106 protein-coding genes, 4 tRNA genes and 1 riboswitch (1 of these 111 only partly in view) are annotated in these 115,026 nt (G+C 67.1%); of the genes, 37 read left to right on the top strand and 73 right to left on the bottom strand.

The features are described from left to right. Positions 1-354 precede the first annotated feature (354 nt). From ACYU98_RS14300 to mfd, 8 genes are all read right to left on the bottom strand, one after another. A tRNA-Leu gene (locus ACYU98_RS14300) sits at positions 355-431 on the bottom strand. A gap of 9 nt (positions 432-440) precedes the next feature. After that, the gene (locus ACYU98_RS14295) at positions 441-1,421 is read right to left on the bottom strand and encodes a Ppx/GppA phosphatase family protein (protein WP_460468882.1); all 981 of its coding nucleotides are present in this window, start codon (positions 1,419-1,421) and stop codon (positions 441-443) included. Then, complete coding sequence (locus ACYU98_RS14290) at positions 1,376-1,876, bottom strand: DUF501 domain-containing protein (RefSeq protein ID WP_460468881.1); 501 nt, start codon at positions 1,874-1,876, stop codon at positions 1,376-1,378. Before ACYU98_RS14290 ends, ACYU98_RS14295 begins: the two co-directional genes overlap by 46 nt. After that, positions 1,873-2,394 carry an FtsB family cell division protein gene (locus ACYU98_RS14285; RefSeq protein WP_460468880.1) on the bottom strand — a complete coding sequence of 174 codons (522 nt, stop codon included), beginning with the start codon at positions 2,392-2,394 and terminating at the stop codon, positions 1,873-1,875. Before ACYU98_RS14285 ends, ACYU98_RS14290 begins: the two co-directional genes overlap by 4 nt. A gap of 35 nt (positions 2,395-2,429) precedes the next feature. Next, the gene (eno, locus tag ACYU98_RS14280) at positions 2,430-3,710 is read right to left on the bottom strand and encodes a phosphopyruvate hydratase (RefSeq protein ID WP_460468902.1); all 1,281 of its coding nucleotides are present in this window, start codon (positions 3,708-3,710) and stop codon (positions 2,430-2,432) included. Between the two features lie 97 nt (positions 3,711-3,807). Continuing rightward, on the bottom strand, positions 3,808-4,776 hold the full coding sequence (locus ACYU98_RS14275; RefSeq protein WP_460468879.1) for a nucleoside triphosphate pyrophosphohydrolase: 969 nt from the start codon (positions 4,774-4,776) through the stop codon (positions 3,808-3,810). Positions 4,777-4,780: 4 nt separating this feature from the next. Further along, entirely contained in the window at positions 4,781-5,290 is a 510-nt protein-coding gene (locus ACYU98_RS14270) for a hypothetical protein (protein WP_460468878.1), read from the bottom strand. Positions 5,291-5,375: 85 nt separating this feature from the next. After that, positions 5,376-8,912 carry a transcription-repair coupling factor gene (mfd, locus tag ACYU98_RS14265; protein ID WP_460468901.1) on the bottom strand — a complete coding sequence of 1,179 codons (3,537 nt, stop codon included), beginning with the start codon at positions 8,910-8,912 and terminating at the stop codon, positions 5,376-5,378. A gap of 157 nt (positions 8,913-9,069) precedes the next feature. Here mfd and ACYU98_RS14260 point away from each other — a divergent pair, with 157 nt between their 5' ends. Then, positions 9,070-10,179: a copper resistance D family protein gene (locus tag ACYU98_RS14260; protein ID WP_460468877.1), complete on the top strand. Its 1,110-nt coding sequence runs from the start codon at positions 9,070-9,072 to the stop codon at positions 10,177-10,179. 4 nt (positions 10,180-10,183) lie between these two features. Here ACYU98_RS14260 and pth read toward each other — a convergent pair whose 3' ends face one another. From pth to ACYU98_RS14235, 5 genes are all read right to left on the bottom strand, one after another. Continuing rightward, positions 10,184-10,774, bottom strand: a complete 591-nt coding sequence (pth, locus tag ACYU98_RS14255) for an aminoacyl-tRNA hydrolase (RefSeq protein WP_460468876.1) — start codon at positions 10,772-10,774, stop codon at positions 10,184-10,186. 77 nt (positions 10,775-10,851) lie between these two features. Further along, positions 10,852-11,532, bottom strand: coding sequence for a 50S ribosomal protein L25/general stress protein Ctc (locus tag ACYU98_RS14250; RefSeq protein ID WP_460468875.1), 681 nt, complete (start codon positions 11,530-11,532; stop codon positions 10,852-10,854). A gap of 215 nt (positions 11,533-11,747) precedes the next feature. Continuing rightward, positions 11,748-12,728: a ribose-phosphate diphosphokinase gene (locus ACYU98_RS14245; RefSeq protein ID WP_460468874.1), complete on the bottom strand. Its 981-nt coding sequence runs from the start codon at positions 12,726-12,728 to the stop codon at positions 11,748-11,750. 7 nt (positions 12,729-12,735) lie between these two features. Beyond that, positions 12,736-14,211, bottom strand: a complete 1,476-nt coding sequence (glmU, locus tag ACYU98_RS14240; protein ID WP_460468873.1) for a bifunctional UDP-N-acetylglucosamine diphosphorylase/glucosamine-1-phosphate N-acetyltransferase GlmU — start codon at positions 14,209-14,211, stop codon at positions 12,736-12,738. 55 nt (positions 14,212-14,266) lie between these two features. Next, on the bottom strand, positions 14,267-15,256 hold the full coding sequence (locus tag ACYU98_RS14235) for a sugar-binding transcriptional regulator (RefSeq protein ID WP_460468872.1): 990 nt from the start codon (positions 15,254-15,256) through the stop codon (positions 14,267-14,269). A gap of 115 nt (positions 15,257-15,371) precedes the next feature. Between ACYU98_RS14235 and ACYU98_RS14230 the strand changes: the two genes are divergently transcribed. Then, entirely contained in the window at positions 15,372-17,105 is a 1,734-nt protein-coding gene (locus tag ACYU98_RS14230; RefSeq protein WP_460468871.1) for a glycerol-3-phosphate dehydrogenase/oxidase, read from the top strand. Positions 17,106-17,194: 89 nt separating this feature from the next. Beyond that, positions 17,195-17,341, top strand: a complete 147-nt coding sequence (locus tag ACYU98_RS14225; RefSeq protein ID WP_460468870.1) for a hypothetical protein — start codon at positions 17,195-17,197, stop codon at positions 17,339-17,341. Between the two features lie 57 nt (positions 17,342-17,398). Here the strand turns inward: ACYU98_RS14225 and ACYU98_RS14220 are convergent, their stop codons facing one another. Continuing rightward, entirely contained in the window at positions 17,399-19,570 is a 2,172-nt protein-coding gene (locus tag ACYU98_RS14220; RefSeq protein WP_460468869.1) for an MMPL family transporter, read from the bottom strand. A gap of 145 nt (positions 19,571-19,715) precedes the next feature. Between ACYU98_RS14220 and ACYU98_RS14215 the strand changes: the two genes are divergently transcribed. Both ACYU98_RS14215 and ACYU98_RS14210 read left to right on the top strand, forming a co-directional pair. Next, a complete protein-coding gene (locus tag ACYU98_RS14215) occupies positions 19,716-20,939 on the top strand; it encodes a sensor histidine kinase (RefSeq protein WP_460468868.1) in 1,224 nt (407 codons plus the stop codon). Then, on the top strand, positions 20,879-21,529 hold the full coding sequence (locus ACYU98_RS14210) for a response regulator transcription factor (RefSeq protein WP_460468867.1): 651 nt from the start codon (positions 20,879-20,881) through the stop codon (positions 21,527-21,529). Before ACYU98_RS14215 ends, ACYU98_RS14210 begins: the two co-directional genes overlap by 61 nt. Here ACYU98_RS14210 and ACYU98_RS14205 read toward each other — a convergent pair. Further along, positions 21,505-22,398: an NAD(P)/FAD-dependent oxidoreductase gene (locus ACYU98_RS14205; protein ID WP_460468866.1), complete on the bottom strand. Its 894-nt coding sequence runs from the start codon at positions 22,396-22,398 to the stop codon at positions 21,505-21,507. The two genes, ACYU98_RS14210 and ACYU98_RS14205, sit on opposite strands and share 25 nt — an antisense overlap. 57 nt (positions 22,399-22,455) lie before the next feature. Here ACYU98_RS14205 and ACYU98_RS14200 point away from each other — a divergent pair, with 57 nt between their 5' ends. Continuing rightward, on the top strand, positions 22,456-22,920 hold the full coding sequence (locus ACYU98_RS14200; RefSeq protein ID WP_460468865.1) for a helix-turn-helix domain-containing protein: 465 nt from the start codon (positions 22,456-22,458) through the stop codon (positions 22,918-22,920). A 35-nt stretch (positions 22,921-22,955) separates the two neighbouring features. Here ACYU98_RS14200 and ACYU98_RS14195 read toward each other — a convergent pair. The 3 genes from ACYU98_RS14195 to ACYU98_RS14185 all read right to left on the bottom strand — a co-directional run bounded on the left by ACYU98_RS14195 (position 22,956) and on the right by ACYU98_RS14185 (position 24,244). Beyond that, positions 22,956-23,034 (bottom strand) — tRNA-Gln (locus ACYU98_RS14195). A gap of 68 nt (positions 23,035-23,102) precedes the next feature. Beyond that, the gene (locus tag ACYU98_RS14190; RefSeq protein ID WP_460468864.1) at positions 23,103-23,462 is read right to left on the bottom strand and encodes a VOC family protein; all 360 of its coding nucleotides are present in this window, start codon (positions 23,460-23,462) and stop codon (positions 23,103-23,105) included. Next, positions 23,459-24,244, bottom strand: coding sequence for a methyltransferase domain-containing protein (locus ACYU98_RS14185; RefSeq protein WP_460468863.1), 786 nt, complete (start codon positions 24,242-24,244; stop codon positions 23,459-23,461). Before ACYU98_RS14185 ends, ACYU98_RS14190 begins: the two co-directional genes overlap by 4 nt. 103 nt (positions 24,245-24,347) lie before the next feature. On the opposite strand from ACYU98_RS14185, the gene ACYU98_RS14180 reads away from it, so the two are divergent. After that, complete coding sequence (locus tag ACYU98_RS14180) at positions 24,348-24,848, top strand: MarR family winged helix-turn-helix transcriptional regulator (protein WP_460468862.1); 501 nt, start codon at positions 24,348-24,350, stop codon at positions 24,846-24,848. Here the strand turns inward: ACYU98_RS14180 and ACYU98_RS14175 are convergent. From ACYU98_RS14175 to metG, 10 genes are all read right to left on the bottom strand, one after another. Continuing rightward, entirely contained in the window at positions 24,829-25,701 is an 873-nt protein-coding gene (locus ACYU98_RS14175) for a metallophosphoesterase (RefSeq protein ID WP_460468861.1), read from the bottom strand. The two genes, ACYU98_RS14180 and ACYU98_RS14175, sit on opposite strands and share 20 nt — an antisense overlap. Next, on the bottom strand, positions 25,698-27,548 hold the full coding sequence (locus ACYU98_RS14170) for a putative nucleotidyltransferase substrate binding domain-containing protein (RefSeq protein WP_460468860.1): 1,851 nt from the start codon (positions 27,546-27,548) through the stop codon (positions 25,698-25,700). The genes ACYU98_RS14175 and ACYU98_RS14170 overlap by 4 nt, the downstream gene beginning before the upstream one ends. Next, positions 27,541-28,389 carry a glutamate ABC transporter substrate-binding protein gene (locus tag ACYU98_RS14165; protein ID WP_460468859.1) on the bottom strand — a complete coding sequence of 283 codons (849 nt, stop codon included), beginning with the start codon at positions 28,387-28,389 and terminating at the stop codon, positions 27,541-27,543. The genes ACYU98_RS14170 and ACYU98_RS14165 overlap by 8 nt, the downstream gene beginning before the upstream one ends. Positions 28,390-28,391: 2 nt before the next feature. Beyond that, positions 28,392-29,942, bottom strand: coding sequence for an amino acid permease (locus ACYU98_RS14160; protein ID WP_460468858.1), 1,551 nt, complete (start codon positions 29,940-29,942; stop codon positions 28,392-28,394). A gap of 144 nt (positions 29,943-30,086) precedes the next feature. Continuing rightward, positions 30,087-31,901: an ABC-F family ATP-binding cassette domain-containing protein gene (locus ACYU98_RS14155; protein WP_460468857.1), complete on the bottom strand. Its 1,815-nt coding sequence runs from the start codon at positions 31,899-31,901 to the stop codon at positions 30,087-30,089. Between the two features lie 9 nt (positions 31,902-31,910). Next, positions 31,911-32,837 carry a 4-(cytidine 5'-diphospho)-2-C-methyl-D-erythritol kinase gene (locus ACYU98_RS14150; RefSeq protein ID WP_460468856.1) on the bottom strand — a complete coding sequence of 309 codons (927 nt, stop codon included), beginning with the start codon at positions 32,835-32,837 and terminating at the stop codon, positions 31,911-31,913. A gap of 9 nt (positions 32,838-32,846) precedes the next feature. Further along, on the bottom strand, positions 32,847-33,713 hold the full coding sequence (rsmA, locus tag ACYU98_RS14145) for a 16S rRNA (adenine(1518)-N(6)/adenine(1519)-N(6))-dimethyltransferase RsmA (protein WP_460468855.1): 867 nt from the start codon (positions 33,711-33,713) through the stop codon (positions 32,847-32,849). 134 nt (positions 33,714-33,847) lie between these two features. Further along, positions 33,848-34,675 (bottom strand): transglycosylase family protein, encoded by an 828-nt coding sequence (locus ACYU98_RS14140; protein ID WP_460468854.1) that lies wholly within the window; start codon positions 34,673-34,675, stop codon positions 33,848-33,850. 383 nt (positions 34,676-35,058) lie between these two features. Continuing rightward, the gene (locus ACYU98_RS14135; protein ID WP_460468853.1) at positions 35,059-35,916 is read right to left on the bottom strand and encodes a TatD family hydrolase; all 858 of its coding nucleotides are present in this window, start codon (positions 35,914-35,916) and stop codon (positions 35,059-35,061) included. A 7-nt stretch (positions 35,917-35,923) separates the two neighbouring features. Continuing rightward, positions 35,924-37,717 carry a methionine--tRNA ligase gene (gene metG / locus ACYU98_RS14130; protein WP_460468852.1) on the bottom strand — a complete coding sequence of 598 codons (1,794 nt, stop codon included), beginning with the start codon at positions 37,715-37,717 and terminating at the stop codon, positions 35,924-35,926. A 128-nt stretch (positions 37,718-37,845) separates the two neighbouring features. Here metG and ACYU98_RS14125 point away from each other — a divergent pair, with 128 nt between their 5' ends. Next, positions 37,846-38,445 carry a DUF4126 domain-containing protein gene (locus ACYU98_RS14125; protein WP_460468851.1) on the top strand — a complete coding sequence of 200 codons (600 nt, stop codon included), beginning with the start codon at positions 37,846-37,848 and terminating at the stop codon, positions 38,443-38,445. Further along, positions 38,438-38,764 carry a hypothetical protein gene (locus ACYU98_RS14120; protein WP_460468850.1) on the top strand — a complete coding sequence of 109 codons (327 nt, stop codon included), beginning with the start codon at positions 38,438-38,440 and terminating at the stop codon, positions 38,762-38,764. The genes ACYU98_RS14125 and ACYU98_RS14120 overlap by 8 nt, the downstream gene beginning before the upstream one ends. Positions 38,765-38,783: 19 nt before the next feature. On the opposite strand, the gene rsmI is transcribed toward ACYU98_RS14120, so the two are convergent. Then, complete coding sequence (rsmI, locus tag ACYU98_RS14115) at positions 38,784-39,614, bottom strand: 16S rRNA (cytidine(1402)-2'-O)-methyltransferase (protein ID WP_460468849.1); 831 nt, start codon at positions 39,612-39,614, stop codon at positions 38,784-38,786. A 31-nt stretch (positions 39,615-39,645) separates the two neighbouring features. On the opposite strand from rsmI, the gene ACYU98_RS14110 reads away from it, so the two are divergent. Next, positions 39,646-41,277: a dolichyl-phosphate-mannose--protein mannosyltransferase gene (locus ACYU98_RS14110; RefSeq protein WP_460468848.1), complete on the top strand. Its 1,632-nt coding sequence runs from the start codon at positions 39,646-39,648 to the stop codon at positions 41,275-41,277. On the opposite strand, the gene ACYU98_RS14105 is transcribed toward ACYU98_RS14110, so the two are convergent. The 3 genes from ACYU98_RS14105 to ACYU98_RS14095 are packed head-to-tail and all read right to left on the bottom strand — an operon-like array spanning position 41,234 to position 43,781. Then, on the bottom strand, positions 41,234-42,748 hold the full coding sequence (locus tag ACYU98_RS14105) for a PH domain-containing protein (protein ID WP_460468847.1): 1,515 nt from the start codon (positions 42,746-42,748) through the stop codon (positions 41,234-41,236). The genes ACYU98_RS14110 and ACYU98_RS14105 overlap by 44 nt on opposite strands. Next, positions 42,748-43,269: a PH domain-containing protein gene (locus ACYU98_RS14100; RefSeq protein WP_460468846.1), complete on the bottom strand. Its 522-nt coding sequence runs from the start codon at positions 43,267-43,269 to the stop codon at positions 42,748-42,750. The genes ACYU98_RS14105 and ACYU98_RS14100 overlap by 1 nt, the downstream gene beginning before the upstream one ends. After that, positions 43,254-43,781, bottom strand: a complete 528-nt coding sequence (locus ACYU98_RS14095) for an inorganic diphosphatase (protein ID WP_460468845.1) — start codon at positions 43,779-43,781, stop codon at positions 43,254-43,256. Before ACYU98_RS14095 ends, ACYU98_RS14100 begins: the two co-directional genes overlap by 16 nt. A gap of 136 nt (positions 43,782-43,917) precedes the next feature. Here ACYU98_RS14095 and ACYU98_RS14090 point away from each other — a divergent pair. Further along, positions 43,918-43,993 (top strand) — tRNA-Ala (locus ACYU98_RS14090). A 65-nt stretch (positions 43,994-44,058) separates the two neighbouring features. On the opposite strand, the gene ACYU98_RS14085 is transcribed toward ACYU98_RS14090, so the two are convergent. Genes ACYU98_RS14085 through galU form a run of 6 tightly spaced genes read right to left on the bottom strand, consistent with a single transcriptional unit; the run spans position 44,059 to position 48,874 of the window. Continuing rightward, positions 44,059-45,117, bottom strand: coding sequence for a hypothetical protein (locus ACYU98_RS14085; protein ID WP_460468844.1), 1,059 nt, complete (start codon positions 45,115-45,117; stop codon positions 44,059-44,061). A gap of 60 nt (positions 45,118-45,177) precedes the next feature. Beyond that, a complete protein-coding gene (locus ACYU98_RS14080) occupies positions 45,178-45,795 on the bottom strand; it encodes a GNAT family N-acetyltransferase (RefSeq protein ID WP_460468843.1) in 618 nt (205 codons plus the stop codon). Further along, entirely contained in the window at positions 45,792-46,271 is a 480-nt protein-coding gene (locus tag ACYU98_RS14075) for a MogA/MoaB family molybdenum cofactor biosynthesis protein (RefSeq protein ID WP_460468842.1), read from the bottom strand. Before ACYU98_RS14075 ends, ACYU98_RS14080 begins: the two co-directional genes overlap by 4 nt. Further along, positions 46,264-46,737 (bottom strand): cyclic pyranopterin monophosphate synthase MoaC, encoded by a 474-nt coding sequence (gene moaC, locus ACYU98_RS14070; protein WP_460468841.1) that lies wholly within the window; start codon positions 46,735-46,737, stop codon positions 46,264-46,266. The genes ACYU98_RS14075 and moaC overlap by 8 nt, the downstream gene beginning before the upstream one ends. Beyond that, complete coding sequence (locus tag ACYU98_RS14065) at positions 46,737-47,927, bottom strand: molybdopterin molybdotransferase MoeA (RefSeq protein WP_460468840.1); 1,191 nt, start codon at positions 47,925-47,927, stop codon at positions 46,737-46,739. Before ACYU98_RS14065 ends, moaC begins: the two co-directional genes overlap by 1 nt. Before the next feature lie 2 nt (positions 47,928-47,929). Beyond that, positions 47,930-48,874, bottom strand: a complete 945-nt coding sequence (gene galU / locus ACYU98_RS14060) for a UTP--glucose-1-phosphate uridylyltransferase GalU (protein WP_460468839.1) — start codon at positions 48,872-48,874, stop codon at positions 47,930-47,932. An 85-nt stretch (positions 48,875-48,959) separates the two neighbouring features. Between galU and ACYU98_RS14055 the strand changes: the two genes are divergently transcribed. From ACYU98_RS14055 to ACYU98_RS14030, 6 genes are all read left to right on the top strand, one after another. Continuing rightward, positions 48,960-49,502: a 5-formyltetrahydrofolate cyclo-ligase gene (locus tag ACYU98_RS14055; protein ID WP_460468838.1), complete on the top strand. Its 543-nt coding sequence runs from the start codon at positions 48,960-48,962 to the stop codon at positions 49,500-49,502. Between the two features lie 48 nt (positions 49,503-49,550). Next, positions 49,551-51,116: a potassium/proton antiporter gene (locus tag ACYU98_RS14050; RefSeq protein ID WP_460468837.1), complete on the top strand. Its 1,566-nt coding sequence runs from the start codon at positions 49,551-49,553 to the stop codon at positions 51,114-51,116. Positions 51,117-51,140: 24 nt separating this feature from the next. Next, positions 51,141-51,521, top strand: a complete 381-nt coding sequence (locus ACYU98_RS14045; protein WP_460468836.1) for an FmdB family zinc ribbon protein — start codon at positions 51,141-51,143, stop codon at positions 51,519-51,521. A 98-nt stretch (positions 51,522-51,619) separates the two neighbouring features. Next, positions 51,620-52,438: an S-methyl-5'-thioadenosine phosphorylase gene (locus tag ACYU98_RS14040; RefSeq protein ID WP_460468835.1), complete on the top strand. Its 819-nt coding sequence runs from the start codon at positions 51,620-51,622 to the stop codon at positions 52,436-52,438. After that, positions 52,435-53,067: an SAF domain-containing protein gene (locus tag ACYU98_RS14035; protein WP_460468834.1), complete on the top strand. Its 633-nt coding sequence runs from the start codon at positions 52,435-52,437 to the stop codon at positions 53,065-53,067. Before ACYU98_RS14040 ends, ACYU98_RS14035 begins: the two co-directional genes overlap by 4 nt. A gap of 109 nt (positions 53,068-53,176) precedes the next feature. After that, complete coding sequence (locus tag ACYU98_RS14030) at positions 53,177-53,530, top strand: MscL family protein (protein WP_460468833.1); 354 nt, start codon at positions 53,177-53,179, stop codon at positions 53,528-53,530. Positions 53,531-53,628: 98 nt separating this feature from the next. Here the strand turns inward: ACYU98_RS14030 and ACYU98_RS14025 are convergent, their stop codons facing one another. The 3 genes from ACYU98_RS14025 to ACYU98_RS14015 are packed head-to-tail and all read right to left on the bottom strand — an operon-like array spanning position 53,629 to position 59,168. Continuing rightward, entirely contained in the window at positions 53,629-53,805 is a 177-nt protein-coding gene (locus ACYU98_RS14025) for a hypothetical protein (protein WP_460468832.1), read from the bottom strand. Beyond that, a complete protein-coding gene (locus ACYU98_RS14020; RefSeq protein ID WP_460468831.1) occupies positions 53,798-57,514 on the bottom strand; it encodes a DUF4011 domain-containing protein in 3,717 nt (1,238 codons plus the stop codon). The genes ACYU98_RS14025 and ACYU98_RS14020 overlap by 8 nt, the downstream gene beginning before the upstream one ends. Position 57,515: 1 nt before the next feature. After that, entirely contained in the window at positions 57,516-59,168 is a 1,653-nt protein-coding gene (locus tag ACYU98_RS14015; protein ID WP_460468830.1) for a substrate-binding domain-containing protein, read from the bottom strand. A gap of 94 nt (positions 59,169-59,262) precedes the next feature. Here ACYU98_RS14015 and ACYU98_RS14010 point away from each other — a divergent pair, with 94 nt between their 5' ends. The 3 genes from ACYU98_RS14010 to ACYU98_RS14000 all read left to right on the top strand — a co-directional run bounded on the left by ACYU98_RS14010 (position 59,263) and on the right by ACYU98_RS14000 (position 61,952). Then, positions 59,263-60,603 carry an AI-2E family transporter gene (locus ACYU98_RS14010; RefSeq protein WP_460468829.1) on the top strand — a complete coding sequence of 447 codons (1,341 nt, stop codon included), beginning with the start codon at positions 59,263-59,265 and terminating at the stop codon, positions 60,601-60,603. Between the two features lie 103 nt (positions 60,604-60,706). Beyond that, a tRNA-Arg gene (locus ACYU98_RS14005) sits at positions 60,707-60,779 on the top strand. Positions 60,780-60,983: 204 nt separating this feature from the next. Further along, positions 60,984-61,952, top strand: a complete 969-nt coding sequence (locus tag ACYU98_RS14000) for a GTP pyrophosphokinase (RefSeq protein ID WP_460468828.1) — start codon at positions 60,984-60,986, stop codon at positions 61,950-61,952. Positions 61,953-61,992: 40 nt separating this feature from the next. On the opposite strand, the gene ACYU98_RS13995 is transcribed toward ACYU98_RS14000, so the two are convergent. Next, a complete protein-coding gene (locus ACYU98_RS13995) occupies positions 61,993-62,274 on the bottom strand; it encodes a hypothetical protein (protein WP_460468827.1) in 282 nt (93 codons plus the stop codon). Between the two features lie 127 nt (positions 62,275-62,401). Between ACYU98_RS13995 and ACYU98_RS13990 the strand changes: the two genes are divergently transcribed. Both ACYU98_RS13990 and ACYU98_RS13985 read left to right on the top strand, forming a co-directional pair. Next, entirely contained in the window at positions 62,402-62,860 is a 459-nt protein-coding gene (locus tag ACYU98_RS13990) for a MarR family winged helix-turn-helix transcriptional regulator (RefSeq protein WP_460468826.1), read from the top strand. Beyond that, positions 62,857-64,473 carry a chloride channel protein gene (locus ACYU98_RS13985; RefSeq protein WP_460468825.1) on the top strand — a complete coding sequence of 539 codons (1,617 nt, stop codon included), beginning with the start codon at positions 62,857-62,859 and terminating at the stop codon, positions 64,471-64,473. The genes ACYU98_RS13990 and ACYU98_RS13985 overlap by 4 nt, the downstream gene beginning before the upstream one ends. Positions 64,474-64,481: 8 nt before the next feature. Here ACYU98_RS13985 and ACYU98_RS13980 read toward each other — a convergent pair whose 3' ends face one another. From ACYU98_RS13980 to pdxH, 7 genes are all read right to left on the bottom strand, one after another. Continuing rightward, positions 64,482-65,903, bottom strand: coding sequence for a WS/DGAT/MGAT family O-acyltransferase (locus ACYU98_RS13980; RefSeq protein ID WP_460468824.1), 1,422 nt, complete (start codon positions 65,901-65,903; stop codon positions 64,482-64,484). Then, positions 65,900-66,835 (bottom strand): alpha/beta fold hydrolase, encoded by a 936-nt coding sequence (locus ACYU98_RS13975; RefSeq protein ID WP_460468823.1) that lies wholly within the window; start codon positions 66,833-66,835, stop codon positions 65,900-65,902. Before ACYU98_RS13975 ends, ACYU98_RS13980 begins: the two co-directional genes overlap by 4 nt. Beyond that, complete coding sequence (locus ACYU98_RS13970) at positions 66,825-67,673, bottom strand: lipase family alpha/beta hydrolase (protein WP_460468822.1); 849 nt, start codon at positions 67,671-67,673, stop codon at positions 66,825-66,827. The genes ACYU98_RS13975 and ACYU98_RS13970 overlap by 11 nt, the downstream gene beginning before the upstream one ends. Before the next feature lie 144 nt (positions 67,674-67,817). Further along, complete coding sequence (locus ACYU98_RS13965; RefSeq protein WP_460468821.1) at positions 67,818-69,734, bottom strand: potassium transporter Kup; 1,917 nt, start codon at positions 69,732-69,734, stop codon at positions 67,818-67,820. Positions 69,735-69,875: 141 nt separating this feature from the next. Next, entirely contained in the window at positions 69,876-70,715 is an 840-nt protein-coding gene (locus ACYU98_RS13960; protein WP_460468820.1) for a C40 family peptidase, read from the bottom strand. A gap of 3 nt (positions 70,716-70,718) precedes the next feature. Next, positions 70,719-70,895: riboswitch (cyclic di-AMP (ydaO/yuaA leader) on the bottom strand. 163 nt (positions 70,896-71,058) lie between these two features. After that, positions 71,059-71,748, bottom strand: a complete 690-nt coding sequence (locus ACYU98_RS13955; RefSeq protein ID WP_460468819.1) for a metal-dependent transcriptional regulator — start codon at positions 71,746-71,748, stop codon at positions 71,059-71,061. Between the two features lie 515 nt (positions 71,749-72,263). Next, a complete protein-coding gene (pdxH, locus tag ACYU98_RS13950; RefSeq protein WP_460468818.1) occupies positions 72,264-72,944 on the bottom strand; it encodes a pyridoxamine 5'-phosphate oxidase in 681 nt (226 codons plus the stop codon). A 33-nt stretch (positions 72,945-72,977) separates the two neighbouring features. Between pdxH and serC the strand changes: the two genes are divergently transcribed. Together serC and pepN are read left to right on the top strand one after the other, a co-directional pair. Then, a complete protein-coding gene (serC, locus tag ACYU98_RS13945) occupies positions 72,978-74,114 on the top strand; it encodes a phosphoserine transaminase (RefSeq protein WP_460468817.1) in 1,137 nt (378 codons plus the stop codon). A gap of 33 nt (positions 74,115-74,147) precedes the next feature. Beyond that, positions 74,148-76,679: an aminopeptidase N gene (gene pepN / locus ACYU98_RS13940; RefSeq protein ID WP_460468816.1), complete on the top strand. Its 2,532-nt coding sequence runs from the start codon at positions 74,148-74,150 to the stop codon at positions 76,677-76,679. 86 nt (positions 76,680-76,765) lie between these two features. Here the strand turns inward: pepN and ACYU98_RS13935 are convergent, their stop codons facing one another. Together ACYU98_RS13935 and ACYU98_RS13930 are read right to left on the bottom strand one after the other, a co-directional pair. Beyond that, the gene (locus ACYU98_RS13935) at positions 76,766-78,055 is read right to left on the bottom strand and encodes an MFS transporter (RefSeq protein ID WP_460468815.1); all 1,290 of its coding nucleotides are present in this window, start codon (positions 78,053-78,055) and stop codon (positions 76,766-76,768) included. Further along, positions 78,052-78,474, bottom strand: a complete 423-nt coding sequence (locus ACYU98_RS13930) for a MarR family winged helix-turn-helix transcriptional regulator (RefSeq protein WP_460468814.1) — start codon at positions 78,472-78,474, stop codon at positions 78,052-78,054. The genes ACYU98_RS13935 and ACYU98_RS13930 overlap by 4 nt, the downstream gene beginning before the upstream one ends. Positions 78,475-78,583: 109 nt before the next feature. Between ACYU98_RS13930 and ACYU98_RS13925 the strand changes: the two genes are divergently transcribed. From ACYU98_RS13925 to ACYU98_RS13910, 4 genes are all read left to right on the top strand, one after another. Beyond that, positions 78,584-79,279, top strand: a complete 696-nt coding sequence (locus ACYU98_RS13925; protein ID WP_460468813.1) for a response regulator transcription factor — start codon at positions 78,584-78,586, stop codon at positions 79,277-79,279. Positions 79,280-79,341: 62 nt separating this feature from the next. After that, positions 79,342-80,742 carry a sensor histidine kinase gene (locus ACYU98_RS13920; RefSeq protein ID WP_460468812.1) on the top strand — a complete coding sequence of 467 codons (1,401 nt, stop codon included), beginning with the start codon at positions 79,342-79,344 and terminating at the stop codon, positions 80,740-80,742. Positions 80,743-80,823: 81 nt separating this feature from the next. Beyond that, a complete protein-coding gene (locus tag ACYU98_RS13915) occupies positions 80,824-82,224 on the top strand; it encodes a S1C family serine protease (RefSeq protein WP_460468811.1) in 1,401 nt (466 codons plus the stop codon). Between the two features lie 278 nt (positions 82,225-82,502). After that, positions 82,503-82,805 carry a WXG100 family type VII secretion target gene (locus ACYU98_RS13910; protein ID WP_460468810.1) on the top strand — a complete coding sequence of 101 codons (303 nt, stop codon included), beginning with the start codon at positions 82,503-82,505 and terminating at the stop codon, positions 82,803-82,805. Between the two features lie 4 nt (positions 82,806-82,809). On the opposite strand, the gene ACYU98_RS13905 is transcribed toward ACYU98_RS13910, so the two are convergent. The 3 genes from ACYU98_RS13905 to ACYU98_RS13895 form a co-directional block, all read right to left on the bottom strand. Continuing rightward, the gene (locus tag ACYU98_RS13905) at positions 82,810-84,843 is read right to left on the bottom strand and encodes an FAD-dependent oxidoreductase (RefSeq protein ID WP_460468809.1); all 2,034 of its coding nucleotides are present in this window, start codon (positions 84,841-84,843) and stop codon (positions 82,810-82,812) included. Positions 84,844-85,115: 272 nt separating this feature from the next. Further along, positions 85,116-86,741, bottom strand: coding sequence for a chaperonin GroEL (gene groL / locus ACYU98_RS13900; protein ID WP_460468808.1), 1,626 nt, complete (start codon positions 86,739-86,741; stop codon positions 85,116-85,118). A gap of 300 nt (positions 86,742-87,041) precedes the next feature. After that, entirely contained in the window at positions 87,042-87,584 is a 543-nt protein-coding gene (locus tag ACYU98_RS13895) for a YbaK/EbsC family protein (protein WP_460468807.1), read from the bottom strand. 58 nt (positions 87,585-87,642) lie between these two features. On the opposite strand from ACYU98_RS13895, the gene ACYU98_RS13890 reads away from it, so the two are divergent. Continuing rightward, positions 87,643-88,389, top strand: a complete 747-nt coding sequence (locus tag ACYU98_RS13890; protein ID WP_460468806.1) for an SDR family oxidoreductase — start codon at positions 87,643-87,645, stop codon at positions 88,387-88,389. A 1-nt stretch (position 88,390) separates the two neighbouring features. Here the strand turns inward: ACYU98_RS13890 and ACYU98_RS13885 are convergent, their stop codons facing one another. The 13 genes from ACYU98_RS13885 to ACYU98_RS13825 form a co-directional block, all read right to left on the bottom strand. Next, positions 88,391-88,675: a DUF3263 domain-containing protein gene (locus ACYU98_RS13885; RefSeq protein ID WP_460468805.1), complete on the bottom strand. Its 285-nt coding sequence runs from the start codon at positions 88,673-88,675 to the stop codon at positions 88,391-88,393. Between the two features lie 137 nt (positions 88,676-88,812). Beyond that, a complete protein-coding gene (locus ACYU98_RS13880) occupies positions 88,813-90,282 on the bottom strand; it encodes a hypothetical protein (protein ID WP_460468804.1) in 1,470 nt (489 codons plus the stop codon). Positions 90,283-90,359: 77 nt separating this feature from the next. After that, positions 90,360-91,703: a pyridoxal phosphate-dependent decarboxylase family protein gene (locus tag ACYU98_RS13875; RefSeq protein ID WP_460468803.1), complete on the bottom strand. Its 1,344-nt coding sequence runs from the start codon at positions 91,701-91,703 to the stop codon at positions 90,360-90,362. A 35-nt stretch (positions 91,704-91,738) separates the two neighbouring features. After that, positions 91,739-93,190, bottom strand: a complete 1,452-nt coding sequence (locus ACYU98_RS13870) for an NADH-quinone oxidoreductase subunit N (RefSeq protein WP_460468802.1) — start codon at positions 93,188-93,190, stop codon at positions 91,739-91,741. Next, complete coding sequence (locus ACYU98_RS13865) at positions 93,187-94,677, bottom strand: complex I subunit 4 family protein (protein WP_460468801.1); 1,491 nt, start codon at positions 94,675-94,677, stop codon at positions 93,187-93,189. Before ACYU98_RS13865 ends, ACYU98_RS13870 begins: the two co-directional genes overlap by 4 nt. After that, positions 94,674-96,692: an NADH-quinone oxidoreductase subunit 5 family protein gene (locus ACYU98_RS13860; RefSeq protein WP_460468800.1), complete on the bottom strand. Its 2,019-nt coding sequence runs from the start codon at positions 96,690-96,692 to the stop codon at positions 94,674-94,676. The genes ACYU98_RS13865 and ACYU98_RS13860 overlap by 4 nt, the downstream gene beginning before the upstream one ends. After that, entirely contained in the window at positions 96,689-96,997 is a 309-nt protein-coding gene (gene nuoK, locus ACYU98_RS13855; protein ID WP_460468799.1) for an NADH-quinone oxidoreductase subunit NuoK, read from the bottom strand. The genes ACYU98_RS13860 and nuoK overlap by 4 nt, the downstream gene beginning before the upstream one ends. Beyond that, positions 96,994-97,524 (bottom strand): NADH-quinone oxidoreductase subunit J family protein, encoded by a 531-nt coding sequence (locus tag ACYU98_RS13850; RefSeq protein ID WP_460468798.1) that lies wholly within the window; start codon positions 97,522-97,524, stop codon positions 96,994-96,996. The genes nuoK and ACYU98_RS13850 overlap by 4 nt, the downstream gene beginning before the upstream one ends. Further along, the gene (locus ACYU98_RS13845; RefSeq protein ID WP_460468797.1) at positions 97,521-98,054 is read right to left on the bottom strand and encodes a NuoI/complex I 23 kDa subunit family protein; all 534 of its coding nucleotides are present in this window, start codon (positions 98,052-98,054) and stop codon (positions 97,521-97,523) included. Before ACYU98_RS13845 ends, ACYU98_RS13850 begins: the two co-directional genes overlap by 4 nt. A gap of 27 nt (positions 98,055-98,081) precedes the next feature. After that, the gene (nuoH, locus tag ACYU98_RS13840; RefSeq protein WP_460468796.1) at positions 98,082-99,038 is read right to left on the bottom strand and encodes an NADH-quinone oxidoreductase subunit NuoH; all 957 of its coding nucleotides are present in this window, start codon (positions 99,036-99,038) and stop codon (positions 98,082-98,084) included. Next, positions 99,035-99,574: an NADH-quinone oxidoreductase subunit C gene (locus ACYU98_RS13835; protein ID WP_460468795.1), complete on the bottom strand. Its 540-nt coding sequence runs from the start codon at positions 99,572-99,574 to the stop codon at positions 99,035-99,037. The genes nuoH and ACYU98_RS13835 overlap by 4 nt, the downstream gene beginning before the upstream one ends. Beyond that, positions 99,567-100,157 (bottom strand): NADH-quinone oxidoreductase subunit B, encoded by a 591-nt coding sequence (locus tag ACYU98_RS13830; protein ID WP_460468794.1) that lies wholly within the window; start codon positions 100,155-100,157, stop codon positions 99,567-99,569. Before ACYU98_RS13830 ends, ACYU98_RS13835 begins: the two co-directional genes overlap by 8 nt. Beyond that, positions 100,147-100,548: an NADH-quinone oxidoreductase subunit A gene (locus ACYU98_RS13825; RefSeq protein ID WP_460468793.1), complete on the bottom strand. Its 402-nt coding sequence runs from the start codon at positions 100,546-100,548 to the stop codon at positions 100,147-100,149. Before ACYU98_RS13825 ends, ACYU98_RS13830 begins: the two co-directional genes overlap by 11 nt. A gap of 204 nt (positions 100,549-100,752) precedes the next feature. Here ACYU98_RS13825 and ACYU98_RS13820 point away from each other — a divergent pair, with 204 nt between their 5' ends. The 3 genes from ACYU98_RS13820 to ACYU98_RS13810 are packed head-to-tail and all read left to right on the top strand — an operon-like array spanning position 100,753 to position 103,754. After that, positions 100,753-101,160 carry a YciI family protein gene (locus tag ACYU98_RS13820; RefSeq protein ID WP_460468792.1) on the top strand — a complete coding sequence of 136 codons (408 nt, stop codon included), beginning with the start codon at positions 100,753-100,755 and terminating at the stop codon, positions 101,158-101,160. Positions 101,161-101,199: 39 nt separating this feature from the next. Then, positions 101,200-102,357: an RNA polymerase sigma factor gene (locus ACYU98_RS13815; protein WP_460468791.1), complete on the top strand. Its 1,158-nt coding sequence runs from the start codon at positions 101,200-101,202 to the stop codon at positions 102,355-102,357. Beyond that, on the top strand, positions 102,354-103,754 hold the full coding sequence (locus ACYU98_RS13810; RefSeq protein ID WP_460468790.1) for a sensor histidine kinase: 1,401 nt from the start codon (positions 102,354-102,356) through the stop codon (positions 103,752-103,754). The genes ACYU98_RS13815 and ACYU98_RS13810 overlap by 4 nt, the downstream gene beginning before the upstream one ends. On the opposite strand, the gene ACYU98_RS13805 is transcribed toward ACYU98_RS13810, so the two are convergent. Continuing rightward, positions 103,736-104,404 (bottom strand): response regulator transcription factor, encoded by a 669-nt coding sequence (locus ACYU98_RS13805; RefSeq protein ID WP_460468789.1) that lies wholly within the window; start codon positions 104,402-104,404, stop codon positions 103,736-103,738. The genes ACYU98_RS13810 and ACYU98_RS13805 overlap by 19 nt on opposite strands. A 96-nt stretch (positions 104,405-104,500) precedes the next feature. Between ACYU98_RS13805 and ACYU98_RS13800 the strand changes: the two genes are divergently transcribed. From ACYU98_RS13800 to rarD, 5 genes are all read left to right on the top strand, one after another. Beyond that, on the top strand, positions 104,501-105,193 hold the full coding sequence (locus ACYU98_RS13800) for a phosphatase PAP2 family protein (protein WP_460468788.1): 693 nt from the start codon (positions 104,501-104,503) through the stop codon (positions 105,191-105,193). Further along, the gene (locus ACYU98_RS13795; protein ID WP_460468787.1) at positions 105,190-106,302 is read left to right on the top strand and encodes a hypothetical protein; all 1,113 of its coding nucleotides are present in this window, start codon (positions 105,190-105,192) and stop codon (positions 106,300-106,302) included. The genes ACYU98_RS13800 and ACYU98_RS13795 overlap by 4 nt, the downstream gene beginning before the upstream one ends. Before the next feature lie 94 nt (positions 106,303-106,396). Next, a complete protein-coding gene (locus ACYU98_RS13790; RefSeq protein ID WP_460468786.1) occupies positions 106,397-108,271 on the top strand; it encodes a 2-oxoacid:acceptor oxidoreductase subunit alpha in 1,875 nt (624 codons plus the stop codon). After that, on the top strand, positions 108,268-109,323 hold the full coding sequence (locus ACYU98_RS13785) for a 2-oxoacid:ferredoxin oxidoreductase subunit beta (RefSeq protein ID WP_460468785.1): 1,056 nt from the start codon (positions 108,268-108,270) through the stop codon (positions 109,321-109,323). Before ACYU98_RS13790 ends, ACYU98_RS13785 begins: the two co-directional genes overlap by 4 nt. A gap of 16 nt (positions 109,324-109,339) precedes the next feature. Further along, entirely contained in the window at positions 109,340-110,269 is a 930-nt protein-coding gene (gene rarD / locus ACYU98_RS13780) for an EamA family transporter RarD (protein WP_460468900.1), read from the top strand. A 221-nt stretch (positions 110,270-110,490) separates the two neighbouring features. Here the strand turns inward: rarD and ACYU98_RS13775 are convergent, their stop codons facing one another. The 5 genes from ACYU98_RS13775 to nuoN all read right to left on the bottom strand — a co-directional run. Next, positions 110,491-111,792, bottom strand: a complete 1,302-nt coding sequence (locus tag ACYU98_RS13775) for a D-arabinono-1,4-lactone oxidase (RefSeq protein ID WP_460468784.1) — start codon at positions 111,790-111,792, stop codon at positions 110,491-110,493. Beyond that, the gene (locus ACYU98_RS13770; RefSeq protein WP_460468783.1) at positions 111,785-112,930 is read right to left on the bottom strand and encodes an alanine racemase; all 1,146 of its coding nucleotides are present in this window, start codon (positions 112,928-112,930) and stop codon (positions 111,785-111,787) included. The genes ACYU98_RS13775 and ACYU98_RS13770 overlap by 8 nt, the downstream gene beginning before the upstream one ends. Further along, entirely contained in the window at positions 112,927-113,535 is a 609-nt protein-coding gene (locus tag ACYU98_RS13765) for a TetR/AcrR family transcriptional regulator (RefSeq protein WP_460468782.1), read from the bottom strand. Before ACYU98_RS13765 ends, ACYU98_RS13770 begins: the two co-directional genes overlap by 4 nt. A gap of 92 nt (positions 113,536-113,627) precedes the next feature. Next, positions 113,628-114,617, bottom strand: a complete 990-nt coding sequence (locus ACYU98_RS13760) for a polyprenyl synthetase family protein (RefSeq protein WP_460468781.1) — start codon at positions 114,615-114,617, stop codon at positions 113,628-113,630. Further along, positions 114,614-115,026: the end of an NADH-quinone oxidoreductase subunit NuoN gene (gene nuoN / locus ACYU98_RS13755; RefSeq protein ID WP_460468780.1), read on the bottom strand. Its footprint extends 1,129 nt past the window's final position; 413 of the gene's 1,542 nt are visible here — the last part of the coding sequence; the start codon falls outside the window, past its right edge; its stop codon occupies positions 114,614-114,616. Before nuoN ends, ACYU98_RS13760 begins: the two co-directional genes overlap by 4 nt.

The following is a 115,026-nucleotide window of genomic DNA, read 5'->3' as shown; positions in this document are numbered from 1 at the left end:
AGGACTCGTCATACTCCATGGACTCCATGACGTGAAACTCCTTGCCGCCACGACCCAAGCCGTGACATCACGCCGAACCACTTACACAAAATTCCTGACAGACCCAACTCTGGATCGAGGAGCACGGCGTCGTGCGGGACGAAAAGACTCCACTCGTCCACGAGCTACACGAGGCAGCCACTGCGTACGCCACTCAGAGCGGCAACGTGGACCGAGCCGAGGCGGCGTCAGTGCGCCCAAGCGATGTCCTGGCACGAAACAGCGCCTCTGGCCTGAAGGCCAAAGGCGCTGATCCTGATCCCGAGACCTACCGACTCGCCGATTTTTTTCGTGCGGGTTCGAGTAAGCAGGTCTTGGTGCCCCCGACGGGACTCGAACCCGCACTGAAGCGCTTTTAAGGCGCCTGCCTCTGCCGATTGGGCCACGAGGGCACCGACAGACTAAGCGATCGACAGCGCGATGCCGTCGAGGATGTCCTTCTCGCTGGTGATGATGGTCGCATCGGGCGACTTGGCGGTGACCCGCTGGGCGATGGTTCGCCAGATCTGAGAGCCAGCCCCAATCACGTCGACCCGGCCGGGGTGCATGAACGGCAGGGCCGCCCGCTGCTCCCGCGACGAATGCAGGATTGCGTCGCAGGACGCCGTGACTCGGTCGGCAGTCAACGTGGCGCCATGAATCTGGGCGGAGTCGTAGACCGCCAACCCGAGGGCGTGGGCGGTCACCGTGGTGATCGACCCGGCGAGGCCGACCAGCGATCCGATTCCAGCGAAGCCGACGGCCGCCTCGGCTTCGTCGATCGCCGCGTTGATGTCGACGAGGGCAGCCTCGATCTCGGCCGGAGTGGGCGGGTCGGAGCGCAGGTGGCGCTCGGTCATCCGTACGCAGCCGATGTTGAGGGAGAGCGCCTGCTCGACATCGCGGGTGCCCCGAACGAACTCGGTGGACCCGCCGCCGAGGTCGACGACCAGGTAGGGCGCTGCGGCGCCGTTCGCGATCAGGTCACCGGTGGCGCCACGGAAGCTGAGGGATGCCTCCTCGCTGCCGGCGACCACCTCGGGGGTGGTGCCGAACCGGGAAAAGGCGTCTCGGACGCCAGCCACGAAGTCCGCGGAGTTCTCGGCGTCGCGCGAGGCAGAGGTGGCCACGAACCGGACGCGTTCGACCCCAAGTTCCGCGCAGGTCGTGGCGTAGTCGGTGGCCGCCGCGAGGGTGCGGGTCATCGCTTCGGGCGCGATCCGCCCCGAGACGTCGACTCCTTGGCCGAGCCGGACGATGCGCATGGTGCGCTCGACGTCGGTCAGCGCGCCGTCGTCGATGTCGGCGATGAGCAAACGGATCGAGTTGGTGCCACAGTCGACCGCGCCGACGCGGGTCACTGCGATTCCGCCATCACGCCGCAGCAGCCGTTCTCCCACCATGCCGGCAGCGCCGCGAGGGCGCGATCCCCGAGCGGGTTGATGCCAGGACCGACCGCGATCGAATGGGCGACCAGGACGTGGAGGCACTTCACCCGGTCAGGCATCCCACCGGCGGAGATGCCGTCGATCTGGGGCACCTCACCGAGTTCGGCACGGCGCCGCAGGTAGTCCTCGTGGGCGGCGCGGTACTGCTGCGCCAACTCCGGGTCATCCTTGAGTTCCTGGGTCATCTCGCGCATCATCCCGTTGGCTTCAAGGGTGCTGATCGCACCCGTTAGCCGCGGGCAGGTGGCATAAAACGTGGTCGGAAACGGCGTTCCGTCGGGCAGCATCGGGAGGGTGCGCACGACAGTCGGGCAGCCACAGCGGCAGCGCCCGGCAACGTCAACGACACCTCGGGGCAGCCGGCCCAGCTGGGCCTCAACCCGCTCCAGATCGCGCGGGTCGGCACTCACTTGGCCGCCTTGTTCGCCCCGACCACCGACGACCACACCTGGCCATACCAGGGGTTCTTCGAGATCGTCTTGCCGGTGGGATTCGAGCCAGGCAGCGGCTTGCCGTTCTCGTCGACCAGCACGGTCAGCGTCTGCCCGGGCTTCACGAAACCGAGCCGGGTCTTGGCTTGCGCTGCGATATAAATCGGGTCATTCCACTTCTTCAGCTCGGCCTGCTGCTGCGTCACCGAGGCACGCTGCGAGGTGACCTGGGAACCCAGTTGGCTGATCTGATCGCGTTGCTGCAGATAGCTGTTCAGGGTCGGGGTGATGATCACCGCCAAGAACAACAACAGCGCCCCGAGGATCGTCAACCGTCGCATCGACTGCGGGTTGCGGCGGGTTCGGCGAGCAAGGCCCGCGATCCGCCCCTGGGTCGCGGAACGCTCCCCCGGGCGGGTGGTCTCGCGACGCGCGGCGGCGGGCCGAGACGACGGCGTACGGCTGCGACGGCCTGCCGGCCGCGAATCACGAGTCATACCAACGACTTCCGTTTGTAGTGCGGTTTTTTCGATCAGCCCTTGAAGCGCGGGAAGGCGCCACGACCGGCGAACTCCGCCGCGTCGTCGAGCTCTTCTTCAATGCGCAACAGCTGGTTGTACTTCGCGACGCGGTCGGACCGAGCCGGCGCACCGGTCTTGATCTGGCCACAGTTCGTCGCCACCGCGAGGTCGGCGATCGTGACGTCTTCGGTCTCACCGGAACGGTGGCTCATCATGCAGCGGTAGCCGTTCGTCTGGGCCAGGGTCACCGCGTCGAGGGTCTCGGTGAGGGTGCCGATCTGGTTGACCTTGACCAGCAACGAGTTGGCGACACCTTCAGTGATGCCGCGCTGCAGGCGCTCGGGGTTGGTGACGAACAGGTCGTCGCCGACCAGCTGCACCTTGCCGCCGAGCTCATCGGTCATGGCCTTCCAGCCCTCCCAGTCTTCTTCATCCAGCGGGTCTTCGATCGAGACCAGCGGGTAGGAAGCGACCAGTTCGGCGTAGTAGGCGATCATCTCGGCCGACGACTTCTTCGCACCTTCGAAGGTGTAGCCGTCCTTGTCACCAAACTCGCTGGCGGCCACGTCGAGGGCGAGCGCGATGTCCTTGCCCGGCTCGTAGCCAGCGCCCTTGATCGCCTCGAGGATCAGGTCGAGCGCTGCACGGTTCGATTCCAGGCTCGGCGCGAAGCCACCCTCGTCACCGAGGCCGGTCGACAGGCCCTTCTCCTGGAGCACCTTCTTGAGCTGGTGGTAAACCTCGGCGCCCCAGCGCACCGCCTCGCGGAACGAGGGCGCACCGATCGGCGCAATCATGAACTCCTGGATGTCGACATTGGAGTCGGCGTGGGCGCCACCGTTGACGATGTTCATCATCGGGACGGGCAAGACATGGGCGTTCGGGCCACCGACGTAGCGGAACAACGGCAGCTGCGCCGACTCGGCGGCGGCCTTGGCGACCGCGAGGGAGACGCCGAGGATCGCGTTGGCGCCGAGCTTCCCCTTATTGGGGGTGCCGTCGATCTCGATCATCTCGGTGTCGATCAACCGCTGTTCGTCGGCGTCATAGCCGAGCAGCGCCGGGGCGATCTCTTCGACCACTGCGTCAACGGCATCCTCGACGCCCTTGCCGAGGTAACGCTTCTTGTCGCCGTCGCGACGCTCAACCGCTTCGAACTGGCCGGTGGAAGCACCGGACGGGACGGCGGCGCGGCCGAACGAGTCGTCATCGAGGACGACCTCGACCTCGACCGTCGGGTTTCCGCGGGAATCGAGGATCTCACGCGCAATGATGGCGTCGATGCTGGCCAAGGCAGGCTCCTGATCGGGAGGGGTCATGGGACTACCCCGTCAGCCTAACGGTGGCGCAGCGTACGGCCCGGTAGCGAAATGCGTTCTGAGACGGGCGCTATTCGCTCGGCGTGGCGAGGGCTCGAACCGCGACCCGCAGCGCCTGGTCGGCATCGATGCCGTCGGCCCTCGCCTGGGCGACCAACCGCAGCAACTGCGTTCCGAGGTCATCGCCGCTCGGCAAGTCGGTGACGCCGCCGCGCTCGCGACGGGCCAACACCTTGTCGGCGACCAGCAGTGTCGACAGCGACGCCGGGATGCCTTCCAAGAGCGGCACCGCGCTCTCGGCGCGTTGCGACTTCTCGGTCGCCTTGATCTGCTCCCACGACGCCTCGACCTCTTCAGGCGTCGAAGCCTCGCCGTCGGCGAAGACATGCGGATGGCGCCGGATCAGCTTGTCGACCAAGCCTGCCGCGACGTCGTCGACATCCCAGGGGTCCTCGGCGTCGTCCTGGGCGATCCGGGCGTGGAAGAGCACCTGGAGCAACACGTCACCGAGTTCCTCGCGCAGGTGATCGCGATCGTCGCGTTCGATGGCCTCGACCGCTTCGTGGGCCTCTTCCAACAGGTATTTCGCCAGCGAGGTGTGGGTCTGCTGGGCATCCCACGGGCAGCCGTCTGGCGAGCGCAGCAGGTCCATCACGGCGACGGCGTCGAGCAGCCGCGCGCCGGGCACATCCCAGGACCCGACGAGCATCTCGACCGGCGGCGCGTCGTCGCTGCGGGTCAGTTCCGCAGCCAACGCATCGGTGAGTCCAGGGTCCCCGTCGGGCGAGACGATCCAGACGACTGCGCGGGTTTCCGCCTCAGCCGCCAACTTGCGACCCAACAGCAGCATCGCCGAGGTGTTCGTCGATTCGACGGCTTCGATCCGAATGCCACCGGCCGCGATCGCGGCCGGAACCGGATCGTCAACGTCGACGGTTCGGACGACATCAGCGGACTCGAGCGCTCGCCACGCATCCCGGCTGAGCACACCCGCGGGAACCCGCGGGCTGGTGACGAGCAGCGTGAGGCTGCCGGTCACGAGATCAGGAGGCCGGGGTCGTCAGGGCGGTCTGCTTGATCCAGTTGCCGTCGCCGGAGTTCGGACCCTGACCGGCGACCCACTGGCCATAGCGTGGGTTCATCTTCACCTTGGCGGTCTTCAGCAGCTTGCCGAAGGCGGCCGAGCCGGTGGCCGAATTCTGCAGGTTGCCCATGTTCAGGTTGCTCTGCACAGTCGAGACCGCTGCCTGCGAGGGCTCCACTGTCTTGAACTGGGCCTTCGCCTGAGCGGTCGAAACGAACACGCCGTATTTCTTGGCGAGGTCGTTGATCGAGGGGCCGAGCACCAAATAAGCGATAGCCGACTGCGGGTCGAACTGCGACTTCGGCTGCTCCTTGGTGATGTCGTCGACGGCCGACTGCACCTCACTGGAGGAGACGTGGGTCGACCCCAGGGAAGCGGCGACGGAGCCGTCGTTCGAACAGCCGGCCAGGCCGAGACCGGTGACGGCGGCCAAAGCGGCCGAGGCGACACGCAGCGACGTACGAGACATCAGATGAAGGTCCTCTCCAGGGTGAGCGCGGCCAATCCTGCCATGACCGGCTGTGGTCGCGCCCATCGGTCAGGGCGCAACACGGTCAGTTCAACAGCACGGTGCGGATCAAGGTGGCCGCCCAGGCCAACACGTCGCCGTTGCGCAGCGGCTTGCCGCCGACCGGCGCGGTCATCGGCGCCGGGACCAAGATCGTGTGCAGGGCCGGCTTGAGCTGGGTGCCTTGATAGAGCCGCTGCAGCCGCAGTTGCTTGCTCTCGGGCAGGTCAACTGGCCCAAACCGCACGTATCTGCCCTGCATCGCGATATCGCCGATGCCCGCTTCGCGCGCAATGACCCGCAACCGCGCCACCTCGAGCAGATGCTGCGCGGGCTCGGGCGGGGCGCCATAACGGTCGCGCAACTCCTCGATGATCTCGGTGAGCTCGTTTTCGTCGGCCACGGTGGCCAACTTCTTGTACGCCTCAAGCCGCAACCGCTCCCCCGGCACGTAGTCGTGGGGCAGGTGGGCGTCGACCGGCAGCTCGATCTTGATCTCGGTGGGTCCGGTCTCAACTTCGTCACCGCGATATTCGGCAACGGCCTCGCCGACCATTCGCACGTAAAGGTCGAATCCGACGCCCGCGATGTGACCGGACTGCTCCCCGCCGAGCAGGTTTCCCGCTCCACGGATCTCCAAGTCCTTCATCGCGATCTGCATGCCCGCGCCGAGGTCGGTATTGCTGGCGATCGTCTGCAAGCGGTCGTGGGCGGTCTCGGTCAGCGGTTTGTCCGATGGGTAGAGGAAATAGGCATAGGCCCGTTCGCGTCCGCGACCGACTCGGCCGCGCAACTGGTGCAGCTGCGACAAACCGAGAACATCGGAGCGCTCCACGATCAGGGTGTTCGCGTTGGAAATGTCCAGCCCGGTCTCGACGATCGTGGTGCAGACCAGCACGTCCAATCGGCGCTCCCAGAAGTCCACGACGACCTCTTCCAGTCGGCGCTCGCCCATTTTTCCGTGTGCTGTTCCGATCCGTGCTTCAGGCACCAGCTCGCGCAACCTGGCGGCGGTTCGGTCGATCGACTGAACCTTGTTGTGGACGACGAAGACCTGGCCTTCGCGCATCAGCTCGCGGCGCAGGGCTGCGGTCACCTGCTTCTCTTCGTACGCCCCGACGAAGGTCAACACCGGGTGGCGTTCCTCGGGCGGCGTTGCGAGAGTGGACATTTCGCGGATACCGGTCACGGCCATCTCGAGCGTTCGCGGAATCGGGGTGGCCGACATCGCGAGGACGTCGACCGCCGTACGCATCTGCTTGAGCTGTTCCTTGTGTTCGACGCCGAAGCGCTGCTCCTCGTCGATCACCACCAGACCGAGGTCCTTGAACTGGATCTCCTTGGACAGCAACCGGTGGGTGCCGATCACCAGATCGATAGCGCCGGTGGCCAGACCGTCGATGACCTCGCGCGCCTCTTTGTCGGTCTGGAACCGGGACAGGGCTTTGACGGTCACCGGGAAGCCGGCGTAGCGCTCGGAGAAGGTGGTGAAGTGCTGCTTGACCAACAGTGTCGTCGGAACCAACACAGCGACCTGCTTGCCATCTTGGATCGCCTTGAACGCCGCACGCACCGCGATCTCGGTCTTGCCGTAACCGACGTCGCCACAGATCAGCCGGTCCATCGGGACCGTCTTCTCCATGTCACCCTTGACCTCGTCGATCGAGGACAGCTGGTCGGGGGTCTCTACGTAGGCGAACGCGTCTTCGAGTTCGCGCTGCCACGGGGTATCCGGAGCGAACGCGTGGCCGGGTGTGGCCTGTCGCGCCGAGTAGAGCCGGATCAGCTCGCCGGCGATCTGCCGAACATGCCGGCGCGCTCGCGACTTGGTGGTCTGCCAGTCAGAGCCGCCCATCTTGTTCAGTGACGGCGACTCGCCGCCGACATAGCGAGTGATCTGGTCAAGCTGATCGGTCGGGACGTAGAGCCGGTCGCCCGGTTGGCCACGCTTGCTGGCGGCATACTCCAGCACCAGATATTCGCGGGTCGCGCCGCCGACGGTGCGCTGCACCATCTCGACGAACTTGCCGACACCGTGTTGTTCGTGAACCACGAAGTCGCCCGGGCGCAGCTGCAGCGGATCGACCTGCTTGCGCCGCCGCGAGGGCATCTTGCGCATGTCCTTGGTCGAGCCACCCTGGCCGGTGGATCCGAGCAGATCGGCCTCGGTGATGAGCACGAACGAGCTGGAGGGCAACACGAAACCGTGGCCCAACGAGCCGGTCGCGGTGGCCACCTCGCCGGCCACCAGGGCGCCGTCGGTGACGGTGATCTCGTTCTCTCCAAACAGTTCCGTGGCTCGTTGCGCCAGGCCGGGCCCTTCGGTGACGACCAAGGTGGTGAAGCCGGCCTCGACGTGACGGCGTACGTCGGCCACGACGGCCTCGGTGTCGCCGCGGAATTGCGGCACCTCCTCGGTTCGCAGGTCGACCCGCTCCCCCGGCAGCTCGTCCTCCATGAACGCGCTCAGGTCGTCGTCGCTGGCAAAGCTCGACAGCGACCACCACGGCAGCCCCTTGGCGAGCGCATGGTCACGCAGTTCGAGCAACGTCCAGTAGGAAGCCGTTCCAAGGGTGCTCTGCAGGTCGACCGGCACCTGATTGCCCGCGGCCGCGTTCGCCCAGCTGGCCTCAAGGAACTCCGCGCTGGTGGCCACGAGGTCGTGGGCACGGGTGCGGACCCGCTCCGGGTCGCTCAACACCACGTGGGTGTCGCCGGGCAGCACGTCCAGCAGCGTCTCCATCTTGTCGCCGAGCAGGATCGGGGCCAGCGACTCCATGCCCTCGACCGCAATGCCTTCGGCGACTTTGTGCAGCATGTCGGCCACGCCCGGCAGTTGGTTGCCCAGCACCCGCGCGCGCTCGCGCACCTGGTCGGTGAGCAGCATCTCGCGACAGGGCGGGGCCCAGAGCCCATGATCGGCCAGGTCGGTAGTGCGCTGGTCGGCCACCTTGAACCAGCGGATTTCTTCGACCTCGTCACCGAAGAAGTCGACGCGCAGCGGATGCTGTTCGGTCGGCGGGAAGACGTCCAGGATGCCGCCGCGTACGGCGAATTCGCCGCGTCGCTCGACCAGGTCCGTCCGCGTGTAGGCGGCTTCGGCAAGCGCCTGCACGACGTCTTCCAGGTCAGCCCTGTCGCCCGCGCGCAGGGCGACCGGAACGAGGTCGCCCAGGCCCTTGGCGATCGGCTGCATGACGGCTCGGACGGAGGCGACCAGCACCTCGATGGGCCCATGAGTGAGGTCGCTGTCGTCGGGGTGGGCTAGTCGACGCAGCACCGCCAGCCGACGACCGACGGTGTCAGAGCGCGGGCTGAGGCGTTCGTGCGGCAGCGTCTCCCAGCTGGGGAACTCGGTCACTGCGGCGTCACCCAGGAAGGTACGCAGCGCGGCAACCATGTCGCCTGCTTCGCGACCGGTTGCGGTCACGACCAGCAGTGGGGTTCGCTTGCCGATGCGGTTCATCAGCGCGAGCAACGGTGGCCGGAGCCCGGGCGCAGAAGCGATGTCGACCATGTTCGCGGCACGACGATGACGCAGGACCTGACGCACCCACCGGTCGGTGGCGAGCAGGTCAAGCATCGGCTGGAGGGTGCTCACGGACTTCCTCCCGAAGGACGGCACGAGGGGGTGACAACACGAATGCCCCGGTTCACGGAAACGGGGTGCGGCCAGTCTAAACGCCCGCATGCCGACCGATTATGCAGGTTAGCCTTACCTATATTAGGGTCCACTAACCATGAGTCTCGTCGCAGCGTCAGTGGACGCGCACTACGTCATCCCGCCCGTCTGGCGCCTGCTGACCAAGTTCGGTTGGTTCCTTGGTTTAGCCGGCATCATCGGCACCCTGATCACCCACGTGGCGGTGATCCGGCCGACGACTCCACCCGCAGATCTGCTGCGCCGCTCGCGCCAGGTGGTCCTGGCCGCCGCGATCTTGATGGTCCCGCTCGCCTACCTCCAGTTGGCCAGCGCCGTCGTGCGCAAGAAGCAGGCGGACTCCTTCGGCGCGGCTCTGTCCCCCTCGACGATTGCCGACTTTCTGACGTCGCCGGGAACGTCCAAGGAATGGGTGTCGAACGGCACCGTCACCCTCGTTCAGGAGGCGCTGATCCTGCTGGTGTTGGCCTGCGCCGTGGTGCTAGTGCGACGAGGCAACGAAGCAGCCGCGACCATCGGACTCGTGGCCGCGGTCGCGGTGACTGTCGGGCCTGCGCTGCCCAACGAACCCACCGGGACGGTCGATCTGGTGGGCAGCCTGATGATCCAGACACACATCGTCGGCGGCAGCATCTGGGCGGGCGGGCTGATCTCCCTGGCTGTGCTGGCAGCAACCGGTCGAGCGGTCGGCGGCGACTGGGCCGCGATCTGGGGCCGCTTCTCGTTCGCCGCGATGTACGCCGTCGGCGCCATCTTGTTGTCTGGGCTCTGGTTGACCTACCGCGAAGTGGGCAGCGTCGCGCAGTTGTGGCAGACCGGTTTCGGGCGGGTGTTGCTGATCAAGGTCGCGCTGGTCGGCGGGTTGCTGGTGGCTGGCGCGTACAACCAGTTGGTAGTGCTCCCCCGCGTTGCACGGGACATCGCCACCGGCAACGAGGGCGGCGTGATCGCCGCGACCCTGCACCACCTTCCCCGCGTGGTCATTGTCGAGTCTGCGCTTGTCGTGGGTGTCCTGGCGGTGGTGCCATTCCTTGCCGGTTCGGCTCGGGCAGAAGGCGGTTCGGACGACGCACCGGTGTCATCGATGGAATTGTTCGGTGCCGGCCTGATTGCTGCGGCGCTGTTGGTCGTCTCGTTCTGGCTGACCGTGACGGCCGCCGGAAAACGCGGTCGAGTCGTCACCGCGTAGGAAATCAGCGCGCGTGGACCTTGTTCTGCGCGTCAGTCAGGCCGAGGTCAATCAGGGTTTGGGTGGCATCGGCGGCGTCATCGATCAGGAACGGTAGCTCCTTCTTCTCAGTCGAGCCGAAGTCCTTGAGCACGAAATCGGCCACGTCCATCCGGCCCGGCGGCCGCCCGATGCCGACCCGAACGCGCAGGTAGTCCTTGCTACCGATCGAGGCCGTGATCGAGCGCAGCCCGTTGTGGCCGCCTTCGCCGCCGCCCTTCTTCAGCCGTACGGCAGCGAAGTCGATGTCGAGCTCGTCGTGAATCACGATCAATTGGTCGGCGGGCACCTTGAAGAAACTCATCAGGGCCTTGACCGGGCCACCGGAGACATTCATGTACGTCGTGGGCTGCGCCAGGATCGCGGCCGGACCACCGGGGGCTCCCGAAGGTTGCGGCAGGCGTACGGAGGCCGCGATCGCCTGCGCCTTGTGGGCCCGCAGGTTCGCCCCCGCGCGGCGGGCCAGCTCTGCCACCACCATGGCGCCAACGTTGTGCCGGTTGCCGGCATAGCCGGGTCCGGGGTTGCCGAGTCCGACAATCAGCCAAGGGTCCACGGGCAGCGAGTATGCCGGAACGCTGAAGGGGCCCGCACACCGTGATGGTGTGCGGGCCCCTTCGAAGCGACAATCGATCAGGCGTCGTCGCCTTCGGCCTTGTCGTCGCCCTCGGCCTTGTCGTCGCCTTCGGCGGCGTCAGCATCGGACTCTTCGTGCTCGATGCCGGCCTCGGCCTCAGCCTCGGCGAGCTCGGCCTCGAGCTCCTCAGCCGACACCTGCTGGACGACGTTGACCACGAGCAGGTCCTCGTCGGCGGCCAGGGTGGAGCCGGTCGGCAACTCGACGTCCTTGGCCAGAACCTGGCTGCCCGCAGCGAGGCCCTCGACCGAAACGGTGATGAGCTCGGGGATGTGCATCGCGTCGGCCTCGATGGAGAGGCTGCTGTTCTCGATGATGACGTTGGTCTCGGGAGCGGCGTCGCCCTCGACGTGGACCGGAACGTCAACGGTGACCTTCTCGCCGCGGCGGACGATGATCAGGTCGATGTGGTCGATGACCGGCTTAATCGCGTCGCGCTGAACGTCCTTGGCGAGCGCGAACTGCTCTTCGCCATCCAGCACGATCGTCAGGATCGCGTTGGCGTTCTTCAGCGCGAGCATCGTCTCGTGGCCCGGCAGGGTGATGTGGACCGGCTCGGTGCCGTGTCCGTAGAGCACCGCGGGGATCTTGTGCGCGCGGCGGATGCGGCGGGCCGCACCCTTGCCGAACTCTTCGCGGGTCTCGGCGTCGAGGCGCAGGGAGATGGTCTTAGCCATGATCAGTCCTTCAGCAGATGGGATTCGAACGGTTCCCTCGGCACGGGAAACTCGCGCGGGCTGTGAAGGTAGGTGGGCGACGCCGTAGACGCTCGACCTCCCCCGCGGGGGAAGGGAGCTGCTCTACCGCGTCGATCACGGACCCGCAGACACACGCGACGTCCCTCGCCGAGGCAACGCCAACCATCGTACGGGCAGCGCCCGCCTACCTCAAATCAGCCGAGACCGTCGAACATCGAGGTGACCGATCCGTCCTCGAAGACCTGACGAATGGCTTCGGACAGCAGCGGGGCGATCGACAGCGCGGTGAGCTTGTCGAATTGTTTGTCGTCGCCGATCGGGAGGGTGTCGGTGACGACGACCTCGCGGGCCACCGAGTCGCGCAACCGCTCGATCGCCGGGCCGGAGAAGATCGCGTGGGTGGCCGCAATGATCACGCCGGCCGCACCGTCGTTCATCAGCGCTTCGGCGGCGTTGCAGATGGTGCCGCCGGAGTCGATCATGTCGTCGACCAGCACGCAGAGCCGGCCCTCGACCTTGCCGATCACCCGGTTCGCCACGCTCTGGTTGGGACGGGTGACGTCGCGGGTCTTGTGGATGAAGGCCAGCGGGGCGCCGTTCAGTCGCTTGCTCCACGCCTCGGCGACCTTGATGCGGCCGGCATCGGGCGAGACGACCGCGAGGTCTTCGCCGGCGTACTTCTTGGCGACGTAGTCGGTCAGGATCGGCAGCGCCTGGAGATGGTCGACCGGGCCGTTGAAGAAGCCCTGGATCTGGTCGGTGTGCAAGTCGACGGCCATCAGGCGGTCGGCACCGGCGGTCTTGAACAGGTCGGCCATCAGGCGAGCGGTGATCGGCTCACGGCCGCGGGACTTCTTGTCCTGACGGGCGTAGCCGTAGAAGGGAGTGATCACGGTGATCCGCTTGGCCGACGCCCGCTTGAGCGCGTCGACCATGATCAGCTGCTCCATGATCCACTGGTTCACCGGTGAGCAGTGGCTCTGGATCACGAACGCGTCGCAACCACGGACCGACTCATCGAAGCGCACATACGTCTCGGAGTTGGCGAAGTCGTAGGCCTGAGTCGGCACCAACGTGGTGCCGAGCTCATCGGCGACCTGCTGAGCGAGTTTCGCGTTGGCGCGCCCCGAGAACACCATCAGGTTCTTCTCGGTCGTGACCTTCAAGCCGCTCATCGGTTGATCAGTTCCCTTCGGTGGTGGTGCGCTTCGTCGCAGCCTCGGCGGCCGCGGCGGTTTTGGTGTCGGCTCGGCGGCGGGCCACCCAGCCGTCGATGTTGCGTTGCTGTCCGCGGGCAACCGCGATCTGCCCCGGCTCGACGTCCTTGTCGACCGCGGAACCCGCGCCGATGTAGGCGCCATCGGCGATGTTCCGCGGCGCGATCAACACCGAGTTGGAGCCGACGAAGCTGTGGGCGCCGATCGTCGTGTGGTGCTTGGCCACGCCGTCGTAGTTGGCGAAGATAGTTCCGGCGCCGATGTTGGCGCCCTCGCCGATCGTCGCGTCGCCGCAGTAGGTGAGGTGGGGCACCTTCGCACCGTCGCCGATCGTGGCGTTCTTGGTCTCGACGAAGCCGCCGATCTTGCCCTCGACGCCAAGAACCGTTCCCGGTCGCAGGTAGGAGTAGGGACCAACCGTGGCCCGGGGACCGATCTGGGCAAGCAGTGTGTGGGCGCGGATCACCGAGGCGCCGTCGCCGATCTCGGTGTCCTTGATCGTGCAGTCGGGGCCAATCTCGCAGCCAGCCCCGATCGTCGTCGCGCCCAGCAGCTGGCAGCCCGGCGCGATGACGGTGTCGCGACCGACGCTGACCTCGGTGTCGATCCAGGTGGTGTCGGGGTCGATCACGATCGCCCCCTGCTCGCGCATCAACTTCTCGACGGTGCGACGGTTCAGTTCCTTGCCCATCCGGGCGAGCTGCACCTTGTCGTTGACACCCTCGATCTGCCAGAGGTCGTCGATCGAGTGACTGTCGACCCGGCCACCGGCCGCGCGGGCCAGGGCCAAAACATCGGTGAGGTATTTCTCGCCCTGGGCGTTGTCGGTGCTCAGTCGCGGCAGCGCCGCGCGCAACACGGTCACGTCGAAGGCGTAGATGCCCGAGTTGATCTCGGTGATGTCCAGCGCGTGCGCGTTAGCGCCGCCCTCTTCGCGCGCCTTGAGCGCGTCTTTGTGTTCGATGATCCCGGCGACGGTGCCGTCGGCGTCACGCAGAACCCGGCCATAGCCGCTCGGGTCGGTGAGGTGGGCGGTCAACACGGTGACCGCGTTGCCGGACTGTTCGTGAACCTCCACCAGATCGAGCAGCGTCTGGGAGGTGAGCAGCGGGGTGTCGCCGTAGGTCACCAGAACGGTGCCGGTGAGCTGCGCCGGAAGCGCATCGAGCGCGCATTCGGCCGCCCGACCGGTGCCCTTGATGTCGTCCTGGTCGGCCACGATCGCCGACGGCCAGGTCTCCTGCACGACGGGAACCACTCGATCGCGCTGCGCGCGGACAGTGACGGCGACATGCGGCGCGCCGGTGTTGGCCGCAGCCAGCAAGGAGTGGCCCACCAGGGTGCGCCCACCAATGGTGTGCAACATCTTGTTCAGGTCGGACTTCATCCGGGTGCCGTCGCCAGCGGCAAGCACGATGACGGCTACGGGGGCTGCACTCACGCGGAGAGCTCCTTGCGCGATCGGGGAATGTCCGAGGACAGGTGCGGGCTCGATGCTACCGGCCGCTAGCCCCCACCTCCCGATCGGCGGTTGCCGCTGGGCGCAGACGACCCAGCACAGCGCGGGCGGCGACCTCGTCGATCACCAGATCGGTGACCACTCCGGCCCGCAGCGCCGCCACGGTCGCGGCCGCCTTCGCGGCACCGGCGACCACGCATACCCGGCGCGGAATCCGGACCAAATCGCTGGGCGAGGGGCCACTGGCGCGGGCGTTCAGCTCGATGTCTCGCCAGCTGCCGTCTTCGCGCAGGAAGAGGGTGCAGACGTCGCCCACCACCCGCTCGCGGGTCAGTTGGCGCTGGTCGGCCGCGCGCAGGTAACCACCGGCGTACAGGTGGGAGGGGATTTCACTGTCCGGCGAACCGACCCCGAAGACGACGATGTCGGCCTGTTGTTGGATGGTCAGGATCCGCGACACCGACCGTTCGCGCCACATCGCCGCCCTGGTCTCGGCGAAGTCGAAGAACGCCGGAACCGGGAAATGCTGCACCTGCGCGTCGAAGGCGTCCGCCGCACGGGTCAGCAGATGCATGGTGTGGGACAGGCCGCTGGAAACCAGGTTCGCGCCGCCATTCAGCTGGACCACGGTCGAGCCGGTGGTCGGTGTATGCGGCAGGTGCGAAACCACCGACGACACGGTGGTGCCCCAGGCGAGACCGAGCACCTTGTCGTCGCCGAAGGCGCCGGCGACCAGGTTGGCGGCGACCGCGCAGACCGCGTCGAGCTGGGTCAGCGCCGGACTGTTCCCGCGCACCGGAACGACGTGCGCATTAACCGAGAACCGTTGCCGCAGCGTCGCTTCCAACGGGCTCGGGCGCCCTGGATCGGCAACGCTGATCTGCACGATCCCGTCGGAGCGCGCGCTCTTGAGCAACCGGGAGACCGACGAACGCGAGGTGCGCAGCCGGGCCGCGATGGCATCCATCGTCTCGCCTTCCAGGTAATACATGGTCGCTGCGAGAACCGTCCGACTGCGTTCGTCCATGTGGCCATCCTCCCCCGTACCGGCGCATTCGTGCACGTTCGTGCATGCGGGTTGGAAAATCGTCCACTCGTTGTTGGGATGGGCAACAAGAGATTTCCCCGATTCGGAGGACCCCATGGTCACCACCGCACTCACCGCACAATCGCGCCGAGAGGCGCTTGACTCGATGACAAGCCAGCCGCTCGACCTCCTGGTCGTCGGTGGCGGTGTCACAGGAGCCGGGATCGCATTGGACGGCGCGAGCCGGGGGCTGCGCACGGGCATCGTCGAAGCCAAGGACTGGGCCTCAGGCACCTCGCAGTCCTCCAGCAAGCTGGTCCACGGCGGGCTGCGCTACCTCTACCAGTTGAACTTCGCCCTGGTGGCCGAGGCGCTGAAGGAGCGCGGGTTGCTCCTGACTCGTACGGCACCGCACCTGGTGAAGGCGCAGCCATTCCTGTGGCCGCTGAAGAAGGCCGTCGTCGAGCGGTCGTACAGCGCGATCGGCGTGGGCATGTATGACGCGCTCGCCCAGTTCGGCGGTGGCGGCAAGAACGCTGTGCCCCATCAAAAGCACTACTCCAAGGACGGCGCCCGCCAGATCTTCCCCGGCATCCGCGAGGACGCCCTCGTTGGCGCGATTCGGTTCTACGACGCACGCGTCGATGACGCCCGCCTGACGATGACCCTCGTTCGGACGGCGCAGGGTTACGGCGCGCTCGCCGCCAGCCGTACGTCGGTCGTGGAGTTCCTCAAGGAGGGCACCCGAGTGGTCGGCGCCGTGGTCGAGGACCACGAAACCGGGCAGCGCCGGGAGATCCGCGCGAAGTATGTCGTCAACGCGACCGGAGTCTGGACCGAACAGACCCAAGACCTCGCGACCGACGATGGCGGCCTGAAGGTGTTGGCCAGCAAGGGAATTCACATCGTGGTTCCCAAGGAGAGCATCGATGGCGACGCCGGGCTGTTCCTGCGCACCGAGAAGTCCGTGCTGTTCATCATTCCGTGGGAGCGCTACTGGGTCATCGGCACCACCGACACCCCGTGGGAGCAGGACGTCAACGAGCCGACCACCACCGGCGCCGACATCGACTACGTGCTCGAACACGCCAACTCGGTGCTCGAGCGGCAGTTGACCCGGGACGACATCATCGGCACCTACGTCGGGCTGCGCCCGTTGCTGCAGCCGAAGTCCTCGAACTCCTCCACCAAGGTCTCCCGCGAACACACCGTCACCGAGGTCACGTCCGGCCTCGCGGCGATCGCCGGCGGAAAGCTGACGACCTACCGGGTCATGGCCCAAGACGCGGTCGATTTCGCGATCGAGCGCAGCGAAGGTGTGAACGCGCAGCGTCCCTGCATCACCGAAACCTTGCCGCTGGTCGGGGCCGCGGGCTACGCCGCGTGGCAGTCCCAGCGCGACCGGATCGCCGCTGACAACGGGCTGACCACCGACCAGGTGCAGCACCTGCTGGACCGCTACGGCGACGAATTGCCGCTGTTGCTGGAGACCATCGAGGCAACGCCTGAACTGGGCAAGCCGTTGGCCACCGCCCCCGCCTACCTCGCCGTCGAGGTCGCCCACGCCATCACTCACGAGGGTGCGTTGCACCTGGAGGATGTGTTGCGGCGCCGGGTCCGTCTCGACTACGAGACCCGTGACCGTGGGCTGTCCAGCGCGTCGGAAATTGGGGCGATCATCGCGCCGTTGCTCGGCTGGGACGACGCGACATTGGCCGCCGAGATCGAGGCCTACCGGCTGCGGGTCGAAGGCGCTGCCGCAGCGGAGGCGACGAGCGATGACGCCGAGGCCGTACGGGTGAAATTGGCTGCCGAACAGCTCCTCACCCCTGCGGGTGAACCCTCCTGAACTAGACCTCAGCGGCCCGTTTCTTCGCTACCTTTCGCAGCGGAGATGCGCACCCCTGCTGCATCTCACTGAACGAGGAGGTTCCTCTCATGGTTGGTCTCGGAGTGGTCCTGCTGATCGTCGGCCTACTGGTCGCGTCTTTGAAGGTCCTGATCACGATCGGCATCGTCCTGATCGTCGTCGGGCTGATCCTGAACTTGGTCCCGATCGGCGGCAGCCGACGCCGAGTCTGGTGATCTCCGGTAGCTAAAAGGGCGGCTCCCCCTCGGGAGAGCCGCCCTTTTTTGTGTGTGTCACCTACCGGAGCCGACCGGAACCGCCTGCAACGGGCGAGTCGAGGCGGATGTCCCAACCCGGCGCGTGCGACCCCACATCCGTCGTCCGCCCAACGAGAGCAGGGCGGGCAGCAGCACCAGCCGGATCAGCGTCGCGTCGACCGCGATCGCCACTGCCAGGCCGAGCCCGATCTGCTTCATCTCGGCCAGTCCGAGAGTCGCGAAGATCGAGAACACCCCAACCATCACGATCGCCGCCGAGGTGACCACTCCCCCGGTTCGACCGACGCCGTCGGCGATCGCCGCGCGGACCGGCAGCCCGCGGTCGATGTTCTCCTTGATCCGCGACATCACGAACACGTGGTAGTCCATGCTCAGCCCGACCAGCACGCTGAACAGGAACATCGGCACCCAGTCGCGCACCGCACCGGTGTTCACGAAGTTCAACGCCCGCGCCCCGGTGTCGGACTGGAAGACCGCGGCCAGCACCCCGAAGGCGACCCCGACCGAAGCCAGGTTGAGAACCGTGGTGAGCAGCCCGATCAGGATCGATCGGAAGGCGAAGGCCATCATCAGCGAGGTGAGCCCGAGCACGGCCGCGATCGCCCACGGCATCCGGTCACCGAGGTGTTTCGACATGTCGACCGAACGAGCGGCATCACCGGTCACGCCGTGGTCGGCGGTCACCGTACGGTCGACGATCGTGCGCAGTTGCGCAACGTCCTTCTGCAAGGCGTCCGAACCGACGGGTGCCGACGTTGCGAGATCGAGCTGGGCGACCCCGTGGTTGAACCGGGGCGACTGCGCCACCACCCAACCGGAGCGCTGGGCCTCCCGCGCGACGGCTGTCAGCTGACTCTGCGCCTGCTGGGTCGAGCCGGTGTAGGTGGTGACCACCTGGGCCGCGTTGCCCTGCGTCGGGAAGGCGCGCTGAATTCCGTTGTACGACACCACGGTCGGATTGTTCGGCGGCAGAGAGTCGACCGAGCCCGGCATGGTGCGCAAACCGAGCGCGGGCAGTGCCAGAACCGCGGTGATGATCCCGCCGATCACCAGCGCGGCGAGCGGGTGGTGAACGATCGGCTCGACCATCCGCTGCACCAGCGGCCGGCGGGCCGGCGGCACGGGCAGGCCGCGGCGGCGCGCCCGCTCGACCTTCGCCAGACGTCCGCCCAGACCCGGGATCCGCAGGCGGTCAACCTTGTGGCCGAGCTTGGCCAGCAGAGCAGGCAGCAGGGTGAGCGATGCGGCGACCGCGACGAGCACCACCGAGACCGCGCCCAATGCCAGGGAGTTGAACGCGGCGAAGTCCATGATCAACAGGCCGGCGAGGGACACCGTGACCGCGAGGCCGGAGGTGACGATGGCGTGACCGGAGGTTTGCGCGGCGATGCGTACGGCGTCGACCGTGCCGGCGCCCTTGGCCCGTTCCTCGCGCTCGCGCTTGAGGTAGAAGAGGCAGTAGTCGATCCCGACCGCCATCCCGATCAGCACGATCATGGTCATCACCGACGACTCCTGCGGGAAGACGTGCGAAAGGATGCCACTGAGACCACCGGCGGCGGCGACCGACATCAGGGCCACAAGCACGGGCAGTCCGGCGGCGATCAGGCTGCCGAAGACGGCCACCATGACGACGAGCGTGAAGGGCAGCGAGCTCTTCTCTGAACGCTGCAAGTCATGTGACACCTGGTCGTTGATCGCGGTGTTGGTGCTGACGCTGCCGAACGTCCCGACCGTCACCCTCGGGTTCTCGGCCTTGATCCGTTGCACATCGGCCGACATCGACGCCACGTCGACATCGGTATTCGTCACCAGCGTCTTCAGATCGGCGCGGATGAGCAGGGAGCCGTCCTTCGGCGAGATCTGCACCGGCTCAACGGTCTGCACCTGAGGTTCAGCGCGCCACGCGGTGGCCAACTCGGTCGCCGCGGCCTTCGCCTGCTGCACGTCCGCGGCCGAGCGGCTCCGCGGGGTGAGGTGCACCAACTCCATGTGGTGATCGACGGCGCCGGCTGCGGCAACCAGCCCATCGGCATGGCCAGAATCGCCCATCCGGTAGTCGGCGTCCGCCACCTTCACGACCGACACCGACGACCCGACGACCACGACCGCCGCGACCAGCAGCAGCCATCCGGCGATCACCTTCCAGGGGTGGCGCATGCTCCACCCGGTCACGCGTTCCAACACGATTGCCTCTCCCGGCGCGGGACGTCCGCACCTCCGACAACAAATCTGGCGGTGCAGCGGTCGTGGGTCAGGGGCGTCAGGACCCGAATCGATGGTGGACTCAGGTCCACTGTGCTTGCGCCGGGTCGCTGGCAGGATCGCAGTCATGAACAGGGAGCTGAGCTGGCCGCGGGCATGGGGATTGTCGGCGGTTGCTGTGCTCGCGAGCATCCCTTATGCCCTGGCGATGATGGCGTTGATCTGCGCGTTTGCGCTCTGCACGCTCTACGTCGGCGTGTTCCTGGTTCCGCTGGCATTCCTCGCGCTCGCGGGGACCTGCAACTGGTTTCGCGACCTGTCGGCCCACGGATTGGGCCAACGGGTTGAGGCCACCTATCGCCCGCTGACCGCAGCCTTCGGAGTCCCGCGCACCATCGAGTGTCTGCGTGACGGAGCTCGCTGGCGCGACGCCGGCTGGGGCTTGGTCTGGGCGGTGGGCGAGGCGCTGCCGATCCTCGCGGCGTTCGGGTTCGTCGTCGGCATCGTCGCGTGGCCGGTGTGGGTCAGTGTCTTCCATGGCAGCCAGCTGTTCGGGATCGGGTTGGCCGTCGCCTGCTGGGCGACCTGGGCGGTCATGGTGGTGCCGCTCGCGCGCGGATGGATGACCCTCAATGCCCGCCTGCTGGGCGACAGTGAGGCAGAGCTGCAACGCAAGCTGGCCGCCGAGCGCGCCCACCGCGCAGAACAATTGGACCATTCAGCCGCGGAAATGGAACGCATCGAGCGCGACCTGCACGACGGGGCACAAGCCCGGATCGCGGCCCTTGGCATGACTCTCGGGCTGGCCAAGGAACTCCTCGAACGTGATCCCGCTGCGGCGCGGCAGTTGCTCGATGAGGCAACTGCCACCTCGGGGAGCGCGCTGGAGGACATCCGGTCGGTCGTACGCGGGATGCGCCCGCCGGTGCTGGCCGACCGCGGGCTTGCTGCGGCCGTACGCGCCCTTGCCGTAGATCTTCCGGTTCCGGTGGAGTTCGAATCGCACCTTCCGGACCGGCTGCCGGCACCGGTCGAGTCGGCTCTTTACTTCGCGGTGGCCGAGCTGCTGGCCAACACGGTCAAGCACAGCGAGTGCACTCGGGCGTGGATCTCCCTGTCCCACAATGAATCCGAAGTGATCGCTGCTGCTGGCGACGACGGCCGAGGCGAGGCAAGACTGGAGACTGGGGGCGGCCTGATGGGGGTTGCCCGCCGCGTGAAGGCGTTCGACGGCACACTGGAGGTCGACAGCCCGCCCGGCGGGCCGACCAGAATCAGGGTGGTTTTGCCGTGCGTGTTGTCATCGCCGAAGACAACGCACTCCTTCGGGACGGACTCGTCCGGATCCTGAGTGCCTACGACCTCGACGTCGTCGACACCGCCGCGAACGAGCCCGAGGTGGCGCGGATGCTCGACAACGACGGCATCGACCTGGCAATCCTCGACGTACGGATGCCGCCGATGTTCACCGACGAGGGCCTGCGCGCCGCGATCACCGCCCGCGCGGCTCGCCCCGGGCTGCCGGTGCTGGTCCTGTCGCAATACGTCGAACACCTCTACGCCCGTGAGCTGCTGCAATCGGGCGAGGGCGCGGTCGGTTACCTGCTGAAGGATCGCGTCAGCGACGTGGCCGCGTTCGTCGAATCCGTCCGTACGGTCGCTGCCGGGGGCACCGTGCTGGACCCGCAGGTCGTCGCATCTGTACTAGGCGCAACCCGACAGCAACCGCTCGACCGACTCACCCCGCGCGAGCGGGAGGTGCTCGGGTTGATGGCCGAGGGGCGTAGCAACGCAGCCATCGCCGGCGCGATGTTCGTCACCGAGAAGGCGGTCGTCAAACACACCAACTCGATCTTCACCAAGCTCGACCTGCCGGTGTCGGCCGACGACAACCGGCGGGTGCGCGCGGTGCTGGCCTACTTGGGCGGCGACAGCAGGTAGGCCACCATCGCGCCGCCGGCGTTTCCACCCGCGGCGATGGCGTTGATGACAGTCGCCATTGGCATCGGCATGGCCGCAACGTGGGCCATGTCGCCCGCGGCATGAACACCCGGGAGGCTAGTGCGGCCCATCGGGTCGACCTCGACGCCGCCAGAGGGGTTGAGCTTCAGATCCAATTGCTGCGCGAACGGCGCCCGCTGCTCTAGCTGCGTGGCCACGAACAGCCCCTTCAGTTCGAGCGGTTCGCCGGATTCGAACTCGACGAGGGCACCCACGTCGGACGGTCGTACAGCGGTGACGCGTTCGGTGCGTAGAGCGACGCCCTCCGGCAGCGGGGCGGTCAGCTCGCCGCCGTCGGTGAGGACCGTGACGCCCGCGGCGAACGGCGCGACAATTCCCGGGTGATGCGCAGCCGCGACGGTCCCGAGCACGCCCACCTGGCCGCCGGCGAACTCGTGCCCGTGACAGAACGGGCAGTGCGCGACGACCGTCCCGAACAGGTCTGCGACGCCTGGGGTTTCGGGCAAAATGTCGCGGACGCCGGTGGCCAAGACGACCCCGCGGGTGGTCACGACCTCGTCGCCGAAGGAGACCCGGAACAGGGATCCGTCCGCCTCGACCGAGGTGACGGTGTCGTCGCGGAAGGTGACGGTGTCGTACGCCGCAAGTTCTGCCCGCGCGGCCGCCCGGAACTGCGCAGGCCGGACGCCGTCGTTGGTCACGACGTTGTGAATGTGATCGGTGGGGTCGTTGCGGTAGCTGCCGGAGTCGGCCATCAACACCCGGCGGTGCACCCGCGCGAGGGTGAGGGTGGCCTGCAGTCCGGCAGGTCCGCCGCCGATGACGACGGCGTCGTAGGTGGTGTTCATCGAGTTCTCCTGAGGCTGGGCTTGCGTGTTGACCTCAGCATGTGACTTCATGTCAACATGAAGTCAAGTGCACCGGACTGGTCGATCGGCCAACTCGCCGCGCGGTTCGCTCTGGAGACCCATGTCTTGCGCCACTGGGAGTCCTGCGAGCTGCTCAAGCCGGCTCGCGACAGCGCGGGGCGCCGGCGCTACGACCAGGACGACGTCGTACGCGTCGCGGTCATCCTGCGCAGCAAAGCGGCCGGGATGAGCCTGGATCAGATTCGGGTGATGCTCGACGCCGACGCACCCAAGCGGCACGAAGTGCTCGAGGCTCACATCGCCGACTTGGACCGCCGGATGCACGAGATGCGGATCGCGCGGGAGATGGCCGAACACTCGCTGCACTGTCGCGCTCACGATGTCGGCACTTGCCCGCGCTTCAAGGCCGCAGTGTCGGACCTGATCGAAGGATCGGCCGCGACGTTCCAAGAGGGGCTGGCCCGCTTCCCGGGTCCGGCGATGGGTCTCGCGCCGAAATAGCCCGACCGGCAAGAGGCCCATCGACCCGTCTGCGGCTCCCCGGGTTGGAATCGAACCAACGTCGCTAATCCTGATTCAAAGTCAGGCGGCCCCTGCCAGCAGAGCAACCGGGGAACGGGTCGTACGGGACGACACCGCGGGCCAGCCTAACGGTCCTGGCCCGCAAGGACGAACCGGCGGCCTCAGCCCTGCTGAATCTCGACCCGGTTCCCAACGGGGTCGTCGGTGTGGAATCGATGTACGCCGGGAATCTGGGTATCCGGCCGAACCTCTCCCCCAGCGGACTGCACCCGAGCCGCCATCACATCGAGGTCGGCGACCAGGATGCACGGGTGGGCCTTGAGCGCCGGCGCGAAGGGCTCCTCGACGCCGCAGTGCAACTCCTGCGAGCCGACCTGGAACCAGCACCCGCCCCGCGCTGCCAGGGCCGGCGGCTTCGGCAGTTCAGGTAGCCCGAGCACCCCGCCGTAGAACTCACGCAACGCATCCTCCGAACCGGCCGGGCAAGCGATCTGCACGTGGTGCAATCCGAGCGCGCTCATCGGACGGCCACCGCGAAGATGCGCCGGAAGGGAAAGGCCACACCGTACGAACGCCGCGGGTAGGCGGCCGCCAGACGCCGGTCGAGATCGGCGAGGAACGCCTCTTGTTCTACCGCGTCGAGCGCGTCGAGGATTGGGCGCAACGCCGTTCCCTTTACCCATTCCAGCACCGGATTGGCTTGTGCCCCTTCGGGATCCAGCAGCTGCACGTAGGTGGTCTCCCAGGCATCGACGTACGACGCATGCTGGGTCAACAGGTCGGCATAGCCCGTCGGCTCCAACACCGGGTCGTGGCGCAGCAGCGCGCTGAGCTCCGCCGACCGCGGGTGATCGGCCACTGCCTCGCGGATGATCCGGTGGGAGTCGGCGCCGAAGTTGCCCGGCACCTGCATGGCAAACCCACCGCCGGCGGGCAGACTGTTCAGCCATCCCGGGATCAGTCGCTCGTGGCCGGGCACCCACTGCAGGGTCGCGTTGGTGACGATCAGGTCAGGGGCGGCGGTCGCCGGATCCCAGTGGGCCACATCCTGATTCACCCACTCGACGCGACTCTCGGCGTCATGAGCGGCTGCCTGATCGAGCATGTTCTGCGACGAGTCAACGCCGACGATTTGGGCGGCGGGATAACGCTCGGCCATCAGCAAGGTGGCCAGGCCGTTGCCGCACCCCAGGTCCACGATTCGCTCGGGCGCAGCAAGCGGGATGCGCTGCAGTAGATCCTCGAAAGGTCGGGTGCGGTGATCCGCAAATCGTTCGTACTGCCGGGCGTCCCACGTTGCCATCTGAACCTCCGCTAGATTTATCTTGATGTCAAGATACTTTATCTCAAACGACTCTCTTGCCGTCAAGTAATTCGACATCAAGACATCGACTACGATCGGCAGCATGCCCGAGCCCACCGCCGACGAGGTCGATCTCATTGTCGACGCCTGGCGTCGCGAACGCCCGGACCTCGATGTCGACCCCCTGCTGGTGCTCTCCCGCATCACCCGCCTCGCGCGCCGCCTCGATCTCGCTCGGGCCGGCGCCTTCGCGACCCACGATCTCGACGCCTGGGAGTTCGACGTGCTTTCCGCGCTTCGCCGGGTCGGGGCACCGTACGAACTCTCCCCCGGCGCCCTCGGCCAGCAGACCCTGGTCACCAGCGGCACCATGACCAACCGGGTCGACCGACTTGCCGCCCGCGGCTTTGTCGAGCGCCGCCCGGCCCCCAACGACCGGCGCGGAGTGCTGGTCCGACTCACCGACGCAGGACAACGGATCGTCGACGCGGCCTTCGAAGATCTGCTGGCTCAGGAGCAGCGACTGCTGTCGAGCCTGCCTGCTGCCGGCCGTCGCTCACTGGCGACGAATCTGCGCGGCCTGCTCACGACCCTGGAGGGCTGACTTCCTGCTCCGACGGGAACGTCATGACCGCACCCCTGCAGTCCGAGATCCAGGCGGCACTGACCGGCGCGGCCGTTCGACCGTGGTCGGGATCTATCCCGATGATGACCCCGCTGTCCAACTGACTCACCTCGTGACGGGTTGAGTCATCCGCGGTGGTCGCCTTGATCACCTCGTCCGATCCGCGCATTTCACCGCTCTCCCAGTCGGTGATGCCGCTGTGGCCATGGATCTGGTGGAACGGCATTCGGGTCTGGAACCAGCTCGGCACCAGTTCCCGAGCGGCTTCCGCCCACAGCGGTCCCGCGGACGACGACGGACGCCGCCCGGCCACCATCACCCCGGTCCGAAACAACGCGCCGTCGCGCCGCCCCGCCAAGGCGTTCAGCCGCGCCGCCGCCTCGACGGCGGTGACCGGAGTGTCGAGCACGCTGCGCCAGAAGCCCGCGGTCAGCCCGGCGTGGGTGATCAGGTAGTCCCCGGTCTCGCTGCGGAACGCAGCGGCCACCACCATCGAACGCTCGCCCCACCACGCGCGCAGCCGGTCGGCCGCCTCGCTGGGTAGCTCCTCCGGCCACTCGAAGACCCGGTCGTGGACGTAGTGGGCTTCATGGTTCCCGAGTAACTGGACCCACTGGCTCGGACTCGCCCGGTGGATCGTGTCGACCAGATCGATCACCCCGCCGGAATCGGGACCGCGATGGATCAAGTCGCCGACCTGAATGATCACCAGGTCCGGAGGAATCCGACCGCTGTCGGGATCGGCGCCGAGGGTGCGCAGTTCATCGCGCAGGACGTCGAGATGGCCGCCGACGTCACCAATCACGGCGACGCGACGTCGCGAAGAAGTCATCCGAGCTGCGGTCCGGTCCACTCGTCGGACGATACAAAAGCTGACACGTTCGCCATTCTGCGCTGCACCGCGGAGATCTCACGCACCGCCTGCGCTAACAACGATCGGTCGATCAATGACATCTGCTGCATCGTCAACGCGTCGCTTGGTCGCTCGCCCTGCTCGGTCTGCGCGAGTTGGTAGTGCAGGCGCAGCCGCTGCAACACCCCGAAGACCTCGACCATCGACGTCGCCGCATCGCGGGGCAGCATCGGCGAACCCGACGCGGCGGTCAGTCGTCCCTTGGTCGTCGTCGCCTCGACCCCGGCCGCGAGCGCCGCCCAGCGAGCCAGATTCACCACCGGCAGGATCGCGTGTCGCTTGATGTCGAACTGGGCCGACCGGCTCACAAATGGCGGCCGCGGCGCGCGGTATCGCGCTTTGGTCGACAACGCCGCGCCGAGCAGCAGGCGCATCGTTCCGGCGTGCGTACGCAGGGGTTGAAGCGCAGACGACAGATCCGCCAGCGTGGGGTCACCGGTCAGCGGCCGGGAGTCCAACAGCAGCGAGATGAACATCCCGCCCTCATTCTTGGCCGGCTGCCTGACCCAGGTGCTGGCCGCCTCCAGCCACTGCGCACGGGTCCGCGAGAAGGGCGCCCGACTAGCGATCGCTCCGTGTTTGTCGCGGGTCAGCCCGACCCTGGCGAGCAGCAGTCCGGCTTCGGCGAACGCTTCTCGCGCCGCGGCCATCGTCTCCTCGGGAGTGTCGTCGGGAAAGGCCGCCGCGGTGTCGACATCGGAGGAGAGGACCGCTTCGCGTCGGCCGTTGCTGCCCAGCATGAGAAAGCTGAGGTCATCCAGGCGAACGTCGTTGCGCTGCTCGAAGCTCAGCTCGAGGGCCCGCTTGGTGACACCGTCGATCATCGTCGAATTCACCCTGATCACCCGGTCGGAAGAGAGACCTCCGCGCAGCAGATTGCGCAGCAGCTCCGGAACCCGCAGCGCCGCCTCGACCAGGGCGTCGGGGGTTTCGGCTCGCCGGATCCGTTCGTGCAACGACACGTCGACCGGCGAGGCGGCAACGTCCCGCAGGTGCACCACCTGCTGCAGGTTCTTGCGCCGGTCGGTGATCATCGCGAGCGTCGCGCCGGTGTCGAGCAGCGCCAGCAGCACCTCGGTTGGTGTTGCGGTCACCGGCAACCGCGGCGGGAGCGGGTCCACGACATCGCGGGCCGGGGTCTGCGGGCTTTGTCCCTCGACCAGGATCTGCCGCCGCAATGAGTGATCGGTGACCAATCCGCTGGAACCGTCGGGTAGCCGTACGACGGCGTAGTCACGGCTCTCGTCCGACATCTGCCGCGCCGCGGCGGCAGCGGTCGCACCCTCGGGGAGCGGGGCTGCGGCCGGCGGCACCCGGTCCAGCACCGACTCCGCGGTCATCCGGATCGCTGCTTCGCGGTCGGACCGCGGACCGATGTTGGCGGCCAGAAACTGGGCGCCTTTGCGCGAGGTGAACGCGACACCGGCCTCGCTACCGGGAATCAGCGCGATCCGACTGCTGCGAGCAGCCACCGCGAGTGGTCCGATCGACCGCTCCGTCAGCATCGCCGAGAACCCGAAGACGCCGCCGGCGACCACCTGTTCGTCGGGAGCCTCGGTCGTCAGTTTGGCGTCGTTCCAGAGGTTGACCGCCCCCGAGATCACCACGAAAACGTCGACCGAGGGGTGCTCGAAGGCATCCAACACCAGCTCGCCGCTCGCATAGTGCGAGACCTGGGCCGCCGCGGCCAGGCGCGCCAACTGTTCTGCGCCCAGCGCCGCGAACGGCTCATGCCGCCCGAGGAACTGGGCGAGCGACTCAGCCAACGGTCGGCGGTTTCGGGATGCTGTAGCCGGAGGGAGTCACCCACTTGTTCAGTGACTTCTTCCACTCTCCCGAGGAGATGAACTCCTTCAGCGCGGTGTTGACCTTGGCCACCAACGCGGTGTTGCCCTTCTTGACCCCGACGCCGTACTTCTCGTTGGTCAGACCAGACCCGGTCAGCTTCAGCACTCCCTTGTATTTGGACTGCGAGGCGAAACCGGCCAGCAACACATCGTCGGTGCTGACCGCGTCGACGGTGCCGTCGTAGAGGTTGCGCACGCACTCGCTCCAGGTCGGCACCTCACGCAGGGTGATCTTTCCGGCGTAGTGCGACTTGATGTAGTCACCGGAGGTGGTGCCGGTGGCCGAGCAAAGAGTCTTTCCATCGAGCGAGGTCGCGCCGGTGATCGTGTCGTCGTTGCGTCGGGTCAGCAGCGTCTGGTGGGCGACGAAGTAGGGGCCGGCGAATGAGACCGTCTTTTCCCGCTCGGGGGTGATCGAGAAGGTCGAGACGACCATGTCGACCGATCCGTCGCTGAGGGCCTGAACACGCTGGGCCTGATCAATCACCTTCCAGGTGATGTTGGCGGTCGGAATCCCCATCTTGCCCGCCACATAGTTGGCGACGTCGATGTCGAACCCGACGTAGGTCGAACCGGAGACGAGACTGAGCCCGGGTTCATCGCCAGCGATCCCAATCGTCAGCTTTGAGCTTCCGCTCGCGCCGTTTGGCGTCGGCGACTTCTCGGAACTCTGGCTGGAGGACGAACACCCTCCCAGGCCGACGGTTGCAACAAGGGCACAGGCCACCAGCATTCGGCGACGACGCAGCAGAGTAGTCATCGTCACTCATCCCCTTCCGGATCAGCGATCACGGCTTTCTTGCCATAGCGCGGACCCGTGTCGGACCACACGCTGCGAATCTGCCCGTCGGTGTTGCGCAACACGGCCGGACGTACGGCCATCCAGCCGAGCTGCAGGACCACGGCCAGGATCGGAATACCGATCACCACGACGATGAAGTCGGTCTTCTGCCAGAAGTACGGCGACGACTGCCACCCCGAGATCGCCATGCCGAACAGCACCAGCACGAGGAACACGATTCCGATGTAACTGGTCCACGGACTTCCCGGCATCTGGAAGCTGCTGGCCGGGATGACTCCCTTGTTGCTCAGCCTTCGCAGCCGGAGCTGGCAGACGAAGATCGTGCCCCAGGTGAACAGCACACCCACCGACGCGGCTTCCAGTGCGATCTCGAAGGCCGCACCCGGAGCCACCGCGTTCAGCACGGCGCCCAGCACCAGAACCACCGCAGTCATCACGATGCCGGCCCATGGGACACCGGACGAGCTCATCTTCAGGGTGAACCGCGGAGCTTGCTTGGCCATCCCCAGGCTGCGCAGAACGCGCCCGGTCGAGTAGAGGCCGGAGTTCAAGCTGGACATCGCCGCGATGATCAGCACCACCTGGATGAGGTCACCCATCCAACTCAAACCCATTCGACCGAAGACGGTGACGAATGGACTGATGCCGGCCTTGTATTCCTTGGTCGGCAGCATCGAGACCAGCAGCATGATCGAACCGCAGTAGAACACCGCGATGCGGAAGATCACCGCGTTCACGGCCTTGGGCACTTCCTTCTTGGCGTCGGTCATCTCACCCGCGGCGACACCGACCATCTCGATCGCGGCATAGGCGAACACAACGCCGGACATCACCAAGATCGGGCCGTACCAGTGGTAATCACCTGCGGTTGGCCAGAAGCCACCCTCGTTGTTCCACATGTTCTGGAAGCCGGCCTTGTGGCCACCGACGTTGCGCCCCAGCACGACCACGAACAGGCCGACCGCGATGAACACCAAGATGGCTGACACCTTTGCGATGGCCGCCCAGAACTCGAACTCACCGAACGCCTTGGCCGACATCAGGTTCACGCCGAGCACCACCGCCAAGGCGATGAGCACCGACTGCCAGGTCGGGGTGTTCGGATACCAGTGCTGAACGTAGAGGCCGACGGCGGAGAGCTCCGCAATGCCGGTCAATGCCCAGTTCAGCCAGTACATCCAGCCGGTGACATAGGCCCACTTTTCGCCGTAGAACTCACGCATCCACGAGACGAAGGCGCCCGAGGTCGCGCGGTGCAGGACTAGTTCGCCCAGGGCGCGCATCAGCAGGAACGCGATGAGACCCACAAAGGCGTAGCTGAGCAAAAGAGCAGGGCCGGTGCTGTTCAACCGTGACGCGCTGCCCAGGAACAGACCGGTGCCGATGGCGCCACCGATCGCGATCATCTGGACCTGGCGGTTGCCGAGCGATTGTTTATAGCCGACCTGTTCAGCGTCCAATCCACTCGCGGGTGGTTCGTTCGACTCCTTGTCGACGGCTGTATCGGTCATCGGCGTACCTCCGCTGTGGCGCTGTGATTCGGCCGAACCGGCCGATCGGTGAGATTCGCACATCGTGGACCTCCTGCGCCCCAGCCGCAACGCTACTGGCGAGTCCTTTGCTGGCTCTTTATCAATGCCCAGCGCGTGGAACCGTTACTCCCCCAACTGTTCAGCGGCCTCCAGCCACTGCATTTCAAGCGTTTCGCGCTCGGCATGGAGCTGGCGCAACTGGGTATCCAGCTCGGTTGCCTTCACGTGGTCATTCGCGGCGTCGAGCAGCCGAGCATGCAATTTGTCTTCCTGCTCGGCGCTGCGCTGCAGGGACTTCTCCAGTCGGGCAACGGTCTTGCGCAGGTCCCGGCGTTCTCCCGCGGAGAGGCCGTCGGCGGGTGCGGAAGCGCTCGGCGAGGAGCCACTGGACCCGCCCGTAGCAGTCGTCGCGGTTCGGCGCGCGCGCAGTTCCAGGAACTGCTCGACTCCCCCGGTCAGCGACGTGATCGCACCGTCGCCCATCAACGCCACCTGCCGATTGCACATCCGCTCCAGCAGATAGCGGTCGTGCGAGACAACGATGAGGGTGCCAGCCCAGCCGTCGAGGACGTCCTCCATCGAGGTCAACGTCTCGATGTCCAGGTCGTTGGTCGGTTCGTCGAGCAACAACACGTTCGGTTCTGACATCAGCAGTCGCAGGAACTGCAGTCGGCGCTTCTCGCCACCGGAGAGGTCGCCGACCCGGGTCTGCTGCCGCGAACCGCTGAAGCCCAGTCGTTTCGCCAGGGTCGACGCGGACGTCTCCTTGCCGTCAAGCATGATGTACGACTTCACCTCAGTGATCGCGTCGATCACCTTCAGCCCCATGACGTCGGCCAGCTCCCGCAGTTCCTGGGTCAGGAACGCGAGCTGGACCGTACGGCCTTCTTTGCGTTTACCGGCCGACAGCGGCTGGCTGCCAGCGATGGCCCGCAGCAGGGTCGACTTGCCAGCCCCGTTGACACCCACGATGCCGGTGCGCTCACCGGGCGCGAGCCGCCAGGTCTGCTGGTGGATCAACTCCCGGTCGCCCAGCGTGATCGAGGCGTCGATCAGGTCGACGACGTCCTTGCCCAAACGTGTGGTGGCGAAGCGGACCAGCTCCACCTCGTTGCGCGGGTCGGGCTCGCCGGCGATCAGTTCGTTGGCCGCATCGATGCGGAACTTCGGCTTTGAGGTCCGGGCTGGCGCGCCGCGCTGCAACCACGCCAGTTCCTTGCGCAGCAGGTTCTGTCGGCGTTCCTCGGTGGTCGCGGCCACCCGCGCACGCTCGGTCTTCGCCAGAACGTAGGCGGCATAGCCACCGTCGTACTGCTCCACCCTGCCGTCCAGAACCTCCCAGGTGTAGGTGGCGACGGCGTCCAGGAACCACCGGTCGTGGGTGATCGTCAGCAGCGCGTTGTTCGTCGTCGCCCGCCGTCCGACGAGATAGTCGGCCAACCACTGCACACCTTCGACGTCGAGGTGGTTCGTCGGTTCGTCGAGCAGCAACACGTCGGGGTCGTCGATCAGCAGTCGCGCCAGGGAGACCCGACGTCGCTCGCCACCAGACAGAGGGCCGACCAACTGGTCAGGGCCACCGACACCAGCCAGGGACACGCCGCCGAGCAGACCGTCGAGGATCTCGCGTACGCGGGCCTGCCCGGCCCATTCGTGTTCGGCCCGATCGCCGAGCACCGCTTCGGCGACAGTGGTGTCGGCCGCAATGCCATCTTGCTGAGTGAGCAGCCCGGCGGTCAGTCCGCCGACACGGGTCAGTCGACCGCTGTCGATTTCCCGGGTTCCGGCCAGCACCGACAGCAGGGTGGTCTTGCCGCCTCCGTTGCGGCCGACGATCCCGATCCGGTCGCCGGTGCCGACCCCAAGGGACACCTCATCGAGCAGTTGAGCCGTTCCGAGCGCGAGGGAAACACGTTCAGCGGCAATCAGATTGGCCATGCACCTGTCTTACTTCGTGGAAATGACCCGGGCTCCGCCGGGGTGACTGCTGGCCAGCACCAGTTGGTCGGCGACCTTCGCGGCGCTCAACGTGACCAACAGGTCGAGCGCTGCCCGGCGGTTTTCGACCAGGAATGCGACGGTCGGGCCAGAACCGGAAACGAACGAGGCCAGCGCGCCGCCGTCGACTCCAGCCGACAAAGTCTCGCTCAACCGCGGCAACAATGCCACCGCGGCATCCTGCAGGTCGTTGTGGATGACCGGCGCCAGGTCGGTCGGACGCCCCGAACGCAAGGCAGCCAGCAGCTTTTCGTTCGGTGTCGGGACCCGGTCGGCCGCCTCCGGGACGAGCTCGTCGAATTTGGCGAACACGGTGGGGGTCGACAGCCCTTCGCCGTGGATGGCGAAGACCCATTCGTATTTCGCGGTGGTCAGCACCGGAAGGACTTCGTCGCCGCGGTTCGATCCGAGCGCCGTTCCGCCGACCAACGCAAACGGCACATCAGAGCCCACCTCTGCCGCGATCTCGGCCATCTCGCCGGCCGGCAATTGCAGATCGAACAGCTCGTTGATCCCCAGGATCGTCGCGGCCGCATCGGCGGATCCGCCAGCCATTCCGCCGGCGACCGGGATCGCCTTCTTGATGGTGATCTGCACCGGCCACATCGTGATGCCACAACCGCCGTGGTAGGTGTCGTACATCAGGTGGGCGACCCGCAGCGCGAGGTTCGAATCGTCGGCGGGCACCTTCGCGGCGAACTCGCCGGTGACGCTGATGCCCCAGCTACGGGCGCGGCGTACGGTCACCTCGTCGACCAGGTCGACAGCGTGGAAGACCGTTGACAACAGGTGGAACCCGTCGACCGTGGCACCGACGGACAGGTCGAGATTGACCTTCGCCGGAACTCGTACGGTGACGCCCTTGCCTGCTGACATGCCCACACCCTATGCGGATCGGGCGGCAGCCAGACGCGCGAAGTCGGTGACCGAGAGCCGCTCACCGCGCAGGGTGGGATCGATGCCCGCTCGCTCCAGAGCTTCCTGGGCTGCGACCGGCGATCCAGCCCACCCCGCAAGGGCCGCGCGCAGCGTCTTGCGGCGTTGCGCGAACGCAGCATCGACCACCGCGAAGACCTCTCGCGCCGTCGCGTCGGTTGTCGGCGGATCCCGGCGAACCATCCCGACCAGACCGGAATCGACGTTGGGCGCGGGCCAGAAGACATTGCGGCCGACGCGGTCGACCAGGCGCACATCGGCATACCAGGACGCCTTGACGCTCGGCACCCCATAGACCTTCGACCCCGGTTGCGCGGCGAGCCGTTCAGCGACCTCAAGCTGCACCATGACCAACACCCGCTGCAGCGATGGGAAACGTTCGAGCAGGGTGAGCACGACCGGCACACTGACGTTGTACGGCAGGTTCGCCACCAATGCCGTTGGCTCAGCAGGCAATTCGGTCACTGTCAACGCATCCTGGGTGACCACCGTCAGGCGCGGTTCGAGCTCCGGGGCGATGGTTCGTACGGTCTGCGGCAGTTGGGTGGCCAGTCGCGGATCGATCTCGACGGCGATCACCTTGCGCACCTGGGGCAACAGCGCCAGGGTCAACGAGCCAAGCCCCGGACCAACCTCCACCACCACGTCGTCGGGGCCGACGCCGGCCACTCGGACGATCTTGCGCACCGTGCCCTTGTCGATGACGAAGTTCTGTCCCCAATGCTTGGTGGGGCGCACGTCGAGGCCGGCAGCCAACTCGCGGATTTCGGAGGGGCCGAGGAGTTGATCGTCACGGGCGGGAAGGTGGTCAGTCACGGTTGCCGAGCCTAGTTGTAAGGGAGTGGCGGAAACAGCGAGGCGACTGCTGATCGGCCAGGTGACTCCGAGTGGGGAGTCAGCTGAGCAAAAAGCAGTCGCCTCAGAGTTAGCGGAGGATCGCTAAATGGCGATCAGGCCGCGTGAGCGCAGCCCCAGGGGCCAAGACCGCGCGAGTCGTACACCTTGTTAGCGATGGTGATCTGCTGAGCGCGCGACGCGAGGTCGGGGCGGGCAGCGAAGCGGCCGCCACCGGCGCCCAGCCAGGTGCCGATGTCGAACTGCAGGCCGCCGTAGTAGCCGTTGCCGGTGTTGATCGACCAGTTGCCGGTGGACTCGCACTGGGCGATGCGGTCCCACATCGCCGCGCGACGCAGGTCCAAGCCACCGGTGGACGGGGCGGTGGTGCGCGGGGTGGTCGTGGTGGTGCGCTTCGGGGCGACGGGCTTGGGGGCAACCGTCTTGGTGCCGACCGTGATGACCTTGGCGACCGGGGCCTTGACGGTCTCGCGCTTGGTGATGACGGACCTGGTGACCTTGCCGTTGAAGACGGTGTTGGTGACGGTCACGCGCTGGATGCCGGCGACACCGTTGCGGGTCACCTCGATCTTGCCCTTGGCCAGCGAGGAGTCGGTGTGGCGCACGACGCCGAAAGCGAGCGACTGGGTCGACGTCGTCAGCTTCAGGACCGGACGGGCCTGCGAACGAGCGACCTGCGGCTGCGCGGCGCGGGTCGGCGCAACGGCCGTGGCGGTCGAGCTGGAGGAGGTGGAGGAGCCCGACGCGGTTGCTGCGGACGAGGTCGACGCGGCGGCGGTGGTCGAGGAGCTGGAGCCCAGCGGGGTGTTGGCTGCGGTGGTTCCGCTACCGCCACAGGCGGTCAGCGTCATTGCGGCAACGGCCGCGACGGACGCGGCTGCGGTGATGGAACGGTTAACGGCGAAAGTCAAGAGATTCTCCATGCTGGTACGTTCCCGCCGGCAATCGGACGCGCGCTCTCGGCCGACTCCTTCGAGTCGTACCCACTCGCTTCTTCCCTCACATTCGGGGCGGATCGGCCGTCGTGACCGGCGTCCACATCAGAGGATTGCCTTGGGGCTAACCCGATCAAAGGTGCCGGACGATCGTTGCTTGGTCAAATTTCGATAACGACGCGGTCACCGTTCTTGCATCACAGGGCCCACTAGGCGTAGGCGAACCCCGCCGTCTCGAGCCACTTCCCAACGTGATACTCGCGCGTCGATCCGGTTGCCACGCAGCGAATTTCACCGAAACACTGCGGCCGAACTCACCGACGGCTCGCGGCCGACCGCCCTTGTGACAGGTTTCACAAGGTGTGCGGCTGTCACCAGGTGCCGTAAACCCGCTCGCTGTTGTCGGAAACAGCGCGACAGAGGGCCGGCACGTCGACGTTGAGGACGTCGGCCATCAGCCGCAGCGTGATCGGAATGAGGTAGGGCGAGTTCGGCGCGCCGCGATGCGGCACCGGGGTCAGGTAAGGAGCGTCGGTCTCCACCAGGATTTGGTCGAGCGGGGTGATCGCCAGCGCGTTGCGCAGCGGCCGGGAGTTCTTGAAGGTGACCGTTCCGGAGTAGGAGAGGTAGTAGCCGCGCTCAATGCACTCGCGGGCCATCGCCACGTCACCAGAGAAGCAGTGCAGCACCACCTTCTCCGGTGCGCCCTCCTGCGCCAAGATGCGCAGCACGTCGTCGTGGGAGTCACGGTCGTGGATCTGCAGCGCCTTGCCGGTGCGCTTGGCGAGATCGATGTGTCGACGGAAGGAGTACTGCTGAGCCTCGACGCCTTCGGGGCCCGTACGGAAGTAGTCCAGGCCTGTCTCACCGATCGCCCGAACTCGCGGGTGGGCCGCCAACTGCTCAATCTCGGCCAATGCCTCCTCGAGGTCACCGGCCTCGGCGTGCTTCGGCGCCTCGTTCGGATGGATCGCGATGCCACCGACGAGTTCCCGGTGTTGCTGGATCACCTCGACCGTCCAGCGAGCCCCCCGAAGATCACAACCGACCTGCACCATCCGGTTCACCCCGACCCGTTTGGCCGCCTCGATCGCCGCGGGGACGTCGATCGGCTCCTGACCCTCGCGGGACATGTCGAGGTGGGTGTGGTTGTCGACCACCGGAATCGGCAACGGGTTGGGCTCCGGCGGCGGGCCGGAGTGTGAACTGCTCTGCTGGCTGTGACTCATGTCGGGATCACACGCTCTCGCCGGCGAGGCGGGCGTTCTCCTCATCAATCACCGACGGGTCGAGCTTGGTGAAGATTGGCGTGGGCTTGGCGACCGGCGCACCCACCGTCACCGGCCGCGGTTCCCAGCGCGGCGTCGTGGAGTATTCGCCGGTGATCACCGGGTAGTTGCGGGTGTCGTCATCGAGGTCAGCCACTCGTTCAATCCGCGGCATCGGGATGAACTCGCCCTGCCCGCCGAAGGTCGCGTGCACCTTGTTCGCGGCGTGTGGCAGGAACGGGGCCATCATCGTGTTGAGGTCGACGCATGCCTGAGCCAGCGTGTGAAGCACCGTTGCCAGCCGGTCCCGCTGATCGTCGCCCTTCAGTTTGAACGGCTCGGTGTCGGTGACGTATTTGTTCGCCTCTCGCACCAAACGCATCGTCTCGGCGATGGCCGCCTTCTGACGCTGCTTGGCCAGCAGCTCACCGACCGTGTCGAAGCCGGTGGCGATCGCGCTCAGCAGCGTTTGGTCGATCTCTTCCAACGTGGCTGGCGCCGGGACCTCGCCGAAGTTCTTGGCGATCATCGACGCGGTGCGGTTGACCAGGTTTCCCCAGCCGGCGACCAACTCGGAGTTGTTGCGCTGAACGAAGTCCTCCCAGGTGAAGGGGGCGTCCTGCTGCTCGGGGCCGGCGGCGCAGATGAAGTAGCGGATCGCGTCGGGGCCGTAACGGTCCAGGACGTCCCGGACATAGATGACGTTGCCCCGACTGGTCGAGAACTGACCAGCGCCGAGGTTCAGGAAGCCGGAGGCGACGACCTCGGTCGGCAGCTGCAGATCGCCGTACAGGCCGGGCTCGCCGCCCTTGTCGCCCTTGCCGACGTAGCCGAGAAGTTCGGCCGGCCAGATCTGGGCGTGGAAGGTGATGTTGTCTTTGCCTTGGAAGTAATAGGACTTCATCTGCGGGTTGTTCCACCACTCGCGCCACTTCTCCGGTTCGCCCAGTCGGCGGGCCCACTCGATCGTCGCCGAGAGATAACCGATGACCGCGTCGAACCAGACGTAGAACCGCTTGGACTCCCAACCCTCGACCGGGATGGGGATGCCCCAGTCGATGTCACGGGTCATCGCGCGCGGGTGCATGTCCTGGGCGATGTTCTTGGCGAAGTTGATGACTCCCGGGCGCCACGTTCCGGTGGCCTCGACCTGGTCCAACCAGGTCTGCAACGCGCTGGCGAGCGCCGGTAGGTCGAGGAAGTAATGGGTGGAGTCGATGAACTTCGGCGGCAGACCGTCGACCTTGCTGCGCGGGTCTTTGAGATCGATCGGGTCGAGCTGGTTGCCGCAGTTGTCGCATTGGTCGCCGCGCGCCTCCGCGAAGCCGCAGATCGGACAGGTGCCCTCGATGTAGCGGTCGGGCAGGGTGCGGCCCGTCTTCGCGCTGATCGCCGTCTTGGTGGTCTGCTCGATCATGTAGCCGTTCGCGCGGATCTGGCGAAACATCTCCTGCACGACGGCGTAATGATTGCGGGTGGTGGTGCGGGTGAACAGGTCGTAGGACAAACCGAGATCGGTCAGGTCCTGCACGATCACCGCGTTGTACTTATCGACGATCTCCTGGACGCCGATGCCCTCCTGGTCGGCGAGCACCAGGATCGGGGTGCCGTGTTCGTCGGTGCCGCTGACCATCAGCACGTCGTGGCCGGCCATCCGCATGTAACGACTAAATACGTCGGAGGGCACACCGAAGCCCGCGACGTGGCCGATGTGTCGGGGCCCATTGGTGTAGGGCCAGGCAACCGCTGACAGAACCTTCATGGTCGAGAGTTTAGGAGGCGGAACCACCTTCGGCCGCACGGGTTTACCGCTGGCACCGGAATGAAGGCCCGCTGGCCTAATGTGGGGTCGCAACGGCCGACGGCCGCAGACCCGGCAAGGAGGACCCCATGTTCGCTGCGCTCACTGGAGCGGGCCTCTCGGCTGCGGCCGGACTGAACGCCTACATCCCGTTCCTCATGGTCGCGCTGCTCGCGCGATTCAGCGACGTGATCAACCTGCCGAGCAGTTTCGCCTGGATCGACTCTTGGTGGGCGATCGGTGGGGCCACGCTGCTGCTGATCGCCGAGCTGGTGCTCGACAAGATCCCCGCGGTCGACAGCCTCAACGACATCGTCGGCACAGCCGTACGCCCGACGATCGGTGGCGTGGTGGCTGCCGCAACGAACTCCGCCGGGACCCTCGACCATTCCTCGTTCATGCAAAGCAATCCGTGGATCGCCGCCATCGGCGGCGGCCTGATCGCGGCGGTGGTCCACACCGGAAAGGCGACAACGCGCCCGCTGATCAACACCGCGTCGGTTGGCTTCGGAGCGCCGATCGTGTCGACAGCCGAGGACATCAGCTCGGTCGGGTTGTCACTGATCGCGGTCTTCCTGCCCCTACTGGTGATCGTCGCCCTGGTTGTGCTCGCCTGGGTGATGTGGCGCGTGATTCGCCGGGTGCGGCGGTTGCGCCGACGTCGCCGAGAGTCCGCAGCCATTGCGTGACCGCAGAATCATCCCGCTGCTGGTCATCGCGGTGGGGGTGTTGCTGATTGCTGTCGCTCTCGGTCAGCGGTTGCTGCACGACTCGACCCACGATCGCGGCATGACCGACGGCACCGTCACGGCGCGCACGACCTCCGGCACTGATCTGTCCCTGACCGTGCGTTATGCCGTCGACGGCAAAACCCACCAGGTGACGGGCACGGTCGACAAGGCCCAATACGACTGGCAGGGCGGCGCGATCTGGGTCTGTTATGCCGCGAAGGATCCGGCGAAAGCGACCCTGCGGCTGCCGTATGACCCATGGTGCAACCAGAAGTAACCGAGCAAGCAGAAAGAGCTCAGCGCGCAGCAACGGCCGCGTCGTACAGCGCCTTCTTCGAGAGTCCGGTCGCCTCGGCGACCTGCGCGCAGGCGTCCTTCAGCCGTACGCCGTCAGTCACGAGGGCGAGCACCCGCGGCAGTGCGTCGGGCAGCGTGGCGTTGACCGCGGGCGCGCCGCCGACAACGACGGTGATCTCGCCGCGAGCACCCTCGATCGCCCACTGCGCCAGGTCACCGAGGCCGCCGCGCTTGATCTCTTCATAGGTCTTGGTCAACTCGCGGCAGACGGCCGCGGGGCGGTCGTCGCCGAAACCCTGCGCGAGGGCGCTGAGCATTTCGGCCAGGCGATGCGGCGCCTCGAAAAACACCATGGTGCGTCGTTCGTCGGCCAACGCCGCGACCTGACGTGAGCGTTCCCCCGCTTTGCGGGACAGGAAGCCCTCGAAGCAGAACCGATCGACCGGTAGCCCGCTGACCGCGAGCGCCATCAACACTGCGGAGGGGCCGGGCACACACGTCACGCGCAGATCTCGCTCGGCCGCCGCGGCGACCGCCCGGAAACCCGGGTCGGAGACGGACGGCATCCCGGCGTCGGTGACCACGACCACGCGAGCACCCTGGGCCACCTGCTCGACCAACTCCGCGGTGCGTTTCGCCTCGTTGTGTTCGTGATAGCTGACGATGCTGCCGCGTGGCTTCACCCCGAGCTCGTCGGTCAACCGGCGCAGCCGGCGCGTGTCCTCGGCGGCGATCACGTCGGCCTGCGCGAGTTCCTGCGCGAGGCGCGGCGCGGCATCCCGCGGATCGCCAATCGGGGTTGCTGCCAGGACCAACGCACCTTCCGCCATGTCGGCCAGCGTAGTTCCCTACACTCGCCGGGTGCCTTCACTGACCACCGAGCGCGAGGCGTTGCGCCTGCGCCTGCTCGGGCGCCCACGTTCGGCTCAGGAAAAGTTGTGGGCGTGGGTCGGCCCCGCGATCGTGACGGTCATCGGCGGTTTCCTGCGTTTCTGGGACCTCGGCCGCCCCCACCAGTTGGTTTTTGACGAGACGTATTACGTCAAAGAGGGCTGGTCGATGATCCAGCACGGCATCGAGGTGAAGCCGACGCTGCCGGTGGAAAGCGCGAAGTCAGCCGACTCGTTGTTCACGATGGGCCACTGGTCGCAAGGGGTCTACGGCACCCAGACCGACTTCGTGGTGCATCCCCCACTGGGCAAGTGGATGATCGGTGGTGGCGAGCAACTGTTCGGCATCAACTCCAGTTTTGGGTGGCGCTTCGCGGTTGCCCTGGTCGGCACCCTGTCGATCTATCTGGTCGGTCGCGCGGCCTGGCACCTCTTCCGATCGCCGTTGTTGGCCACCCTCGCCGCTCTGCTGACCGCTTTCGAGGGCCAGCAGTTCGTGATGTCCCGCACCGGCATCCTCGATGTGATGGTGATGTTCTGGGCGCTGGCCGCGTTCGTCGCTCTGCTGGCCGACCGGGAGCGTACGCGGGGAATCCTCGCCGGCAAGGTCGCCGCCCGGAAGATCGCCGGAACCTGGGATGCCGCAGCCAAGAACGCGGGCCCGTGGCTCGGGCTGCGGCCGTGGCGCTGGGTCGCCGGCGTCTGCATCGGACTCGACATGGCCACCAAGTGGTCGGGCGGTTTCTACCTGGTGCTCTTCGGACTGATGAGCGTGTGGTGGGACCTCGGCGCGCGGCGCGCGGTCGGCGTACGCCGGTGGCTGAGCGCCACGGTCATCAAGGACGCGCTGCTCGGCATGGTCGCGATGGTGCCGGTGGCGCTGGGCACCTATCTGATCACCTGGGTCGGCTGGTTCCGGTCCACCAATGGTTTCGATCGGCGCTGGGCGCTGGACAACCCGGCGGTGCGGGACTCCGGTTTCTCCCCCGACAGCACCCTCTTCGGCTGGCTACCGGCGTCGCTGCGCTCGCTGTGGCAGTACCACATCGAGATGTACAAGTCGGCGGCCAGCATCACGGCCCCGCACAACTGGGAGTCGAACCCGTGGTCGTGGATGATCCAGTCCCGCCCGACCTTGTTCTTCGCCGAATACCCGACCCGCGGCCAGGACGGCTGCACGGTCGACAAGTGCGCCAAGATCATCAACCCGATCGGCACCCCGTCGATCTGGTGGCTGGGCACCATCGCCCTGGCCTTCCTGATCTTCCACTGGTTGCTGCGCCGCGACTGGCGCGCGGCCGCGATCATCGCCGGCATCGCGGCGGGCTGGTTGCCCTGGTTCAGCTACCAGGAGCGCACGATCTTCACCTTCTATTCGATCGTGTTCCAGCCGTACGTCGTGTTGGCCGTCGTGTTCGTGCTGGGGCTGATGCTCGGCAAACCCGATGCGTCGTGGCGACGGCGACAGTACGGCCTTGCGGCGGTGGGTGCGTTCACCATCGTGACGATCGCGCTGTTCGTGCTGCTCTGGCCGGTCTATACCGCCCAGGTCATTCCGTTCAATGACTACTCGAACCTGATGTGGGTTCGCAGCTGGAGCTGACCGGCAGCATGGCCGCGGCGATCCGCGCGGCGGCGGCTGGGTCGACGTCGGGCACACTGTAGCGCTGGCGGCCGGCCGCGGTGGCAACCTGCGCGGTCACCAAACCGACGCGCCGCTGGAACGGGGTGCTGCGCACGGTCACCGCGACCGCGGTGTGCCGTTGCAGGGCCACCCGACGCTGCAGCAGCGATCCACGCCGGGCCACCAGATGGCGCTCCGCGACCGTGTGGCCGAGACTGCGGGCGCGGTCGCGACCGAGGGCGTACGCCGCCGGTATTGCCAGCAGCGCCACCACGACCGCGGGCAGGACATGGCCCGACCAGACACCGAGGACGACAACGGCCGCCGCAGCGACCGCCACCGGCCCCAGGGCCCGTACGTAACGTCGCCGGGTTGCAGCCGCACCGTGCGACTGCAACCGAAGGTGCAGCGCGGTGTCCCCCAACACCTCGTCGGCCAGACGCGCGACCACCCGATCCGGTGACGCGGGCGCGATGAGGGAATCCTGGCCGGGCTTGTGATCGTCCTCGGTCAGCCCGGTGATGACGGCGTAGAGGCGGGCAGCCCCGGCCCAGCGCAGCAGCAGCGGGCGTCGCACCTCGACCCCGCGCAAACGCCGCAGTTCGAGTGAGGTGGAGCGGGTTGTCAGCAGGCCGCGTTGCAGATGCAGGGTGTGGCCCTGGGGGTCGCGGCTGAGGGTGAATCCGAAGTAGCTGATCGCGAATCCGATGATCGCCAGCGCGGCGATCGCCACGACGCCGACCATGGCAAGCACCGCGAACACCCACAGCCCGCGAGCGTCAGCGCCGGCGATGACGTGGGCGCCCCGGGCCCACCAGTGGAACTCGTTGCCAAACTGGCTGAGAAACCCCAAAAGCGCTGCGGCAGCGACGAATCCGGTGGGTCCCAGCGGGGCGTAGCGCAGCCAGATCGGGCGGAAACGGTAGAGGACTTCATCCGCGGGCGGTGCCTTCACCGAAGCTGAAGGTGCAGAACTGGTGGCCGGTAGGACCACATCTCCGACCACCGCCGGAACCGCGCGTTCCACGCGCTGCAACAACCGCATCCGCAGCGAGGCTGCCTCCTGCGCCGGGAGTCCATCGAGTTCGAGGTGATTCTCGCCGCCGGTGCCGATCTGCACCTTCGCGAGGCCGAGAACGCGGTGTAGGAGCGAAGCCGATACATCCACCGTACGAACCTTGTCGGTTGCGGCGGTGATGGTGTTGCGGCGCAGCAGCCCGGTTCGCAACTGCACTTGATCGGGCCCGAAGCGATAGGTCGTGGTCACCCAGCGCAGCGCGCCGGATCCGACGACGATGCCGACGCCCACCAGCGGCCACCACCAACCGCTGCCACCCAACCGGCTGCCGGCGAACGCGACGCCGATGAGGGCCGGGATCATTCGACCCAATTCACGGAAGGGATGGATCAGCAGCATCCGCGGGTCGAGGCGCTGCCAGCCGTCGGGCATCAGGTTCCGTCCCCACCATCGGCCGCGGCGATCGCGGTCAGTTCCTGCGCGAGGCGGTCGGCGTCGGCACGGTCGAGACCATCGATGCGCAGTTCGCCCTTGGCCGAGGCCGTCGTGACGGTCACGCTCGCCAGCTTGAACAGCTGGGCCAGCGGGCCGCGCTGGGTGTCGACGGTTTGGATGCGCGGGATGGGCGCCACTCGACGCTCCTGGTAGAGCCAGCCGCGCTGGGTGTAGACAGCGTCGGCGGTGACCTCCCAGCGGTGCACCCGGTAGCGCCACAGCGGAACCGCTACCACCGACAACACCGACTCAGCAAGCACCACCACCAGCAGGAGGGTGCTCCACGGACGGGGAACCCAGCCGGTGGTGTGCAGCCAAATCACCGCGGCGCTGAGCACCACGCTGCTGACCAACTCCCCGCTGGCCCACATCCACCGCGCGCGCGGCGAGACGCGATGGGCCGGCGCGCGCTGCAACAGCGCCGCCGGCCCATCGGGAGCGACTACTTGGTGTTCCACCGCTCGATCGACTCGTGAATGACCGCGATCGCTTCCTGGGTGTCGCCCCAGTGTTCGACTTTGGTCGAGCCCGGCTTCTTCAACGCCTTGTAGTTGTTGAAGTGGAACTCGATCTGCTTGATCAACTGCGGGGCGACGTCATTCAGGGAGGTGATCGAGTCGCCGGTGTTGCGATCGTCGGCGGGCACCACGACCACCTTGTCGTCGACCTCGCCGTCGTCGACGAACTTCATCACACCGATGACCTTCGCCTCCATGACCAGCCCGGTCGGCAGCGGCTCCTCGGTGAGGATCAGCACGTCGAGTTCGTCGCCGTCCTCGTCGAGGGTCTGCGGGATGAAGCCGTAACTCGTGGGCTTGGCGAAGATCACCGGCTCGACGCGGTCGAGCTTCATGACCTTGTTGTCGCGGTCCCATTCGATCTTGAGGGTGCTGCCCTTGCCGATCTCGACGACGACGTTGATGACGCCACCGTCGACGTCTCCGGGACCAAAGGTCTCGTTGTAATCCACCACGGTTGTTTGACTCCTGACGAGGGCCGGAATGTGCGTTGCGAGCCTACCAACGCGACGCGCTCCCGCGGCCGGCCGCTCCGTGGGGCCGATTGTGTGCAGCGGGGCCGCCGGTGTTATCTTGGTCGTCGCTTCTGGGGCTATGGCGCAGTTGGTAGCGCGTCTCGTTCGCAATGAGAAGGTCAGGGGTTCGAATCCCCTTAGCTCCACCAGACAGAACCGCCCCCGACCATCAGGTCGGGGGCGGTTTGTTGTTCGACGCCGTCGGCTGGCCTCGTCAGCCGGCGCGGTAGACCGAGGGCAATTCTTCGAGGTCCTCGTCGAGGGCCAAACCATCGAACGGGAGCTCATCGATCTGCTGCAGCTGGTCGGCAACGGTGCCGGCCGGCTCAACGTTGGTCTGCGGCGCGCGCTGCTTGAGCGTGTAGGTGGGCGGCGGAACCGCAATCGGTGCCCAGGAGCCGGCCGCGTCGAACGGTTCAGCCTGCGCGGCGGGCTGCTGCGCCAAGACCTGCTCGACCGGCTGCTCGACCGGCTGTTCAGCGGTGGCTGCCGGGGCCTCGAAGCCAAACGGTGCCGGGCTGCTGACGGGGGCCTGCTCGACGACCGGGGCGGCCGAGGTCTCGACCGACGCGGTTGCCGGCGCCGGGCGACGGGCCGGAGCGTGCGTCTTGCTCTGCACCTTGGCGCGCTGGGGCGCAGCGCCGCGGGTCGCGGGCTGGCTGCTGCGGGTGGCCGAGCGCGGGGTGGCCTGCACCGACCGGGAGGTCGACCGAGCGGCGCGTTCCTTCATCGCCGACTGACGCAGCCAGGCGACGATGCCGCCGGTCGCAACCAGACCGAGGATCGGCAACCACCACGGCGACAGACCGAAGGGCGCCAGCAGCGCGGTAAACACCGTCAAGGCCAGGGCGGACAGCAGCGCAATGCCACGAATCTGCCTGCCGTTCAACGACTTCACTGCGGTTGCAGCGCCCTTGCCGGAACCGGCAAGACCGTTGACCCGCTCACGCCAGCCCGGGGTCGCGTTCTTCGTACGTTCCGGAGCCACCATCTCGTCACCCACTGTCCTTTGGCCCGCACGCAGGGAGGTGCGGGGCGTCTTCACGCTGACCTCGGGCACCTGACGACGGTCGCCACGATCACGCAGATCACGGACCATCGGGGCGATGCCTTCGGGCAACGGGTCTCGCTTGGCCAAAACTCGCATGGCCTCGGAAAAGCGGTCCACCGAACGAGCGGTCGTGACGACCTCCCGGCGACGGATCCAATGCTGCAACAGAAAGGCAGCCCAGATCGCGACGACGAGAAGAATCAAGAGGCTCGTGGTAGGCACGCCACGAAAGTAGTTAACAAACCGCCAACTTCCGTGGACATGTGTGGTGTGTCGGCAAAGTCACTGTGCGCCAAGGCGCCCCAGCCGGTCCACGACCCGTTCGCCGGCCAGATCTTCGACGGTGAGCGCGAAGCTGAGGTGGTCGCGCCAGGCTCCGTCGATGTGTAAATAGGCCTGGCGCAAACCCTCCGATCGCATGCCGAGTTTCTCAACCACTCGCAGACTTCTCGGATTGTCCGGACGGATGTTCACCTCGACGCGATGAAGACCCTCAGCGCCGAACGCGTGGTCCATCGCGAGCGCCAGGGCGAAAGGCGTGATCCCCTGTCCCGCAAGGGATTCGGTGATCCAGTAGCCAGCAGTGGCGCTCAACAAGGCGCCGCGCTCGATGCTGGCGAGGTGCATCTGTCCAGACAGCACGCCATCGACCTCGACCACGAACGGCAGCATCCGGCCGGCCTTGGCTTCCCCGTCATAGGCCCGCACCAACTGCGGATAGGAGACAGTGCCACCGATCCGAGTCGGCGGGGTCGAGTCCCACGGGGCATTCCAGCGGGCGTTCTGCGACCTCAGCCGCAGGAACTCATTGCGATCGGCGCGAACCCGTAGCGGTCGCAACAGAATTCGGTGGCCATCGAACTCGCCGGCCACAGCGACGGGCCAATGCCGATCGCTCATCGGGGGTGGTCACCACCACGCACCTGATCCAGCGCATGGGCGAGAACCGGTTCAAGAACGGCCACCGCATCCCGGGCGCCGCCGGTCGAGCCGGGCAAGTTGATCACCAAGGTGTCGCCAGCCAGCCCGGCCACGCCGCGCGACAGCATGGCTGCGGGGACGCCCCTGGCCACCCCGGCCGCTCGAATCGCCTCGGCGATTCCCGGCACTTGCCGGTCCAGCAGCGGCGCGGTCTGCTCCGGGGTCATGTCACTGGGCGCCAGGCCAGTTCCACCCGTGGTCAGCACCACCGCGGGCGCGAGGGCGAGCGCCGCTTGCAGGGCCCGCCCAACCTCCAGCCCGTCGGGAACAACGACGGCGTCCCCCACGGCGAAACCCCATCCGCGCAGCGCTTCGACCAGGATCGGGCCGGAGCGATCTTCGTACGACCCCGCGGCAGCCCGCGTCGAACAGGTGATCACGACCGCGTCAGGCATCTTCGCGCCAATCCCCCGAGCGGCCACCAGACTTCGCCGTCACGCGTACGTCGGTGATGCGGGCATGCTTGTCGACCGCCTTGACCATGTCGATGAGAGCCAGAGCGGCGACCGCGACGCAGGTCAGGGCCTCCATCTCGATCCCGGTGCGGTCGGCGGTGCGGACCGTGGCGCTGATCGCCACTCGGTCGTCGAGGACAACCAGATCGACCACAACCGCGTGAACCGCGACGGGGTGGGCCAGCGGGATGAGTTCAGGAGTGCGCTTGGCGGCTTGCAGGCCGGCGATCCGGGCGACAGCGAGCGCATCGCCCTTGGGAACGGTGTCGTCGCGCAGCGCGGCGATCGCGGCCGCCGAGAGCAGAACGTCACCGCCCGCTGACGCCTCACGGGCGGTGATCTCCTTGGCGCTCACATCAACCATGTGAGCTGTGCCGTCGCCGCGTACATGGGTCAGGTCAGCCATCAGAAGCCCCCTCCTAGATCGACCACATCGAGCAGGTCACCGGGCTCGACCGCGGACATACCGGCCGGCACGAACGCCAGCGCGTCGGCCGCCGCCAGGCCGCCCATCAAATGGGACCCGGGTCCACCGGCCGGGATGACCCCGTTGGGAGTGAATCGCACCCGCGCCACCTGAGCGCGACCGTCGGGGGTGCGCCAGCCCTGCACGACGGGCGTACGCCGCCAGCCGATCTGCGCCGATCGGCCCGCCATCACCCGCAACGCGGGGGCGACGAACATCACGAAGGAAACAAGCGAGGAGACCGGGTTGCCGGGCAGCGCGAACAACGGGACTCCGTCGGCGACGAAGCCGAACCCCTGGGGCTTGCCCGGCTGCATCCGTACGGACCGAAACGCCACCGCTGAACCGCCGGCGAACGCATCCTTGAGCGGCTCGAACTCCCCCGCGCTGACCCCACCGCTGGTCACGATCGCATCGACGCGACCGAGCATGCTGCTGACGGTCGCCTGCACCGCGACGCCGGAATCACCACAGCGGGCGACCTCGGTGACCTCGAACCCGGCCTGTCGGGCGAGCGCCGCGAGCATCGGTCCGTTGGAGTCAACGATCTGGCCGTGCTCCAAGATCGTTGTCGCGGTGCGGAGTTCGTCGCCGGTGCTGATGATCCCGACGCGGGGTCGGGGATGCACGGTCACTTGCGTCACACCCGCCGACAGCAGAACCGGGATCCGGCTCGCGGTCAGCGCAGTGCCCGTCGGCAGAACGACATCGCCCGGTTCGACGTCCTCGCCACGTCGACGGATCGCGCCGCCAAGTGTCGCGGGGCGCTCGAAGACGACCGAGTCGCCCTCGAGCCGGGTGAGTTCCACCTGAATAACCGCATCGGCTCCCTCGGGTATCGGCGCGCCGGTCATGATCTTCCAGGTGGTTCCGGGCTGCAGCCGCGAGCGCCGGGTGTTACCGGCCGGGATCACGCCCCCGACGGGCAACGTGGTTCCTGCCACGGCAACATCGGCTGCGCGGACCGCGTAGCCATCCATGGCGGAGTTGTCGAAGCCGGGCAGCGAAACGGTGGCGATCACCGATTCGGCGACCACCAGGCCCTCGACCTCGGTGACCGGCGACACCGTTCCCGCCAGCGGGCGTACGGCGTCGGTCAGCAGGTTCTGGTAGTCGGCGACATCGATCATCCTTAGTGCTTCAACACCGTCTTGGGTGTTGCGCCAGCGGCTTCTTCGCTGTCCACCCACTCGCCGAGCCAGGAGCGGAAGTCTTCGCCGATGTCGCGGTGACGCACCGCAAGACGGACGACGGCCTTGAGGTAGTCTAGCCGGTCACCGGTGTCGTAGCGGTTGCCGCGGAAGATCACTCCGTGAACGCCGCCGCCGGGCGCACCCGAGGTCGCTTGCTCGAGCAGCGCGTCGGTGAGCTGGATCTCCCCACCACGGCCGGGCTTGGTGCGGGCGAGCACCTCGAAGATCGACGGGTCCAAGACGTAACGACCGATGACGGCGAGATTCGATGGCGCGTCTTCCGCCGCGGGCTTCTCCACCAGGGAGGTGACGCGCACGATGTCGCCCTCCCCATCGACCGGCTCCACCGCGGCGCAGCCGTAAAGGTGGATTTGATCGGCCGGCACCTCCATCAGGGCGATCACCGAACCACCGAAGCGGCCCCGTGCCTCGATCATCCGGTCAAGCAGGTGCTCACGCTCGTCGATCAGGTCGTCACCGAGCAACACGGCAAACGGCGCGTCGCCGACGTGTTGGCGAGCACGCAACACCGCGTGGCCCAAACCCAGCGGCTCGCCCTGCCGGACGAAGTGCACGTTTCCGAGGTCGGCCGATTTACGCACCCGGCGCAGCTTCTGTTCGTCGAGCTTGCGCTCCAGCGCAGCTTCAAGCTCCCAGTGGCGATCGAAGTGATCTTCCAGGGCCGCCTTGTTGCGCCCGGTAATCATCAACACGTCGTCAATCCCGGCGCGCGCGGCTTCCTCCACGACATATTGGATGGCCGGCTTGTCGACGACCGGCAGCATCTCCTTCGGGATCGCCTTGCTCGCCGGAAGGAATCGAGTGCCCAACCCCGCGGCCGGAATAACGGCTTTGAGAACTTTTCCCTGACGCGATGTGTCCATGACGAGCAGGCTAATGCAGGACCTTGCGCTAGTCGGTGCTTCTCCTGTGGGTCGCCTCGTAAGCGCTACCGAGCAGAATGGCTGAATGACATTCGAGTTGCCGGCAACCAAGGCCGAGGCGCGCAGGGTCATCCGCGAGCAGCGCCGGGCCCGCCGCGACAGCGGCGACACGGCCGGGCTCGCCGACCGCTACGCAGCCACCCTCCTGGGCTGGTTGGCGCAGCGAACGCCGGGAACAATCACCGCGTACGAGTCCTGGGCCACCGAGCCGCCGACCACGGGGCTGTTGCCGTCGTTGGCGCAGGCGGGTTGGCGGGTGTTAGTGCCGCTGACCCTGGCCGACCGCGATCTGTCCTGGCGCGAGTTCGGCTCCGAGGTGGACCTCGGCAAGACCGCGATCGCGACGGCCGACGTCATCGTGGTGCCGGCCCTAGCCGTCGACCTCGACGGCTACCGCCTTGGTCAAGGCGGCGGAAGCTACGACCGTACGCTCCCGCGCGCCCGCCCCGAAGCGCCCGTCCTTGCCATGGTGTTCGAGCAGGAAATCGTCGTACGGGTGCCGCGCGAACCGCATGACCGCAGGGTCGACGCGGTCCTAACCGCCTCCGCGGTGCGGCCGCTCGCCTGACAGAATTGGCCCAGACCCCCACCGCCGGTTCCCGGAAGGAGCACCTTCGTGACGCTCCTGCCCTGGATGTCCGGGATTCCCTCGATGTCCGGCGACGTTGCTGGCACCACCGGCTTCGACCTGCATGACCTGACGCTGTCGCTGCTGGTGGGCAGTTCCGTCTTGATCATCGCGGTGCTCGCCGTTCGACTGGCCGACCGCTCCGGCCTGCCAACCTTGTTGATCTACCTCGGGATCGGACTGGTTCTGGGCGAATCCGGCCTCGGACTGCACTTCTCCGACCCGTTAATGACCGAAGTTCTCGGCTATAGCGCGTTGGTGCTGATCCTCGCCGAAGGTGGTCTGACCACCGACTGGGGCAGCATCCGGCGCAGTGTCGGGCCCGCGCTGATGCTCTCGACGCTGGGCGTGGTCATCTCGGTCGCGGTGGTCGGGGTTTTCGCCCACTTCCTGCTCCACCTGAACTGGAACACCTCGTTGTTGCTCGGCGCGATCCTCTCCTCCACCGACGCCGCGGCGGTCTTCTCGGTGTTGCGGCGGGTCCCGCTGCCGCATCGCCTCACCGGCGCCTTGGAAGCCGAGTCCGGGTTCAATGACGCCCCGGTCGTGCTGCTCGTCAGCGCGCTGGCGATCGCCGGAACCCCCGGGGCAGACGCCCCCAGTTGGGGTCACGTGGCGCTGATGGCGGTCATCGAACTGGCTGGCGGCGCCGCGATCGGGCTGGCGCTGGGCTTCTTGTTCGGCCGTGTCATGCGGCGTACGGCGACCAGTTCTTCCGGTTTGTTCTCCATCGGCGTGCTGACCGTCTGCGTCTTGGCCTACTCGCTGTCCGATTTCGTCCACGCCAGCGGCTTCATCGCCGTCTACCTTGCGGCCCTCGTGTTGGGCAACATGCATCTGCCCCACCGACAAGCTGTGCGCGGGTTCGCCCAATCGATGGGTTGGCTGGCCCAGATCGGCCTGTTCGTGCTGCTCGGCCTGCTGGCGGCGCCATCGCGGCTGTCGACTCAGCTCTGGCCGGCGCTCGTCATCGGGCTGGTGCTGCTGCTCATCGCGCGGCCGCTGTCGGTGTTCGGGTCGATGAACGGTTTCGGGATCACCGTGCGGGAGCGGCTGTTCTTGTCGTGGGCCGGCCTGCGCGGAGCCGTCCCGGTCGTGCTCGCCACCGTTCCGGCGACTGTCGGCGACAAGAACACCGAGTGGATCTTCGACTTGGTGTTCGTGTTAGTGGTCGTGTTCACCGTGATTCAGGCGCCGACACTGCCCTGGGTTGCCCGCAAACTCGGGGTGGTCGACGAGTCGCATGTGGTGGATATTGAGCTCGAAGCGACCCCCCTGGACGAGCTGAACGCCGAGATGATCCAGGTGCGGATTGGCGATGAATCCCGGCTGCATGGCGTCGAGGTCCACGAACTGCGCTTGCCGAAGGGGGCGAACATCACGCTGGTCAAGCGGCAGGAGAGTTCGTTCGTTCCGACTCCGCGCAGTGTGCTGCATCGCGGCGACCAGTTGCTGGTCGTCACCCCCAGCGCCGTACGCGGCGTCACCATCCGCCGGATTCGCTCGGTCAGTGACGACGGCCGGATGGCGGGGTGGCTGCGCGGCAGCCGCTGAGCGGGCGCCGTACACTCTGTGTTCGTGCCCACGTACGCCTATGCCTGCCGAAACTGCCACCACCAGTTCGAAATCGTGCAGTCCTTCACGGATGAATCGCTGTCGACCTGCCCGGAGTGCAACGGCAGCCTGCGCAAGGTCTTCAACTCGGTGGGCGTGGTCTTCAAGGGCTCGGGCTTCTATCGCACCGACAGCCGCAACGGATCCACCGCCACGAGCCCGGCCGCTCCCGCTGCCGGTGCGAAGTCCGAAACGTCCAGCTCACCCTCGACTGACTCATCGTCGAAGAGCTCATCCGCCGATTCGTCCAGTTCGTCCAGTTCAAGCGGCTCCACCGGTTCTGCTGGGTCATCCGGTTCCTCCGGCTCCTCGAGTTCTTCCTCCAGCAGCGACAAGAAGGCCTGAACCGCCTCTTTCCACAGCCCTGCCCGCCGGGCGGGTTGTCCACCGGGCGCCGCCAGTTGGCCGTCGCCCCGTCGGTGGCCGCGCGTACTGTCTGCCGCATGAACGAAGCTCCCCGCGCCGAGATCGGTGTCATCGGCGGTTCCGGTTTCTACTCCTTCCTCGACAATGCGGTGCGCGTGCGCCCGCAGACCCCTTTTGGTGAACCGACCGACGACGTTGTCATCGGATCAGTGGCCGGTCGCAACGTCGCCTTCCTTGCCCGCCACGGCCAAGGCCACCGCTTCCCTCCACATCGGGTGAACTACCGCGCCAACCTGTGGGCGCTGCGTTCGGTCGGCGTCCGACAGGTGCTCGCGCCCTGTGCGGTGGGTTCTCTGCGCGCCGACCAAGGGCCCGGAACGCTGGTGATCCCCGACCAACTCGTCGACCGCACCTGGGGCCGCGCCCACACCGTCTACGACGAACCCGGCCCGGTCGTCCATGTCGGTTTCGCCGACCCCTACTGCCCCACCGGTCGCGCCGCGGCGCTCGCCGCGCCCTCCGACATGGCGACGATCGACGGCGGAACGCTGGTCGTGATCAACGGCCCACGGTTCTCCACGCGCGCCGAATCGCAGTGGCATCAGGCTGCCGGGTGGAGCGTGGTCGGCATGACCGCTTCCCCCGAAGCGGGGATCGCTCGCGAACTTGCTCTTTGCTACACCAATCTCTGCCTCGTCACCGACGCCGACGCCGGAGTTGAGGGCGACGCCGGTGTCACCCACGAGGAGGTGCTGCAGATGTTCGCCACCCGAATCGAAGACCTGAAATCGCTGGTTCGCGAGACGATCGTCGCGCTGCCGACCGGCGAGGCCGCCGCCGACTGCTCCTGCCGTCACGCTCTCGACGGCATCGAGTTGCCTTTCGAGTTGCCATGATCGGTGCGGCGGGCCTGCGCGGCGCTGGCCGGGAAGCACGGTGGAAACGTCGCCGGCTGCGCCACTGGTCCGCTGCCGCCCTGGCGCTCGTCGCCCTCTGGTCGCTGTGGGCAACGCTACGCCCGGCCCCCGCCGCGCAGCGCAGGGTGATCGTGGCCGATCGGGAGCTGGCCGCCGGCCATCGGATCACCGCCGCCGACCTGCAGACCGTCACCTGGCCCGCGTCACTGAAGATGCCCACCACCGCCGATTCCAGCGCATTGCTAGGTCGCCGGGTCACCTCCACCATCGCTGCTGGCGAGCCAGTCACCGTCCGTCGAGTCGACGGGCGACTCACGACCGCGCTCGGGGCCGACCGGGTCGCGTTCGTTGTGCCGCTGACCGACGGATCGCTGCTCAGTTATTTGCAACCGGGTGACACCGTCGATCTTTTCGGTGCGGGCCCGAGTTCCCACTCGGTGACCGGTGCGCATGTGATGTCCGTCACCGTTGCCACACCCGATGCAGCCTCACCGGCTTCGGTCATGGTGTCGGTGCCACGCTCACAGTCCGCGCAACTCGCGGCCTTGTTGACCACGGCCGCCGCCTCGGGCACAGCGGTGGTCGCCGCACTGCACGGCTCGGCTTAGCACAACGATTCGGGTCACGTCGGAGGTTCACGCCTGTTCCCTTGCGACAAGTCCGCTACTGTGACGGTCGCTCCAGAGCATCTAATCGTCTCGAGAAAGGGACAAAGCCGTGGATGGCTTCAAGAAATTCCTGTTGCAGGGCAACGTGATTGAGCTGGCCGTCGCGGTCGTTATCGCGACCGTCTTCGCAAAGGTCGTCGATGCGTTCGTCACCATCATCATGGACCTGATCGGCAAGGCCGGCGGCACGCCGGACTTCTCCTCCTACATGCCCGGCGGCGTTCACGTCGGGACCTTCCTCACCGCGCTCGTCGGCTTCATCATCGTCGCCGCCGTCGTCTACTTCGCCGTCGTCAAGCCGTACGAGGCCTTCAAGGCTCGCACCGTCAAGCCGGTCGAGGAAGGCGCCACGGAACTCGGTGTTCTCACCGAGATCCGCGACGCCCTGCGCGCCGGTCGCTGATCCAGCCCGGTTAGACGTCGAAACGGCGGGTATCCCTTCGGGGGTGCCCGCCGTTTCGGCGTTTGTGGGCAGTTACTTCTGAGCGGCTACTCGATCCGTCATTCCCAGTGCGGCGGCCGCTGGTCCTGCCACCACTGATCCGCCGCCCGCTCCTGCGCCGGCGGACGCACCACGGGCTCGTCGTCCTCATCCAGCGGGCGCGGCTCGGGACCGGGCTCTCCCCCGGTCGCCGGTCGGACCACCCGGCGGTGCCGACGGGGAGGTTGCTCAGTCACGTTCGGTGGCAGCGACTGCGGCCGCCTTCTCGATGACGCCGGTGAGTCGAGCAACCTCGCGAGCCGGATCACGGAAAACATCGCGGGCGCAGACCCGCTCGTAGTGCAGTCCGCGCTCTCGAATCTGCCGTGGCCGCACCACATCGCGGTCATAGACGCTGGGCACACATGCGACCGCGGAACTGTCGACGTCGATCGCGACTGCCGGGCTGCCAGGACGGTTCGGGTCCTCAACGATCAGGTCGACCACCGGTCGGGCCACGGTCGGGCCGGCATGAACGACCAGGCCCTCGGCGCGCAGTCGGTCCGCCAGATCGGCAACCACCGGCGGCTGCTGGGCTGCCTCGGCGACCACCGGAACCGGCCTGCTCAGAACGCTGCCGGTTGACGCCGTACGACGTCGGCGCCCGGCGTGACTGCCTGGCTCCGGCGATCCCACATCGCGCCGCGAGCCGCCCTCGGAGGCGTGGATCAGCAGGTCGCGCAGCAACTCCGCGCCTCGGGACCGCAACGCGGCGATCGCCACGTCGGCCGGGTGGAAGGAGGAGACGACGGTCATCCGGTGACCGGCGCGAGTGGTCGCCACCGCCATCCGTCGCTCGCCTCCGCGCACGAGCCGCTCGGCTGCTGCTCCAACAAGGGCACCAGCCGAATCGACCCGCACACCGCAGGCGAAGATCACCGCATCGCGGGTGTAGCCCTGAGCGCGGTCGACCGGCAAGATCCGCACCGGCTCGCGCCGGGGGGCGTGGAGCAAGAGCGCGAGCTGCGGGTCGGTGACTGCCCGCCGATTCAGGGCCGCACGAATCCGCTCGGCATGTTCGGTGGTGAGGGTGATGACCATCAGCGACTCGTCGGGGCTGTCGAGGCCATGGCGAACCACCAAGTCGCAGACGTGATCGATCTCACCCGCCACCGACCCGTCACTGGCGGCGACGTCGAGGCGAACGACCCGATCGGTGGTCGCGGAGGGGAACGCGCCCAGCCGGTCGGCGTAGATGTTGCTCCCGGCGAACGCGAACAACCGGGCGTCATGGGCTCGGTAGTGGGTGTTCAGCCCCAATGACGGGACCATCGGCCGCACCTCATCGAGCACCGACGGCACCTCACCCGACACGTCGATCTGGGAGCTGCTGGTGCCGGTGGCTAGGTCGAAACGCACCGGGGCGAGTTCGTGGCGGTCGCCGAAGAGCACCAGTTGCGCGGCGCGACTGATTGCGGGCACCGCAGCGGCGGTGCTCAGCTGGGACGCCTCGTCGATCATCGTCACGTCGAACCAGCCACCGCGCGGAATCACGCTCGGCACCAGGTAGGGGCTCACCGCCCAGCAGGGAGCGAGCGCCATCAGTAGTTCGGGGGCGACCGGCAGCAGCTCGCTCAGGCTCGCGCCGAAGGCCAGCCCCTGCCGCACGTCCCGCACCTGATCCGGAAGGCCGCGTACGACCGCCCGCAAGCGGGCGTCGACCCCCTCGCGTACGGCGCGGGCCAACGCTTCGCGGTCGGCGTCGTCAACGTCGGCTGCCTCATCGATGATGCGCCGGATGTCGAGTCCGACCGGCTCATCGGCGCCGCGATCCAGATGGGCCAACAGCGAAGTCCACCAGACGAATTCGAACTCATTTGCGACATGATCGGCTGGCACCTGCCGGTGGGCAAGGTCATCGACCAGCGGGCCGAGGCCCTGCGCCTGCAGGGCATCCAGCGAGCCGGCGATCTCCGGGATGATCTCCAGCCGGTCACGCGATCGGGCGAGGCGGCTGAGCCGGGCAGCGACCGCCTCGAACGGCAGGTCGAGCAGGTCAGCGTGATCGCGGGTCGACTCCAACCGCGCACTCAACCACTCCAGGTCTTCGCGCAGCCGTTCGTGGGCTGCGACCGCTCGGCTGAGGTTGTTGCCGATCGCGGGCCGGGAGCCCTTGCCGGCGATCTCACGCCATTGATCGCGCTGCTTCTTGGCTCGAACGAGAACGCCATGCAGCTCGGGCCGAGGGCCCGGTCGCAACAGGCTCTGCGCCTGATTGGACAGGCGCCGCCGGTCCATCATTCCTAGTTCCGTCGTGCTCTCGCGACGGTATTCACGGTTGCCTGTGGCGGCCGCGAGGTCAGACAGCGGTGCCTCGAAGACCTCGGGGCGGAACACCTCGAGGGTGGCCGCGATGTGTTGCATCAGATCGAGGCTGCGCTCCTCGTCTCGCATGGTCTCCGGGGCGGGCAGCCCGACCTGATCGAAGAGTCCGTCGATCAAGCTGCGGTGCTCGGCCAGGCGTCGATCGGCAAGTTCGGTGACCAGATCAAGAGCGCGCGCGGCCTGTGTCGGCCCGACGATGTCGGCGCCGAACCAGGGATCGTTCTCTCCGCTCGTCGGCCAGGCACCACGGCGGGCGACCTCAACCAGGCGGCCACCGGCTTGGGCCCGTTGGTTCGCGGACAGCGCAAGCAGGTCATCGGACCCCAGACGCACGTGGGAGCGCGGCGCCGGACGCAACCGGCCCAGCTCGGTGATCCGGTCGAGAGCTTCACGGACCGACACACCCCACGGGGCGTGTGGTGCATGCAGGCCCGCGTGATGGTCCTCCAGCCGGGTGGTGAGGTGGTCGACAGCCGGCCGGGCGGTTCCGGCGGCGCCCTCGGTGGCAAGGGCCTCCTGGATTCGCCGGTTGAACAGATCAGCGAGCTCGTGGGAGGGCTCGCCGTCACGCAGGTGGATGACCAGGTCCCCCAGGCCGACCGCGTCGAGGCGGTGCTGCACCGCGCCGATCGCGGCCTGCTTCTGCGCGACCAGGAGCGCCGGGCGCCCCTGGGCTGCCAACGCAGCGACGAGGTTCGCAATCGTTTGGGTCTTGCCGGTTCCGGGAGGTGCATCGACGGTGAGCTGCGCACCAGCAAGCACCGCGTGGACGACCTCATCCTGGGCCGCGTCTGCGGGCAGAACCCCGTCGTGGCGCACCACGGCTGCGGCGTCGTACGGCGGTGGAACCGCGGCAACCAGATCGGCCGCTTCGCGATCGCCGGCGATCGCACCGATCATGGGGTGGGCCGTCAGCCCGCCGATGTCGCCCATCAGGTCGGCGACCATGGCGGACTTGGCCAGGTTCACATTGCCCAGCTCACGACGCCGTTCGATCCGGAATCCGGGCAGGCCCGCGCTCGCCCGAGCGATCTCCTCGAACACCTGGCGCGGCTCGGACCACGAACCGGCCTGCGCCAGGGCGGTGAGGCTCTGGACGTCTAGGTCGCCAGCGCCCTCCAGTCGCAGATAGGTCAGCAGGACCGGGTTGACCAACACATCCTCGCCGAGCGTGATCAACATGTCGTCTGGGCTGCCAGTGATCGGACCGAGACCGACGCGGCGCAACAACACCGGAGCATAAGCCGGGCGCCCTTGCTGGTCGGTCGCGTCCCAGCGGGCAACGCCAACCGTCAGGTGGGCCGTGGCCAGACCGCGTTCCTCGGCCAGTTCCTCGGCGACCGCCTGCACCCGCCGCAGCCGGCGGGAGGCCTCTGCGAACGCGTACGACTCCCGCACCAGTTCGGACAATCGCGCCGAGCGGGTTGAGAAGAGGCGAGCCGTTCCGCCCGGGTGGGCGGACGTCAGATCAAGACCGGGACCGTCGTCGGAGGCCCACAGGAGCGTGTTGGGTCCGCCCAGCTCGACGAGTTCCTGGCGCCAGGATCGAACGGCGGCGGAGACAGATTCGGTGTCGGCCACGTCAGCTGCGGTGCAGGAAGGCGTCGATGAACACAGTGGCGATCTCCGATGGGCTCTTGGTGACGTACGACAGGCCATCGGTCGCGGTGGCGATCTGGCGTAGAGCGCCCGGGTCGGTGTCGGCACCCATCGCGATCAGCACCACCTTGACCGGTTTCTTAGGGTTGTAGACCTTGCCGAGGTTGGTCAACAACTGTTGAAGGTTGAGGCCGCCGTCGGGGTCGTCATTCTTCCCGTCAGTCAGCACCACCACCGAGTTGATGAAACCGGGGCGGTAGGAAGCGGTCTGCGCCTGATACGCGGCCCAAATCGTGTCGTAGAGACCAGTGTCGCCGTTGCGGGCGACCAAGCCCGGCATCTTGTCGAGCTGCTTGATCAGGTCGGCCTTATGCGCGTTGCCCGCGACGGTATTGCCGATCTCGGCCACCGTCGGCGCCAGCTTGAGGTAGTCGACGCCCTTGCCATTGAGGTTGCTACTGAAGGCCCACGCGCCGATCTGGGTGGTGCCCGGCAACGCGTTCAGCGCCAGCTTGGCTGTGCTGATCAGCAGTTGGGCGCGGGTCTGACCCGGCTGCACCAAGGTCGACATCGACCCGGACACGTCGACCAGCACCAACATGCGGGCATCTTCGGCAAGGTCATCCCACGACTTCAGCGTCGAGACCTCATCGGCCGGGGTCAACGGCGTGACCTTCTTGACGTCAGCGGCGACCGGCGAGCCAGCTGGGGCTCCGCCGCCGGGAACCCGGAAGCCGGCGGTGGTCAGATCGGTCTTGGCCTCGGGCGACTTCAACGCGGCAAACAGGGCGCTCACCGCTCCCGCGGGGGCGGGGGTGCCCTTCACCGGTTGCACGAACGGGTAGTCGAGCTCGGGCACACCCTCGGTCGGCACCAACACCTGCAACTGCTTGTCAGGGTTGTCTTTGTTGAAGGCCATCAGCTGCTGTTCGGACAACGGGTAGGCACGCGCCGACGAGGCACCCTCCGTCGCCTTCTGCGCGATGGTCTGCGTCGACACGCTCGCGCGGCTGAGTCGGATGATCGCCTGCAGCAACGTGGTGCGGGCGTCGTGGGCGGTGGTCGAGCGGTTCGCAACACCCATCGCTTCGAGCGCGCTGGCCGAGGACGAGACGTCCTGCACCGACACCGGCAAGTCGGCTGCCGAGAGGAACTGCGCCCAGGTAGGGGTCCGGCTGAACCCAGCACGAGCGGTCTGCGACTGAGGAACCCCGATCACAATCGGGCTGCTGGCGACCGAGCCACTGTTGTTGACCCAGCCCGTTCCGAGCTTCGCTGTGGCGTCGTTGACCCAGATCGAGGAATCGGGGATCCAGACGTCCGGCAGTTCGGATCCCCCGGTCTTGACCAGGTCGTTGACGCTCTGCCCGGAGCGGGAGCTGACGATGTAGTCCGCGCAGACTGCGGGGTTCTGTTCGAGGTTTTGCACCTGGCGGAACACGACCGGATACATCTCGGCGGCGACCGCAACCTGAACCTTCGGGGGGTTGGGGCAGCTCGCCGTCGTGTCGCTGCTCTTGACGAGGGCTGAAACGCCTGCCGTCGACCCGATCAGCAGCGCAAGAAGGCCCGCGCCGGCGGCCACCTTCTTGTTTTGGCTCGGACGGGATGTCGGGTTGGGCTCGGGTTCACTCATCGAGACGGTAGGTTACCTGGCGTCCCCTGGGAACAGCGCGTTCTGCCACCAGTCGGGCGCCGGGGAGGGTCAGTTGCGAACGGGAGAACTCCGCATGCTCGAGAAACTGAAACAGCTACGGGGGCGCCGCCAGGAGCCCACCCGTCCGCCGCGCGACGACGAAGACGACATGACGGCGCCCAAGACCAAACGGCCCCCCAGGTTTGTTGCCAGCAGCGCTGGCGTCGCTGTCGCACGCACTCCCAACGAAGGTGTTGACCGCGCCATGGTCATCGGCCGTGGCCTGCGATGGAGCGCCGGCTGGGCCCTTCGTACGATCCTGATCCTCGTTTCGCTGACGCTGTTGCTGCGGCTGCTGGGCCAGTTCTGGTCAGCGCTGCTGCCGATCTTCATCGCGCTGGTGGTCTCGACTGTGTTGTGGCCGCCGACTCGCTGGCTTCGCAACCACGGTTTCCCGCCGGCTCTCGCCGCGGCCACCACGATGCTGGGAACGATCGCCTTCGTTGGCGGGGTCATCACGATCATGGCTCCGACCGTCAGCTCGCAGTGGCCCGAACTGACCAAGAAGTCCATCGATGGTGTCGCCAAGGTGCAGACCTGGCTGCAGGGTCCGCCGCTGAACATCAAACCGAGCCAGATCGACAACGCGGTCGCGGCCATCACCGAGAAGATGCAGGCGTCCGGCGACAAGATCGCCTCGGGGGTGTTCTCCGGCGTTTCGGTGGCCAGCGAGATTCTGCTGACCTTCGTCGTCTCGCTGATCCTGACGTTCTTCATGATCAAGGACGGTCCCCGCTTCCTGCCCTGGTTGCGCTCGATCGTCGGTCGCGGCGCGGGCTCGCACTTCACCGAGCTGCTCGGCCGGATCTGGCAGACGCTTTCCGGTTTTATCCGCACCCAGGCGCTGGTGAGCGCTGTTGACTCGCTCTGCATCGGCATCGGGCTAGTCGCCCTGCGGGTGCCCCTGGCCGCACCGTTGGCGGTCATCACCTTCTTCGGTGGATTCATCCCGATCGTCGGTGCCACCATTGCGGGCGCGTTGGCTGTGCTCGTCGCGCTGGTCACCAAGGGCCTGACGACCGCGGTGATCGTCTTGATCATCGTGATCGCCGTGCAGCAGTTGGAAGGCCACATCCTCCAGCCGTTCCTGCAGAGCCGGTCGATGGAACTGCACCCAGCAATCGTCCTGCTCGGCATCGCGCTCGGTGGCAACCTCTACGGCATCGTCGGGGCGTTCTTCGCGGTTCCGGCTGCGGCGACCATTGCGGTGACCATGCGATATCTGGGTGAACAGATCGACCTGCGCACCGGCGACCTGTCGCCCGACAAGCTCGAGCCGCTGACACCGGAGGGACGTTACGCAGCGGAGCAAGCCGCCAAGGACGTCCACCCGGGGGTCAAGCCGGACCTGGTCGACACAGTCGCGGACCTCTGACCGGAGCGCGGTTGTCCGCCACTTCGGTGGCGTGTCTTCAGCGGTTTGGCGGACAACCGCGGCAACCCGGCCGCCGCTTGCCGTTTACACTCGACTTCGCCCCGCCCTCGTAGCTCAGGGGATAGAGCACCGCTCTCCTAAAGCGGGTGTCGCATGTTCGAATCATGCCGGGGGCACTGAGCATCGCCCAGTCTTCGACGATGGAACGCACCCGGTCATGGGTCTGTCAGATTTTCTGTGTAGCTGGCTTGGTCCGTCGAGCTCAGGATGCTGGCCGACCTGACCGAGAACGAGCAGTCAGTGGCGCTCAAAGTCCTGCAGAACATGGTCCAAGCAGTGCACTTCCCGGAATGAGCGCGGCCACCTGGTTGGATCAAGCCATGACCAATCGCGCCCAGCAACAGGCCGTGAAGGCGTACGCCGCGCAGTACCCCGACATCGAGGGCGCCACGGCGCGCTTCCTGACCCTGATCACCTCGATCATCGACGACGCCGGCATCAACTACTTGTCGATCACCGGCCGCGCGAAGACACCGTCATCTTTCGCCGGCAAGGTCGCCCGACGCCCGGATGAGTTCACCGATCCGCTGCGAGACGTCACCGACCAGGTGGGTGTGCGGGTCATCACCTACGTGCAGAGCGACATCCAAGCGGTGGCCGCCCTGCTGACCGAACAGTTCACCGTTCTCGAGGACCGCGACCTCGGTTTGGAGGCCGCCGGCGAGGGCCGGTTCGGCTACGCCAGCCGGCACCTGCTGGTGTCGAACAGCAAGGACGCAACATCGTACGAACCGCTGCACTGCGCCTCGGTGCAACTTCGTACGGTCCTGCAACACGCCTGGGCGGAGTTCGAACACGACGCGCGCTATAAGGGCGATGTTCCAGCCGAACACGCCGCGGACCTCGACCGTCGCTTCACCCTGGCCGCCGGACTCATCGAGCTCACCGACCGGGAGTTCTCGACCATTCGGGACCGGCTGCAGTCCGGACTGGGCGAGCGCGTCGAGGTGATGAGTGGCGAGGCCTCCATCAGCGCGCGGGACCTCGCAACCTTCCTCGCGGGCCGTTACACGGGCTCCGGCTTCTCCCGCACCGAGCACTACGCACTGTCGGCGCAGCTGCTCACCGAACTCGGGATCACCTCGATCGAGGACCTCAGCGAGACCCTGAACGGCGTCGACACCGAGGCGATCATGCGCTCGATGGGCTACCGCTATCCGCCTGGCGCCGCGCGCCGACTGGATGACGACCTGCTCGCGTCCTTCCGGGAGCGCTACGTCGGCCTGCCCGGCAACGCCGAGCGGCAGGCCGCACTGCGTGGACGCCTGCAGCGCATCCCCAGCCGGTAGAGCCAACCGGTATAGCAAGCCAGTAGAGCGTCGCGAACGCTCAGGCGGGCGTCTCGCGCAGGCGTACGAATCCGCCTTGCAGGAGCGGCACCTTAGCCTCGGGGTCTTCCTCCACGTGGAGGTGGATCTCCGCGCCGTCGAACGCTCTGATCAGGTGCGGGGTGCTTCGAAACCGCCCCAACTGCAGGATCACGAAGTGTTTGCCGACCGGAATTTCGAACACCGAATCGTCGTCAGCGAGGGTGCCGATCACTGTGTCGCCGAGGCAGACGACACGCTCGGGTGAGGCGAACTCACGGTGGATGTGAAGAGTGGCAGGCATGTCACCGATCTCCTTTCCGTTGGGGCTTCTTTCACCGTACTCGCGGTTGGCCGGGCTGGAAATGGGCAGAACAGTCCGAGACGTGGACGCGTCGGAACTGATACTTGATTAATGCAATCCTTGCGTAATGCATGATTTCTGGAGCGAGAGTGACCCTCGGGTTGCCGCCCTACAACAGCTGACCCGCACCTGCGTCAACCTGGCCACCCAGACCGCCGAGGCGCAGGGAGCCGTGAGCCTTCCGCAGATGCGGCTGCTGCTCACCGTTGCCGGAAACCCGGGCGTTTCCTGCGCCGATCTCGGCCACGAACTCGCGATCAGCGCCTCGGCGATCTCCCGGATGGCCGATCGACTCGTCGAGACCGGCCACCTCCAGCGGGAGCGTTCGTCGGCCAGCCGCCGGGTCGTGGTGTTGGAACTGACCGACCACGGCCAGGAATGCGTACGAGCGGTGTTGAGTCACCGGGCCGCGATCTTCGAGCGCGCGCTGGACGCCCTGGGCGACTCCGCCGAGCAGATTCTGCGCAGCGCCGAACTGCTGGCGCCCGCCCTGCACACCGAACTCACCGGCGAGGCCGCGCAATGAACCGTCAGCGCCCCACCGGACCGAAGGCGTTGGGCGACTTCAGTGTTACCCCGCGCGTGCTACTGCTCGTTGGACTCTCGGTGCCCGTCGGCGCACTCGCGGCCGGCGCGGCATGGGTGCTCCTGCGGTTGATCGCACTGGTCACGAACCTGGTGTTCTACGGACAGTTCGCCACCGAGATGCGGGCGCCGGGCGCCATGCACCACCCGTGGTGGCTCATCCTCTGCGCACCCGTCATCGGTGGGTTGATCGTCGGGGTGATGGCCCGTTATGGATCGGAGAAGATCCGCGGTCACGGCATGCCCGAGGCGATCGAGGCGATCCTGGTCGGCGGCAGCAGGGTGCAGCCGAAGGTGGCAATTCTCAAGCCGGTGTCGGCTGCGATCAGCATCGGAACAGGTGGCCCGTTCGGCGCCGAAGGCCCCATCATCATGACCGGTGGCGCGGTCGGTTCGATCCTTGCCCAGCATCTGCACCTCACCGCCGACGAGCGCAAGACCCTGTTGGTGTCCGGCGCCGCGGCCGGCATGGCGGCCACCTTCAACACCCCGCTCGCGGCCGTGTTATTGGCCGTCGAACTGCTGCTCTTCGAGTGGCGGGTTCGCAGCTTCGCTCCGGTCGCGACTGCAGTGGTCGTCGCCGACCTGATGCGGGTGCCGCTGCTCGGCGGAACGCCAATCTTCCCTGTACACACTCTGGTCAGCAGCATCGCGCCGACCACGACGGTGCTGGCCGTGCTGGTCGGCATCACCGGCGCCGCCCTCGCTTACGTCGCCACGCGGCTGGTTTACGCGGCCGAGGACGCCTTCGCCCGACTGCCGTTCCACTGGATGTGGTGGCCCGCGGTCGGCGGCGCGATCATCGGCATCGGCGGTCTGATCCAGCCCCGCGCGCTCGGAGTCGGCTACGACGTCATCGACGAGCTCCTCACCGGTCGCGCGACGCTCGGTCTCATCATCAGCCTGCTGGTGGTCAAGACCGCGATCTGGAGCCTGTCGCTCGGGTCCGGGACATCGGGCGGGGTGCTCGCACCGATCTTCATGATCGGCGGGGCGCTCGGTGCGCTCGAAGGGATGGCGCTCCCCCACGTGTTCCCCGGGTTCTGGGCGATGCTCGGGCTCGCGGCCGTGGTCGGCGGCGTCATGCGCTCGCCGCTGACCGGGGTGATTTTCACCCTCGAACTCACCCACGCCTGGGTCGCGCTGCTGCCGCTGATCGTGGTGTCGGTGACCGCCTATCTGATCTCCGCACTGACGCTCCCCCGGTCGGTTCTGACCGAGAAGATCGCCCGCCGTGGACTCCATCTCACCCGCGACTACGTCACCGATCCGTTGGAGACCTTCCTGGCCGGCGACGTCGCGCGAGCCGTCGATCTGGCGGGCGCCCCCGCGACCGCACCCCACGTCTTGGAACGTGCCACCTTGCGCCATGTCGCGAACGAGATGGCGGTGAACGACGCGGACCTCGCGGTCGTGGTCGACCGTACGGGCCGGGCCACCGGGCTCATCGGCTATCCAGAACTGATGGCCGCTCGTCTGCACGACCTCACCGAGGACACCGAACGGCAGCGGCACCTGGCACTCCCGAGGCCGTGGTTGCGGGCGCGGGTCTGAACTTCGGGTCAGCTCTGCTCGGCCGCGGCGTCGAGCAACAACTGAAGTTCCGCCACGGCCCAATCGCAGATCTGTTGCGGGTTGGCCACCAGGTCGGGGCAACTGGTGATTCCGAGATGTAGTTCGTCGCGATAGCCGAGCAGGGTGATGTTGAGCCCCAGGCCGTCGGTCACCACCGACACCGGGTACATCGACTCCACCTCGGCGCCGGCCAGATAGACGGTGCTGCTGCCGCCAGGAACGTTGGAGATGACCAGGTTGAACGGGCGTACGGCGCGGAAGATCCCGGTTTCGAAGACCGCCCGAGCGGCCGTTCCCAGGATCACCGGCGGAGCGAACTCCAGAGCCGACATCAGCACCTTCGGTGAAAGCGCGCCGCCCGACTTCTTCGCGCCGGAGGTGAAGCTCTTCGACCGGCGCAGTCGCTTGGCTGGCACCTCCAGGTGCGTCGGCAGCGTGGTGAGCATCGCCGTCACCGAATTGCCGCCACCGCTGCGGCGGGCCTTCACCGCAACCGGCACCATCGCCACCAACGGCTGGTTGGTGACTCCGCCGTCCTCCAGCAGCCAGCGGCGCATCGCGCCAGCCATCACGGCCATCACCACGTCGTTCACCGAACACTCGAAGGCGTTCTTCACCGTTCGGATATCGGTCAACGACAGGTCCGCGATGCCAACCCGTCGCCGGCGAGTGATTGCCGCATTGAAGGAGGTCACCGGGGTGCGCAGGGGCAACCCCTCACCGACCTCGGCAAGACCGCTGGCACTCTTGCCGCGCAACGGATTTCGTACCTTGATCACGCCACCCAGCGGGTTCCACGCGGCGAGACCGCTGACCAACGACCAGGCATCGGCCGGACGCTGAACCAGACCGATCGTTGACCGGGCGAGCAAGTGGGCGCTCGACGGCGGACGCTGCGGCCGGTAGGGCAAGCGGTCTGGATGGGTGTATTCGCGCTGCGGATCGATGAGCGCCGACATCACTTCCATCCCGGCGACGCCGTCGATCATCACGTGATGGGACTTGGTGAAGACCGCGACACGTCCACCTTTCAAACCACTGATCAGATAGGTCTCCCATAGCGGCCGGTGCATATCCAGCGGTCGCTCATGCAGCCGCGCGACCAACTCCAGCAACTGCTCGTGGGTGCCCGGACCCGGCAGCGCGCTTTCCCGGACGTGGTAGGTCAGATCGAAGCGATCATCATCGACCCAGTAGGGCCGGTCGACGCCGAACGGCACCGTCGCCAGTCGCTGCCGGAACATCGGGACCCGCGGGATCCGCTCGTCGATGAACGACCGGATATGACCCAGATCGAAGGCGCCGTCGAAACCGGAGGGGTCCAGGATCATCAGGCTGCTGATGTTCCCGGTCATCCGGGCGTTGTCCAGACCGAGGAATGCTGCGTCGAGCGATGAAATCTGCTTCACGCCGCGACCTCGGCGGCGTTCAGCCAGTCACGGATAGCGGCAACGGTTCGCTCGGGGTGTTCCAGCATCGGCACATGTCCGGTGTCAGCCCACTCCAGATAGGTCCAGCCCGGGTTGCCGAGCGCGGCCCACCGGGCCGCCTCGACCGGGACCAGCCGGTCTTGGGCACCATTGATCAGCAGCACCGGCGCGGTGATTCGTCGGTAGCGCGCCATCACCCGTTCATGCACCAACAACTCCCGGACCATCGTGCGTGCCGCGACCGCGAGCGACCTGACGGCCTCAGGGAAGGCGCGCCGTAGCTGGGCAAGGTCGACATGCGCGTCGGTCAACGGCTGGTTGTGCCGGGTCCAGTCGGCGAAGCAGATCTGCAGCACCGTCTCAACCTCGGCCTGCGCCGAGATCGGCCGCTTGCGCGCCCGCGCCACCCCACCTCGTACGGCGGGGGTCAGCAGGGTGCGAAAAGCGCTGATCTGTCGCCCGGGATGACGGCGGGGCACCGGCATCGCCGGGTCCAGCAGGACCATGGCGCGCACCAGGTCGGGATGCTGATCGGCGACCATCGCGCTGATCAAACCGCCCATCGAGTTGCCGACCAACACCACCGGTTCGCCGACGACCTCCTGGATGAAACGGCGTACGAGGTCGACGTTCGCCCGCACCGCCGACGAGCGCTCGATCGCCCGGGTCAGCCCGTGGCCGGCGAGGTCCACTGCGTAGGCGCGACGTCCGGTGCGCAACTGCTGCCCGATCAACGCCCAGTTGAGCGCGCACCCGCCGAGGCCATGAACGAACAGGTAGGGGGTTCCATCGCCGTTGCCGTCGGCCGCGGCGCCGAAGTCGAGATAGGCCACCTCTCCCCCGAGGTCGACCACCCGATAAGCGGCTCCCCAGGGCTCGGCCAGCTGCGGTAACGAACTGTCAGGCGACATCTGAGACTCCATGGGGGTCGTCGGCGGAGGGGAAGAAGGGCCGCAACACCGCCGGCGCTGTGAACGGCTGCCACTGCCCCTCGGGCTGGGCCAGGCGGTCGGCGATCGCGTAGAACACCTGCGGGTCGAACCCGATGGAGAGGTGACTCGAGAGCGTCCGGATGTTCTCCGCGAGGGCGGTGGTCGGCTCGACGCAGTGCTGCCACGCGACGAAGCCGTCTTCACGAGAGTAGAACGAAGTGGACGGCACCGACAGCGGCAACCGGCTGCGCCCGGTGATGCTCACCGATTGCTCGTCAGCGGCCATGTGCAAATGGCTGAAACGATCGTAGAAGGGCTCGACCCGTGATTGTTTGACTCGCTGCAGTCGATAGGGCGAAGCAAGGGTGATGACCTGTCGAACGTGGTCGGGGAATCGGTGGGCGAGTTCCCGCGCGAAAATCCCCCCGAGGCTCCACCCGATCAGCGACACCTTCGCCCCGCGGCGGGCAGTGATCCGTTCCACCGCGGCGGGCAGTTCGGCCAGGACGGCCGCGGTCGGGCCGACATTGCGGCCGAGATGCCAGCCGTACGGGTGATAACCGCGACAGCGCAGGAAGCGGCGCAGCGGAAGGGTCGTGATGTCGCCCGCGCCAAGGCCCGGCAGAACCAACACGGGGTGGCCGTCGCCCTTCGGGGCGACCGGCAGCAGGGGTGCCGCCGCCATCATCATCTGCAAGCCGACCGCCGCTCGCGGCACCTCTGCCGCGAACCGCAACGCCGACGGCGCCTTGGCGATCAGATCAACCAGATCGACCGGTGAGACCGGCAGCACCTGGGGCTCGGACTCGGCGGTCACGATTTTCCACCCGACTCTCGACGACTTCGGCGAAATGGCTCATCGCAGGTTACTCACGCGTTCGAGCCGTCGGGGAGCTTTCGATCACGTCGATGTCCTGGCGTCCGCTCCTCGGTCACTGCTGCGGCGACCGGGGATCTGTTGTCAGAGCGGGACGTTCGCACCCATGATCACGGTGCGCTCCTCCGGGAGGCGGAAGTACTGCACCGGCGTAGCCGCGTTGTGGGCCAAGCCGATGAAGACCCGCTTGCGCCACTTGGGCATCGAGTTGTCGCTCGACAGGTGCACGCTGATCCGGGACAGGAAGTAGGTCACGTCGCCCGCGTCGAAGTCGACGCCCATGTCGCGAGCCCGCTCCAGCGCCGCCGGAACGTCCTGGTCGTCTTGGAAGCCGAACCGCAAGGTCAGGTGGGTGATGTTGTCGAACGGGTCGCCCAGGTCATCGATCACCACGCGCTCGTCGGCCGGGACGTGCGGGACGTTCTCGGAGTGGGTCGAGACGATGAGCACGTTCTCGTGAATCACGTGGTTGAACGACGCGTTCTCGCGCAGCGCCAGCGGCGCGGTGATCTTGTTGGGGTGCAGGAAGACCGCTGTGCCGGGCACCCGCATCATCGGGTTGGCGTGGAATGCGTCGAGGAACGGCCGCAACGGCCCTTCCTTCAGCTGCCGCCGCTCGGTGACGATCACTTGTCCGCGAGCCCAGGTGAACATCAGCGCGGCGACGGTCGTGGCGATCAACAGGGGCAACCAGCCGCCGGTGGCGACCTTGGCCAGGTTCGCGGTGCAGAAGATGATCTCCAGCGGGATGAACAGCAGCGCGACCAACGCGATCCGCCAGCGCGGCCACTTCCAGCGCGCATCCGACAACACCAGGAACATCACGCTGGTGATCAGGAACATGCTGGTGACGGCGACGCCATAGGCGGCGGCCAACCGCTCGGAGGACTTGAAGGTGACAAGCAGCAGCATCACACCGCCGAACAGCAGCCAGTTGATCACCGGCAGGTAGATCTGGCCGCCCTCGCTCTCGGAGGTGTGGCGCACGGTGAGCCGCGGCAAATAGCCCAGCCGCTCCGCCTGCCGCGACATCGAATAGGCGCCGGAGATGACGGCCTGCGAAGCAATCGTGGTGGCCAACGTGGCCAGCACGACCAGGGGCAGGCTTGCCCAGCTCGGCGCCATCCGGAAGAACGGACTGTCGATCTTGCCGGGGTCGGCGAGGATCATCGCGCCCTGCCCCAGGTAGTTCAGGGTCAGCGCCGGCATCACCAGGAAGAACCAGGCGCGGCTGATCGGCGGGCGCCCGAAGTGACCCATGTCGGCGTACAAGGACTCGGCGCCGGTGATCGCCAAGACGACCGAACCCATCGCGATGAACGCGATTCCCGGATTGTGAACGATGAACTCGATGCCGTACGACGGTGACAACGCCCGCAGGATCTGCGGGTTGTCGATGATGTGGGGCAGCCCGAGCAGACCGACGACGACGAACCAGACCACCATGACCGGTCCGAAGGCCCGGCCGATCACCGTCGTTCCGAACCGTTGAATCGTGAACAGCACCACGATGATCACGCAGGCGATGGGCAAGACCAGATGGTCGACACTTGGCGCGGCGATACCGACACCTTCGACCGCCGACAACACCGAGATCGCTGGCGTGATCACCGAGTCGCCGTAGAACAGCGCGGCGCCGATCACCCCCAGAGTCACGATCACCTTGAAACGTTTGCCGCCCGGTTTCACGCTGCGGCGGGTGAGGTGCGAAAGCGCCATCACGCCGCCCTCGCCGTCGTTGTCGGCGCGCAGGATGAAGACGATGTATTTCACGCTGACGATGCCGGTGATCGACCAGAAGACCAGCGAGATGATGCCGAAGACGTCGAATGAGGTCGGCTTCACCGCCCCGTGGTGTTCGCTGAATACCGCCTGCATCGCGTAGAGCGGGCTGGTGCCGATGTCGCCGAAGGCGACGCCTAGCGCGCCGATCATCATGGCGAAACCACCGGCTTTGTGCGCGGCGCCCTTGCCGGACTTGGTTGCTGTCACTCGCGACATTGTGCACCCCCAGTCGGGGTGTTGCAGGCCAGCCGAACCTACGTGACGCAGGTCATCGCCCGAAGGGTCGCGGCAGAATGCGCAACGGCCCGCCCCGCCGCAGCGGAACGGGCCGTTCAAAGCTCCGAGGGAGCTTGGCAATCAGGCGCGCAGGTAGCCCGTGGGGGTGTCCCAGATCGGCTGCAGGCGAACGCTCTGGCCCGGGTAGGGCGCAGCGATCATCTTGCCGCCACCGACGTAGATGCCGATGTGGTGAGCCGGCGAACCGAAGTAGACCAGGTCGCCGGGCTGGGGGTTGCTGACGTGACGCATCGCGGCCACCTGGGCGCTCGCGGTGCGCGGGATCGAGATGCCCGCCTGGGCGAAGACGTACTGGGTCAGACCCGAGCAGTCGAAGCCGGACGGCGAACTGCCACCGAACACGTAAGGAACGCCGATGTAGCGCGACGCGATCGAGACGATGCCGCCGGTGGCCGGGGTGTTATCAACCGTCGAGGTCGTCTTCGGCGCCGCGACCTTCGCACGAGTGGTCGTAGCGACCTTCGTACGGGTCGTGGTGGCCGTCGCACGCGCGGTGGTGGCGCTGTGTCGGGTGGTCGACTGAGCCTGCGCCGGACGCGTTGCCGACTGGGTCGGACGCTGGCTCGATCGCGAGACCTGCGTGGTGGCGGCTGCCGGGGTGGTCTTGGCGTGCTGCTGGGCGACCAGTCGCTTGGCGTAAACCAGGTTCAGCTGCGGGGCGGCGGCAGCGGTCTGCTGCAGCGATGCCGGGCGAGCCTGCACCACAGCGGCGGCGGCCGGGGCCACCTGCGCCGGAGCGGCGGTCATCGAAACATTGCCGGTGGCTGCAACAGCGGTGTTGCTGCTCGCCGCCGCGGTGGCTGCGATGCCGCCAGCAGCGGCCATCAGGGCGGTGGCCCGAACGGACGTCGTGAACTTGGTGGGCGAGGTATGGCGCCCACGGCTAGCAAAAAAAGACACAGTAAAGCCTCTCGTGCGCCTACGAGGTGAGCTGTCGGGCTCGGGGGGAGGTTTCCACCGGCCGCTGCGCGCACGTCTCCCCCGAATTCGGTGCGGCACAACGACTTAGCCCCAAGGACGAACCAAGGTCCGCCCACAATTGGGTCCCCCGCTCCTGCCCGCGGGTTGCATAACTCCGACCGGACGGGCAGGACTCGGCTACACCCGGTGGGGCCATCCCTGGTGGGACGACCGTCGTCGAGGCTAACTGAGGCACCCCTCCAGCACCCAAACGAGCGGGCTGGCTGTGGACAAGATCACGTTTATCCGCCGGCGGTCGGAACTCTCGACGGAGCAGTGTCAATCAGACGTCGACGAAGACGTGGTGGGCGACATCCAACGGCAGTGAGACGGCGCCACCGGACCCGGTCGCCTGAGCGACAACGCGGTCGCCTTCGCGGCGAGCGGTCACGACCGCGCCGGGCACCAACGCGGCGCCAGTGAGGACTGCAAGCGTGTCGTGGTCGGCCTGGGCGGGCTCGCCAATGCGCCGCACGACGAAGTCGGCCTCGACCTCGGTGACGCGCTCGATCAATGGCGCGACACCGTCACGGAATTGAACGAGGGTGGCCTTCTCGCCCAACTCCTCGAGACCCGGAATCGGGTTGCCGAAGGGCGACAGTTCGTGGTTGTCGAGCAGTCCGAGGATCTTGCGCTCGACACGTTCGCTCATCACGTGTTCCCACCGGCACGCCTCGTCGTGGACGAACTCCAGTTCGAGTCCGAGGACATCGACCAAAAGTCGCTCGGCGATGCGGTGCTTGCGCATGACACGGGTGGCCAGCTGGCGGCCGTGGTCGGACAGTTCCAAGTGGCGGTCTCCGGCCAGGGTCACCAGACCGTCTCGTTCCATCCGAGCAACGGTCTGGGACACGGTGGGACCGGAGTGGCCGAGCCGCTCGGCGATGCGCGCGCGCAGCGGCACGATCCCCTCCTCCTCAAGGTCGAAGATCGTGCGCAGGTACATCTCAGTGGTGTCGATGAGGTCGCTCACGGCTCCAGCCTGCCACTCGGCACCGACAGGATCGCCAGCACCCACGAATTTCGCCCGGCGAGAGTTCTTGAAATGGATACCTGCGGCATGCTGGATGCCGTATAAATGCTCTCGACGGGGTGCTACCCCCTTGGCACCTTCGTCCGAGCCTCTGGCTCCTCGGCCGGCACGCATTCTGCGTGCCGGCCGAGTTCGTTCCGGGACATTTCTGACTTCGCCGGGGCGGCGAATCCACCTCCACCGAAATATCCATTGCGACCGCTTCCGCCGCGGCGTAGCGTCGGCCGTACACGAGAAAGGAGGTGGTCCGAAGCATGATTTCTCATCGGACGCGTGAGGTGGTTGCGCACTAGCGCAACCGGAACCGTCAGCCGCCCTTCGTGTGGCCGACACCGGACGAGCGGAGTGAAAACACCGCAACCGCCGAAGCCCGTGGGTGTGCGACCCGTCCATTGCACCGCCGGAAATATCCGGCAATCCCACGGGCTTCTTCACGCCTGTTCGCAGACCCAGCGCTACGGCTGGCGGCGCTCGACCCGCCAGGCACCCGGGGTCGCGAGATCCCCTTCGGATTGACGGACGAAGACCAGGCGGTCGTGCAACCGGGAGGAACGGCCAGCCCAGAACTCGACCTCGGTGCAGTCGATCACATATCCACCCCACCGATCCGGCAGCGGAACATCGTCCGGTCTGCCGGTGTCTGGCCACTTCGCCTCGAACTGGGCGACCTGTCGCTCGAGATCGGCGCGGCTGCCAATGGGCTGCGACTGTTGGGAGGCCCAGGCGCCGATTCGACTGCCCCACGGGCGGCTCTCGAAGTAGTCCCGAACGGTGTCGCGGTCGAGTTCCCTGGCGACACCAGCGAAGCGAACGGCGCGGAACATCGAGGTCCAGGTGAGGGTGCCCGCCACCCGCGCGTTTCCTGCGAGGTCGTGGCCCTTGCGAGAGTCCAGGTTGGTGTAGAAACCGGGACCGGCGGCGGTGAGATAGCGCATCAACACCGTTCGGACACGAGGCTGCCCGTCACCGTCGACGGTCGCCACGCTGATCGCGTCGGGCTCGGGAACATCACCCTTTTCCTGCTGCCGCTGGTGGGCTTGGTGCAGCCATGCCTCGATCAGCGGCAGCGGCGCCGCCGGCAGATCCCGCTCGTCCAAGCCCTCGCCCGCGTAGTCCCACCGTTCGATCGGTTCCATGCGATCAACGTACGCGCTGGCAAGATCGACGCCGTGAGCGATGCCCCTCGGACCACGCAGCCCCCGCAGATTCCGCGCCACCTCCTGCCCGGCGATGGCCGTTTCGGCAGCGGCCCCAGCAAGGTGCGCCCGGCGCAACTGTCCGCGCTGGTCGCTGACGGCGTTTCGGTGATGGGCACCAGCCATCGCCAGCGGCCGGTGCTCGACTTGGTCGGCGAGGTGCGCGAGGGCATCGCGCAGCTCTACTCACTGCCCCCCGACTACGAAGTCATCATCGGCCTCGGCGGCTCGACGACCTTCTGGGACGTCGCGGCCCTTGGACTGGTCGAGCAGCGGTCGCAACATGCCGTGTTCGGCGAGTTCAGCTCGAAGTTCGCCACGGTGACCACGAAGGCTCCCTTCCTGCAGGACCCCGACCTTCGCAACGCGGCGCCGGGCAGCGTCGCCGATCTGCAGCCGGTCGACGGCGTCGACCTCTATGCGACCGCCCACAACGAAACCTCGACGGGCGCCAGCGTCCCGGTCAGCCGGGTTCCGGCCGACGGCGCGCTGACCGTCGTTGACGGCACCTCCGCGGCCGGCGGCATCACGCTGGACGTCAGCGCCACCGACGCCTATTACTTCGCACCGCAGAAGTCCTTCGCCTCCGACGGTGGCTTGTGGATTGCGCTGCTCTCCCCCGCTGCCATCGAGCGAGCCGGACGGATATCCGCCTCGGACCGCTGGATCCCCGATTCGCTCAGCCTGCAGCTGGCCATCGAGAACTCACGCAAGAACCAGACACTGAACACCCCGGCGCTGGCCACCTTGATTCTGTTGCGCGAACAGTTGCGCTGGATGCTCGACCAGGGCGGCCTGGCCTGGTGCGCGCAGCGCACCGCCGACAGCAGCACCCGGTTGTACGACTGGGCGCAGCACAATCCGTACGCGACACCGTTCATCTCCGACCCGGCCCACCGCTCGCAGGTGGTCGGCACCATCGACCTCGACGATCGGATCGACGCCGCCGCTGTTGCGGCGACGCTGCGGGCGAACGGTGTCGTCGACACCGAGCCCTACCGCAAGCTGGGCCGCAATCAGTTGCGGATCGGGATGTATCCGGCGGTCGAACCGGCCGACGTCACCGCACTGACGCAGTGCATCGACTTCGTGGTCGACGCCCTGGGCTGAACGGGATCACCGGTCGTGCTTGACTCGTCCCTCGTGAGCGCAGACCTGAACCTGACCTGGCAGGAGTGCGACGCGCGGGGTGACCAGATCACTGTCACCGCCGCCCGCGTCGAGCTCGACCTGACGACCGCCCCGACCGAGAGCGCGACCTTCACCTCGCGTACGACGTTGGTGTTCGACTCGACCGGCCCGGCGACCTGGATTGACCTGGTCGCCGACGAGATCGAGGCGGTCGAACTGAACGGTGCCGCGATCGAGCCGGCCTACGACGGTGCTCGCCTGCTGCTGCACGACCTGGCCGGTCACAACACGGTCATCGTCACGGCGCGGTGCCGATTCAGCCGCACCGGCGAGGGCATGCACCGCTTCCTGGACCCGCAGGACGGCCGGACCTACCTCTACACCCATTGCGAACCCACCGATGCGCGCCGAATTTTCGCCTGCTTCGAGCAGCCCGACCTCAAGGCGCGCTGGACAATGGTCGTCACCGCGCCGCGAGACTGGGAAATCCGGTCCAACCAGCCCGAGGTCGCCCGCGAAGAAAACAGCGCCACGGATGCGGCAACGGCGACCTTCGCACCGACCCCGCCGCTGTCGAGCTATCTGGTGGCAGTTGCCGCGGGGCCCTACCACCGGGTCGACAGCGAGTGGATCAGCGACGACGGTCAGCAGGTGCCGCTGACCCTGCTCTGTCGGCGCGGGATGGCCGACCACCTCGAGAGCGAGGAGATCTTCGAGCTCACCACCGCTGGTCTCGGTTTCTACGACGCGAACTTCGGCTTCGCCTACCCCTGGGGGAAGTACGACCAGATCTTCGTGCCCGAATACAACCTCGGCGCAATGGAGAACCCCGGGCTGGTGACCTTCAAGGAGGACTACCTCTTCCGCGGCGGTGCCACGGTGATGAACCGCACCTCGCGCGCGGAGGTCGTGCTCCACGAGATGGCCCACATGTGGTTCGGCGACCTGGTCACCCCGCAGTGGTGGGACGACCTGTGGCTGAAGGAGTCGTTCGCCGATCTGATGGGCTATCAGGTCAGCCAGGAAGCCACCCGTTTCGATCAGGCGTGGCTGCAATTCGCCTCCGGTCGTAAGGCGTTCGCCTACCGGTTTGACCAGATGCCGACCACCCACCCGGTGATCGCAAACATTCCCGACCTCGAGGCGGCCCGGCAGAACTTCGACGGGATCACCTACGCCAAGGGCGCCTCGGTGTTGCGTCAGCTGCAGGAGTTCATCGGCCGCGATGCCTTCTTCGCCGGAGCCCGCGACTACTTCGCGGCCCACGCCTTCGGCACTGCCCGCTTCACCGACCTGCTCGCCGCCCTTGCCACTCACACCGATGCCGACCTCGACCAATGGGCCAAGGTATGGCTGCACACCACCTATCCCTCACGACTGACCGCGACCGTCGAACGGGACGGGGCGCAGATCACCGCGCTGACGCTGGAGCAGTCATCCGTTGGCGACGTCATCCGCCCGCACCGGATGCGGGTTGCTGGCCACGTCGTCAAGGCGGGCCGGTTGGAGCAGACCTTCGATGAGCTGGTGCTGCTTGAGGGTCCGACGGCGATGCTGCCGGCCGCGGTCGGCAAGTCCGCCGATCTGGTGATCGTCAACGCGGGCGACCTCACCTACGGCATCAGCCGACTGGACGAGCGCTCGCGGGCGACCGCGGAACAGCACCTTTCGACTCTGGGCGACGACCTTCAGCGTGGTGCGGTCTGGACGGCATTGTGGAATCAGGCCCGCGACGCGCAGATCCCGCCGGCTGACTTCGTACGAATCTTCCGGGCGCAGGCGCCGACCGAACCGAACGCGATGATCCTGCGGATCATTGCCGGCCAGGCCCAGACCGCGATCGGCAGTTACCTGCTGGCTGCCGACCGCGCCGCCGCCTGGTCAGCGCTCGGTGCCACGGCCCGCGACGCCCTCGCTGTGGCGGCGCCCGACAGCGATCTTCAGCGCATCTGGGCGGAGATCCTGGCCGAGGCCGCCGCCCACAGCGACACGATCACCGACGACGCTCTGGCGTTGGCGGCCGGCAAGGGCCCGCAGGGCCTGGAGGTCAATGCCGAGTTGCGCTGGCAACTGGCCGCCTCGTTGGTGCGGATCGGGCGCTGGGGCGCCGACGACGTACGCGCGGTGTTGGCCGACGACGACACGATGATCGGCCACACCAGCAGCCTGACGGCGTACGCAGCGGACCCCGCCACGCAGCAGCAGTCGTGGGACGAGCTGGTCGCTGCGGACAAGCTCAGCAACGACCACCAGCGGGCCACGCTTGCCGGATTCGCGCTCAGCCACCCGGGCACCCGTTTTGTCGCGGACTACGTCGCGCTGCTCGACACCGTCTGGCAGGGACGACCGCAGTCGATGGCCCAGCGCTTGGTCACCGGTCTCTTCCCGCAGGTCGACGCCGACGCCGCGGGTGATGCCGCGGTGGCCGCGGTCAACGGCTGGCTTGATGCCCACCCGGTCGCCCCGCGAGCGCTGCGCCGGGTCGTCATCGAGGCCGTCGACAACGCCGAACGCGCGCAACGCGCCCAACGAGTGAGCGGCTGATCAGCGCACGATCGCGCTGATCAGCGACACCAGCAGGATGCCGACGAGCACCCCAATCACCAGGTAACGCCGAGACCGCGGCGACATCAGCGCACCTGCTCGGGGGTGATCGCCGCAGCCGCCTGCTGGCGCGAGGTGACCTCGAGCGACCAGGGGTGACGGTTCAGATGGAGCTGCAGATCTCGCGTGCGCATGGTGTAGAGGATGGCAGCGATCGCCGCGATCCCGCTGGCGATACTGCCGACCAGGATGGTCCAGCGCGCCCCGAAGCTGGAGCCGACCCAGCCGATCATCGGCGCACCCAAGGGGGTGCCGCCCAGGAAGATCGCCATGTAGAGCGCCATCACTCGGCCACGCATCACCGGTGACACGCTCAGCTGCACGGCCGAGTTAGCGGTGGTCAACACGGTCAGCGCGGCCAACCCGGTCGGAATGAGCAGGATCGCGAAGGTCACGTAGTTCGGCGCGAACGCCGCAGCGGCCGAGGAAATGGTGAAGGCGATCAGCGCGGTGAACAGCACCCGCAGCCGCGGCTTGGGTCGACGCGCGGTCATGAGGGCAGCGGTCAGCGAGCCAATGGCCATCACCGAGCCGAGCAGTCCGTATTCGCCGGCGCCCTTGTGGAACACCGTGGTCGACATCAGCGCAATGGTGATCTGGAAGTTCATCCCGAAGGTGCCGAGCATGAACACGACGAACATCAGCAGCATGATGTCGCGCCGTCCGCGAACGTATGCCAAGCCCTCGCGCACCCCGCCCTTCCCCTTCAACCGAGGCGACCGCAGCAACTCGGCCGGTCGCAGGGTCATCAGCGAGCCGAGCACCGCGATGAACGAGACCGCATTGACCAGCAGCGTCCACCCGGTGCCGATGGCCGCGATCATCACGCCGGCCACGCCGGGTCCGATGAGCCGGGCCGCGTTGAACGACGCGCTGTTCAGGCCAACCGCGTTGCTGAGTTTGTCGGGCGGGACCATCTCCGACACGAACGCTTGCCGGGTCGGGTTGTCCAGCGCGGTCGAGACACCCTGCGCGAGCGCCAGCAGGTAGATCTGCCACAACTGGGCCACCCCACCGAGCACCAACAGTGCGGTGACCAGGGCGTTCAGGGCGAGCGTGATCTGGGAGATCATCAGCAGCTTGCGTTTGTCGTAGCGGTCAGCGAACGCGCCGGCCATCGGCGCGAGCACCACGACCGGGGCGAACTGCAGACCGGTCACGATGCCCAGCGCGGTCGAGTCGTGGTCGGTCAGCTGGGTCAGCACCAGCCAGTCCTGAGCCACCCGGCCCATCCACGTTCCGGTGTTGGAGACGATCGCTCCGGCGGCATAGATCCGGTAGTTGCGCACCGAGAGGGAGGCGAAAGTGGGGCTCATCGCGCCAGCGCCCGGGTCAGAATTTCGGTCGCCTGGGCGAGCACCTCGCACTCAGCATCAGACAGTTCCTCGACCCGTTTCTGCATCCACCGGTCGCGCGAGGCTTTGGTGTCGATGACTGCCTGTTCACCGGCGGCGGTGATCTGCACCCAGGTGCGCCGGCGGTCCTTCTCGTCGGGTACCCGCTCCACCAGCGCGGCGTCGGCGAGCGCCGCGACCGTACGGGTCATCGACGGTCCGCTGACACACTCCGACTCGGCCAGTTGAGTCAGCGTCATCGCCTCCTCCCGCACCTTGCAGAGCACCGAGAACTGGTGAGGGGCGACGGTGTCGACATTCTCGAAGCGAGTTCGTCGACTGATGCGCATGCAGGCCATGCGTAGTTCGGCCGAGAGGTTGGCGCGATCGTCGGATTGCATCGATTCCTTCGTACGGGGATGAACAGGAGTACCTCCTTAGCTTAACTCATTACCTGAGCTAACCATTCCTCTCAGTAGACTCCCAGGCAACTCTAGGATTGTGGGCGCCATGGACACCGCCGAAGCGAAGCTGCTCGTCGTCGAGGACGAGACGAACATCCGCGAGCTGCTCGCGACCACCTTGAAGTTCGCCGGATTCGAGGTGACCACCGCCGCGAACGGCAACGACGCGCTGCGGCTGGCCGCATCAGTCACGTTCGACCTCGTGGTGCTCGACGTGATGCTCCCCGACATGGACGGCTTCACCGTGACCCGCACCCTGCGCTCGCGCGGCATCGAACTGCCGATCCTGTTCCTGACCGCACGCGACGCGGTGCAAGACAAGGTCAAGGGACTCACCGTCGGCGGTGACGACTACGTCACCAAGCCATTCAGCTTGGAAGAGGTCGTTGCCCGGATCCGAGCGGTGCTGCGGCGCACCTCCGACGGCAACAGTTCGTCCGCCTCCATCGTGGTCGCCGATCTGGAACTGGACGACGACTCCCACGAGGTACGCCGCGACGGGGCGATCATCGACCTGTCGCCGACCGAGTTCAAACTGCTGCGCTACCTGATGGTCAACTCTGGCCGGGTGCTGTCGAAGGCGCAGATCCTCGACCACGTCTGGGACTACGACTTCCGTGGCGAGGCCGGCATCGTCGAGAGCTACATCTCCTATTTGCGCCGCAAGGTCGACATCGTCGGCGAACCGCTGATCCACACCAAGCGCGGCGTCGGCTACGTGTTGCGGGCACCTCGCGATTGATGCCGTTCTCCCGCACTCGCGAACGGGTCGGAGCGCTCCCCCTGCGCCTCCGGCTCGTAGCGATGCTCACCTTGCTGCTTCTGTTGGCGCTCACCGTGACCGGCGTCGCGGCCAGCCTGCTGCTCCAGCGCTACCTGCTGCAACGCCAGGACGCCGAGCTGCGCGCCGCGACCTCACCACTGGTGAGCGCGGCGCTCGCGGCTCGACCGGACGGTGACACCCAGCTGGTCCCGGCGTACGTTCCAACCGGCACCTACGTGGTGCGACTGCGGGGCGCTGACGGCAACCACACCGACACCTTCCGACCGCCTGGCGCGAGCGTCCCGAACTGGCCCGAACTAGGCGAATCGAGTGGCACCGCAGGCCCGTTCACCGTCGATTCGCAGACCGGCGACGACCACTGGCGAGTCATGGTCGGCACTCACACCGACGCGGCCCACGGCACCTTCCGCTACGCCGTGGCGGTGTCGTTGAACAGCGTCGACGCCACCGTCAGCCGGGTTGTCGCGATCGTCACGGCCACGGGTGTGATCGTCACACTGTTCGGTGGATTTGCTGGCTGGTACGGCGTGCGGCGCGCCTTCCGGCCCCTCACCGAGATCGAGGACACTGCCGCCACCATCGCCGGTGGCGACCTGACCCGGCGCGTTCCCGAGGCCGACAGCCGCGACGAGGTCGCCAGCTTGTCCCGCTCGCTGAACCTCATGTTGGCGCGCATCGAGGAGTCGTTCACCTTGCGCGAACGCTCCGAGGAGAAGATGCGGCAGTTCGTCGCCGATGCGTCCCACGAGTTGCGCACCCCCTTGGCGACGGTGCGCGGCTATGCCGAGCTCTACCGCCAGGGCGCGGTCTCGAGCCCGACCGACGTTGCCGCCGCTGTGCTCCGGATCGAGAACGAGGCCACCCGGATGGGCGGGATGGTCGAATCGCTGTTGCTGCTCAACCGCTTGGACGAGCCACACGGTGGGCATCAGTTGACCGGTGATGAACGCGACGAGGTCGACCTGACTGTCATCGCTGCCGACGCGGTGCAAGATGCCCGCGTGCGCGACCGAGACCGCGAAATCCGAATGCTCAGCCGGTCGGGTCCTGTCGGACCGACCCCAGTCATCGGTGACGACTCGGCCTTGCGGCAAGTGATCGCGAACCTGATCGGCAATGCCTTGCGCTACTCCCCCACCGAATCACCGATCGAGGTGGCCGTGGGCGCCGAGGGCGACTACGGCGTCACCGAGGTGCGCGACCACGGCCCTGGCATCCCCGCCGCGCTGCGCGATCGCGTCTTCGAACGCTTCTACCGGGCCGATGAGTCCCGCAACAGCGCCACCGGCGGCAGCGGCCTAGGCCTGGCGATCGTCAAGGCGATCGTCGACTCCCACGACGGCTCTGTTGAGGTCCGGGAAACATCCGGCGGGGGCGCGACGTTCCTGGTACGGATTCCGCTCGCGACACGGAACGCATAGGACACCCACAGCTTCGGGCCAGCCCGCGCTCACGGCGCACACCTTGACTCAAAGGCGGCCGAGGTCACCAGGAGGAGACACATGAGCAACGAGCACCCAGACCGGAACGACGACATCACCGGACCGATCCCACCGGTTGACGCGACCGGCCAGCAGCCGTCCTTCGGGGCGCCCGGCCCGTCTGCGGGAGCAGGACCGTTCGCGAACGCCGGCCAGCAGCAGCCGTTGCCGCAGCGCCCCCGACCGGAATACGGCCAGCACGCACCCCAGCCCGCACGCGAGGCCGCCCCGCAGCCGCAACCGGTATGGGCGACACCGGCGTACGGCGACCCGTCGGCAGCGCCGTACGGATCGACCGCCGTGCAGAACCGCTCGCGCAAGGGCGCCCCATGGATCGCGGTTCCCGTCGCGGCCCTCCTCGCTGCGGCGCTCGCCAGCGGCACGACCTACGCGCTGGCCGACCACAACGCCGCCGGTGGCAGCAGCACCACCACCAAGGTGGTGGCCGCTAACCCGGCGGACTACAAGGACGGCAGCGGCACCAACTGGACCTCGACCGCCTCGAAGGTCACCGAGAGCGTCGTCTCCATCTCCGTCACCAGCGGGTCGACCGGCGGTGAGGGATCCGGGGTGGTGCTCGACACCAAGGGCAACATCGCCACCAACAACCACGTCGCGAGCGCGGCCGGGAGCGGCGGTCAGATCACCGTCACCCTGACCGACAACCTGACCTACAAAGCGAAGGTGGTCGGCACCGATCCGGCCACCGACCTCGCAGTCATCCGACTGGAGAACCCCCCGGCCGGGCTCAAACCGATCTCGATGGCTGAGGCCGCCACCCTGGTGGTCGGTCAACCGGTGATGGCCGTCGGCAACCCGCTCGGGCTGTCCGGCACCGTCACGACCGGCATCATCAGCGCGCTCAACCGGCCGGTGACCACCAGCGGCTCGGAGAGCTCCTCATCGGCTTCCCCGGTCACCACCAACGCGATCCAGACCAGTGCCGCCATCAACCCGGGCAACTCCGGGGGCGCCTTGGTGAACGTGTCCGGCCAACTCATCGGGATCAACTCCTCGATCGCCGCTGTCGGCAATTCCTCAGGTTCCACCCAGTCGGGAAACATTGGGATCGGTTTTGCTATCCCTGTGTCCGTCGTCAAGTCGATCACCGACCAGCTGATCAGCAAGGGGTCCGTGACCCATGCCCAGCTCGGGGTGAAGGTTCGCACCGCCTCGGTGAAGGTCGGCGACGCGACGGAGACTGCGGCCACGGTCGATGAGGTGCAGTCGAACACCGCCGCATCCGCAGCCGGCCTCAAAAAGAACGACGCGATCATCGCGGTCGACGACAACCAGGTCGTGTCGTCCGATTCCTTGGTGGGCTACGTGCGCGCCAAGACTGTCGGCGACAAGGTCGTCGTGACCATCATCCGTGATGGGAAGGAATCAAAACTCACCGTGCAGCTCGGCAAGGCGAGCTAGCTCGGTGGACAGGGCGCGCCGGTCACTCCTCCCCTTCCTCCGACCGGCGCCCCGACGGGGTAGGTGCCCTGGCTTGTGACGGGTCCAGGGCGCCGCACCACGGGGCGGTGGCGAAAGCCACCGTCCCGTGGTTCTTTTATGCCGACCTGCTGGCTTGGCCCTCAGTCAGTGGCGATCGCGGCGCACGCCTGTGGATAACTTTCCGGGTCGCTTCCCGGATCGGCGTACGGTCCCCTTCAACGCCTGCCAGCGGGGCGGGCAAAACAGGGAGGACGACCATGCCGACAGACGGCAAGTACACCGTCGATGCCGCCGCGATCTCGCGCCACGCCACCGACGTGAAGACGATCGCGACCCAGATCCAGACCTCGATGGACACGATGCAACGCAAACTCGAGGCTTTGCAGGGCGTGTGGACCGGCGCGGCCGCGGGTCAATACACCCAACTGCACACCGACTGGACGACGACCCAGAAGAAGGTGAAAGGCACCCTGGAGGAGATCGGCCTCGCGCTCGGGAAGGCGAGTTCGGCCTACTCCATCACCGAGACGAACGTGAAGACCTCGTTCACCGGAGCTTGACGGTTCAGAGCGCGGCTGCCACCTCGGTGGCCTGCAGGATGGCCCGCTTGGCGTCGAGTTCGGCCGCGACATCGGCGCCCCCGATGACCGTACGTCGGGGGTCGCCGGTGCGGACCAGTTCCCGCACCGACTCCTGGCCGGCGCAGACGACGACGGTGTCGACATCAAGAGTGCGACTGGTGACGGCTCCGTCGGCGTCAGTGATGCTCAGGTGCAGGCCCTCGTCGTCGATTCGGTCATAGGACACGCCGCCGATCATCGACACCTGGGCATCCTTCAGCGTCTGCCGGTGCACCCATCCGGTGGTCTTGCCCAGGCCCTTGCCCAACGGGGCCGGCTTGCGCTGGAGCAGGAAGACCTGTCGCCGCGGTGCCTCGGTTTCCTTCTCCCCCAGGCCGGCGCGCTGCAGCTTCGGATCGGTGACGCCCCACCGACGCTGCCAGTGTTCGAGACTCTCGCCGGCGTCGTGCAGCAGGAACTCGCTGACGTCGAAACCGATGCCACCGGCACCGATGACCGCCACCGAATGACCGGCAGAGCGCTCGCCGCGCAGCAGTTCGTCGTACATCACCACCTTGTGGTGGTCGATGCCGTCAATCTCCGGGCGCCGCGGGGCGACTCCGGTCGCGACCACCACGTGGTCGAAGTCGGCCAGCTGCTCGTCGTCGACCCGCACACCGGTCCGAACAGTGACGCCCAGCACCTCGAGCCGGCGGGTGTAGAAGCGCAGCGTCTGCGCAAACTCCTCCTTGCCGGGAACCTGCATGGCCAATCGGAACTGACCACCGAGCTCGTCCCGCGCCTCGAAAAGGGTCACCTGGTGGCCCCGCTCGGCGCAGGAAACGGCAGCCGCCAAACCGGCCGGGCCCGCCCCGACAACGGCCACCGTCTGGCGGCGCTGCGGCGGAACCGGGAGCAAGTTCAGCGTGGTCTCGCGGCCGGCGCGCGGATTCACCAGGCAGCTGGCGCGCTTGTTTTCGAAGGTGTGGTCAAGACACGCCTGGTTGCAGGCAATACAGGTGTTGATCTCGTCAGCGCGGCCCTCGCGAGCCTTGTTCACGAACTCGGGGTCGGCCAGCAGCGGACGCGCCATCGAGATGAGGTCAGCGTGGCCGGCGTCGAGGATCTGCTCGGCGACCTCGGGGTCGTTGATCCGGTTGGAGGCCATGACCGGGATGCCGACCTCGGCCTTGAGCGCACCGGTGACGCCGGCAAAGGCGGCCCGAGGCACCGAGGTCACGATGGTCGGGATGCGGGCTTCGTGCCAGCCAATACCGGTGTTAATCACCGATGCGCCAGCTTGCTCGATACGGCCAGCCAACTCCACCGTCTCGTCCCAGTCTTGTCCGCCCTTCACCAGGTCGAGCAGCGACTGGCGATAGATCACCAGGAAGTCTGCGCCGACCCGGTCGCGGGTCTGCCGCACGATCTCCTCGGGGAACCGCATCCGGTTGCTCGCGCTGCCACCCCATTTGTCGGTGCGGTTGTTGGTGGGCTCGGCGAGGAACTGGTTGATCAGGTAGCCCTCGGAGCCCATGATCTCGACGCCGTCGTAGCCGGCCGCCTGGGCCAACTGCGCCGTACGGGCGAAATCACGCACGGTGCGCTGCACCTCGAAGCTGGTCAGCCGGTGTGCCTTGAACGGTGAAATCGGCGACTTGGTCGTCGTCGCGGACCGGATCAGCGGGTGGTAGCCGTAGCGACCGGCGTGCAGAATCTGCAAGGCGATCTTTCCGCCCGCCTCGTGCACCGCGTCGGTGACCTTTCGGTGGTGGGCCAGTTGGCCCTTGCGCGCCAGCGACGACCCGAACGGCAGCAGCCAGCCCTGCCGGTTCGGAGCGGTGCCACCGGTGATCATCAGCGCAACGCCCCCGCGAGCTCGCTCGGCGAAGTAGGCCGCCCATTCATCGGCATGCTTGGCGCGATCCTCCATGCCGGTGTGCATCGAGCCCATGACCACCCGGTTCGGCAAAGTCACCGAGCCGATGGTCAGCGGTGAGAGCAGGTGCGGGTAGGTCGCGTCGCTTCGCTGGTCCATCGTTCTCCTTGTCAGGGCCGCGGGCGCGGCGACCACCAGCTTATTACCGGCCGGTAGGATTGAGGGTCGATTCGACCGCACCGGCGAGTTCCGCGGCGTGTCTTCGCGCTCATGGGGGAAACAACTGGGCTGCGCTCGGGGCGCGCTGAGGCCAAACGTCGCGAGTGCGCTGCAGGGACTCCCACTGCGCGCAAGGCGCACGCCACCGAACGCATGGAACCCCCCGGCGCAAGCGCCGAGGGGTTCCAACCGCGAGGGAGCGGCAATGAGGACTAGAAGCCCATGCCACCCATCTCGTCGCCACCCGGAGCGGCCGGGGCCGACTTCTCCGGCTTGTCGGCGATAACGGCCTCGGTGGTGAGGAACAGCGCCGCGATGGACGCCGCGTTCTGCAGTGCCGAACGGGTCACCTTGGCGGGGTCGATGATGCCGGAGGCAACCATGTCGACGTATTCGCCGGTGGCCGCGTTCAGGCCGTGACCCGGGGTCAGGTTGCGAACCTTCTCGACCACGACGCCGGGCTCGAGGCCGGCGTTGAGGGCGATCTGCTTCAACGGAGCCTCGGAAGCGACCTTGACGATGTTCGCGCCGGTGGCCTCGTCACCTTCCAGGGAGAGGGTGGCGAAAGCGTCCTTGCTGGCCTGCAGCAGGGCGACGCCACCGCCAGCGACGATGCCCTCTTCGACGGCAGCCTTCGCGTTGCGAACGGCGTCCTCGATGCGGTGCTTGCGCTCCTTGAGCTCGACCTCGGTGGCCGCGCCCGCCTTGATGACCGCAACGCCTCCGGCCAGCTTGGCCAGGCGCTCCTGCAGCTTCTCGCGGTCGTAGTCGGAGTCGCTGTTCTCGATCTCGGCGCGGATCTGGCTGACCCGACCGGCGATCTGGTCGGCGTCGCCGGTTCCCTCGACGATGGTGGTCTCGTCCTTGGTGACAACGACCTTGCGGGCCCGGCCGAGCATGTCGAGTTCGGTGGTCTCCAGCTTGAGGCCGACCTCCTCGGAGATGACCTGGCCACCGGTGAGGATGGCGATGTCACCGAGCATGGCCTTGCGACGGTCACCGAAGCCCGGCGCCTTGACGGCGACGGAGCGGAAGGTGCCCTTCAGCTTGTTGACGACCAGGGTCGAGAGGGCTTCGCCGTCGACGTCTTCGGCGATGATGACCAGCGGCTTGCCGGAGCCCATGACCTTCTCCAGCAGCGGCAGGAGGTCCTTGATCGAGGAGATCTTGGAGTTGACGACCAGGATGTAGGGGTCGTCGAGGACGGTCTCCATCCGCTCGGTGTCGGTCACGAAGTAGCCCGAGATGTAGCCCTTGTCGAAGCGCATGCCCTCGGTGAGCTCCAGCTCGAGACCGAAGGTGTTGCTCTCCTCGACGGTGATGACGCCTTCCTTGCCGACCTTGTCCATCGCCTCAGCGATGAGCTCGCCGATCTGCGGGTCAGCGGCGGAGATGGACGCGGTAGCAGCAATCTGCTCCTTGGTCTCGATCTCCTTGGCGTGGTCGAGCAGCGTCGCCGAGACGGCAGCAACGGCCGCCTCGATGCCGCGCTTCAGCGCCATCGGGTTCGCACCCGCGGCAACGTTGCGCAGACCCTCGCGCACCATGGCCTGAGCCAAGACGGTGGCGGTGGTGGTGCCGTCACCGGCAACATCGTCGGTCTTCTTGGCAACTTCCTTGACGAGTTCCGCGCCGATCTTCTCGTACGGGTCCTCGAGCTCGATCTCCTTGGCGATGGAGACACCGTCGTTGGTGATCGTGGGGGCGCCCCACTTCTTCTCCAGAACGACGTTGCGGCCCTTCGGGCCGAGCGTGACGCGAACGGCGTCGGCGAGAATGTTCATTCCCCGCTCGAGACCGCGGCGTGCCTCTTCATCGAATGCAATCATCTTTGCCATGTGGTGGTTCCTCCCACACATTGCGTAGCGAGTTGGTCGTCCGACGCCCGCGACGGACGGGTCCCACCGGCCGCGGACCTACGTCGTCCGCGCGCGCGACCCTCGTCGTACGACCACATTGTCTGTCACTCTGCACATGAGAGTGCTAACGCCATTATTGGCACTCTAGGGCGGAGAGTGCAAACGTCTCAGCGGTCGATCAGTCGCAACGCCGCGCGCGGCGACCAACCGATCGCCTTGCGCATCCAGCAGGTGCGATCGGACAGGTTTGGCTCGCTGAGAGCAGTTCGGCGGGTTCGCTCACTCCGACGGCAGCGTCAAGTCAAGAACCTGGGCGTTCGGGAGCGCTGCCAAGGTGGCACCGGAGACCAGCAGTTTGGCGCCGCGGGCGCCTCCCCCGATCACCAACTCCGGCGCCGCGGCGACCGCGGAGTCGACCAAGATCGGCCAGTCGCCGGGCAGCCCAATCGGAGTGATCCCGCCCGACGTCATCCCGGCGTCGGCTTCGGTGGCGGCCTGGTCGGCAAAGCTGATCTTGCGGACGTCGAGGTGCTTGCGAACGACCTTGTTCACGTCGGCTCGGTCGGTGGCCAGCACCACGATGGCTGCGGTCGTTGTCACCTCGCCGCGGCGCCCCTGCACCACAACGCAGTTCGCTGACACGGCCAGATCGACGCCGTAGGCCGCACAGAAGGCGGCGGTGTCGGCGAGCGTCTCATCGATCGAGGCGACGAGGAGCCCGTCGACCCCAGCCGCGGCGACCGGCGGGGCAACGAGGCCAGGGGCGTCGGCGAGCGGCCGCCAGGTCAGGGCGCCTCGGGCGTCGGGACGGGCGTCAGTCATGACTCTCCTTGGGTGGACGGGTGTCGAACACGAATCCCTGTCCGCCATGATGGCAAACATGAACCGACTTTCAGGTAAGACCGCAATTGTCACCGGGGCCAGCCGCGGAATCGGCCTCGCCGTCGCCCAGCGATTGGCCGCCGAGGGTGCAAACGTCGTCATCACCGCCCGCGGCGAGGACGCGCTGAAGGAGGCTGTCGCCAGCATCGGCGAGCAGGCGTCGTACGTTGCCGGGAAGACCGACGATCCCGCGCACCGCGAGCAGGTCGTCCGGCATGCCATCGACACCCATGGCAGCCTCGACATTCTGGTCAACAACACCGGCATCAACCCGGTTTACGGCGGTCTGTTGGACGTCGCGCCGGAGGCCTCGCGCAAGATCTTCGAGGTCAATGTCATTGCCGCGCTGGAGTGGGTCAAGCTCGTCCACGCCGAGTGGATGAAGGACAACGGCGGGTCGATCGTCAACATCGCCTCAGTGGCTGGCCTGCGGCCCGCCCCCGGCATTGCGATGTACGGCGTCAGCAAGGCGGCGGTCATTCACCTGACCGAGGAGCTCGCGGTCGAGCTCGGCCCGAAGGTCCGGGTCAACGCCGTCGCGCCCGCCGTGGTGAAGACGAAGTTCGCCGAAGCGCTCTATGCGGGACGCGAGGAGAAGGTGGCCGCGGCCTACCCGCTCAAGCGTCTTGGCGAGCCGGAGGACATCGGCTCCGTGGTCGCGTTCCTCGCCTCGGACGACGCGGCCTGGATGACCGGTCAGACGCTGACCATCGACGGTGGCGTGTTGCTCACCGGCGGCGTCTGAACTAGTCGTCGAATCCTAGTCGGCGCGCGTTGCGCTGGCGCATGCGACCGGCCCGCAGCCGGCGCAGCCGCTTGACGAGCAGGGCGTCGTGTTCGAGCGCGCCTTCGGTGTCGATAAGCGCGTTCAAGGCCTGGTAGTAGGCGGTCGAACTCATCCCGAGCTGCTCGCGGATTGCGTCTTCCTTGGAGCCGGGCATCTTGAACCAGTTGCGCTCAAGTTCCAGGATGCGCAGATCCCGCTCGGACAGTCCGACCGACACGGTCGAAGCCTGTTCGGCAGCGCTCATGGATTCCTCCTGCAGTTGGCCTGGACGTTCCGGGTGGTGCCCGACCGATACTACGAGGTGAATGACACGGTTGTCATTTGGCGTGCGTGTCATGTGACGAATGTGAACAGTGGGTCTCACTCCCCCGCCAAAACTGCTCAGAATGCGCCGGCAACCCCCAACATCGCGGCGATCCCGAGCGCTGAGCGGGGGTCGTACGGGGTGCGCCAGAGCCCGCCGTGCGCCGCGCCGGCCGCTTCGGCCCGCCACACGTCGCCGTGGGCACCGAAGCCACCGGTGTTGAGGTCATGGATGAGCAGCGCGGCCATCAACGTGTTTGAGGTTTCGGGCTCGAAGACCTCGATGCCGAACCGGTGGGCGCCCGCGTAGGCCGCGGCGAGGGCGCGGTTCTTGGTGACCGACTTCGTTCGGGTCGGCGGGGCGATGTTCATCGACACCAGGTGGCCGTCGGTCGCGGCCACGGCTGCCCGCCAGCGGTGCAGTCGCTTCGCGAGCAGATAGTTGGGCCCCTGCTGAATAACCACGCTGTCGCTGATCCCGGCAGCCTCCGCAGGTGGGTATTGCCGCTGCAACAGCTTGCCACGCGACATCGCCCGTAGCGGTCCGCGGGCCCGCCGCAGGAAAGCACGGTCGAGCGCCGCGTTGGCATGGGCCACCGCCTCCGGCGGCACCACGAAGGTGTCGGTCGGTGTGGCGAGATAGGCCAGGCTGACGTCGCCGCGCGGCAGCAGCCGCAGCGCCAAAGTGTCGGTGGCCACTGACAGGCGAAGGTTGGTTCCGCCGTCGGCGTAGACATAGTTGCCGAGCACCATCGGGCCCTGGATCGACTCCAAGAACTGGCCCACGCGGCCCAGGTCGTGCAACAGGTCCGCGCCCGCGCGGTCGGCCAGGTCACCCGGCCCGGCCGTGGTCGGCACGATCAACGACCCCGCCGACTGCGGCATCTGGTCGATCAGGGAGCGCCAGAGGGCCGGCCGGGGCAGATCGACCGCGATCACCTCGGCACCCCAACGCAACAACGAGCGCTGCGGCCCCATCTCGGCGCCTGCGCCCAACACCGCGAAGGCGCGGCCGCGTAGATCGAGCCACTGCGGGTTGTCGAGCACCGCCGCGACGGCGTCGCGCACCCCAGGTTCAATGATGCCGCCGGTGACCCATTCGTCCAGCCGCGCGAGCAGGGCGGATCCCTCGAGCCGAGTTCCTTTGTAGGGCAACGAGAGCCGCTCTTCACGCTCCCCTTGGCCAACGACCCGCTCGGATCCCAACGGGTCAGCGTTGCCGAACGCCTGCGCAAGATCCAGGTCGTGGCTTGCCGGCTCGGGCAGCCAGCGCATCCGATCGTTCGCCGCGCTCAGACCGGCGCGGGCGACCCGGACGGCGGCCTGCGAATCCGCAGCGGATGCCTCGACCAACCGGCGAAAGTGGCGGTGGTAGTCGCGTCGCCACCCGGTGTCGCGCAGGACCGCCTCGGACCCCACCGGATCCACCGACTCCAACGCGTCACTGATCACGCCACGGCCGAAGGCGGCCGAGCTGCGCCGCAACTCTTCGCCATCGGCCATCCGGTCGGTGTTGCTGACCGGAAACACCACGCCCGAACCGCTCATCCTCGCCACTCCTCTTCGCCCCGCCCCTTCTTCTCCGCTTCTTATTCTCCGTGCAGCGAGCCTAGTGACGCGATGAGTCAGTCGGCCATGGAGTCGAGAATCGCGAGGATGTCTTCCTTGCTGGTGCGCGGGTTGACGATCGCGAATCGAGCGAGAGTCTCGCCGTCATGCGAGGTCGGCACCACGAAGCCTTCTTCGCGGGCCAGCAACTCGTCAGACCACCGCTGGTAGTCGGCCGGTGCCCATCCCAGGCGTCGGAAGACGACCACACTCAACTGGCCATCGCGGACCAGTTCCAGATAGGGCCGGCGCCGGATCTCGTCTTCGGAGAACCGCGCGATCGACAGGGTCTGCTCGACCGCTGCGGTGTAGGCGTCGGTTCCGTTGACCGCCAGGGAGAACCAGAACGGCAGGCCGCGGGCGCGTCGGGTCAGTCCCACCGAGAAGTCCGAGGGGTTCCAGTCCGAGGAGTCGGTCAGAACGTCGAGGTACGACGCGTGCTGGGTGTGGGCGGCACGGCCCAGCACCGGGTCGCGGTAGAGCAACGCGCAGCAGTCGAACGGTGCGAACAGCCACTTGTGGGGGTCGACGATGAACGAATCGCACCGTTCGATCCCGGCGTAGTTCTCCCGGATGCTGGGCGCCGCCAGACCGGCACCGCCGTACGCGCCGTCGACGTGGAGCCAGATGCCGAACTCCGCGCAGACGTCGGCCACCGAGGCGATGTCGTCGATGATGCCGAAGTTGGTGGTCCCGGCCGTCGCCACGACCGCGAAGAAGGTGTCGGGCCCGTGTTCGAGCAGCGCGGCGCGCAGATTCGGTCCGGTCAGTCGCCAGTCCTCGACCGGCACCTGCACCAGTTCGGCGTCCATCACCTTGCAGGCGGTCGCGATCGAGGAGTGCGAGCCGACGGTGGCCGCGATCCGGAACGGACGCTTGCCGGTCTTGGCCCGTACGGTTTCGCGCGCCGCGACGAGCGCCGAGAGATTGCCGATGGTGCCGCCCTGCACGAACGAACCGCCGGCGGACTCTGGCAGTCCAACCATCCCGGCGATCCACCCGAGTGCTTGGTTCTCGGCATAGACCGCACCCGAACCCTCGAGCCAGGAGCCGCCGTAGATCGAAGAAGCCCCGACCACGAGATCGAACATCGCGGCTTCGCGCGTCGGCGCGCAGGGGATGAAGGACAGGTAGCGCGGGTGGTCGATCGACAGACAGTTCACCGCAAGCTTCTGGGTGAACAGATCGAACGCGGGAAGGCCGCCCAACCCTTGGGCGGTGATCGTCTGCCCGACGAGCTCAGTGAGCTCGGCGGGGGTCGCGGTGCGGTCCAAAGGGACCGGATCGAGGGCGAGTCGCTCGGTCGCGTAGGCCGCGATAGCGTCGCTGAGGGCCTGGGTTTTGTCGTCGAACAGATGCACGATGCAGCAGTCTAGGGCCGCTGCGCCCTGGCTGTTCAGTCCAGCAGGCCCAGCAGCAGTTGCGGGTCGAGACTGACGACGACCAGAGCGAGGGTGCCGACGGTCACCAGCAACAGGTGGAGGCCGTGCGAACGTTCGCCGGTGTCGGCGCTGTTCGCCGGGCTGGTGCGGTAGATCTGCAAAATCCAGCGCAGATAGACCGCGACCCCAAGCATCGCGTTGAGCGCGGCCACCACGACCAGCCACCACTGCCGCGACTCGGTGGTCGGTTGCAGGGCAACGATTTTGGCGACGGCACCGTTGATCGCCGGCGGCAGGCCGGCCAGGGTCAACAGACCAAGGCCGAGCGCCACTGCGGCTAGTGGGCGACGCCGACCGAATCCGGCCAGCCGGTCGAAGGTCGTGACTGCCGAGCGGCCCACGGTGTGCGCTGCAGCGGTGAGGGCGGCGAAGATCGCGAGGCTCGCGACGACGTAGATCACCGTGTAGGCCGCTGCCGCGTGGACCGAACGAGTCGAGTTTGCCGCGATCGGCAACACGATCCATCCGCCTTGGGAGACCGACGACCATCCGAGGAAGCGCAGAGTGTTGGTCTCGCGAAGGGCCATCACGTTTCCGAGGGTCATCGAGACCGCGGCGATCACCCCGAACGCGACCAGGACGCCCCCGCTGAGGCCGGCCAGCGATCGTACGACCGCCAGCAGGGCACCGACCGCGGCCACCTTCGACACGGTCGCCAGCAACGCGGCGATCGGGATGGAGGAACGCGCATAGGTCTGCGGGGTCCAGGCGTGGAACGGCACCAGCGAAATCTTGAAGCCGACACCGGCCGCAATCAGCATCACCGCGACCGCGAGCACCCTCCGCAAGTGGGGGTCTCCGCCGGGGGACAGCACTGAGCCGGTGTCGAAGGTCGCAGCACCCGTTGCCGCGAACCAGAGCGCGACTCCCATCGCGGTGACCGCGAAGGAGAGCAACGAGGTGATCAGCAGGTTCAACGCGCCATCGGCAGCCCGCCGATGGGTGTGGAAGGCGGCCAAGGCAACCGTCGGCAGGGTCGCCAATTCCAACAGCACCAGCCACGAGGCGAGGTCACGCGCGGCGATCACGCCTGCTGCGCCAGCGGCGACGGTCAGCAGCGCGGAAGTCTGCACGGCGCTCAGCGTTCGCGGGGTTCGTACGGGCGCAGCCATCACTGCGACCACCAGCGCCGCGCCCAGCGCGGTCACCTGCAGACCTGCACCGACGTTGTCGACGACGTAGAAGCAGGTGCCAGCCGGCACACAGAGCGAGGTGGCCGGGTCATCGAAGGCGCGGGTGAGGGCCGGGACACAACTGATGACGGCGCCCAGCAGAGCGACCAGAGCAACGACCCAGTGTGGGGGGCGACGGCGCGGGACGAACGCGTCGATCAGCAGCACCAGCACAGCAGCGACGGCCGGAATGACGACCGGGAGCAGCGGGCCCCAGCGGACGACAATGTTCATCGGGTGCCTCCCAGGATCGAGCGGACCGCCGGCTCGAGGTAGTCGAGCAATCCCGTCGGCCACACGCCGAGCACCACGATCGCCGCGACCAGGACACCGCAGACCACCAGCTCGAGGCCGACCGCGTCGCCCCAGGGTGCCGGCTCGACTCGGATCGGCTCGGGTCGGTCAGGACGCCCGGCCCAGACCGAGCGCGCAATGCGGAGGCTATAGGCGGCGCCGAGTACCGCGCCGACCGCCGCGATGACGGCCAGAGCGTGAAAGAAGCGCGGGTGGTGCGGGTTGGCCCAGGTACCGAACAGGGTCAGCACCTCCGGCCAAAAACCGGCGAGTGCCGGCAACCCCAGGGATGCCGCGAGACCGATCATCAGGGCGAAACCAAGGCGCGGGCTGACGTCGCGTACGGGTTCGCGCAGTTCGTCGATGTTGTCGCCGTCCCAGCGGCGCTTCAGCCCACCAGCCACCACGAACAGCAGCGCGGAGATCAGGCCATGGGAGAGGTTGCCGAACATGGCGGCCCGCAGCCCGATGGTCGTTCCCGAGGCGAGCGCGAGCATGACGACACCCATGTGGGCCACCGATGAGAACGCGATGATCCGCTTGAGGCCGGTCTCGGCCAGGCAGACCAAGCCGGCCCAGATGATCCCGATAACGGCCAGGGCGCCGAGCACCGGCGCGAGGGTGCGGAACCCGTCGTGCAACGGGGCAACGACCAGGCGAATGACGCCGTACGTGCCCATTTTCAGCAGCACGGCTGCCAGCAGCATCGAGCCGCCGGTGGGGGCGGCGGTGTGGGCGCCGGGCAGCCAACTGTGCAGTGGCCACAACGGCACCTTCACCGCCAGACCGATCAGCAGCAGGGCCGCGACGACGGTCTGGGTGTGGGTGCCGATGGCCAGTCCGTGACCCCAGAACCGCAGGTCGGTGGAGCCGCTGAGGTGCTGCAGCGCCAGAATCCCCGCCAACATCAGGATTGAACCGGCGACGGTGTAGAGCACGAACGTGAGGCCAGCGCGTCGGGTCGCCGCCGGATCATGATGGTCACCGAAGACGCTGATCAATACCCACATCGGGATGAGCACGATCTCGAACGCGACGAAGAAGAGCACCGCGTCGCGGGCAAGGAACGTCAGGACTGCACCGCCGGTGACGACCAGGAGGCAGCCCAGATAGGTCGCCGCCGACTCGCGCGGGCGCTCCACCCAGGAGTGCAGGACCGCGAGCAACCCGATCAGCACGGTCAGGATCACCAGCGGCGTGGAGAGCCGATCGGTGCCAAGCGACAACCGCAGGCCGAGCGATGGGATCCAGGCGCGATCGAGGGTGTCGGGCCGAACGAGGGTGTAAGCCAGCAGCCCGGCGGTGCCGAGCATTCCGACGAGGCCGATCAGGAAAGCGTTGGTGAACGAGAGCGCGCGCGGCAGCCGGGCGGCGCCGATCAGCGCGAAGCCGACGACCAGGGGCAGCAGCGGCAGGGCGAGGATCACGACAGCGTGACCCCCAGCAGCCCGAGAATCATGACGCCGGCCGCGACCGCGACGATGCCGCGCGACGGCGCACCGTTCTGCACCCGACCACCGGCCGTGGCGAGACGACCGGTCAGCTCCGGCAGGGAGCGTACGCCGCGTTCAAGGGCTGCATCGGCCCCTGCCGCGAGACGGGCCAATGCCTCAACGGGCCGGGTCACGACAGCGGTGTAAACCCGATCGACGTCTCCCCCGCGTGAAGCGAAGGACCGCAGCCCCTTGGGAAAGCGGGCGGCGGGATCACCGAAGGTGGTCCCGATGGCGAGGGCTCGCACCAGCACTCCAGCCGCGATCATTGCCAGCAGGCCCGATCCGATGATCCAGAAGTTGGCGTGTTTGTAGTCGACGCTGATCCACGGAGTCAACACCAGCGCTCCGCCAACCACACTGGCCAGGGCGAGCAGCGCGAGGCCGAGGCGGGCGGAATAGTGCGGTCGCGGCACGATCTGGTCGTCCGGTTCGAAGTCAGGTTCCGGCTCGTCGTCCAGGGGCCTGCCGTGCTCGTCGACCTGCTCGGTTTCAACCAGCATGTCCAGCAGATCGACGTCCTCGATCGTGCGGGAATCGTCGATGAGGTCCATCTCCTGGTGTCGCTGCAGGACGGTCCGGTGGGTGAGGATCAGCCAGGCGCGCATCGAGTAGGCCGCGGTCAGGGGCACCACGATCAGCAGTGCGCCAGTAGCGACGTACGAGGAGAATTGGCCGTCGGCCGTGCCGCGCAGGACCTCGTCGATCATCAGGTCTTTGGAGACGAATCCGAACAACGGAGGCACCCCGGCCAGGGCCAGCAGGCCGATCCCGACGTAACGACGGGTCGAGCGGTGGGTCTCCAGGGCGCCGGACATCCGCTCGACGATCGTTCCGCCGACCAACACGGCCAGCCAGCCGATCATCAGGAACAGCAACGCCTTGAATCCAGCGTGGGCCAGCAGGTGGGTGACGACGATGTCGGGGTGGGTGCCGCGGGGAAGTCCGGCGAACCCGGTCAGCATCAGGCCCATCTGCGACACCGTCGACCAGGCGAGCAGCTTCTTCAGGTCGTGTTGCAGGAATGCGGTCAGGGCGGCGACGACGGTCGTGATTCCGGCCAGGACCGCCAAGACCTGCAGCGGGAACTGGGTTACGTCGAACAGCGGGTGGAGTCGGGCAACGAGGTAGGTGCCGGCGGCGACCATCGTGGCGGCGTGGATCAACGCCGACGCTGGCGTGGGGCCTTCCATCGCGTCGGGCAGCCAGTCTTGGAACGGCACCAACGCCGACTTTCCGGCGACACCGCAGACGACACAGAGCAGCGCCAACACCAAGGAGTGGGTCGGGTGGGCGGCCCAGAAGGTCAGCAGGCTGCTGATCCGAGTGGTGTGAGCGGTGACCGCGAGAACCACAAATCCGATGACCAGCGGCGCATCAGCGAGCCGGGTCACCAGGAACGCCTTCTGCGCAGCGCGGCGGGCCTTGCCTCGCTCGGACTCGTGGCCGATCAACAGGTAGGAGCACCACCCCATGAGCTCCCAGCCGACCAGCGTCAGCAGCAGGTCGTCGGACAGCACCACCAGTTGCATGGCGGCGGTGAACAGGCCGACCGTCGCGGCGAACGAGGGGTAACGCGGGTCGTTGTAGAGATACCAACGGGCGAAGATCTGCACCACCAGCGAAACCAGCGCGACCGCGCAGCAGACCAACACCCCGAGGTGATCGACCGCCAGTCGCAGCGGCACCCGCATCGTGGCGTCGCCGGGAAAGGCGCCAATCGTGGGCACGCTGGCTCGCAGGCCGCCGCGCGCGGCCTGCAGGGTCAACCAGGCTGCAGCGACGAGGCCGAGGAGTCCGGCGATGGTGGCCAGGAAGCTCGCGGCCGCGTTCGACCGGCGTACGAAAAGCACGATCAGCACGGCACCGAGCGCGGGTAGCGCGACCACGAGATGACTGGGCTGCAACGCCAGGTCGAGCGCGAAGGTGTGGGCGTCGAATCGGTTCATTCGTCGTCCTCCGCGGCGGCCGAGAGGTCGATGTGACCGCGGGCGCGGAAAGCGAGCACCACGGCGCCCAAGGCGACTGCGATCTCCGCCGCGGCGATGGTGATCAGGAAGATGGTGAGGGTCTGGCCAACCATGTAGGTGTCTGGGGTGGCCGCGCCGACGGCGACCAGCAGCACCCCGGCGGCCGACAGCATCAACTCGACGCCGACGACCACGAGCACCGCGTTGCGGCGGGCCAGCACGCCGTACATCCCGATGCCGAACAATCCGGCGGCGAGCGCCAGCGGCAACCAGAGGTGGATCACGCGTCGCCCTCCCGCTCGTCGGTGTCGGCTCGGAACTGCAGGCGGGACAACGCGATTGCGGTCACCAACGCGATCAGCAGCAAGAGCGAGAGTAGTTCGAAGGGCCACGACCAGGTCGCGAAGATTTGGGTGGCGAGGTCATCGGTAGTGCCCGGTCGCAGCCGAACCTGCTTGCTGCTGAAGGCCGTGATGAGAACCCCGCCGATCATCGCAGCGGTCGCGGTCGAGACCACCAGGGCGAGCGCCCGCTGCGGCAGTGAGGTGTCGTGGTCGGTGGTGCGACCCAGGGGTGAGCGGGTGAGCATGAGGGCGAACAGGACCAGCACCACCACGGCGCCGACGTAGACGACGAGTTGGACCAGGGCGACGAACTCGGCTGCCAGCACCAGGTAGCAGCCCGCGACACAGCCGAGCGCGGCGACCAGCCAGATCGCAGCATGCAGGATCCGTTTGCTGGTCACGGCCGCGAGCGCGCTGAGCAAGCTCAGGCCGCCGACGATCGCGAAGAAGACGTCGTGAGAGGTCACGCACCCTCCTCGCCGGCGGGCGCGTCGACCTGGACCTCGTCCGCTTGGACCTCGATCGCTCCGGGTTCGATCGCCACCGGCGGCGGCACTGTGGCCATCCACTCCCCCAGCCGGTCCTTCTCGTGCAACAAGTCGCGGATATCGGTCTCGGCGTACTCGAACTCCGGGCTCCAAAAGAGGGCGTCGAACGGGCAGACCTCGATACAGATCCCGCAGTACATGCAGAGGCTGAAGTCGATGGCGAACCGGTCGAGCACGTTCTGCTGGCGGGCACGACCACCCTCGGTGGCCGGCGGCACCGACTCCTTGTGAGAGTCGATGTAAATGCACCAGTCGGGGCATTCCCGGGCACACAACATGCACGACGTGCAGTTGTCGGCCTGCAGGGCGATCACGCCACGACTGCGCGGTGGGAGGTGCGGCTGCTCGTCCGGGTAGTGCTGGGTGTGGGCGGGCTTCATCGCCGTACGCGCGGTCGTGGCCATCCCCGACAGCAGACCGGGCACGAACCGTGACTTCTTTTCAGGCATGGCAACCTCCTTGCAGCAGAACCGGATTCATCCGACGTACACCACCCCGACGGCTGTGATCACCAGTTGCAGCAGCGCGATCGGCACCAGCCACAGCCAGGCCAGCCGCTGCAGTTGGTCCTCGCGCAGCCGCGGCCATGCGACCCGGATCCACAGGATGAGGCAGGCGACGAGGAAACCCTTCAGCAGCGTCCACACCCAGCCGATCCAGTGGTCGGCCGGGCCGGTCCATCCACCGAGGTAGAGATTGGCGAAGACCAAAGACATCACCACGATGCCGGCGTATTCGGCAAGGAGGAAGAGCGCGAAGCGCAGCCCGGTGTATTCGGTGTACGGCCCCAGCACCAGCTCCGAGTCGGCGACCGGCATATCGAACGGCGGCCGTTGCAGTTCGGCGGTCGCAGCGATCAGGAAGACCAGCGCGCCGGGAAGCTGCCACAGCAGCCACCAGGGGGTCCAGGCGTGGGCGATCTGCAGCAACGACAGCGATCCCGCGGCCATCGCGAACGAGGCACAGGAAAGCAGGAGTGGCAGTTCGTACGACACGAGCTGCGCGGCGGCGCGCAGGCCACCGAGCAGCGAATACTTGTTGCCGCTGGCCCAGCCCGCAATCAGGGTGCCGAGCGTGGCGACGCCGGTGATGGCAATGACCCATAGCAGCGATGCGGGAATGTTCGCGGCCACCACGTCGGAGTCGAGCGGCACCGCCGCGAGCGCCAGCATGTAGGCCAGGATTCCCAGGGCGGGCGCGATCTTGAACATCCGGCGGTCGGCCGCGAAGGGGACGATGTCTTCCTTCTGCACGAACTTCACGCCGTCGGCGACCAGTTGGGCCCAGCCGTGGAAACCACCGGCGTACATCGGGCCGACCCGGCCCTGCATGTGGCCCATCAGCTTGTGTTCAGTTTGGCCAACCAGCAGTGGGAGAACCAGGAAGGCGGCCAGGACGGCGATCGTACGCAGCGTGACTTCCGCCCAGATCACCGTGGACCCCAGCTCTCGTCGGGCACACCCGGCGGCTGCAACTTGCGTCGCGGGGCACGACCAGCCTTCGCGGCGTGGGCGTTCGCGGCTTCACCCGGTTCCTTGGCACCGGGCCATGCCTTGGTGGCCCGCGCGACCAGCACGAACGACTTGCGCAACGGGTTGCCCTCGAAGCCGTCGGGCAACAGCAACGGACGCAGGCCGCTGGCGGTCGGGTCGGTGAAACCGTCGAAGCCGATGCCGAACATCTCGAAGGTCTCACGCTCGTGCCATGCGGCACCGGGCCACACCCAGGTGAGGCTCGGCAGGCGCTCTCCGTCGGGCACCCGGGTGATCAGCAGCGTCTCGCGGTAGGCGCCCGGAGTGACATCCAGCAGGTGCAGGACCACGTCGAAGCCGGGCTCCTGTTCGTCGTCCACCTGATCGACTGCGGTGAGGAAGTCGAAGTAGTCAAACCCCTCCGCACGCAGGGCGGTGGCCCGGTCGATCCACTCGTGGCGATCGCAGCGCGCGGTCGGAATCTCGAATTCAGCCACCAACGCCTCCTGGCGGAGCGACCCTGGGACGCTGCAGCGCTGCCGTCGCCACACTGCGGTCGGCAGGGCGAGCATGCTTGGCGCGCAACGACTTTGTCGAGATCCGCTCGCTGGCGATGCGGTCCTGCAAAACCATGATGCCCTGCAAGAGTGCCTCCGGCCGAGGCGGGCAACCGGGCACGTAGACGTCGACCGGGATCAACTGGTCGACGCCCTTGGTCACGCAGTAGGAGTCCCAGTAGGGGCCGCCAGAGTTGGAACAGGCACCGAAGGAGATGACGTATTTCGGCTCGGGCATCTGGTCGTACAAGCGGCGGATGGCCGGCGCCATCTTGTCGGTGACGGTGCCACTGACGACCATCAAGTCTGCTTGCCGGGGGCCCGGCGCGAACGGAATGACGCCAAGTCGGATGAAGTCGTGGCGGGCCATCGAGGCGGCGATGAACTCGATGGCGCAGCAGGCCAGCCCGAAGTTGAAGACCCACAAGGAGTAGCGGCGGCCCCAGTTCAACACGATGCGCAGGGGCTTCGGCGCGGCAGTCTGAACCGCGCCGACGCGCGGCATCGGCAGGTCAGTCGTCATAGCCGGCTCCGTCGGTTGTCGCTGTCCAGGAAAGCGCCCCTCGACGGGCCACGTGGGCGAGGCCGACCACAAGCACCGCGACGAAGATACCCATTTCGGCCAGGCTGGTGCGGCCGAGATGCGGATCACGCAGCACCAACGCCCAGGGGAAGAGGTAGACCGTGTCGATCGCGAACACCAGATAGAGGAAGGCATAACCGAGGTATCGAACCTTGGTTTGCGCCCAGCCCGAGCCGGTCGGATCGACGCCGGATTCGTACGTCGTCAGCTTTGCGGGGTAGGGGTCGCGGGGTGCAAGCAGCCGCCGGGCCACCATCGCGGCGCAGAAGAGCAGGACGGCCGCGACCGTGACTCCGGCGAGTACGAGGTAGCCGCTGAGCCCGGAATGCACCCGCGCAGCCTAACGAAGTCGGGACCACCTGCCCGGGACCGCCACGGGCTGGATGCTCGAACATCCGCCCGCGGGCGAATCTTCGCGACACACCGATCAAAGAAAGTTTCGAAAAATATCGGCTCGATGTCGAGAACGACCGCTCGGCTCCGTCTCCCAGATGAGGCGGCCACCCGGGCCGTCCGAAACACAAGGAGATCGGCCATGAAGTACCTACTGCTCAAGCACTACCGCGGAGCTCCCGCCGGACGCAACGACGTTCCGATGGACCGCTGGACCCCTGAAGAGGTCGATGCTCACATCGGCTACATGCACGACTTCGCCGAAAAACTCACCGGCAGCGGTGAGTTCGTCGACGGCCAGGCGCTGGCGCCCACGGGCTCCTGGGTGCAGTACGGCGGTGAAGGCAAGCCACCGGTCGTTGACGGCCCGTTCGCGGAGACCAAGGACCTCATCGCGGGTTGGATGATCATCGACGTCGGCTCCTGGGATCGAGCAGTCGAACTGGCCGGCGAGCTGTCCGCTGCGCCCGGCGCCGGCGGCCGGCCGATCCACGAGTGGCTCGAGGTGCGCCCGTTCTTGACCGAGGCCCCCGACGAACCGCAGAACTGACCAGCACGACCGCAACTGACGGATCGAGGAATCCATCCCGTGGACGCCACCAGGCTGCGAGAGATCGTCCCCGCAGTGATCGGCGTCCTCGTGCGGCGCGGAGCTGACTTCGCGACCGCCGAGGACGCCGTGCAGGACGCCTTGGTCAGTGCCCTGGCCACCTGGGCGACAAACCCACCGCGTGATGAGTTCGCCTGGTTGGTCACCGCCTCGTGGCGCAAGGTCGTTGATGCTGCCCGCTCCGATCAGGCCCGCCGTCGGCGGGAAGAAGCGGTCGACAGTGAGCCGACCGCAGAACCGGTGGCTGGCAACGACGACACATTGCAGCTCTACTTCCTCTGCGCCCACCCGGACCTGTCGCCGGCCGCGGCGGTCGCCCTCACCCTGCGCGCGGTCGCCGGGCTCACCACGGCCCAAATCGCCCGCGCCCATTTGGTGCCCGAGGCGACGATGGCCCAGCGGATCAGCCGCGCGAAGAAAACGCTGCGCGACCGATCGTTGGACCGATCCGGCAACGTCGCCACCGTCCTGCGAGTCCTCTATCTGATCTTCAACGAGGGCTACAGCGGCGAGCTCGACCTGGCCGCCGAAGCCATTCGAGTCACCCGCCAACTGCAGGCCCTCACGGCGGAACCCGAGGTCGACGGGTTGCTCGCGCTGATGCTCATCCACCACGCCCGCCGAGCCTCGCGCACCGACGGGCAAGGTCGCCTCATCCCGCTGAACGAACAGGATCGCTCGCTCTGGCTGACCGCTCAGATCACCGAGGGCGTCGACTTGTTGCAGGCCGCTCTCGCCCGGGACCAGCTCGGCGAATACCAGGCTCAAGCCGCGATCGCGGCGCTCCATGTCGACGCGCGTACGCCCGCAGAGACCGACTGGCCGCAGATCGTCGGTTGGTATGACGAGCTGCTCCGCCTCACCGCGGACAGCCCGGTCGTACGACTGAATCGTGCGGTCGCGATCGGTGAGGCCGACGGGCCAGCGGTCGGACTCGCCGCTCTGGCGCAGGTTCCCACCGAGACGCCGCGATGGGAGGCTGTTGCGGCTCATTTGCACGAACGTTCCGGCGAATTCGACCGCGCCACAGGCGAATACACCGCGGCTGCCGCCGTCGCCACCAGCACCGCCGAACGCGACCATCTGCAGCGGTGCGCCGCCCGCGCCCGCGCTGCGTCCGTACGATCACGTCCATGACCTGGTCGATCCGGCAGCGCGTGCTGACCCTCACCACGCTGGCCGGACTGATCGTGGCCACCTTGGGAGTCGGGCTGTTCGCCCTGCTCTTGCACACCGTGCTGTCCAACTCGGTGACGGACGCCTCCCGCGCCCAGACCGCGCGCGTCGCCTCAGCCATCGCCACCAGCGACGAGTCGATCGCCCAGGTGATCGAAGGTGTGCCGGCGCAAGGAATGCTGATCCAGATCCTCGACGCCTCGGGAAAGGTGATCGCCTACTCAGACCCGGACGCGGCCCGTCCGTTCCCACACCCGACCGCGCCGTCCGGGCAGGTGAGCGTGCAGAAGTACGACTCGATCGGACCCTCGACCGAGGGCAAATACTCCGTCGCGACAGAGCTGGTGGTGACCACGACCGGCGACCCGGTGCGCGTCGTCGTGGCCGCAACACTGGAGCCCGCGAGCGACTCGATGCACACCGCGGTGGCCATCCTTGCCGCGGCCGGATTCGTGTTGCTCGCCGGCTTCGTCTACCTCGTCTCCCGCGCCGTACGCTCCGCGCTACGCCCCGTCGACGACGTGCGCCGCGAGGTGGACCGCATCGAGCAAGCAGGCAGCGATCGCCGGGTGACCGTTCCGCCCACGAAGGACGAACTGGCCCGGCTCGCCACGACGATGAACCACATGCTCGACCGCTTGGAGACCTCCGATCGGGCCATCCGCCGCTTCGTCTCGGACGCCTCCCATGAACTGCGCAGCCCGATCGCGACCCTGCGCGTGACCCTGGAGACGATGCCCGATGACGACGCCGAAATGCGCCGTCGGCTGCCGGTGTTGTTGTCCGAAACGCTGCGCCTGCATCGCCTGGTGGACGATCTGCTCACCCTCGCCAAGACCGACGACCACGGTTTCGCGCTCTCCTACGGCGAGGTCGATCTGGACGAACTTTTCGCCGCTGAGGTCGCGCGATTGAGGGCGACCGGCTCGGTCACCGTGGTGCCGCAGTTCGAAGCCGTACGGATCGAGGGTGACGCCCCGCGCATCGCGCAGGTCTTGCGAAACCTCGTCGACAATGCCCGCGGCCACGCCGCCACGACCGTCCGGCTCGGGTGTCGCCAGGACGGCGATCACGCGCTGCTCTGGGTGGAGAACGACGGACCGCCGATCTCCCCCGCCGATCGCGAACAGATCTTCAACCGGTTTGTACGACTTGACGACTCCCGCGCTCGCGCGAACCCACGCGAAGGCAGCGGCCTCGGGCTGCCGATCAGTCGGGCCATGGTGGAGCGTCACGGCGGCAGCATTGCGGTGGTCGATGGCGAGGCGGGCTGGACCCGTTTCGCGGTCGCACTCCCGCTGCGTCGCGAGCAGACTCGCCGAGTTCAACTCCGCCGCGATCAGTCGAGCAGTTTGTAACCCATCCCGCGAACCGTCTCCAGCGAACGCACCCCGAACGGTTGGTCGATCTTGCGCCGCAAATACCCGACATAGACCTCGACGATGTTGTCGCTGCCCTCATAGGCCGAGTCCCACACGTTCTCCAGGATCTCGTTCTTCGACAACACTCGGCCGGGGTTGCGCATCAGGAAATGCAGCAGCGCGAACTCGCGCGCGGTCAGCATGATCGGTACCCCGTCGCGCGTCACTTCGACCCGGCCCGGGTCGAGTTCTAAGGACCCCACCGCGAGCGCCACCGGTCGAACCGGCGCCCCACGGCGTACGAGGGCGCGCAGGCGGGCAACCAAGATCGGGAAGCTGAACGGCTTGGTGAGGTAGTCGTCGGCGCCGATTTCGAAGGCGTCGGTCTGGTCGTACTCCCCATCCTTCGCGGTGAGCATGAGCGCCGGAACCCACACGTCGGCCGCGCGCAGGTTGCTCAGCAGGTCGTAGCCGTTGCGTCCCGGCAGCATGATGTCGAGCACGATGACGTCGTAGGGGTATTCGGCCGCCATGAACTGCCCGGTCACCCCGTCATTGGCAACGTCGACGACGAAACCCTCGGCCTGAAGCCCGTCGCGGATGGCCTCGGCCATCGCCCGTTCGTCCTCGACCACCAACACACGCACGGTGCATCCTCTCGGGCTGTTCCCAGCATCTCTCAGGGTCGGCTCAGTGCGCCGGGCCCACGCTGGGACCGTAGCCGATACCGTCCCAGGAGACCCATGTCCACATCGACCACCCCGAATTACACCCACCACCTCACGCCGCCTCGGACCCGCGAGTGGCCGCGCCTTGGCGCCATCTGGGGAGCTGTGTCGATCGCACTCGGACTGATCCTGGGGTTCACGGTCACCGCCCTCGGCGCCGGCACCACCGGTGAACTTTCGCTCGACAAGACAGTCGCGGCCGACCGGTTCCCGGCGCTCGCCGACCTCGCCCGGTTCGTCGATGTCGTGTTCGGTCCGCCGCTGGCAGCGACCTGGGTAGCGATCATCTGCCTCGCTTTGTGGGCCCTGCACTCCTTCCGGATCGCGATCGTCTTCGGGGCGCTCACCAGCGTTGGCTGGTTGTCGAGCCTGATCGGCAAGGCCGTGGTCGAACGGCCGCGGCCGCCGATGTCGGTCCACCCGCTCGTGCTGGAAACCGCCCGCGACAGCTTCCCCAGCGGCCACACCTCCTTCATCGCAGCGGCCGTGGCCGCAACGGTGGCCACGTTGTGGTTGGTCAGGCGCCCGGTCCGGTTGGCGTGTTGGCTCGGCGCCGCGCTGGTCGTCGTCGTCGCGGCAACCCGGCTGGTGCTTGGCGCTCACTATCTCGCCGACGTGGTGGGAGCGCCCCTGTTCGCGGTCGGGGCGGTCGCGATCGGCACCGGGCTATGGCGCACCGGTCGAGTGCCAGGAGTGACCAACCGATGACCGCCTTCTGGGATCGACTCAACCTGCGTGATCGCGCTCTGCTGACGGCGTGGCCCATCCTCTGCGTGGCCATCGCCGCGGCCTGGCACGGCTGGCATTCCTGGCACTTCTTCGCCGTTGCCGGCAGCGATCTGCTTGAGTCCGGACCACACGACGGGCTCCACATCTACGCGGCTCACCCCGAGCTGCAGTTCGGCCCCATCACGGTCGGCGTTGCCGCCGTCCTCAGCCTCTTCCCCGCCGCCCAATTCGTCGCCGCCGTGGTGATGGTCCTTCTCGGCATCGTCAGCTTGGCCTGCCTGATCGACGTCGGCGAAGGCACGCTCGGACGGAGAGCGATCATGCTGGTGGTGGCCGTGTTGGCCCCGCTGTGGGCGATCGTCGCGGTGCAATACGCCCACCTTGACGACACCCTCGCGATCACCTTCGTGGCGCTGGCAATGACTCGCTATCGACGTGAACAATGTTGGTGGACAACGGTTTTGCTCGCCCTGGCGGTTGGGGCCAAACCCTGGGCTCTCCCGATGGTGGTGCTGCTGGTGGGAGCGCCCCGCCGCCTCTGGCCGGCCCTCGCCGCCCTCGGTGCCGCCCTGGTCGCTCTCCCCTGGGCGCCGTTCTTCCTCGCCGATCACGCCACCTCCCGGATCACCAGCTTCCAGATCCCGGTCGATGTCGGCTCGGGTCTGCACGCCCTCGGCGTCCACGCATCCGGAACCCCCGCCTGGGACCGTCCGGTGCAGTTCGTCGCCGCCGGCCTGCTCGGAATCCTCGCGGTTCGGCGCGGCCGGTGGGTGGCGGTGCCGTTCGTGGCCCTCGCCGTACGAATGTCGATCGACCCGGGCGCCTACGACTACTACGCCGCCAGCCTCGCTGTGGCCGCAGGATTCGTCGATGCGGGCCGCGGTCGGCGGGTGCCCGCGTACACCCTCGGTGTCGGTGCGTGGGTGCTCTTCGATTTCGCGCTGCAGGCCGCCGGCTTGAATCTGGTGCGCAGCGGCGTACGGCTGGTCGTGCCTCTCATCGGCGCCCTGCTCGCGGTTTACGGATCGACCCGATCGGTCGCAACAGAGCCGAAACAGACGAGTCACCAACCCATAACTAATTGTTGACCTATCCATAAATTGGACAAGCTTCAACGGACCAACCATCCACGGCGTACGGTGGCAGAAGTCAGGCACACCTAACACCCGAAGTGGAACCTCAGTGAGCAGCACGCAACAACGAGTCCTCGACCGCGTCGTTATCCGGTTCGCGGGAGACTCCGGCGATGGCATGCAGTTGACCGGCGATCGGTTCACCGCACAGACCGCAGCCCTCGGCAATGACCTGTCGACCCTGCCGAACTTCCCGGCCGAAATTCGCGCACCTCAGGGCACTTTGCCCGGTGTCTCGAGCTTCCAGTTGCACTTCGCTGACCACGACGTGCTCACCCCGGGCGACGCCCCGGACGTGCTGGTCGCGATGAACCCGGCGGCGCTTAAAGCCAACCTCGGCGACCTCCCGCGCGGCGCGATGATCATCGTCAACAGCGACGAGTTCGGCAAACGCAATCTGGCCAAGGTCGGCTATGACGCGAACCCGCTCGAGAACGACTCGCTTGCCTCGTGGCAGGTCCACTCGGTGCCGCTCACCTCGATCACCGTCGAAGCGCTGAGCGAGTTCGATTCGCTCACCCGCAAGGACAAGGAACGGGCGAAGAACATGTTCGCGCTCGGCCTGCTGTCGTGGATGTATTCGCGCGATACGGCCGGAACCGAACGCTTCCTGCAGAGCAAGTTCGCCAAGAAGCCCGACATCTTGGCGGCGAACATCAAGGCACTGCATGCCGGCCACGCCTACGGCGAAACCACCGAGGCCTTCGGGGTTCGCTACGAAGTCGCCCCAGCCCCGATGCGCAGCGGCACCTACCGCAACATCACCGGGAACACCGCCCTCGCGTACGGCCTCGTGGCCGCGGCGCATCGCGCCGGACTGCCGCTCACGCTCGGCAGCTACCCGATCACCCCGGCGTCCGATCTGCTCCACGTGTTGTCCGGGCTCAAGCGCTTCGGCGTCAAAACGCTGCAGGTCGAAGACGAGATCGCAGCGATCGGGTCCGCGCTCGGCGCCAGCTTCGGCGGTGCACTCGGCGTCACCACCACCTCCGGCCCAGGCCTGGCCTTGAAGTCGGAGACCATCGGCCTGGCCGTGTCGCTCGAGCTGCCGCTGGTGATCATCGACGTCCAACGCGGCGGACCCTCCACTGGGCTGCCGACCAAGACCGAGCAGTCCGACCTACTCCAGGCGATGTTCGGACGCAACGGCGAGTCACCCGTGGCCGTGATTGCACCGTCGACCGCGACCGGCTGCTTCGCTGCGGCGATCGACGCGGTGCGGATCGCGACCACCTATCGCACCCCGGTGATCCTGCTGTCCGATGGCTACCTCGCCAATGGCTCCGAACCCTGGCTGGTTCCGCAGGTCGACGAATTGCCCGACCTGACAGTTGAATTCACCACCGAGCCCAACGACGTCGACGAGGACGGCAAGCCGGTGTTCCACGGCTACAAGCGCGACCCGGAAACCCTCGCGCGGCCCTGGGCGGTGCCCGGCACCCCCGGTCTCGAACACCGCGTCGGCGGCATCGAGAAGGCCGACATCACCGGCAACATCAGCTACGACCCGGCCAACCACGACCACATGGTCCGCACCCGCGCAGCCAAGATCGCCGGCATCAAGGTGCCTGACCTCGAGGTCGACGACCCGACCGGCGACGCGCGACTGCTGGTCCTGGGCTGGGGCTCCACCGAGGGTCCGATCCGCGCCGCCGCTCGGCTGGCCCGGGCCGGCGGGGCGAGCGTCGCCACCGCGCAACTACGCCACCTCAACCCGTTTCCGGCCAACCTGGGCGCGGTCCTGAAGTCCTACGACCGTGTCGTGGTGCCCGAGATGAACCTCGGCCAGCTGGCGCTGCTGCTGCGCGCGAAGTTCCTGGTCGACGTGCAGTCCCACACCGCCGTACGCGGCCTGCCGTTCACCGCGGCCGAACTCGCCGTGGTGTTCGCCAGTGAGCTGGAGAAGTTGGAGGAGAGCAAGTGAGCATCGATCTGGGCATGCCCGGAACCCAGGGTGTGCCGGTCACCGAGGCAGCCCAGACCAAGCGGGACTTCACCTCCGACCAGGAGGTGCGCTGGTGCCCTGGTTGTGGCGACTACGCCATCCTCGCCGCGGTGCAGGGCTTCCTGCCCGAGCTCGGACTCAAGCGCGAGAACATCGTGTTCGTCTCCGGCATCGGCTGCTCGAGCCGCTTCCCCTATTACCTCGACACCTACGGGATGCACTCGATCCATGGGCGCGCGCCGGCGATCGCGACCGGCCTGGCCGCCTCGCGCGGTGACCTGTCGGTGTGGGTCGTGACCGGCGACGGCGACGCACTGTCGATCGGCGGCAACCACCTGATCCACGCGCTGCGCCGCAATGTGAACATGACGATCCTGTTGTTCAACAACAAGATCTACGGCCTCACCAAGGGGCAGTACTCCCCCACCTCCGACATCGGCTCGGTCACCAAGTCGACCCCGTTCGGTTCGGTCGACCGCCCGTTCAACCCGGTCTCGCTGGCGCTCGGCGCGGAGGGCACCTTCGTGGCCCGCACCATGGACTCCGACCGCAAACATCTCACCGCGACGCTGAAAGCCGCTGCGGCACACCGGGGCACCTCACTGGTGGAGATCTATCAGAACTGCCCGATCTTCAACGATGGCGCGTTCGAACTGTTGAAGGACCGCGACGAAGCCACCGCCCGCATCCTGCATCTGGTCCCCGGCGAACCGATCCGTGCCGGCAAGGACGGTGACACTCGGGTCGTGGTCCGCACCGACGGTGGGTTGCGGGTTGTTGCCGAGGCCGACGCCGACCCGGCGACCGTCGTACGCCATGATCCGGCCGACCTGCCGCTGGCCTTCGCGCTCTCCCGCCTCGATGACCCGGGTTTCGCGCACGTGCCGATGGGCGTCTTCCGCAACGTCGAGGCGCCGACCTACGACGACGGCGTACGCGCTCAGATCGACGCTGCGGTCGGTGGCCGTCCCGCAGCTGACGCCGACCTGCAGGCCCTCCTCGCCGGAAACGACACGTGGGCTGTCAGCTAGCGTTCCCCGCGTGAGTATGGACCGCGACGACGTCAGCAAGGGAACACTGTTCGGGCTCGGCGCATATTTGCTGTGGGGTGCGTTCCCGCTCTACTTCCACCAACTGCTTCCGGCCAACGCCTGGGAGATCCTTGCCCACCGCATCGCGTGGACGTTTGCCGTCTGCGTGATCGGGGTGCTGGTGTTGCGCCGCACCGGATTCATCGCGGCGCTGTTGCGCGACCGCCAACGCCTCGGCCTGGTCTCGATCGCCGCCGTGACGATCGGCCTCAACTGGCTGATCTACGTCTACGCGGTCAACGCCGGCCACACCTCCGACGCTTCGCTTGGCTACTTCCTGAATCCGCTGGTCACCATCGCTCTTGGGGTGCTGGTGTTGCATGAAAACCTGCGCCGGATGCAGTGGGTTGCGGTCGGCATCGGCGCGATCGCCTGCCTTTACCTCGCGATCGACGGCGGAAACTTCCCGTGGATCTCCATCTGCCTGGCGCTCAGCTTCGGAACCTACGGCCTGGTCAAGAAGCGGATCGGCGACACCCTCAGTGCGTTCGAGTCGCTCGCCGCCGAGACCAGCGTGCTCTTCCCGATTGCGATCGCCGCCCTGATCTGGCTGTCGGCGACCGGGCGCACCACCTTCACCGACAACGGCGCCGGTCACTCGATCTGGCTCGCGTCGTCAGGCATCGCCACCGCCATACCGCTGCTGCTTTTTGCCGCCGCCGCCTCGCGCGTTCCGCTGGTGACGATCGGGCTGCTGCAGTTCGTGACCCCGATTCTGCAGCTGATTTGCGCGGTGGCCTTCCTGCACGAACACCTCAGCAACGGCCGCTGGATCGGCTTCGGCATCGTGTGGTTGGCGCTGGTCGTGTTGACCTTGGACTCGGTGACCAACTCCCGGTCTCGCCGGCTGGCCCGCGCGGCTCAGGAAGCAGCCGCCTGCTCATAACCTGCCCTCCCTCGACACTTCGGGCAAGATGACGCCCGTCGGCGCGGGTGGGTACGTCCTATGTCGTCGATGTGGGCTTTCACTTATGACCGAAAACCTCTCCACTTGTAAGTGGGGGCCGGAATCAGCCGATGAGGGGTACCCCCGCTGTGCGCTTCGTCGCTGCGTGTGCGGACCGCGTACCGGATCCGCGCACCGCGCGAGCAACACATCCCGTGCAGCTACGCCCCGAATACCTGTTCGGTATAGGGGTTGGCGAACGTACGCCCCGGGTCCAACCGATCTCGTACGGCCAAGAAGTCGTCGAACTTCGGGTAGACCCGCCGCAGATCATCGGCGCCGAGACGGTGCATTTTTCCCCAGTGCGGTCGGGCCTCGTAGTCGGCCAGGATGTCCCAGAAGGCCGCGAAATACTCCGCGTGTGACCGCCGGTGATACTGGTGAATCGCGATGTACGCCGACTCCCGCGCATAGGAGGTCGAGAGCCATACGTCGTCGGGTCCGGTGAAACGAACCTCCACCGGAAAGGTGGTCGTGCTGGGGTGGGCGCGGTGCCAGGCATCCAGTCGCCGCAGGACCTCGGCCGCGTCGCGGCGCGGCACCGAGAACTCGCTCTCCCGGAAGCGCACGTCGCGCTCGGTGGGATAAACGATGTGGGACCAGTCGGTGTAGGACTTCGCCGACAGCGCGCGGGCGCTCACCTGGTTCAGCGTCTTCGTCAGGCTTGGGGCGCGGGTGGCCACTCGGTTCAGCGCCTCGAACAACCGGTTGGAGAGCAGGTCGTTCTCCAGCTTGTCCTTCCACCGCGGCATCGGCGCGCGGCGCGTCTCATCGTGGTGCCGGGCGTTGGTCTTGGCCAACACCCGATCGGTGTCCGGGAACCAGAAGAACTCGAACTGGTCGTTCCCGTCGATCCGTTCGTCGAGGCTTTCGAGCACCTTCTCGAAGTGCTCGGGATCCTCCCGCGCATCAAGCAAATACGCTGGAACACACTGGTATTGGATCGCGGTGATGACTCCCAAGGCCCCGACGCCGAGCGCAACCGCCGGCAGCAGTTCGGGGTTCTCGCGCTCGGTCACCCGCAGCAGTGAACCGTCGGCCAAGACCATCTCAACCCCGCGCACCATCCCGGCGAACCCGGTGAGCCCGATCCCTGTTCCGTGGGTTCCGGTCGAGGTCGCACCAGACATCGTCTGCCGGTCGTAGTCGCCTTGGTTGGGCAGCGCCAGGCCCTGCGCGTGCAGCTGCACGACCGCGTCGCTGAGGCGGGTGCCACTGCGAATCCAGACCCGCTGGGCGTCCAGGTCAACCTCGCCGAGACCACTGAGCGCCGACATTCGCAGCTGCAGGTCAACCGGTTGACCTATCGCGGTGAACGAATGACCCGCACCGATCGGCTTCACCCGACGACCCGCGGCCGTCGCTTGGGCGACCACCTCCTGCAGGTGCGCCACGTCTCGGGCGTCGACCACGTCGATCCCCGATGCGGTCACGCTGCCAGACCAGTTGCTCCACTCAGCCAAAGTTCTGCCCTTCGCCGCGATAAGTCGGCACCCGGTCGACAATCTGTCCCCTGCTGACCAACACAATCTCATCGAATCGTTCGCACATCTCGCCGGCCTTCGCGTGACGGAACCACACCGTGTCGCCAATCGACAACGAGCGAGCAGCCTTGCCGCGCAACGGGCTCTGCACCTCACCAGCGCCCTCCTGGGGCAGGTAGTGCAACCCGGGTGGGAAGACCGGCGTCGGCCGGCGTGAATCATCGACCACCCCGGAGGCCAGGTAGCCACCGGAGAAGGTGACCGCGATGTCACGGGCCGGCTTCCGGGTGACCGGAGATCCGAAGAACGCTGCCGGTCCGGTCCCCAGGTCGGTGAACCCGTCGAAGCTGGTCGGGGCGAACAGTCCTGAACCCGCGGCGAGCTCGGTGATGGCCGGGTCGAGTGAGGTGGTGTGCAGGCTGCCTGTTCCGCCACCGTTGACGAACTCCAGGGTGGCGTGTCGCTCGACCGCTGCCCGAACGGCACCACGCTGGCGATCCAGTTGCCGGTTCGACAACGACTTCACCATCCCGATGCCCGTCTTGTTGTCGGGCACCCCTGCCACCTGAGCCTCGTAGAACATCATCCCGACCAGGTCGACGCCCCCAGTGTCGGCGATCAGCGCCGCCATTCGGCTGGCTTGCCGGGGGGTGTGGATGCTTGACCGGTGCGCTCCAACGCTCACCGGCCCGAGGCGTAGCGAGCAGTCGATGTCGAGCGCCACCCGCAGCGGGTGGTCCCCCGCGGCCTGCGCCAGCAGCCGTACGTGGTCGGGCAGGTCGACCATGAAGGTCACCGCGGCGGCCAGCTTCGGATCGGCGGCCACCGCGTGGATCGACGTGGTGTCAACGCTCGGATAGGCCACGATGATGTCGTCGATTCCGTTGCGCGACAGAAAGATTGCCTCTGCGACGGAATAGCCGAGGACCCCTTGGAACTCGGCCCGCTGCAGCACTCGCTCGATCAGCGACCGGACCCGTACGGACTTCGAGGCCACCCGGATCGGCAGCCCACCAGAGCGGTCCACCAACGCCTGCGCGTTGGCATCGAACTGGTCCAGGTCGATCGCTGCGGTCGGCGCACCAACGGCATCGAGGGCTTCCCAGACGGCAGTCATGAGTCCTTCAGTCCGGCCGCCAGCAGGGTGCCGAGCAGCGTCGCGTAACCGTCGAACACCTCCAGAGCCTTTTCGTCGTCCCGTTCGGCAATCCAGGCCAGCGCAACTCCATCGGTCATCGCGATGGTCATCCGCGCCAAGACGTCCGGCGCGAGCGGCAACGCCGCGACCTTGTCGCCGAAGGTCTCGCGAATGAATCGCTCGACCGTCGCGAAGGCATTGCGGAACATCGTCCGCGCTTGTTCCGGACCCGGATCCTCCTGGCGCACCAGGTGAGTGACCAACTCGTAGATCAGCCGCTGCCGATCGGAGTTCCCGCCAGCTTCAAGCCAATACGCGCGGAAGGCTGCGTTGATCAGGCCGACATAGTCATCGGCGTCGACTCCGGTCAGATCGACCTCGAGACTGGGCTGGGTAACCGATTCGACGACCGCCTCCAACAGGGCACGTTTCGAGCCGAAGCAGTAGTGGACCGTTCCGAGCGAGACGCCGGCTTCCTTGGCGATCCGGCGGACGGTCGCGGCCTCGAGCCCCTCCGTCAGCGCCACGCGGATTGCGGCGTCGACCAACTCGGTGCGACGGACTGCGGCCGGGGTTCGGGCCATCACGCCATCCCTTCTAGGTCAACCGTCCAACTGGGTGATCCTCACACCGTAGACCAGTGGCGATCACCGCGCGGCGGGTCAGCTTGAACCTTTCAGGCGAAACGATTTGCCACCGCGAGCGGTAGCGCCCGCAACATGTCGACTGCATCGCTCGCCGGGAAGTCCGCAAGGAGCGCGGCGGCCCGAGCAGCCACCTCGTCGGTGTAGTCCCGCGCTCGTTGCAACGCCGGGTGGGCCCGCATCGCAGCGAGGGCCTCAGCATGTTCCGCCGGGTCACTCAGCGGTCGAGAGACGAGGTCCTTCAGGCGGTCGTCGGCCGGGTCGGTCGACTGCTGCACGTAGAGCACTGGCAGGGTCCGCACCCCTTCGCGCAGGTCGGTGCCCGCAGCCTTGCCCAGGTCGTCCGAGCTGAGGTCGAGAACGTCGTCAGCCAGCTGGAAGACCATGCCGACCAACTCGCCGTACTGCTCCATGGTCGTCACGACGCGCTCGTCGCAGCCACCGAACATCGCGCCGTAGCGCGCGGCGGTCGCGATCAGGGAGCCGGTCTTGTCGGCCAAGACCCGCAGGTAATGGTCCATCGGGTCAGCGCCCTCGGGCGCCTGCCGATCGTCTTCGATCTGACCGGTGCAGAGGCGTACGAAGGTCTCAGCCTGAATCCGTACGGCGTCGGCGCCCAGCCCCGCGATGATGGCCGAGGCCTTGCCGAACAGCAGGTCGCCGACCAGGATCGCCGTCGAGTTGTCGTAGCGCGCATTGACGCTGACGACCCCGCGACGCAACTCCGCTTCGTCCATCACGTCGTCGTGATAGAGCGAGGCGAGGTGAGTCAGCTCGACGCCCACGGCCGCATCGACCACCTGCTCATCGAGACCGCTGCCCAGCTCGGCGGTGAGCAGGGTGAGCATCGGCCGGAACCGCTTGCCACCTGCCTCGGCGAGGTGGCGGGACGCACCGTCGATGAACGGGTCGTCGTGTCGTACGACTTCCTGCAGCCGGGCATCGACCCGGCTCAGCCCCTCGGCGAGAGTGGCCGACAGTTCGTCGGTCGCGCCCGGGACTCCGAGGGTCGCAGCGCTCATCGGACGAACTGCGACGCGTGACCAGCGACGTCGAAGGCCCAGCCCGGCAGGACACCGAGAATGATGGTCAGGATCGTGCCGGCAGCCAGGGTGGTCGCGGTCAACGGCGACGGCATGATCGCGGTGACGCCGTCGGCCGGGTCGCTGAAGTACATCAACACGATGATCCGGGCGTAGACGAAGGCGGTGACCGCTGACATCAAGACCGCGACGATAACCAGCCAGGTGCCACCGTGGGCGACGGCCGGGGCGAACAGCGCGAACTTACTGGTGAAGCCGGCAGTCAACGGGATCCCCGCGAACGACAGCATCAAGAACGCCATGATCGCGGCGAGCACCGGGTGGTTCTTGCCCAGCCCAGCCCACTCGGAAAGGTGAGTGGCCTCGACGCCCGACTTGCGCACCAACG

It is taken from the genome of Calidifontibacter terrae (genome assembly GCF_054778835.1).
The sequence above is the reverse complement of the archived record's forward strand: the minus strand, read 5'-3'. Positions and strand labels throughout refer to the sequence as shown.

Coding starts and splice junctions, on each gene's coding strand:
- ACYU98_RS14295 (WP_460468882.1), bottom strand. CDS start 1,421: ATGGTGGGAGAACGGCTGCTGCGGCGTGATGGCGGAATCGCAGTGACC.
- ACYU98_RS14285 (WP_460468880.1), bottom strand. CDS start 2,394: ATGACTCGTGATTCGCGGCCGGCAGGCCGTCGCAGCCGTACGCCGTCG.
- ACYU98_RS14270 (WP_460468878.1), bottom strand. CDS start 5,290: ATGTCTCGTACGTCGCTGCGTGTCGCCTCGGCCGCTTTGGCCGCCGTC.
- mfd (WP_460468901.1), bottom strand. CDS start 8,912: ATGCTTGACCTGCTCGCCACCGACCGGTGGGTGCGTCAGGTCCTGCGT.
- ACYU98_RS14260 (WP_460468877.1), top strand. CDS start 9,070: ATGAGTCTCGTCGCAGCGTCAGTGGACGCGCACTACGTCATCCCGCCC.
- ACYU98_RS14250 (WP_460468875.1), bottom strand. CDS start 11,532: ATGGCTAAGACCATCTCCCTGCGCCTCGACGCCGAGACCCGCGAAGAG.
- ACYU98_RS14245 (WP_460468874.1), bottom strand. CDS start 12,728: ATGAGCGGCTTGAAGGTCACGACCGAGAAGAACCTGATGGTGTTCTCG.
- ACYU98_RS14235 (WP_460468872.1), bottom strand. CDS start 15,256: ATGGACGAACGCAGTCGGACGGTTCTCGCAGCGACCATGTATTACCTG.
- ACYU98_RS14230 (WP_460468871.1), top strand. CDS start 15,372: ATGGTCACCACCGCACTCACCGCACAATCGCGCCGAGAGGCGCTTGAC.
- ACYU98_RS14225 (WP_460468870.1), top strand. CDS start 17,195: ATGGTTGGTCTCGGAGTGGTCCTGCTGATCGTCGGCCTACTGGTCGCG.
- ACYU98_RS14215 (WP_460468868.1), top strand. CDS start 19,716: ATGAACAGGGAGCTGAGCTGGCCGCGGGCATGGGGATTGTCGGCGGTT.
- ACYU98_RS14205 (WP_460468866.1), bottom strand. CDS start 22,398: ATGAACACCACCTACGACGCCGTCGTCATCGGCGGCGGACCTGCCGGA.
- ACYU98_RS14200 (WP_460468865.1), top strand. CDS start 22,456: ATGAAGTCAAGTGCACCGGACTGGTCGATCGGCCAACTCGCCGCGCGG.
- ACYU98_RS14190 (WP_460468864.1), bottom strand. CDS start 23,462: ATGAGCGCGCTCGGATTGCACCACGTGCAGATCGCTTGCCCGGCCGGT.
- ACYU98_RS14185 (WP_460468863.1), bottom strand. CDS start 24,244: ATGGCAACGTGGGACGCCCGGCAGTACGAACGATTTGCGGATCACCGC.
- ACYU98_RS14180 (WP_460468862.1), top strand. CDS start 24,348: ATGCCCGAGCCCACCGCCGACGAGGTCGATCTCATTGTCGACGCCTGG.
- ACYU98_RS14175 (WP_460468861.1), bottom strand. CDS start 25,701: ATGACTTCTTCGCGACGTCGCGTCGCCGTGATTGGTGACGTCGGCGGC.
- ACYU98_RS14165 (WP_460468859.1), bottom strand. CDS start 28,389: ATGACTACTCTGCTGCGTCGTCGCCGAATGCTGGTGGCCTGTGCCCTT.
- ACYU98_RS14160 (WP_460468858.1), bottom strand. CDS start 29,942: ATGACCGATACAGCCGTCGACAAGGAGTCGAACGAACCACCCGCGAGT.
- ACYU98_RS14155 (WP_460468857.1), bottom strand. CDS start 31,901: ATGGCCAATCTGATTGCCGCTGAACGTGTTTCCCTCGCGCTCGGAACG.
- ACYU98_RS14150 (WP_460468856.1), bottom strand. CDS start 32,837: ATGTCAGCAGGCAAGGGCGTCACCGTACGAGTTCCGGCGAAGGTCAAT.
- ACYU98_RS14140 (WP_460468854.1), bottom strand. CDS start 34,675: ATGGAGAATCTCTTGACTTTCGCCGTTAACCGTTCCATCACCGCAGCC.
- ACYU98_RS14135 (WP_460468853.1), bottom strand. CDS start 35,916: ATGAGTCACAGCCAGCAGAGCAGTTCACACTCCGGCCCGCCGCCGGAG.
- metG (WP_460468852.1), bottom strand. CDS start 37,717: ATGAAGGTTCTGTCAGCGGTTGCCTGGCCCTACACCAATGGGCCCCGA.
- ACYU98_RS14125 (WP_460468851.1), top strand. CDS start 37,846: ATGTTCGCTGCGCTCACTGGAGCGGGCCTCTCGGCTGCGGCCGGACTG.
- rsmI (WP_460468849.1), bottom strand. CDS start 39,614: ATGGCGGAAGGTGCGTTGGTCCTGGCAGCAACCCCGATTGGCGATCCG.
- ACYU98_RS14105 (WP_460468847.1), bottom strand. CDS start 42,748: ATGCCCGACGGCTGGCAGCGCCTCGACCCGCGGATGCTGCTGATCCAT.
- ACYU98_RS14080 (WP_460468843.1), bottom strand. CDS start 45,795: ATGAGCGATCGGCATTGGCCCGTCGCTGTGGCCGGCGAGTTCGATGGC.
- ACYU98_RS14075 (WP_460468842.1), bottom strand. CDS start 46,271: ATGCCTGACGCGGTCGTGATCACCTGTTCGACGCGGGCTGCCGCGGGG.
- moaC (WP_460468841.1), bottom strand. CDS start 46,737: ATGGCTGACCTGACCCATGTACGCGGCGACGGCACAGCTCACATGGTT.
- ACYU98_RS14065 (WP_460468840.1), bottom strand. CDS start 47,927: ATGATCGATGTCGCCGACTACCAGAACCTGCTGACCGACGCCGTACGC.
- galU (WP_460468839.1), bottom strand. CDS start 48,874: ATGGACACATCGCGTCAGGGAAAAGTTCTCAAAGCCGTTATTCCGGCC.
- ACYU98_RS14055 (WP_460468838.1), top strand. CDS start 48,960: ATGACATTCGAGTTGCCGGCAACCAAGGCCGAGGCGCGCAGGGTCATC.
- ACYU98_RS14040 (WP_460468835.1), top strand. CDS start 51,620: ATGAACGAAGCTCCCCGCGCCGAGATCGGTGTCATCGGCGGTTCCGGT.
- ACYU98_RS14035 (WP_460468834.1), top strand. CDS start 52,435: ATGATCGGTGCGGCGGGCCTGCGCGGCGCTGGCCGGGAAGCACGGTGG.
- ACYU98_RS14015 (WP_460468830.1), bottom strand. CDS start 59,168: ATGAGTGAACCCGAGCCCAACCCGACATCCCGTCCGAGCCAAAACAAG.
- ACYU98_RS14010 (WP_460468829.1), top strand. CDS start 59,263: ATGCTCGAGAAACTGAAACAGCTACGGGGGCGCCGCCAGGAGCCCACC.
- ACYU98_RS14000 (WP_460468828.1), top strand. CDS start 60,984: ATGACCAATCGCGCCCAGCAACAGGCCGTGAAGGCGTACGCCGCGCAG.
- ACYU98_RS13995 (WP_460468827.1), bottom strand. CDS start 62,274: ATGCCTGCCACTCTTCACATCCACCGTGAGTTCGCCTCACCCGAGCGT.
- ACYU98_RS13990 (WP_460468826.1), top strand. CDS start 62,402: ATGCATGATTTCTGGAGCGAGAGTGACCCTCGGGTTGCCGCCCTACAA.
- ACYU98_RS13985 (WP_460468825.1), top strand. CDS start 62,857: ATGAACCGTCAGCGCCCCACCGGACCGAAGGCGTTGGGCGACTTCAGT.
- ACYU98_RS13975 (WP_460468823.1), bottom strand. CDS start 66,835: ATGTCGCCTGACAGTTCGTTACCGCAGCTGGCCGAGCCCTGGGGAGCC.
- ACYU98_RS13965 (WP_460468821.1), bottom strand. CDS start 69,734: ATGTCGCGAGTGACAGCAACCAAGTCCGGCAAGGGCGCCGCGCACAAA.
- pdxH (WP_460468818.1), bottom strand. CDS start 72,944: ATGGAACCGATCGAACGGTGGGACTACGCGGGCGAGGGCTTGGACGAG.
- ACYU98_RS13935 (WP_460468815.1), bottom strand. CDS start 78,055: ATGAGCCCCACTTTCGCCTCCCTCTCGGTGCGCAACTACCGGATCTAT.
- ACYU98_RS13930 (WP_460468814.1), bottom strand. CDS start 78,474: ATGCAATCCGACGATCGCGCCAACCTCTCGGCCGAACTACGCATGGCC.
- ACYU98_RS13925 (WP_460468813.1), top strand. CDS start 78,584: ATGGACACCGCCGAAGCGAAGCTGCTCGTCGTCGAGGACGAGACGAAC.
- ACYU98_RS13920 (WP_460468812.1), top strand. CDS start 79,342: ATGCTCACCTTGCTGCTTCTGTTGGCGCTCACCGTGACCGGCGTCGCG.
- ACYU98_RS13915 (WP_460468811.1), top strand. CDS start 80,824: ATGAGCAACGAGCACCCAGACCGGAACGACGACATCACCGGACCGATC.
- ACYU98_RS13910 (WP_460468810.1), top strand. CDS start 82,503: ATGCCGACAGACGGCAAGTACACCGTCGATGCCGCCGCGATCTCGCGC.
- ACYU98_RS13905 (WP_460468809.1), bottom strand. CDS start 84,843: ATGGACCAGCGAAGCGACGCGACCTACCCGCACCTGCTCTCACCGCTG.
- groL (WP_460468808.1), bottom strand. CDS start 86,741: ATGGCAAAGATGATTGCATTCGATGAAGAGGCACGCCGCGGTCTCGAG.
- ACYU98_RS13895 (WP_460468807.1), bottom strand. CDS start 87,584: ATGACTGACGCCCGTCCCGACGCCCGAGGCGCCCTGACCTGGCGGCCG.
- ACYU98_RS13890 (WP_460468806.1), top strand. CDS start 87,643: ATGAACCGACTTTCAGGTAAGACCGCAATTGTCACCGGGGCCAGCCGC.
- ACYU98_RS13885 (WP_460468805.1), bottom strand. CDS start 88,675: ATGAGCGCTGCCGAACAGGCTTCGACCGTGTCGGTCGGACTGTCCGAG.
- ACYU98_RS13880 (WP_460468804.1), bottom strand. CDS start 90,282: ATGAGCGGTTCGGGCGTGGTGTTTCCGGTCAGCAACACCGACCGGATG.
- ACYU98_RS13870 (WP_460468802.1), bottom strand. CDS start 93,190: ATGAACATTGTCGTCCGCTGGGGCCCGCTGCTCCCGGTCGTCATTCCG.
- ACYU98_RS13860 (WP_460468800.1), bottom strand. CDS start 96,692: ATGAACCGATTCGACGCCCACACCTTCGCGCTCGACCTGGCGTTGCAG.
- ACYU98_RS13845 (WP_460468797.1), bottom strand. CDS start 98,054: ATGCCTGAAAAGAAGTCACGGTTCGTGCCCGGTCTGCTGTCGGGGATG.
- ACYU98_RS13830 (WP_460468794.1), bottom strand. CDS start 100,157: ATGACGACTGACCTGCCGATGCCGCGCGTCGGCGCGGTTCAGACTGCC.
- ACYU98_RS13820 (WP_460468792.1), top strand. CDS start 100,753: ATGAAGTACCTACTGCTCAAGCACTACCGCGGAGCTCCCGCCGGACGC.
- ACYU98_RS13810 (WP_460468790.1), top strand. CDS start 102,354: ATGACCTGGTCGATCCGGCAGCGCGTGCTGACCCTCACCACGCTGGCC.
- ACYU98_RS13800 (WP_460468788.1), top strand. CDS start 104,501: ATGTCCACATCGACCACCCCGAATTACACCCACCACCTCACGCCGCCT.
- ACYU98_RS13795 (WP_460468787.1), top strand. CDS start 105,190: ATGACCGCCTTCTGGGATCGACTCAACCTGCGTGATCGCGCTCTGCTG.
- rarD (WP_460468900.1), top strand. CDS start 109,340: ATGGACCGCGACGACGTCAGCAAGGGAACACTGTTCGGGCTCGGCGCA.
- ACYU98_RS13770 (WP_460468783.1), bottom strand. CDS start 112,930: ATGACTGCCGTCTGGGAAGCCCTCGATGCCGTTGGTGCGCCGACCGCA.
- ACYU98_RS13765 (WP_460468782.1), bottom strand. CDS start 113,535: ATGGCCCGAACCCCGGCCGCAGTCCGTCGCACCGAGTTGGTCGACGCC.
- ACYU98_RS13760 (WP_460468781.1), bottom strand. CDS start 114,617: ATGAGCGCTGCGACCCTCGGAGTCCCGGGCGCGACCGACGAACTGTCG.